This is a genomic window from Hyphomicrobium sp. (assembly GCF_036262015.1).
In the GTDB taxonomy this organism is placed as follows: domain Bacteria; phylum Pseudomonadota; class Alphaproteobacteria; order Rhizobiales; family Hyphomicrobiaceae; genus Hyphomicrobium_C.
Genome location: NZ_DATAJR010000004.1, coordinates 453,955 through 568,919, shown reverse-complemented (window position 1 = coordinate 568,919; position 114,965 = coordinate 453,955). Strand labels below are relative to the sequence as shown.

Annotated in this window: 100 protein-coding genes and 1 tRNA gene (2 of these 101 only partly in view); 48 read left to right on the top strand and 53 right to left on the bottom strand. The window is 62.1% G+C overall.

The genetic code is table 11. The annotated features are described in order from the left end of the window. The 7 genes from VHO05_RS03630 to creD all read right to left on the bottom strand — a co-directional run. Positions 1-230 carry the beginning of a MerR family transcriptional regulator gene (locus VHO05_RS03630; RefSeq protein ID WP_329645250.1) on the bottom strand. 694 nt of this gene lie to the left of the window's left edge, so the window shows 230 of its 924 coding nt (coding positions 1-230); it begins with the start codon at positions 228-230; its stop codon lies off the left edge, out of view. Positions 231-298: 68 nt separating this feature from the next. Further along, positions 299-847 (bottom strand): GNAT family N-acetyltransferase, encoded by a 549-nt coding sequence (locus VHO05_RS03625; RefSeq protein ID WP_329645249.1) that lies wholly within the window; start codon positions 845-847, stop codon positions 299-301. Between the two features lie 41 nt (positions 848-888). Next, on the bottom strand, positions 889-1,188 hold the full coding sequence (locus VHO05_RS03620; RefSeq protein ID WP_329645248.1) for a hypothetical protein: 300 nt from the start codon (positions 1,186-1,188) through the stop codon (positions 889-891). Between the two features lie 272 nt (positions 1,189-1,460). Further along, positions 1,461-3,086: a DEAD/DEAH box helicase gene (locus tag VHO05_RS03615; RefSeq protein WP_329645247.1), complete on the bottom strand. Its 1,626-nt coding sequence runs from the start codon at positions 3,084-3,086 to the stop codon at positions 1,461-1,463. Between the two features lie 472 nt (positions 3,087-3,558). Beyond that, complete coding sequence (locus tag VHO05_RS03610) at positions 3,559-6,714, bottom strand: hypothetical protein (protein WP_329645246.1); 3,156 nt, start codon at positions 6,712-6,714, stop codon at positions 3,559-3,561. Positions 6,715-6,997: 283 nt separating this feature from the next. Then, positions 6,998-7,405, bottom strand: coding sequence for a hypothetical protein (locus VHO05_RS03605; protein ID WP_329645245.1), 408 nt, complete (start codon positions 7,403-7,405; stop codon positions 6,998-7,000). A 372-nt stretch (positions 7,406-7,777) separates the two neighbouring features. Continuing rightward, entirely contained in the window at positions 7,778-9,178 is a 1,401-nt protein-coding gene (gene creD / locus VHO05_RS03600; protein ID WP_329645244.1) for a cell envelope integrity protein CreD, read from the bottom strand. A gap of 237 nt (positions 9,179-9,415) precedes the next feature. Here creD and VHO05_RS03595 point away from each other — a divergent pair, with 237 nt between their 5' ends. The 3 genes from VHO05_RS03595 to VHO05_RS03585 all read left to right on the top strand — a co-directional run bounded on the left by VHO05_RS03595 (position 9,416) and on the right by VHO05_RS03585 (position 11,061). Then, positions 9,416-9,631, top strand: a complete 216-nt coding sequence (locus tag VHO05_RS03595; RefSeq protein ID WP_329645243.1) for a hypothetical protein — start codon at positions 9,416-9,418, stop codon at positions 9,629-9,631. Positions 9,632-9,772: 141 nt separating this feature from the next. Continuing rightward, the gene (locus VHO05_RS03590) at positions 9,773-10,717 is read left to right on the top strand and encodes a J domain-containing protein (protein WP_329645242.1); all 945 of its coding nucleotides are present in this window, start codon (positions 9,773-9,775) and stop codon (positions 10,715-10,717) included. Continuing rightward, positions 10,714-11,061, top strand: a complete 348-nt coding sequence (locus VHO05_RS03585; RefSeq protein WP_329645241.1) for a hypothetical protein — start codon at positions 10,714-10,716, stop codon at positions 11,059-11,061. The genes VHO05_RS03590 and VHO05_RS03585 overlap by 4 nt, the downstream gene beginning before the upstream one ends. A 64-nt stretch (positions 11,062-11,125) precedes the next feature. On the opposite strand, the gene VHO05_RS03580 is transcribed toward VHO05_RS03585, so the two are convergent. Continuing rightward, complete coding sequence (locus VHO05_RS03580; protein ID WP_329645240.1) at positions 11,126-12,229, bottom strand: choloylglycine hydrolase family protein; 1,104 nt, start codon at positions 12,227-12,229, stop codon at positions 11,126-11,128. Between the two features lie 365 nt (positions 12,230-12,594). Here VHO05_RS03580 and VHO05_RS03575 point away from each other — a divergent pair, with 365 nt between their 5' ends. Further along, the gene (locus tag VHO05_RS03575; RefSeq protein WP_329645239.1) at positions 12,595-13,449 is read left to right on the top strand and encodes an alpha/beta hydrolase; all 855 of its coding nucleotides are present in this window, start codon (positions 12,595-12,597) and stop codon (positions 13,447-13,449) included. A 115-nt stretch (positions 13,450-13,564) separates the two neighbouring features. Beyond that, on the top strand, positions 13,565-14,098 hold the full coding sequence (fae, locus tag VHO05_RS03570; protein ID WP_329645238.1) for a formaldehyde-activating enzyme: 534 nt from the start codon (positions 13,565-13,567) through the stop codon (positions 14,096-14,098). A gap of 36 nt (positions 14,099-14,134) precedes the next feature. Here fae and glpK read toward each other — a convergent pair whose 3' ends face one another. Genes glpK through parE form a run of 3 tightly spaced genes read right to left on the bottom strand, consistent with a single transcriptional unit; the run spans position 14,135 to position 18,476 of the window. Further along, complete coding sequence (glpK, locus tag VHO05_RS03565; protein ID WP_329645237.1) at positions 14,135-15,628, bottom strand: glycerol kinase GlpK; 1,494 nt, start codon at positions 15,626-15,628, stop codon at positions 14,135-14,137. Positions 15,629-15,682: 54 nt separating this feature from the next. Beyond that, on the bottom strand, positions 15,683-16,426 hold the full coding sequence (locus VHO05_RS03560) for an energy transducer TonB (RefSeq protein ID WP_329645236.1): 744 nt from the start codon (positions 16,424-16,426) through the stop codon (positions 15,683-15,685). A 37-nt stretch (positions 16,427-16,463) separates the two neighbouring features. Continuing rightward, positions 16,464-18,476, bottom strand: coding sequence for a DNA topoisomerase IV subunit B (gene parE / locus VHO05_RS03555; protein WP_414653673.1), 2,013 nt, complete (start codon positions 18,474-18,476; stop codon positions 16,464-16,466). Between the two features lie 307 nt (positions 18,477-18,783). Here parE and VHO05_RS03550 point away from each other — a divergent pair, with 307 nt between their 5' ends. Continuing rightward, entirely contained in the window at positions 18,784-19,719 is a 936-nt protein-coding gene (locus VHO05_RS03550; RefSeq protein WP_329645235.1) for a DMT family transporter, read from the top strand. Positions 19,720-20,089: 370 nt separating this feature from the next. On the opposite strand, the gene panC is transcribed toward VHO05_RS03550, so the two are convergent. The 3 genes from panC to VHO05_RS03535 form a co-directional block, all read right to left on the bottom strand. Then, positions 20,090-20,908: a pantoate--beta-alanine ligase gene (panC, locus tag VHO05_RS03545; protein ID WP_329645234.1), complete on the bottom strand. Its 819-nt coding sequence runs from the start codon at positions 20,906-20,908 to the stop codon at positions 20,090-20,092. A gap of 131 nt (positions 20,909-21,039) precedes the next feature. Next, a complete protein-coding gene (locus VHO05_RS03540; protein ID WP_329645233.1) occupies positions 21,040-21,534 on the bottom strand; it encodes a polymer-forming cytoskeletal protein in 495 nt (164 codons plus the stop codon). A 303-nt stretch (positions 21,535-21,837) separates the two neighbouring features. Beyond that, positions 21,838-22,347, bottom strand: coding sequence for a peroxiredoxin (locus VHO05_RS03535; protein ID WP_329645232.1), 510 nt, complete (start codon positions 22,345-22,347; stop codon positions 21,838-21,840). Between the two features lie 313 nt (positions 22,348-22,660). Between VHO05_RS03535 and VHO05_RS03530 the strand changes: the two genes are divergently transcribed. Then, positions 22,661-26,374: an AsmA-like C-terminal region-containing protein gene (locus VHO05_RS03530; protein ID WP_329645231.1), complete on the top strand. Its 3,714-nt coding sequence runs from the start codon at positions 22,661-22,663 to the stop codon at positions 26,372-26,374. A gap of 26 nt (positions 26,375-26,400) precedes the next feature. Here VHO05_RS03530 and tyrS read toward each other — a convergent pair whose 3' ends face one another. Next, entirely contained in the window at positions 26,401-27,660 is a 1,260-nt protein-coding gene (tyrS, locus tag VHO05_RS03525) for a tyrosine--tRNA ligase (protein WP_329645230.1), read from the bottom strand. Positions 27,661-27,746: 86 nt separating this feature from the next. On the opposite strand from tyrS, the gene VHO05_RS03520 reads away from it, so the two are divergent. From VHO05_RS03520 to VHO05_RS03510, 3 genes are all read left to right on the top strand, one after another. Continuing rightward, complete coding sequence (locus VHO05_RS03520; protein ID WP_329645229.1) at positions 27,747-28,865, top strand: anhydro-N-acetylmuramic acid kinase; 1,119 nt, start codon at positions 27,747-27,749, stop codon at positions 28,863-28,865. A 351-nt stretch (positions 28,866-29,216) separates the two neighbouring features. Next, positions 29,217-29,894: a hypothetical protein gene (locus VHO05_RS03515; protein ID WP_329645228.1), complete on the top strand. Its 678-nt coding sequence runs from the start codon at positions 29,217-29,219 to the stop codon at positions 29,892-29,894. Positions 29,895-30,250: 356 nt separating this feature from the next. Next, positions 30,251-31,198 carry a DUF808 domain-containing protein gene (locus tag VHO05_RS03510; RefSeq protein WP_329645227.1) on the top strand — a complete coding sequence of 316 codons (948 nt, stop codon included), beginning with the start codon at positions 30,251-30,253 and terminating at the stop codon, positions 31,196-31,198. A gap of 10 nt (positions 31,199-31,208) precedes the next feature. On the opposite strand, the gene VHO05_RS03505 is transcribed toward VHO05_RS03510, so the two are convergent. The 3 genes from VHO05_RS03505 to VHO05_RS03495 form a co-directional block, all read right to left on the bottom strand. Further along, positions 31,209-31,817: a hypothetical protein gene (locus tag VHO05_RS03505; protein ID WP_329645226.1), complete on the bottom strand. Its 609-nt coding sequence runs from the start codon at positions 31,815-31,817 to the stop codon at positions 31,209-31,211. A gap of 126 nt (positions 31,818-31,943) precedes the next feature. Continuing rightward, the gene (locus tag VHO05_RS03500) at positions 31,944-32,711 is read right to left on the bottom strand and encodes a rhomboid family intramembrane serine protease (protein ID WP_329645225.1); all 768 of its coding nucleotides are present in this window, start codon (positions 32,709-32,711) and stop codon (positions 31,944-31,946) included. Positions 32,712-32,824: 113 nt separating this feature from the next. Next, entirely contained in the window at positions 32,825-33,595 is a 771-nt protein-coding gene (locus VHO05_RS03495) for an alpha/beta hydrolase (RefSeq protein WP_329645224.1), read from the bottom strand. A gap of 301 nt (positions 33,596-33,896) precedes the next feature. On the opposite strand from VHO05_RS03495, the gene VHO05_RS03490 reads away from it, so the two are divergent. The 9 genes from VHO05_RS03490 to VHO05_RS03450 all read left to right on the top strand — a co-directional run bounded on the left by VHO05_RS03490 (position 33,897) and on the right by VHO05_RS03450 (position 43,894). Continuing rightward, positions 33,897-34,385 (top strand): Rrf2 family transcriptional regulator, encoded by a 489-nt coding sequence (locus VHO05_RS03490; protein ID WP_329645223.1) that lies wholly within the window; start codon positions 33,897-33,899, stop codon positions 34,383-34,385. Continuing rightward, on the top strand, positions 34,382-35,500 hold the full coding sequence (locus tag VHO05_RS03485) for a cysteine desulfurase family protein (RefSeq protein WP_329645222.1): 1,119 nt from the start codon (positions 34,382-34,384) through the stop codon (positions 35,498-35,500). Before VHO05_RS03490 ends, VHO05_RS03485 begins: the two co-directional genes overlap by 4 nt. 53 nt (positions 35,501-35,553) lie before the next feature. Next, on the top strand, positions 35,554-37,023 hold the full coding sequence (gene sufB / locus VHO05_RS03480) for a Fe-S cluster assembly protein SufB (protein WP_329645221.1): 1,470 nt from the start codon (positions 35,554-35,556) through the stop codon (positions 37,021-37,023). Between the two features lie 73 nt (positions 37,024-37,096). Then, positions 37,097-37,852, top strand: coding sequence for a Fe-S cluster assembly ATPase SufC (gene sufC / locus VHO05_RS03475; protein WP_329645220.1), 756 nt, complete (start codon positions 37,097-37,099; stop codon positions 37,850-37,852). Between the two features lie 2 nt (positions 37,853-37,854). Continuing rightward, on the top strand, positions 37,855-39,243 hold the full coding sequence (gene sufD, locus VHO05_RS03470; RefSeq protein ID WP_329645219.1) for a Fe-S cluster assembly protein SufD: 1,389 nt from the start codon (positions 37,855-37,857) through the stop codon (positions 39,241-39,243). A 26-nt stretch (positions 39,244-39,269) separates the two neighbouring features. After that, on the top strand, positions 39,270-40,541 hold the full coding sequence (locus VHO05_RS03465; protein ID WP_329645218.1) for a cysteine desulfurase: 1,272 nt from the start codon (positions 39,270-39,272) through the stop codon (positions 40,539-40,541). 14 nt (positions 40,542-40,555) lie between these two features. Continuing rightward, positions 40,556-40,966, top strand: a complete 411-nt coding sequence (locus tag VHO05_RS03460; RefSeq protein WP_329645217.1) for an SUF system Fe-S cluster assembly protein — start codon at positions 40,556-40,558, stop codon at positions 40,964-40,966. Between the two features lie 92 nt (positions 40,967-41,058). Further along, positions 41,059-41,466 carry an iron-sulfur cluster assembly accessory protein gene (locus tag VHO05_RS03455; RefSeq protein WP_329645216.1) on the top strand — a complete coding sequence of 136 codons (408 nt, stop codon included), beginning with the start codon at positions 41,059-41,061 and terminating at the stop codon, positions 41,464-41,466. Positions 41,467-41,557: 91 nt separating this feature from the next. Continuing rightward, positions 41,558-43,894, top strand: coding sequence for a bifunctional diguanylate cyclase/phosphodiesterase (locus tag VHO05_RS03450; protein ID WP_329645215.1), 2,337 nt, complete (start codon positions 41,558-41,560; stop codon positions 43,892-43,894). Between the two features lie 9 nt (positions 43,895-43,903). On the opposite strand, the gene VHO05_RS03445 is transcribed toward VHO05_RS03450, so the two are convergent. Beyond that, entirely contained in the window at positions 43,904-45,814 is a 1,911-nt protein-coding gene (locus VHO05_RS03445) for a potassium transporter Kup (protein ID WP_414653683.1), read from the bottom strand. A gap of 263 nt (positions 45,815-46,077) precedes the next feature. Further along, a complete protein-coding gene (locus VHO05_RS03440) occupies positions 46,078-47,949 on the bottom strand; it encodes a M3 family oligoendopeptidase (protein WP_329645213.1) in 1,872 nt (623 codons plus the stop codon). Positions 47,950-48,249: 300 nt separating this feature from the next. Here VHO05_RS03440 and VHO05_RS03435 point away from each other — a divergent pair, with 300 nt between their 5' ends. From VHO05_RS03435 to VHO05_RS03425, 3 genes are all read left to right on the top strand, one after another. Then, positions 48,250-49,758, top strand: a complete 1,509-nt coding sequence (locus VHO05_RS03435) for a sigma-54 dependent transcriptional regulator (RefSeq protein ID WP_329645212.1) — start codon at positions 48,250-48,252, stop codon at positions 49,756-49,758. Positions 49,759-49,966: 208 nt separating this feature from the next. Further along, positions 49,967-51,898 carry a L,D-transpeptidase family protein gene (locus tag VHO05_RS03430; protein ID WP_329645211.1) on the top strand — a complete coding sequence of 644 codons (1,932 nt, stop codon included), beginning with the start codon at positions 49,967-49,969 and terminating at the stop codon, positions 51,896-51,898. A gap of 226 nt (positions 51,899-52,124) precedes the next feature. Then, positions 52,125-53,603: a DUF882 domain-containing protein gene (locus VHO05_RS03425; protein ID WP_329645210.1), complete on the top strand. Its 1,479-nt coding sequence runs from the start codon at positions 52,125-52,127 to the stop codon at positions 53,601-53,603. Here VHO05_RS03425 and VHO05_RS03420 read toward each other — a convergent pair. From VHO05_RS03420 to VHO05_RS03405, 4 genes are all read right to left on the bottom strand, one after another. Next, the gene (locus VHO05_RS03420) at positions 53,584-54,543 is read right to left on the bottom strand and encodes a hydrogen peroxide-inducible genes activator (RefSeq protein WP_329645209.1); all 960 of its coding nucleotides are present in this window, start codon (positions 54,541-54,543) and stop codon (positions 53,584-53,586) included. The genes VHO05_RS03425 and VHO05_RS03420 overlap by 20 nt on opposite strands. A gap of 223 nt (positions 54,544-54,766) precedes the next feature. Beyond that, entirely contained in the window at positions 54,767-55,069 is a 303-nt protein-coding gene (locus tag VHO05_RS03415; RefSeq protein WP_329645208.1) for a DUF2312 domain-containing protein, read from the bottom strand. A 154-nt stretch (positions 55,070-55,223) separates the two neighbouring features. Further along, complete coding sequence (locus VHO05_RS03410) at positions 55,224-55,535, bottom strand: DUF1244 domain-containing protein (protein ID WP_329645207.1); 312 nt, start codon at positions 55,533-55,535, stop codon at positions 55,224-55,226. A gap of 12 nt (positions 55,536-55,547) precedes the next feature. Next, complete coding sequence (locus VHO05_RS03405; protein ID WP_329645206.1) at positions 55,548-56,372, bottom strand: N-formylglutamate amidohydrolase; 825 nt, start codon at positions 56,370-56,372, stop codon at positions 55,548-55,550. A 197-nt stretch (positions 56,373-56,569) separates the two neighbouring features. Between VHO05_RS03405 and VHO05_RS03400 the strand changes: the two genes are divergently transcribed. Next, positions 56,570-57,007, top strand: coding sequence for a DUF1036 domain-containing protein (locus tag VHO05_RS03400; RefSeq protein ID WP_329645205.1), 438 nt, complete (start codon positions 56,570-56,572; stop codon positions 57,005-57,007). Further along, positions 57,004-58,512 (top strand): pyruvate kinase, encoded by a 1,509-nt coding sequence (pyk, locus tag VHO05_RS03395; RefSeq protein WP_329645204.1) that lies wholly within the window; start codon positions 57,004-57,006, stop codon positions 58,510-58,512. Before VHO05_RS03400 ends, pyk begins: the two co-directional genes overlap by 4 nt. A gap of 84 nt (positions 58,513-58,596) precedes the next feature. On the opposite strand, the gene VHO05_RS03390 is transcribed toward pyk, so the two are convergent. The 4 genes from VHO05_RS03390 to cpdR all read right to left on the bottom strand — a co-directional run bounded on the left by VHO05_RS03390 (position 58,597) and on the right by cpdR (position 60,169). Further along, positions 58,597-59,316: a tetratricopeptide repeat protein gene (locus tag VHO05_RS03390; protein ID WP_329645203.1), complete on the bottom strand. Its 720-nt coding sequence runs from the start codon at positions 59,314-59,316 to the stop codon at positions 58,597-58,599. A gap of 136 nt (positions 59,317-59,452) precedes the next feature. Continuing rightward, on the bottom strand, positions 59,453-59,578 hold the full coding sequence (ykgO, locus tag VHO05_RS03385; RefSeq protein WP_009799155.1) for a type B 50S ribosomal protein L36: 126 nt from the start codon (positions 59,576-59,578) through the stop codon (positions 59,453-59,455). A gap of 29 nt (positions 59,579-59,607) precedes the next feature. Next, positions 59,608-59,682: transfer RNA gene (locus VHO05_RS03380), tRNA-Val, on the bottom strand. 127 nt (positions 59,683-59,809) lie between these two features. Beyond that, the gene (cpdR, locus tag VHO05_RS03375; protein WP_329645422.1) at positions 59,810-60,169 is read right to left on the bottom strand and encodes a cell cycle two-component system response regulator CpdR; all 360 of its coding nucleotides are present in this window, start codon (positions 60,167-60,169) and stop codon (positions 59,810-59,812) included. Between the two features lie 384 nt (positions 60,170-60,553). Between cpdR and VHO05_RS03370 the strand changes: the two genes are divergently transcribed. Continuing rightward, on the top strand, positions 60,554-61,453 hold the full coding sequence (locus VHO05_RS03370) for an N-formylglutamate amidohydrolase (RefSeq protein ID WP_329645202.1): 900 nt from the start codon (positions 60,554-60,556) through the stop codon (positions 61,451-61,453). An 852-nt stretch (positions 61,454-62,305) separates the two neighbouring features. Then, positions 62,306-63,112, top strand: coding sequence for a histidinol-phosphatase (hisN, locus tag VHO05_RS03365; protein ID WP_329645201.1), 807 nt, complete (start codon positions 62,306-62,308; stop codon positions 63,110-63,112). Positions 63,113-63,116: 4 nt separating this feature from the next. Here hisN and VHO05_RS03360 read toward each other — a convergent pair whose 3' ends face one another. Both VHO05_RS03360 and VHO05_RS03355 read right to left on the bottom strand, forming a co-directional pair. After that, entirely contained in the window at positions 63,117-64,076 is a 960-nt protein-coding gene (locus VHO05_RS03360; RefSeq protein WP_329645200.1) for an alpha/beta hydrolase, read from the bottom strand. 286 nt (positions 64,077-64,362) lie between these two features. Further along, positions 64,363-64,920 (bottom strand): hypothetical protein, encoded by a 558-nt coding sequence (locus VHO05_RS03355; RefSeq protein ID WP_329645199.1) that lies wholly within the window; start codon positions 64,918-64,920, stop codon positions 64,363-64,365. Between the two features lie 296 nt (positions 64,921-65,216). Here VHO05_RS03355 and VHO05_RS03350 point away from each other — a divergent pair, with 296 nt between their 5' ends. The 4 genes from VHO05_RS03350 to VHO05_RS03335 all read left to right on the top strand — a co-directional run bounded on the left by VHO05_RS03350 (position 65,217) and on the right by VHO05_RS03335 (position 72,825). Continuing rightward, positions 65,217-65,681, top strand: coding sequence for an Hsp20 family protein (locus VHO05_RS03350; protein ID WP_329645198.1), 465 nt, complete (start codon positions 65,217-65,219; stop codon positions 65,679-65,681). A gap of 467 nt (positions 65,682-66,148) precedes the next feature. Beyond that, the gene (gltB, locus tag VHO05_RS03345) at positions 66,149-70,849 is read left to right on the top strand and encodes a glutamate synthase large subunit (RefSeq protein ID WP_329645197.1); all 4,701 of its coding nucleotides are present in this window, start codon (positions 66,149-66,151) and stop codon (positions 70,847-70,849) included. Positions 70,850-70,873: 24 nt separating this feature from the next. Continuing rightward, entirely contained in the window at positions 70,874-72,313 is a 1,440-nt protein-coding gene (locus tag VHO05_RS03340; RefSeq protein ID WP_329645196.1) for a glutamate synthase subunit beta, read from the top strand. Positions 72,314-72,441: 128 nt separating this feature from the next. Further along, a complete protein-coding gene (locus tag VHO05_RS03335; RefSeq protein ID WP_329645195.1) occupies positions 72,442-72,825 on the top strand; it encodes an HPF/RaiA family ribosome-associated protein in 384 nt (127 codons plus the stop codon). 63 nt (positions 72,826-72,888) lie between these two features. On the opposite strand, the gene VHO05_RS03330 is transcribed toward VHO05_RS03335, so the two are convergent. Both VHO05_RS03330 and VHO05_RS03325 read right to left on the bottom strand, forming a co-directional pair. After that, on the bottom strand, positions 72,889-74,376 hold the full coding sequence (locus tag VHO05_RS03330) for a DUF459 domain-containing protein (RefSeq protein ID WP_329645194.1): 1,488 nt from the start codon (positions 74,374-74,376) through the stop codon (positions 72,889-72,891). After that, positions 74,345-75,622: a lytic murein transglycosylase gene (locus tag VHO05_RS03325; protein WP_329645193.1), complete on the bottom strand. Its 1,278-nt coding sequence runs from the start codon at positions 75,620-75,622 to the stop codon at positions 74,345-74,347. The genes VHO05_RS03330 and VHO05_RS03325 overlap by 32 nt, the downstream gene beginning before the upstream one ends. 299 nt (positions 75,623-75,921) lie before the next feature. Here VHO05_RS03325 and VHO05_RS03320 point away from each other — a divergent pair, with 299 nt between their 5' ends. From VHO05_RS03320 to VHO05_RS03310, 3 genes are all read left to right on the top strand, one after another. After that, entirely contained in the window at positions 75,922-76,803 is an 882-nt protein-coding gene (locus tag VHO05_RS03320; RefSeq protein WP_329645192.1) for a UTP--glucose-1-phosphate uridylyltransferase, read from the top strand. A gap of 145 nt (positions 76,804-76,948) precedes the next feature. Then, complete coding sequence (locus VHO05_RS03315; protein ID WP_329645191.1) at positions 76,949-78,007, top strand: flagellar motor protein MotA; 1,059 nt, start codon at positions 76,949-76,951, stop codon at positions 78,005-78,007. A 164-nt stretch (positions 78,008-78,171) separates the two neighbouring features. Further along, the gene (locus tag VHO05_RS03310) at positions 78,172-79,200 is read left to right on the top strand and encodes a peptidoglycan -binding protein (protein WP_329645190.1); all 1,029 of its coding nucleotides are present in this window, start codon (positions 78,172-78,174) and stop codon (positions 79,198-79,200) included. A 302-nt stretch (positions 79,201-79,502) separates the two neighbouring features. Here the strand turns inward: VHO05_RS03310 and VHO05_RS03305 are convergent, their stop codons facing one another. Both VHO05_RS03305 and VHO05_RS03300 read right to left on the bottom strand, forming a co-directional pair. Continuing rightward, the gene (locus tag VHO05_RS03305) at positions 79,503-79,709 is read right to left on the bottom strand and encodes a hypothetical protein (protein WP_329645189.1); all 207 of its coding nucleotides are present in this window, start codon (positions 79,707-79,709) and stop codon (positions 79,503-79,505) included. A gap of 260 nt (positions 79,710-79,969) precedes the next feature. Next, on the bottom strand, positions 79,970-81,052 hold the full coding sequence (locus tag VHO05_RS03300) for a cytochrome-c peroxidase (RefSeq protein WP_329645188.1): 1,083 nt from the start codon (positions 81,050-81,052) through the stop codon (positions 79,970-79,972). A 253-nt stretch (positions 81,053-81,305) separates the two neighbouring features. Between VHO05_RS03300 and VHO05_RS03295 the strand changes: the two genes are divergently transcribed. The 4 genes from VHO05_RS03295 to VHO05_RS03280 all read left to right on the top strand — a co-directional run bounded on the left by VHO05_RS03295 (position 81,306) and on the right by VHO05_RS03280 (position 83,917). Continuing rightward, complete coding sequence (locus tag VHO05_RS03295) at positions 81,306-81,539, top strand: hypothetical protein (protein ID WP_329645187.1); 234 nt, start codon at positions 81,306-81,308, stop codon at positions 81,537-81,539. A 109-nt stretch (positions 81,540-81,648) separates the two neighbouring features. After that, complete coding sequence (locus VHO05_RS03290; protein WP_329645186.1) at positions 81,649-81,990, top strand: hypothetical protein; 342 nt, start codon at positions 81,649-81,651, stop codon at positions 81,988-81,990. Between the two features lie 66 nt (positions 81,991-82,056). Further along, positions 82,057-82,962, top strand: coding sequence for a 30S ribosomal protein S6--L-glutamate ligase (gene rimK / locus VHO05_RS03285; protein ID WP_329645185.1), 906 nt, complete (start codon positions 82,057-82,059; stop codon positions 82,960-82,962). Between the two features lie 202 nt (positions 82,963-83,164). After that, positions 83,165-83,917 (top strand): arginyltransferase, encoded by a 753-nt coding sequence (locus VHO05_RS03280; RefSeq protein ID WP_329645184.1) that lies wholly within the window; start codon positions 83,165-83,167, stop codon positions 83,915-83,917. A gap of 67 nt (positions 83,918-83,984) precedes the next feature. On the opposite strand, the gene VHO05_RS03275 is transcribed toward VHO05_RS03280, so the two are convergent. Both VHO05_RS03275 and parC read right to left on the bottom strand, forming a co-directional pair. Next, on the bottom strand, positions 83,985-84,527 hold the full coding sequence (locus VHO05_RS03275; protein WP_329645183.1) for a hypothetical protein: 543 nt from the start codon (positions 84,525-84,527) through the stop codon (positions 83,985-83,987). A gap of 92 nt (positions 84,528-84,619) precedes the next feature. Beyond that, on the bottom strand, positions 84,620-86,872 hold the full coding sequence (gene parC, locus VHO05_RS03270) for a DNA topoisomerase IV subunit A (protein ID WP_329645182.1): 2,253 nt from the start codon (positions 86,870-86,872) through the stop codon (positions 84,620-84,622). A gap of 197 nt (positions 86,873-87,069) precedes the next feature. Between parC and VHO05_RS03265 the strand changes: the two genes are divergently transcribed. After that, entirely contained in the window at positions 87,070-87,765 is a 696-nt protein-coding gene (locus VHO05_RS03265) for a CAP domain-containing protein (RefSeq protein ID WP_329645181.1), read from the top strand. Here the strand turns inward: VHO05_RS03265 and recO are convergent. Beyond that, positions 87,758-88,501: a DNA repair protein RecO gene (recO, locus tag VHO05_RS03260; RefSeq protein ID WP_329645180.1), complete on the bottom strand. Its 744-nt coding sequence runs from the start codon at positions 88,499-88,501 to the stop codon at positions 87,758-87,760. The two genes, VHO05_RS03265 and recO, sit on opposite strands and share 8 nt — an antisense overlap. Before the next feature lie 231 nt (positions 88,502-88,732). On the opposite strand from recO, the gene VHO05_RS03255 reads away from it, so the two are divergent. Further along, positions 88,733-89,782, top strand: a complete 1,050-nt coding sequence (locus tag VHO05_RS03255) for a hypothetical protein (RefSeq protein WP_329645179.1) — start codon at positions 88,733-88,735, stop codon at positions 89,780-89,782. Positions 89,783-90,544: 762 nt separating this feature from the next. Here VHO05_RS03255 and VHO05_RS03250 read toward each other — a convergent pair. The 7 genes from VHO05_RS03250 to rpoZ all read right to left on the bottom strand — a co-directional run bounded on the left by VHO05_RS03250 (position 90,545) and on the right by rpoZ (position 97,296). After that, positions 90,545-90,904, bottom strand: a complete 360-nt coding sequence (locus tag VHO05_RS03250; RefSeq protein ID WP_329645178.1) for a hypothetical protein — start codon at positions 90,902-90,904, stop codon at positions 90,545-90,547. Further along, the gene (era, locus tag VHO05_RS03245) at positions 90,904-91,848 is read right to left on the bottom strand and encodes a GTPase Era (protein WP_329645177.1); all 945 of its coding nucleotides are present in this window, start codon (positions 91,846-91,848) and stop codon (positions 90,904-90,906) included. The genes VHO05_RS03250 and era overlap by 1 nt, the downstream gene beginning before the upstream one ends. After that, complete coding sequence (gene rnc / locus VHO05_RS03240) at positions 91,841-92,548, bottom strand: ribonuclease III (protein ID WP_329645176.1); 708 nt, start codon at positions 92,546-92,548, stop codon at positions 91,841-91,843. The genes era and rnc overlap by 8 nt, the downstream gene beginning before the upstream one ends. Positions 92,549-92,597: 49 nt before the next feature. Next, positions 92,598-93,377: a signal peptidase I gene (gene lepB / locus VHO05_RS03235; RefSeq protein WP_329645175.1), complete on the bottom strand. Its 780-nt coding sequence runs from the start codon at positions 93,375-93,377 to the stop codon at positions 92,598-92,600. A gap of 286 nt (positions 93,378-93,663) precedes the next feature. Further along, the gene (locus VHO05_RS03230) at positions 93,664-94,443 is read right to left on the bottom strand and encodes a pyridoxine 5'-phosphate synthase (RefSeq protein ID WP_329645174.1); all 780 of its coding nucleotides are present in this window, start codon (positions 94,441-94,443) and stop codon (positions 93,664-93,666) included. A 39-nt stretch (positions 94,444-94,482) separates the two neighbouring features. Next, positions 94,483-96,744 carry a bifunctional (p)ppGpp synthetase/guanosine-3',5'-bis(diphosphate) 3'-pyrophosphohydrolase gene (locus tag VHO05_RS03225; protein WP_329645173.1) on the bottom strand — a complete coding sequence of 754 codons (2,262 nt, stop codon included), beginning with the start codon at positions 96,742-96,744 and terminating at the stop codon, positions 94,483-94,485. Between the two features lie 123 nt (positions 96,745-96,867). After that, on the bottom strand, positions 96,868-97,296 hold the full coding sequence (rpoZ, locus tag VHO05_RS03220) for a DNA-directed RNA polymerase subunit omega (RefSeq protein WP_329645172.1): 429 nt from the start codon (positions 97,294-97,296) through the stop codon (positions 96,868-96,870). A gap of 429 nt (positions 97,297-97,725) precedes the next feature. Here rpoZ and VHO05_RS03215 point away from each other — a divergent pair, with 429 nt between their 5' ends. From VHO05_RS03215 to VHO05_RS03205, 3 genes are all read left to right on the top strand, one after another. Then, positions 97,726-98,355, top strand: coding sequence for an NYN domain-containing protein (locus VHO05_RS03215; RefSeq protein ID WP_329645171.1), 630 nt, complete (start codon positions 97,726-97,728; stop codon positions 98,353-98,355). Between the two features lie 107 nt (positions 98,356-98,462). Further along, positions 98,463-99,149 carry a uracil-DNA glycosylase gene (locus VHO05_RS03210; RefSeq protein WP_329645170.1) on the top strand — a complete coding sequence of 229 codons (687 nt, stop codon included), beginning with the start codon at positions 98,463-98,465 and terminating at the stop codon, positions 99,147-99,149. A 99-nt stretch (positions 99,150-99,248) separates the two neighbouring features. Further along, positions 99,249-99,668: a DUF3775 domain-containing protein gene (locus VHO05_RS03205; RefSeq protein ID WP_329645169.1), complete on the top strand. Its 420-nt coding sequence runs from the start codon at positions 99,249-99,251 to the stop codon at positions 99,666-99,668. A gap of 3 nt (positions 99,669-99,671) precedes the next feature. Here the strand turns inward: VHO05_RS03205 and VHO05_RS03200 are convergent, their stop codons facing one another. Genes VHO05_RS03200 through dapA form a run of 3 tightly spaced genes read right to left on the bottom strand, consistent with a single transcriptional unit; the run spans position 99,672 to position 101,629 of the window. After that, positions 99,672-100,211 (bottom strand): peroxiredoxin, encoded by a 540-nt coding sequence (locus VHO05_RS03200; RefSeq protein WP_329645168.1) that lies wholly within the window; start codon positions 100,209-100,211, stop codon positions 99,672-99,674. Between the two features lie 28 nt (positions 100,212-100,239). Then, positions 100,240-100,719, bottom strand: coding sequence for an SsrA-binding protein SmpB (gene smpB, locus VHO05_RS03195; protein ID WP_329645167.1), 480 nt, complete (start codon positions 100,717-100,719; stop codon positions 100,240-100,242). A gap of 19 nt (positions 100,720-100,738) precedes the next feature. Beyond that, positions 100,739-101,629, bottom strand: coding sequence for a 4-hydroxy-tetrahydrodipicolinate synthase (dapA, locus tag VHO05_RS03190; RefSeq protein WP_329645166.1), 891 nt, complete (start codon positions 101,627-101,629; stop codon positions 100,739-100,741). A 351-nt stretch (positions 101,630-101,980) separates the two neighbouring features. On the opposite strand from dapA, the gene VHO05_RS03185 reads away from it, so the two are divergent. Together VHO05_RS03185 and VHO05_RS03180 are read left to right on the top strand one after the other, a co-directional pair. Further along, a complete protein-coding gene (locus VHO05_RS03185) occupies positions 101,981-104,146 on the top strand; it encodes a lytic transglycosylase domain-containing protein (protein ID WP_329645165.1) in 2,166 nt (721 codons plus the stop codon). Between the two features lie 65 nt (positions 104,147-104,211). Then, positions 104,212-105,132, top strand: coding sequence for an alpha/beta hydrolase (locus VHO05_RS03180; protein ID WP_329645164.1), 921 nt, complete (start codon positions 104,212-104,214; stop codon positions 105,130-105,132). A 13-nt stretch (positions 105,133-105,145) separates the two neighbouring features. Here the strand turns inward: VHO05_RS03180 and VHO05_RS03175 are convergent, their stop codons facing one another. The 5 genes from VHO05_RS03175 to cysQ form a co-directional block, all read right to left on the bottom strand. Further along, positions 105,146-107,059 (bottom strand): sodium:solute symporter family transporter, encoded by a 1,914-nt coding sequence (locus tag VHO05_RS03175; protein WP_329645163.1) that lies wholly within the window; start codon positions 107,057-107,059, stop codon positions 105,146-105,148. Beyond that, a complete protein-coding gene (locus tag VHO05_RS03170) occupies positions 107,052-107,489 on the bottom strand; it encodes a sodium/substrate symporter small subunit (protein WP_329645162.1) in 438 nt (145 codons plus the stop codon). The genes VHO05_RS03175 and VHO05_RS03170 overlap by 8 nt, the downstream gene beginning before the upstream one ends. 250 nt (positions 107,490-107,739) lie before the next feature. Then, on the bottom strand, positions 107,740-109,230 hold the full coding sequence (locus VHO05_RS03165) for a hypothetical protein (protein ID WP_329645161.1): 1,491 nt from the start codon (positions 109,228-109,230) through the stop codon (positions 107,740-107,742). A gap of 162 nt (positions 109,231-109,392) precedes the next feature. Then, entirely contained in the window at positions 109,393-110,511 is a 1,119-nt protein-coding gene (locus tag VHO05_RS03160) for a DUF1134 domain-containing protein (RefSeq protein WP_329645160.1), read from the bottom strand. Positions 110,512-110,768: 257 nt separating this feature from the next. Further along, entirely contained in the window at positions 110,769-111,611 is an 843-nt protein-coding gene (cysQ, locus tag VHO05_RS03155) for a 3'(2'),5'-bisphosphate nucleotidase CysQ (protein WP_329645159.1), read from the bottom strand. Between the two features lie 226 nt (positions 111,612-111,837). Here cysQ and chpT point away from each other — a divergent pair, with 226 nt between their 5' ends. From chpT to VHO05_RS03135, 4 genes are all read left to right on the top strand, one after another. Next, entirely contained in the window at positions 111,838-112,485 is a 648-nt protein-coding gene (gene chpT / locus VHO05_RS03150) for a histidine phosphotransferase ChpT (protein WP_329645158.1), read from the top strand. 141 nt (positions 112,486-112,626) lie between these two features. Continuing rightward, positions 112,627-112,995 carry a response regulator gene (locus VHO05_RS03145; RefSeq protein WP_329645157.1) on the top strand — a complete coding sequence of 123 codons (369 nt, stop codon included), beginning with the start codon at positions 112,627-112,629 and terminating at the stop codon, positions 112,993-112,995. 104 nt (positions 112,996-113,099) lie between these two features. After that, positions 113,100-113,723, top strand: coding sequence for an ABC transporter ATP-binding protein (locus tag VHO05_RS03140; RefSeq protein ID WP_329645156.1), 624 nt, complete (start codon positions 113,100-113,102; stop codon positions 113,721-113,723). After that, positions 113,720-114,517, top strand: a complete 798-nt coding sequence (locus VHO05_RS03135) for an ABC transporter permease (RefSeq protein ID WP_329645155.1) — start codon at positions 113,720-113,722, stop codon at positions 114,515-114,517. Before VHO05_RS03140 ends, VHO05_RS03135 begins: the two co-directional genes overlap by 4 nt. A 69-nt stretch (positions 114,518-114,586) precedes the next feature. On the opposite strand, the gene VHO05_RS03130 is transcribed toward VHO05_RS03135, so the two are convergent. Beyond that, positions 114,587-114,965, bottom strand: partial view of a hypothetical protein gene (locus VHO05_RS03130; protein ID WP_329645154.1) — the 3' end only. 557 nt of this gene lie beyond the right edge of the window; only the last 379 of its 936 coding nucleotides appear in the window; its start codon lies beyond the right edge, outside the window — the gene reads right to left on this strand; it ends in the stop codon at positions 114,587-114,589.

Below are 114,965 nucleotides of genomic sequence, written 5' to 3'. Positions count from 1 at the left end.
GCGAGGCGCCGAGACAGGATCTTGCGAATTTCGCCGAGACTTACGCCAGCGTTACGCAACGCCACGATGAGATCAAGACGAGCGAGATCTGCTTCGGAGTACATCCGATACCCGCTGGCGGCGCGCGCCGTCGGAGGCAGCAAAGCCTTGTCGGAATAGAAACGAAGCCTCCGAACGGAAACACCGCTCATCTTCGAGAGTTCGCCAATCGTGTAGATGCGGTCGGTCATGTGATGCCTTGTGCGGGCTCCACCAAGTGGAGAGTCAACGGGCAAAGTTACCTGCGCGCTGCCCGCCGTCAGAGATCGCGGCCAAGAAACAGAAGCTCGCGACCATCGACCACCGTCACGCCCCGTTCCACGAACTCATTTGAGAGGTAGAAACCGACGTTCCGCATCCCCCGAACCGTAACCACATGGACGCCCGGAGCTCCGGCCCTGCGCGCCAGGTCGGCAAACGCGTTGACGAGGCGTGCGCCCACTCCTTGGCCACGCCATGCCGCATCGAGATTGACGTGAAGTTGCGCGGGATAGCGCTGTGTGAGGGCACTGAAGGTTTGGAGAACGGCGATGTCGGCAAAGAGGGGATCGCGCGCCGGATCGTTCATACTGCCGATGACGTAGCCTACGACGCGACACTGTTCATCCAGCGCCAGCAAGGCGTAATCCGGAAAGTGACGTAAGTAGCGGCCGAGCCAGCGCTCCCGAAACCCGGCACGCTCCTCGGCGCTCGCGAAAGTCTGTTTGGCACTCGACGAAAAAAATACGAGGTCGAGCTCCTTGATCAGGCGTTCGACCTCGGGTTCGGCAGTCAGCTCATTCCAGCGGCAGATTTGGACTTTGGGCATGAGCACGTCGTAGAAAAGCCGCTGCGGCGACTTTCGCCCAGCTATTCTGCAGCCGCGCGCACCGTCTCCGGATTGGCCGTAGAGAGCGCGGCAGCCGCTGCCGACCAATAACGTGCCTCTGCCTCGGCAGCGAGCCTTTCCTTGCGGAACGCTTCGATCCACTCCCAAATGAGCATGGGGTTGGTTTCCGCGAGCGCGGCGAGGTCATCGGGGGTTTTGGAGAGGACCGTGCTGGCCAAGCGCCGGAGCTGGGCCGCTTCGATCAAATCGGGACCGGGCATATGTTCCGTTTCGCGTACCTGGCCGCCCTTCTGAGAGATGGTGAGCCGGTGATGACGCATTGTTATCGCCTCCTGTACAAGGAGACAGTAGCGCCGCGACCGCCTGGAAATTGGGCAGCCAGCGGCGCTATCCACAGCTACATCATGCTGCAACGCCATATTTGCTTGACATTGCGTTGTGCGATGCAATCCGGAGGCAAGCTGCAATTTGCGGGAATGCGCCGCGTAGATTCGCGTTCAACCCTCTCGACGGCCAACAAAAATCACCTTCCGCCCACCGCAGAGAAGCCTGCAAAGCAGCGCAACAGAGAACGGAAGATCAGGCGAGCGGCTTATTCGTTTGCAGCTTTCACGGGACGCGGCGGCTTGCGCAGGAAGGCCGGCACATTCCCCTGAAACGCGCTGAGAGCCGCCTTCGAAGGCTGGTCACCTTCAGCCGGCCGCGGTCTCTGGCGCGGGGCTGGCGCCTTGGGACGCTCGTGCTCGCGGGGTTGCGGTTTTGCCTCTGAACGCGGCGCCTTTGGCTGCTGCTTGCCAGCACGGCCCTCGGGGCGCCGTTGCTCACTCGCTCCATCGCGCGGACTCGCGTTGCGGGCTTCCGCTTCACCGTGCACTGAAGGCTGCTCGCCCATTCCGGGCGCCTGACGACGTTCCCTGCGGTCGGGTCCACCGGAAGCACGGCGGGGCTCCTTATGCCCGTTGTCCCCGCGCCTGCCTTCGCCTCCGCGTGAGCTCTCGCCCCGGCCGCTTTCACGCTGCGCGCCGGGTTTGCCGCGTCCACGGCCCCTGCGGCGCTTGCCGGCATCCGCAAAGTCCTGCTCGCCTGGCGGTTCGCCGATCCAGACGATGGTCTCGCCGATGATCTTCTCGATTTCCTTGAAGGACTTCAGCTCATCCGGCGTGACGATCGACTGCGCGGTGCCTTCGCGACCGGCGCGGCCCGTGCGGCCGATGCGGTGCACGTAGTCGTCGGATTGCCAGGGCAAATCGAAGTTGAAGACGTGCGACACGTCGGGGATGTCGAGACCGCGAGCAGCCACGTCGCTCGCCGCGAGAATGTTGATCTCGCCGTTGCGGAACTTGTCGAGCGTCTCCATGCGGTTCTTCTGATCCATGTCGCCGTGAAGGGCGCCGGCGTTGAAGCCGTGCTTCAGGAGCGACTTGAGAAGGATCGCCACATCGCGTTTGCGGTTGCAGAAAATGATCGCGTTCTTGACGTTTTCGGTGCGGATCATGTCGCGCAGGATCTCGCGCTTGACCCAGTCCTCGCCGTCTGCCGTGAAACGGAAGTGCTGCGTGATCGTCTTCGCGGTCGTGGCCGGACGAGCGACCTCGATGCGCTCTGGGTCGCGCAGGAATTGGTTGACCAGCCGCGTGATCTCGGGGGGCATCGTGGCCGAGAAGAAAAGCGTCTGCCGGCGCGGGGGCAGCAGGTTGCAGATCTTTTCGATGTCGGGGATGAAGCCCATGTCGAGCATCCGATCCGCCTCGTCGATGACGAGGATCTCGACGCCCATCAGCATGAGCCGGCCACGCTGGAAGTGATCGAGCAGGCGGCCGGGGGTGGCTATCAAAACGTCGACACCGCGGTCGAGCTTGCGGACCTGATCGTCCATCGACACGCCGCCGATGAGCAGTGCCACGCTCAGCTTGTGATTGATGCCGTATTTCTCGAAACTCTGCGCAACCTGGGCCGCCAGCTCGCGGGTCGGTGCGAGAATGAGCGAGCGCGGCATGCGAGCCCGCGCGCGGCCCGTCTCCAGACGGGCGATCATCGGCAGCACGAACGATGCCGTCTTGCCGGTGCCGGTCTGAGCGATGCCGAGAACGTCGCGGCCTGTTACCGCAACGGGAATGGCTGCTGCTTGAATGGGTGTCGGCGAGGAATAGCCGGCTGCCTCGATGGCGGCCTGCACTTTCTGGCTGAGCCCAAGCTCAGCGAACGTCTTCGTTTCCAAAAAACCAAATCTCCATCAACGATCTCAAGGCCCCGAGCGCGCACTCCGGAATCCCAAGTGGGTTTCCGGGCGCAGCTTCAAGACGACGAGAGCGCAGGGGAATGGCGAAAGCCGCAAGCGGGCAAATACAGAATTCGGGGCTCGAAAAGGGACAAATGACATCGCATGAGATCGAAGCCCCTGCGCCCGAGCCGATCGGGAAATGGCATACAGGCCCATAAAAATCAAGAAAAAACAGGGACTTTTGCGCGACATAAAAGCCGCATGCCGGGATTTTCGTACGGATATTGAGATGACACCCGGAAATTGCCCGTTATTTCAAGCGGTCGAGCCGCATTGGAATTGTCCAAGCTGTATTTTTCCAGCGTTAGCAACCTCCAGACGCGCGACCGTCCGACCGCCCACGAAAAACGGGCGCACCCATTTCGGAGTGCGCCCGGGCCTGCCTCCGTGGGAGGTCAAGCAAGTACAGTTACCACGTCCACTGGATACCGGCACGACCGCCGATTACGTTGCCGGCGCTGTAGGTCTTATATTCCGCCCAGCCGGCACCGACGGAGCCATCGATCGCGACACGGTCTCCAGATGTGAAGCAGCCGCGGCACAAAACGCCGATCGCGCTCGCGGCGACCGCGTTGCCATCGCCGTTGAAATTGCCCCAGCCAATTCTGAAACCAAACTGCTCGGACGAGGTGAGCGACGGCGCCTCCGCCGCGAGGGCGATCGATACACCGGCTTGGAGTTCGGCAATCGTCTTGAACGTGCTGCCGTTGTCCGAGGCGAGGTTGCCATTGGCATCCGTCGTCACGAGCTCCAACGGTCCGGACTGACGGGCCTGGCTCTGGTTCGATGTGATGCCGCCCATCGTATAGGTGTTGTCCTTGGTGCCGAACGACTGCTGATTTTCGAGTGTCGCAACGGCGTTGTTACCGAACGCGGCAGACCCGTTCGGAGTCGCGCTCGCATTGGGACCGATCGCGGTGGAGTTCAGGCCCGTTGCCGTGCTGCCATTGCCGTAGGCTGCGCCGCCGTTTGCGGCAACCGCGCTGCTACCGGTTGCGACGGAGCCGGCATCGGCCGCCACAGCTCCGGTGCCGATCGCGATCGCGTTCGTGGCTGTGGCATCGGCGTCGCCGATGGCAATCGAGCCTTCGCCCGAGGCGTTGGAACCGGCGCCGTAAGCCGACGCACCATCAGCACCCGCGCTCGAGAACGCGCCGCTCGCCGTGCCGCCGATGGTGCCGGCTGCTACCGTGGCCGCGTAGCCGTTGGCGGTACCGAACGCCGTCCCAGCGACCATCGAGAACGCGCCCGTCGCAGACGACCCGAAGCTAAAGCTGCTGTTGGAGCTGAAGCCGTCCGCGACCGAGAAGGAGCTGAAGTCGGTGTTGGACAGGGCGCCGGTCGCGGTCGAAGCGAACGTGAAGAGGGCCGAAGCGCCTGCGCCGGTCGCCGTCGAGAATGCACCATCAACCGAGGCGTCTTGTCCAAGCGCGGTCGCATTGAAACCGTCCGCCGATGCCCCCTGACCGACAGCTGTGCTGTCGATGCCTGTTGCCACGGCGTTCTGTCCAACTGCCGTCGCACGGAACGCACTTGCCTCGGCGTTTTGACCGACCGCGCTGGAATTGATCGCGCTCGCCTCAGCACCCTGCCCCACAGCGCTGGCGTTCAGGGCGCTGGCTTCTGCATCCTGTCCAACGGCGCTTGAATTGATCCCGTTCGCCGTGGCGTTCTGGCCGATGGCGCTGGCATTGATGGCGCTGGCCTCGGCACTCTGACCCACTGCGGTCGTCCGAGTCGCGGTCGCTTGAGAATTGGCGCCCACTGCGGAGGAGTTGGCTCCACTTGCATTCGAAGACAGGCCGATCGCGACGTTGCCATTGCTTGACGCGGAGGCGCTTGTGCCGATTGCAACCGTGTCGTTGCCCGTCGACGTGGTGCCCTGACCGACTGCAACGTTGCGCGCACCATTCACCGTCGCATTGTCGGCGAGTACATTGTTCTCCGTGCCACCGCCCACGGTGTTGTTGTCGCCAATGACATTGTTGTCGTTGCTTGTGATCGCGGTGTTGTTGTCACCGACAACCAGGTTGTTGCTGGTCGCGCCGATGCTGTTGCCGTTGCCGACGAGGATGTTGCCATCTCCCGTCGTCGAGTTCTGACTGCCGCCGACGAAGTTGTCATCGCTTCCCGGCCCGAGGTTATTCGTGTTGCCGGTTACCTGGTTGCTGTTGCCGGCTACGTTATTGGAGCTACCGACGACAGAGTTGTTGTCACCTTGAATGCCACCGGTTTCGTCGCCGTCAATGGATCCCGCAACTGCACCCAGATTTCCGTTGTTGTTTCCGAGAACCTGGTTGTTGTTGCCGTTGACGTAGTTGTCGTTGCCCGTGATCGCGTTGTCATTGCCAACAGTCTCATTCGGATCGCCGGCCACGAAATTGTTGTCGCCGTCGACCGCATGGCCACTGCCAAGCACGGTATTGTTCTCGCCACCATTCAAAATAGTGATGCCATGGCCGAGCACGCTGTTGTCAGCGCCAGCCGCGCTCAGGTCATTGTCATGGCCGACAGCCGTATTGCCACCTGCCGCGCTGGTCTGGTTTCTGGTGCCGATGACAGTATCGTCATCACCGCGCGCAATGGAGCCTTCGCCCATGGCGACGGAATCGTCGCCGAGAGCATCGGCATTGCCAACTGCCACCGAGCGGTCGCCTTCCGCATTTGCGCCTGCGCCGAGCGCCGTTGCGCCGTTTCCTGTCGCCGACGCGCCGGCGCCGATGGCCGTGGCGTTCGTTCCTCCAGGGCCGCTGCTCGCCACTGCACCCGTGCCGAGCGCCGTGTCTCCGGCATTCGAGGCCTCTGCGCCATTGCCGATCGCGATTGCGTCGCGGTCGCCCGTCTGCGCTTGGGCTCCGCCTGTGCCTGCGCCAGCGAGCGAGCCACCGCCGAGGTTGATACCCTGCTCATAGCTGAGGCCACCGGGGTTGCCGATCGTGATGGCATCCTGGAATGCGGAAATGCCTTGGCCCGCGGCGATATTGGCCCGGGCTGTCACCGTGCCCGTGAACTCGGCATTGCAGTTCGGCAAGCCGTTCTGGACGCCGGTGACCACGAGCGATCCAATGTTAAGACCGACGCCTACAGATTGTATGACGATGCCGGGTATTTCCGCGCCAAATGCCCCGACGATGCCACCAACGGCCTCGACGATCGTGCCAGCAAGATCGGTAGCGGCGGATGCGGAGTCCAGTCCGAGCGCTAGATCGTCGAGTTGCTCCGCGCAGGCCGCGGTCCCGGCACCTGTGGTGGAGACGTTAGCATTAATAAGCGCTTGAATTTGCGTCTGTTTTTCTGATTCAGAGAGAGTGGTATCCCTGACAATGACCTCGATTTGGTCCGCGAGCGCGTCGGTATCTATGCTGGGCGCCCCGCCGAGAGACGTGTCGGTCTCGAGATTGTAGAGAGGTGTGAATGACCCATAGGTCGGGGTGACAGTCTGCGCGAACGCGGTGCCGCCGGACGGAGTTATTGCAATACTCATCGCGAGGGCGCTGATCGAGCTGAGCAAACGGTTTGCAAGTGTCCCCCGGCGCGACGCCGGAACCCGATTTCTCGAACGCATTACTACCCCCAACACACTCCACAACCCCTACTGAACCTGGTATTTTTGGTTCCTTGTGCGCTGAGCTCCCCCCAAGGAAACCGGCGAAGGTTTTCCCTTCGTCCTACGCACGTGAGTCCACAACTTATCCACAGGCTTTCCCCAGATTGCGCATAAGCACGTATGCGCATCAACAGTCCACCGACCGTCCAGGCATTAATCGGCTGTTAACTGTTGCGGGAAGGAAACAGAAAGAATGCGCTCCAGAAATGCGGGGGACTTCTAAAGGCGCCTCTGTTTTCGGCTATTGCCTCATCGGCGCATCGGGTTGTTTCGGCTGCGGCGGTGCGGGGCCTTGCCCGTTGGTTGCGGGAGCCGGCTGCGTTGCAATATTGATCCCATAAAGCTGCCATTCGCCTTTGACGTCCTCGAACAGGAGATCGAAAGCGACGCGTTGAGGCCGCGTATCGAAAAATCCGGTCAGTCCGAGCATGCCGCTGTCCTCGATCGTCGGAGGACGAAGAAGCTTCGGCGTGAAGAACAGAACCGGCGAGAGGTCGAACTTGGCGTTTCGCAAGCTCTCGAAAATTCGCGCCAACCGCTCCGGGGTGTTCCCCTCCCGAAAGCGAGGCGAACCAAGATCGCGGAGCACAGTATAGTTGTTGGTTTTGTTGGCCTGATTGACGGCGATGATCGTCGTCCGGATCAGCATGTTGAGCCTAAACTCGTCCGGAATCGACGGCTTCGCGGCCGGAGGGGGTTCGGCTTTCGGAGCTGCGTCTCGCTTTGCCGGAGGCGCGCCGGCGGGGGCATTGGGCGCCTGCGGGGTTTCTCCTTTTCCTTTCTTCGTGTCTTGCGCTGCACCAAGTGAGCTGCCGACAAAGAGAAATACAAAAATTAACCAACGCAGACCTGAAAACATTCTGGGACCCGTTTGAAGCGACAGCAGAGGCGCATGGCCGCGGACCATCTATTCCGCATTCATATGCTTCTAAAGACACAGAAAAATGCAGCAACTAGAAAACAGAATGGCGATCGCTACACGCCGCAGCGATCGCCAGGGTCGACAACCAGAGCCTACGCCTCAAGGCCCCGCTTGGGCGGGTGCCGGCTCTTCCTCTTCGCGCGCGCCCTCTCCGAGCCCGGACCAGTCGATGTGGAGGGTAGTGAACATCACAGCCGTGAGAGCCGCGAAGCCGAGCAGCGCACCCGCGAGGAGCGCATAGTCCTCGAGGCGCAAGATGAAGTACAGGAAGCCGTACAGCAGCACGAACAAGGCGGCCATGATCAGGCCACTGCGGGAGCTCGCAAGGGCCTTGCCGACATAAAGCGCGAGCATGCCGCCGGTCGCGGCCGAGGCGATGGCGTAGGCCTTGGCAAAGCCGAGATGCTCGGCGAGCGACAAGAGCAGCACGTAGAAGAACACCATGGCGATGCCCACGAACAGGTATTGCACGGGGTGCACGCGCTTGCCGGAGAGCAGCTCGAGCACAAACACACCCATGAAGCCGACCGCCAGGAACAAGACGCCGTACTTCACCGCGCGCATGACGAGATCGTAGAAGTCGACCGGCTGGTAGAACGTCACGCCAAACTGATGCGCCGAGAAGCGCTCCAGGCCGCCATCGGACAGCATCCACGCGTTGGGTACGCTGCGCGCCAGATGCGGCACGCGCCATTTGGCGGAAAAGCCGTCTGGCCGGACCTCGCGGTCGACCGGCAGGAACGCGCCGGTAAAGCTGGGGTGCGGCCAATCCGATGCCATCTCGATCCGGGTCTCCCGGGCTGCGGGTGCGAAGCTCAACGAGGTGGAGCCGGTGAACACCAGGTCTGCGTGGAAGCGGAACGCTTTGGGCGCCGTGTCTCCCTCAATGACCGACGGCGCGCCCGACAGTTTCGTATGCATGCCGTTCGTGTAGCTTCCGGGTACGCCGACACTCGGCGAGAAGGGCAACGTCTCCCGTTCGTTGATCTTGAGCGTTGCTGCCTCCTTGAGGCCGCCAACATCGCTCAAGGCGAGGACGAATATCGCATCGCGCCAACGCACCGAAACCGCATTCGGATCGACCTCAGCGATATCCGGCACAGCGAAGCTGCCGTCGATGGCGAGCGAGGCGGTGTAGACGTTGACGTCGAAAATGGAACGGTGAAGCACATTCGACTTGCCGTTGCCTTTGACAGTCAGCTCTTCGGGAAGAAAGACGGCCCGACGCTCCTGGGTCTGCTGGATGACCTTGTCGCCTTCCTTGCTTTCTATGCGAACCAGGTAGGGAACAACGATGAAGGGCCCCGCGAGGTACTGCGCGCCGCCCCAAGTCCGCGCCACCTCGCCCATCACCTCGCGGGAGCGGCCTTCGCGTTCCGAGACTAGCCCGCCGACGATCAGGAGCGGGATGAGCAGGAGGAGGATGAGAAACGCAATGAGGAAGAATTTGAATGCAGGGCTTCGGGCTACCCGTCCTGCCGATGTCATCACGTCCGACATGTCCGCTCCTCGTTCTGTATGCGCCTTAATTCCCTCGACGTGCGGGGCGGATTTGAGGCGGAACGGCGCTGCGAAGTGGGCACAAGCGCTATCGACGGATAGTTTGCCGAAGTGCCGTTTCCGGAAATTGGATGAAAATTTCGCTCGGCTTCGCCGCGACGCCGCTTTGCGTCCAAATCTGTGGTAGTTTGGTTGGCCGATGGTTGGGATCCTGTTCCGCTGTGAGGAGCACCACACATGACGCGGCGCGCTGTCAGGATCGCTTGGGTCGGCGTCGGCCTTTGCCTGCTCATCGGCGCGATCGCGAGCTTCCTCACGCTGGTGGGGCCGCCGGATCAGCCCTGGAAGAAGAGCCTGCGCGAGCTATCGACGCTGATGGACGTCGCCGCCCTGTTGTTCTGGATCGCGGTGTTCGCCATCTATTGGGCGCGCAAGCAGCGACGCGGAGACTAGAACGATCGCCGCGCTCGAAATCAGCAGTCCGTTTACCTCTTGCAGGTGCTTTGACGTGCGCCCTCGCGCGCGGGCAGAGTAGTATTCTTCGCGTTCGTAGAAGGATTGGGGCGGCGCCCCGACCAAAAACCGGGGCTCTCAATGGCCGACCCGTACAAAACTCTGGGTGTGAGCAAGGATGCGACGCAGGACGAGATCCGGAAGGCATACCGGAAGCTCGCAAAGGATACGCACCCTGACCTCAACCCCGGCGATGCCGAAGCCGAGCGCCGCTTCAAGGAAATCTCAGGCGCCAACGACATTCTCGGGGATCCCGAGAAGCGCAAAAAGTTCGACGCCGGCGAAATCGACGAAACAGGCGCCGAGACTCCTCAGCGGCGGTACTATCGAGAGTACGCGGAAGCCGATCCCAACATGCGCTATGGAAGCCGGACCTATTCCAGCGGCGCGGGCGATACGTTTGACGCCGAGGACTTGTTCGCCGACCTCTTCCGCAATCGTGGCACGGGCCGCGGCGGAGGCGGTGGCACCAGTTTCCGCATGCCCGGCGGAGACGTGCGCTACACGCTTCCGGTCGATTTTCTCGACGCCGTCAATGGCGCACGCAAGACGGTCGCGATGCCGGACGGCAAGACGCTCGACATCGAAATTCCCGCCGGATTTCGCGAGGGACAGGTCCTGCGGCTCAAGGGCCAGGGCTTACCTGGACATGGCGGAGAGCCCGCGGGCGATGCCTATGTTGAGGTTCATATCCTGCCACACGAGAGTTTCAGCCGGAATGACTACGATATTCATTCGAAGCTTCCTATCAGCCTCGGCGAGGCGCTGAACGGCGCCAGCGTGCGGGCGGAGACGGTCGATGGGGCCGTGGACGTCAAAGTCCCGAAAGGCGCTAAGAATGGAACGACGCTGCGCCTTCGCGGCAAGGGTGTGCGGCGTGACAAGGCTGGCGCGCGGGGCGATCACCTGCTGGAGCTCGTCATCGTTCCGCCTGAGAATCCTGACGATGAGCTCGCCGACTTCATGGCCGCCTGGGAGGCGAAGAACCCGCAGCATCCCCGGCAGAAACGCGGAGGCCGAGCATGATCAGCGAACAACAACTCATCGAGCGCATGCACTGCCTGAAGGCCGAGGTTCTTCATCGCTGGATCGAACTCGGGCTTGTTCAACCGCAACAGACCATGAGCGGTCTTCAGTTCGACGACCTCGACGAGGCCCGCGTCGCGCTCGTTTGCGATCTGCACTACCGGATGGGGCTCGACCACGAGAGCTTGCCGATCATTCTGTCTCTTGTTGATCAGTTGCATCACACCCGACATTCCCTGCGCGCGATCACGACGGCCGTATCCGAGCAACCCGACGAGGTTCGAGTCGCCATCACAACGCGCACGCGCATCGTGCTGGGGCGCGATCCGTCAGCAAAGCCCTGAATGGAAACGGCCGCGCTGGCAAAGCCGCGCGGCCGTTCCAATCACTGTCAATTGCCGGTGGGCCTTACGACGGGTTTGCGAACTCGAGAGCGGGCGGCGTCAGATTGGGCTTGAAGGGCGCGACGCGAAGGGTCTTCGCATCGAGATCGAAGCTCATGAGATCGATCGACCGCAGAACCTGATCCTTGTAGCCCTTGATGTAGTACTTCTTGGCGCGCAAGTCCGCGACCGAGCTCCACTGCGTGTACTCCAGCTCGCCACCCTTCGCAGCCGAGTCGATGAAGCCGAGCGGGATGTCGAAGTTGTTGAGGATATGCTCGGCAAGACGCACCGTCTGCGGACCGTCGGGGAGCTGCTTGGCCGACGCGACATAGCCCAATGCGCGGATGAAGCGCGACGGCGGCGTCGGATCGCCCGGGATACCGAGCAGTCCGGATCCCTGACCGAAGGGCGCAAACGTATGGCCGGAGATCTTCAGCGGATCGGCCGCGACCGGCGACATCTTCACGTAGTTACGCACGTTGTTCATGTGCCAATCGAAGCTCGGAGAGTTGGTGAGGACGCCGAGCGGGTTGTCGTAGACCTTGAACTTTCCATCCACGGGCTCGATGACGATCGAAGCACCGCTGGCGTCGTGGATCGGGAAGTGGAACGGCAGCGTGAAATTGACGACGGGGGCCGGCAAATCGATGATCGCTACGTTGTCGAGCCCAGCCTTCACTTCCTCGACGGTTGCGAAGTTCGTCAGCACCCAGGTCAGAAATTCCCACGGCGCAAGCGCAGTGCGTGTGCCGGCTTGGGCCGGCGGCGTGTAGCCAGCGAAGCCAGGAAAGTAGAGCGCGCCACCTGCGAGGCCCTTCTCGTTCACGCCATCGGAGACAAACGGCTGGCCGAGGTTCATGACGCCGACGAGGCCGTAACGCGATGTCCACTTGACGCCCGGAGCATCGGCCGGACGCGTTCCGACGTATTCGTAGTTGCGCGGAACGACGACGACGTCCGGCTGAGTCTCCAGCGCGTACTCCATCGTGCGGCCGTAGATCGGCGTGCCGTCAGCCGCTTTCAGGAGGAAGTTCGTGCAGGCCTGCACCGGCAAGGCACCGGCGGTCAGACCCATCAAAGAAAGCGCAACGATCCTATGGCCGAGACCGCGACGACGCTGGTGCATATCAGGCTTCTCCGTTCTTGATTTGGCATCAGGCCTATCAAGGAGATCTGCACCAAACATGAATGCGGCAGCCCCAATTGCTGCCAACCCGGAGGCGTTCCGGAACCGGTTTATCGGCTCCTAATCCGGATCGTTCAATTTGAAGCAAGCTGTGTGCGAGCACCGACGCTCGTCGTATGCGTCTTCGACCACGCCCCTCCCGCGCCTTGCCTAGCGGCATGGCGTACGCGCGAATTCTTCATGAAAGTCGTCTCGAACGGCAGCACTGAGCTATGCAAATAGGTCATGAACTGCGACGCCTTGCGCATTGATGATGACGCCATAGTGGCCGGTAATGCCGCGATTGACGGAAAAGCTGAGGTGGCATGACACTGGAAGTCCTTCGCGCGCGCGGCAGCGGCACACCCAGGACAACCGACATCCTTCTCGTGCACGGCATCTTCGTCGGCGCGTGGGTGTGGGAGAAGACGTTCATGCCGTATCTGGCGAACGCCGGATACACGGTGCATTCCGTCAGCCTCAGCGGTCACGGAGCAAGCTGCGGACACGAGCGCATCGGCGCGCTCACACTCGCCGACTATTCCGCCGATGTGATCGAAGCCGCGGCGAGTATCGGACGGCCGGTCGTGGCCGTCGGGCATTCGATGGGCGGCGCGGCGGTGCAGGATGCTGTTCGGAGAGGCGCCAGATTTGCGGGTGCGGCCCTGCTCGCCTCCGTTCCGCCCGGCGGGTTGATGGCTGCCAACTTTTCCATGATGTGGTCACGGCCTCGGCTCTGGCGCGAGCTTTCTCTCATGTTCAGCACCGGCCTCGGCGGGATCGACATGGATGTGCTGCGCGATGGGTTGTTTTCGAATCGCATCGACGCCGCGAGCTTTGCGCACTTCGCCGCGCGCGGAGGCCAAGAAAGTTCGCTCGTGGGCTACGAGCTTCAAGGCTTGCGGCCGTTTGCACCGATGCCGTGGCAAGCGCCGCCGATGCTCGTCATGGGCGGCACGGAAGATCGGCTCATTCGCAAAGAAGACCTTTGGGCGACGGCCGCCTGGTACGGCGTGCAGGCGCAGTTCCTGCCGGGGCTTTCCCATTCCCTCATGCTCGACCCCGACTGGCAACTCGCGGCCGACTGCCTTTTGCACTGGCTCGACGCTGTAGCCCCCTTGGAGGACGACGGCCCGCGCATGCCGCCGACCGGCGCAACCTTAGATACATCCGCGCTCTAAAGCGCAATTATTCTCTCCGGCCAAGAAAACGCATCTTGCGCTGAGCCGCGCTGCGCTTCTTAAGTAGCGGCGCCGACATCTTGAACTCAGCATTGAACTGAAAGGATTACACACTATGGACATCTGGTTCCGCGCCGGCGAGGCGACGGTTTTGGCACGCGAAGGTCAGGTCACCGACGCTATGCCGGAAGTCGTCATCGGTTCCGTCAAAGGCCCGGTGGGCACGGCTTTCGCTTCCATGATGGGGCAGACCGTCGGTCACACGCGCTTCTTCGTCATCCGCAACCTCAATCAGATGGTGCGCCCCGCGACGATGATGACGTCCAAGGTCACCATCTCGAGCGCAGCCTACGTCGACCTTTTCGGCGGTGTCGTTCAGGCGGCTATCGGCGACGCCATCGTCGATTGCCTCAAGGACAATGTCATCCCGCACGAGATCGCCAACGAGGTCTGCATGATCATCACGGTGTGGCTCGACCCGCGCTGCCCGGACGATCCGAATCTCGATAAGAAAGATCTCTATCGCACGAACTACGAGGCAACGAAGATCGCCATCGGCCGCGCCATGAAGAACGAGCCGACAGTCGGGGAGTTGATCGCAAACCGCGACAAGATCCGCCACTACGCGCTCGAAGGCGTGCTCGACTAGTTTGAATAGAACGGGCTGATGCGCTTTCTTCGCGGATCAGCCCGTTTTTTTCGTAAGAACGCGGGAAACGGCATCGCGCCATCCCGCCCATTTGCGCGCCCGCGTGGCGTCATCCATCCGCGGCTCGAAACGCCGATCCAGTCTCCAGGTCTCAGCGAAGCCGCGGGGATCGGGACAGACGCCAGCCCGATGTCCGGCGAGGAAGGCTGCGCCCAGCGCCGTCGTTTCCATCACCACCGGACGGTCGACGGGCGCTCCCAGAATGTCGGCGAGGAACTGCATTGTGACCTCGCTCGCTGTCATGCCGCCGTCGACGCGCAGCACGGTCTCGCAGGCGCCGGGCCAATCGGCGTGCATCGCTTCGAGCATATCTCGCGTCTGATAGCCCACCGCCTCGAGCGCCGCCTGTGCAATTTCGGCGGGTCCTGAGTTGCGTGTCAGGCCCAGGAGCGCACCGCGCGCCTCGGCATCCCAGTAGGGCGCGCCGAGACCAACGAATGCCGGCACGAGGTAGACCTGCTCGCTGGCGTCTGCCTTCTGTGCGAGCGCATTCACCTCGGACGCTTTGCTGACGAGATGCAGGCCGTCACGTAGCCATTGGACAGCCGCGCCCGCGATGAAGATCGCGCCTTCGAGCGCATACGTGCGCTGGCCGTCGAGCTGGTAGGCAATGGTGGTGAGAAGCCGATGGCGAGAGCGGATCGGTTCCGGTCCCGTGTTGAGCAGCGCGAAGCAACCAGTTCCGTAGGTGGACTTCATCATGCCGGGCGTGAAGCAGCCCTGCCCGATGGTCGCCGCCTGCTGATCGCCCGCGACACCGAGGATGCGGATCGCGCCGCCGAATAATTCTGGGAGCGTTTCGCCGAAGTCTGCGGCGCAGTCTCGGACCTCTGGCAGCATGGCGGTCGGAACATTCAGGAGCGCTGCCAGCTCGTCGTCCCAATGGCCGCCCCTGATGTTGAACAGCAGCGTGCGCGAGGCATTCGTCGCATCGGTTGCGTGGGTGCGGCCGCCCGTCAGGCGCCAGAGCAAGAATGCATCGACGGTGCCGAAAGCAAGGCGTCCCGCTTTGGCAGCCGCCCGTGCTCCCTCGACGTTGTCGAGCAGCCAGCCGATCTTGGTTCCGGAAAAATAGGGATCGAGAATGAGGCCGGTCTTTTCGGCAACGTTCGCCTCGTGGCCTGCGGCGTGCAAGGTTGCACAGGTGTCGGCCGTGCGGCGGTCCTGCCAGACGATGGCGTTGTGGATCGGCTTTCCGCTCGCGCGATCCCAAACGAGCGTCGTTTCGCGCTGGTTGGTGATGCCGATTCCCGCGACATCCTTCGCCGCGACACCGGCTCTCGCCATCGCCTCGCGCACCGTGGCAATGACTGCGGCCCAGATCTCCTCCGGATCGTGCTCAACCCATCCGGGCGCCGGATAGATCTGCCGCAACTCCTGCTGCGCAACGGCGATCAGATTGAGCGCGGCGTCGAAGACGATCGCGCGTGTGGAGGTTGTGCCCTGATCGATCGCAATGAGGTGGGTCATCGCTCAGGGCCGCTCCCGTTAGATATTGAGATCTTTCTCGAATGCGGTGGTTGCCTAAGGGGCTTGTTTGGGCGCCGTCTCATACCTGAAACCCAAACTGAAAACGTGTGGCCCTTCGCCGATTTCCATTGGAGGAACTGGAAATGGAGCGGCTCGCCTGACGCGCTCCAACGCCATTTCGTCAAGAGCATGATAGCCTGAGCCGCGGTTTAGTTTGCTGCCGAGAAGCTCCCCGCTCTTGTTGACGACAACAGCGATATCGATGTTGGCGGCGATGTCAGGGGCGTCCTTCGGCAGAGGCTCGATTTGAACGGCCGTTATGCGCGCCAAAAGGCTCTTGCGATAAGTCCTGCGAAACTCTGCGCTGCGAGATGAAATCGGCCCCGCGCGAACTTGGCCGAGAGCCCAATCAAATCCACCCTTTGGTACAAACTCCCAGACGATGGTTTTCCAGCTAGCATAGCGATCTTTAGGCAGTTTGAGGGGTGAACAGCGATTTACAGCCCGTTTTGCGGCGTCCACCGCGATTTCGAATGAAGTACTCTTGATCGGAGGCGGATCCATCACATCTATGGAGCCCGACACGCGGCCATCGGACTCCAGGTTCCATTTCAACGTAACCGTAGGAACTTCGTGGTCATCGCTCTGCGGTAGCACCCAGCATTTGTTTAGTTGAGCACTGAGCATCCTCACGAGCTCAGCTTGATCACCGCTGTCGCCTCCCCAAACGCTCGAAGGAAAAAGTGGGGCAATCGCGACAACCAAGGCGCTGCTAAATTTAGTTGTAGCGCTCGGCATCTTAAGCCACCTGCACCTAAGTCTGAGCGACTACGACCTAAATATCCAGATCCTTCGCGAAGGCGGCGCGGTCTTGGATGAAGCGGAAGCGGGCCTCTGGCTTCGAGCCCATCAGCGCATTGACCGCTTCGCCGATTTCGGTCCGGTCGCCCTCACCGATCTCGACCTTGAGCAGGATCCGCTTCCTGGGATCCATGGTCGTTTCCTTGAGCTGCTGAGCATTCATCTCGCCCAGGCCTTTGAAGCGGCTGATCTCGACCTTTGCGTTGGCCGCAAACTCGCTCTTCAGAAGCCGGTCGCGCTGCGCCTCGGTCGTCGCGTAGAACGACTTGGCGCCATGCGTGAGTTTGTAGAGCGGCGGCACGGCCAGGAACAAATGTCCGTTTTCGATCAGCTCCGGCATCTCCTGGTAGAAGAAGGTGATCAGGAGCGAAGCGATGTGCGCGCCGTCCACGTCGGCGTCCGTCATCACGATCACGCGCTCGTAGCGCAGGTCGTCGTCGCGATACTTGGCGCCGGTGCCAACGCCGAGTGCCTGAATGAGATCGGCGAGCAACTGGTTCTGCGAGAGCTTCGCCGACGAGGCATTGGCCACGTTCAGAATCTTGCCGCGCAGGGGCAGGATGGCCTGGGTCTCGCGGTCGCGCGCGCTCTTGGCCGAACCGCCGGCCGAGTCGCCCTCGACGATGAAGATCTCGGTGCCGGCCGCCTGCTGGATCGAGCAGTCGGCGAGCTTACCCGGAAGGCGCAGCTTGCGCGTCGCGGACTGGCGTCCGACTTCCTTTTCGCGCTTCCTCTTGAGGCGCTCCTCGGCCTGGTCGATGGACCATTCGAGGAGGCGTGTGGCCTGCTGCGGGCTATCGGTCAGCCAGTGGTCGAAGGCGTCCTTTACGGCGGACTCGACGATGCGGCTCGCTTCCTGCGTCGCGAGCTTGTCCTTGGTCTGCCCTTGGAACTCAGGCTCGCGGATGAAGACGGAGAGCATGGCGGCGGCCGTGCCCATTACGTCATCGGCCGTGATCTGCGCGGCCTTGCGGTTGCCGACGCGCTCGCCGAACTCGCGCAGGCTCTTGGAGAGCGCCGAGCGGAAGCCGTTCTCGTGCGTGCCGCCCTCGCCGGTCGGGATCGTATTGCAATAGGAGCGGCAGAAGCCGTCCTCGTCGGACACCCACGCGACGGCCCACTCGACGGAGCCGTGCTTGCCTTCGCGCTCGACGTTGCCGGCGAAGAGATCCTTCGTGACCAGGGTCTGGCCCGCAATCTCAGAGGCGAGATAGTCCTTCAAGCCGCCCGGGAAATGGAACACTGCTTCCGGCAGCGTGTCGTCCTTGATCAGCTCGGGCGCGCAGCTCCAGCGGATTTCGACGCCGCCGAAGAGGTAGGCTTTCGAGCGCGCCATCTTGAACAGGCGGGCCGGCTTGAAATGGGCGCCTTTGCCGAAGATCGTCTCGTCGGGATGGAAGCGCACCTTGGTGCCGCGCCGATTCATCACCGGGCCGAGCTTTTCGAGCTTGCCCTGCGGGATGCCGCGCGAGAACGTCATGCGGTAAAGCTGCTGGGCGCGCGCAATCTCGACCTCGCAGGTATCGGACAACGCGTTGACGACGGACACACCCACGCCGTGCAGACCGCCCGAGGTGTTGTAGGCCTTGCCGTCGAACTTGCCGCCCGAGTGGAGCGTGCACATGATGACTTCGAGCGCGCTCTTGTTCTTGAACTTGGGATGCGGATCTACAGGAATGCCGCGACCATTGTCAGTCACCGACAAAAAGCCGTCCGCATCGAGACGCACATCGATCCACGTCGCGTGACCAGCGACGGCCTCGTCCATCGAGTTGTCGATGACTTCCGCGAAGAGGTGGTGCAGCGCCTTTTCGTCCGTGCCACCGATGTACATGCCGGGGCGACGCCGGACAGGCTCGAGGCCTTCCAGAACTTCGATATCCGCGGCGGTGTAGTTTTCGGACGCATCCGCCTTGCGGGCTCGGTTGGTCTTGTCGGTCATGCTACTCGTAAGGCTCGAGAATAGATCACGGATCGATTGGGCCATGCGCCGTCACTCCTTGCCTCTCTCGAAGGCGTGGCCCGGCGGCTGGACGCGGGACGGACACGAGCGCAGAGCCCGAATCTACGATGGTTATCGTTCGTGGCGACACGTGGCACGGAGCGCTGTGGATTGGCAAGGCCAGGGTGCCAACCCGCCACAGTTGAACGCATTTTCCGCAGCTTGTTTGGGTCCAAAGTGCGTTGAAACGCCGCCCAGGGCCACAATATCTGATCCGCGCAACGCCGGCTCTGGTATCAGCCATAGGTCACAAGGTTGGCCCCCTCCAAGGCAAGAAGGGCACTCGAAAAAAATGAATATTCAAGACGGTGCGCCGAAGCCTCGCGCCAAGGGGCTGCTGAGTCTCGCCGATCAGCCGCTGTTCCTGATGCTGGTGCCCGGACTGTTCTGGGCCGGGAATGCCATCCTCGCACGAGGTTTGGCGGGCGAGGTGCCGCCGGTCGGTCTCGCTTTCTGGCGCTGGACGCTGGCTGCAATTCTTATTCTGCCGCTCGCGTGGCGGTACCTGGGGCGCGATCTGGCCGTCATGGCGCGAAGCTGGCCGATCATGCTGGTTCTCTCCGCTCTCGGCATCAGCGTGTACAATACGTTCCTTTATTTCGGCGCGCAGACGACGACGGCCATCAACCTCGTCATGCTGCAGACCTTGATGCCGGTATTGGTGGTCATCGGAACCTTTCTCGTCTTTCGCGAGATGGTGACACCACGACAGGGCGCGGGGATCATCGCGTCGCTGGCGGGTGCGCTGACGCTGATCTCGCACGGCGATCCGGCCGTCCTTGCGCACCTCGATTTCAAAACCGGGGATCTCTGGATGCTGGCGGCCGTCGTCTGCTATGCGGCCTACACTGTGCTCTTGCGGCTTCGTCCTGTCGTGCATGGATTCAGCTTTGCATTTGCCACTTTCGCGTTGGGCGCGACACTTCTGCTGCCGTTCTATCTCGCGGAAACGCATGGGGGATGGCCCATGCCGCTCACACTGCATGCGGCTTTTGCGGTGGGATATGTGTCGGTGCTCGCGTCAATCCTGGCCTATCTCGCCTTCAACCGCGTTGTCGAACTGGTCGGCGCCAACACGGCGGGACTTGCCGTGCATCTCGTCCCGGTGTTCGGGACGATCCTCGCGGTGCTGCTGTTGGGAGAGAGTTTGCATCCGTATCACGGGATGGGTATCGCCCTGATCGCAACGGGAATCTGGCTCGCGACACGCAAACCTGCTGCTAGCTGAAAGGCTTGGCGATGAGTAACTTTGAGACATTGTTTTTGGAGAGGCTTGGCCCTGAGCATCATGCAACAAGCAAGACCAAACATCTCCTCGGGGCTTTGCTGCTACCGCGGGCAACAACGCTGACCATCGCTAAAATATCCGAACGATGAAGGCTCTTTTTCATCTCGACGAAGAGGGGAATGAATTCGCCGATACGTATCATGATAGTACTTTAGCGGCGATGGATCAGGCGACATGGGAATACGGCGTCAAGACAGACGAATGGAAGGCCCAAATTCGTTGAGCTGGTTGGAGCGCAGACAATCAATACTCTCTGGCGCCGTTCAACGTTTGTCTGTTGAGTTTTGAGAACCTCAATTCAGGTTTTCACTCAACCTGTAGCCACGTTGTCGATCAGGCGGGTCTTGCCGAGCCAAACGGCCGCGAGAACGCGGCCCGGGCGGCCGGAGCCTCGGACGAACGGCACCAGCGTTTCCGCATCGCGGACTTCGACGTAGTCAACCTTCGTGAAACCGGCAGCCAGCAGCGCCTCTGACGCTTCCGCCGGATCGCGTCCGCGCGCCACCTCCGAGATCACCTTGTAAAGCATGGGCGCGATGTAGCGTTCGTCGGCGCTGAGATAGGCGTTACGTGACGACAGGGCGAGCCCGTCGTCCTCTCGAACCGTCGCGATACCTCTGATGGTGACGGGAAGCGCGAGATCCCGAACCATCTGCCGGATCACGGCCAGCTGCTGAAAATCCTTTTCGCCAAACAACGCGAGATCCGGCGTGACTGCCGACAGGAGCTTGCAGACGACCGTCGCCACGCCGCCGAAGTGGTGCGGACGGAACGCCCCTTCGAGAGGTAACGCAGCGCCTTCGACAACGATGCGCGTGGCGAACCCCTCAGGGTACATTTCTGAAACGGTCGGCGCCCACACCAGATGGGCACCGGCGCCCGCCAGCTTTGCCACGTCGCCGGCCTCGTCGCGCGGATAGCGCGCCAGATCCTCGTTCGGGGCGAACTGCGTCGGATTGACGAAAATCGAGACGACAGCACGGTCGGCCAGCGCGAGCGCTGCACCGACGAGCGCGATGTGTCCGGCGTGGAGCGCTCCCATTGTCGGAACGAGCGCCACGCTTTGCCCAGCTGCCCGCCAGTCGGCGATCTGCTGGCGCAACTCTGCAATTGTTCGGACCGTCTTCACGCCCTGTTCCTTCCCTTAACCGTCCGCGATCTTACCGACGGCCGCAGGAAGTGACGACTGGAGAAGCCCGGCGTCAAGATATTGCTTGGTGTTGAGACCGGACACCCAAGACGACTGCGCGATGGCCGCGATCACTCCTCCGACGACGCATCCGGAAGCGGCGGAGGAGGAGGTGACATGGCTTCGGGTGTGCGTTCCGAGCGATTGAGACCCGAGAGAGGATCATCGGTCCGCCGGGACTTGCCCTCAAAGAACGCACCCTGCTCAATCGCCATCGTCTGGTGATAGATGTCACCCTCTACGTGGCTCGATCCCTGCAGAAGTACGCGGCGGCCGCGAACCGTGCCGAGCAAATGGCCGCGAATGATGCACTCCTCGGCGATGACGCCGCCCGTAACGCGCGCGCGCTCGCCAATGACCACGTGCGTGCCATAGATGTCGCCCTGCACCTCGCCCTCGATCTGGACTTCGCCCTTCGAGGTGAGATTGCCGTGAATGACCAAATCCGGGCCAATGACGGAGGTGATCGACGAACCGCCGGGCCGGAACTGCGCGATGCCGGGTCTCGGCCCGAGCGTCGAGGTCGGAGCAAGTTGCGGTGGCGAAGCTGGGTTGAGATTTTGCATTTGGGGCTGGGACCTGGTGCTATCGGTTTCCGGCTTCCGGAATTGGGGCAGCATCCGTGTAAAACTCCGCGTTTACGCTCAACGTTGCGCGAAATCTGGTCGCCTTTTAGGCTTTTGTGACGTGAATTCGCTTTTAGCTAGCCCCCGATCGGCGTGCAGTACGGCAGCGTCCGCTCGGCATTCTTCCCCGAGATTTCTGCTAGCACGTTTCCAACCGTGGGTCAGTACTTGTCGCACGGCGGTTGCCATCGCGTCCACTGACTCACGGGTTGATTGTCCCCAGGAATTTTGCCTGGCATTTGCTCATTTTGCTGATTTATTTTCGAGCGCCGCGAGCACCTCGGCCGCATGGCCCTTGGCGGATACTTTGCGCCAAATCCGCGCGATCCTGCCGCTGGGAGAGATCAAGAACGTCGCGCGTTCCACGCCCATGAACGTCCTGCCGTACATCGATTTTTCGACCCACACACCGTAGGCGACGGCGGCGGTTTTCTCCTGATCTGACGCGAGCCGCAGGTCCAATTCGTACTTGCATTTGAAATTGTGATGACGCCTGGGACTGTCGGGCGAAACGCCGACAACGACGGCGCCCGCTCGCTTGAAGTCTCGGTTAAGAGCACTGAACTCCTGGGCCTCGAGCGTGCAGGCCTCCGTATCATCCTTGGGATAGAAGTAGACGACCACGGATTGTCCGCGAAACGCCTTCAGGCTGATGTTTTCGCCGCCATCCGATGGGAGATCGAAATCTGGCGCCATATCGCCTTCGGCAAGCATGGTCCGTGCCTTTCTTTTGTCGCTTTTGGTGAGCCTCATCCCGGGTTCGGGGGCGGTGGGGCCCACGCGTGACAGGTTCAGGATCTCTCGTGCGAAACCGGCGCTTGCCAGGGTTCGCGCTCCTGCCTTGTTCGCATGGTTTTATCGTCCGGGTCCAGGCTCGCGCGTCGTCGGTTGCCGGCGATCAAGAAGCGAGCCGGACCCGTTGCAAACCGCCGCATGTCTTCGCGCTTGATAAGCCGGCAGGGAGACCGCAAAACGTCGAGCGATACACCCTGGCGAAGCCGGTGGCACACGCCTCACCGAGCAACCGGTGTTCTATCCAATCTCATCGGCCGGAGAACGTTTGGGGATGACGACGCAACGCTCCGGCAATCCATGGCCCCGGACAGGCTCTCCTCCCAGGCTTCCTGGCGAGCCGCCCCATACGTCGGGACGCCGTCCGCAGAAGCCTCAAGCAACCTCGCGTCGCCGCATCTACAGAGTGGCGCACCTCGTGACGCTCGTCCTCGCGCCGGTGGTGCTGCTTTCGCTCGCGGCTGCCATCATCATCTATGTGCGGCTGTTGCATGGCCCGGTTTCGCTCAAGTCGTTCGGGAGCAACATCGAGGCCAGCATCAATGCCGATCTCGACGGGTTCACTGCCGATATCGACGACGCCGTCATCACTCTGGCGGACGACTATCGAGTCGAGCTTCGATTGATCAATCTGCGGGTCAGCGATCTTGACGGCGATCTCGTTGCGTCCGCGCCGATGGCGTCTGTCGAACTCGACAAATCAGCCTTATGGCGTCTCTCCGCTGCCCCGGAGCGCGTTTTTCTCATCGAGCCGCGGCTAGCCGTTACCTACACGGAAGCGCAGGGATTTGCGCTCAGCATCTCGGACACAAGTGGTTCCACCGAGGCTTCCCCTAGCGACACTCCAAAAGCGCCTGCTCCCGTTCCGGCCTCGCGCGCACAGCTACCAGCCGCCGGCGCTCCGCTTCCTCCCTCGTTCCACCGCATCGACGTGGCCCGGATCTTCGCTGAGAGCACTGCGCGCGCCCGGCGGGGCGGCACGAGCTCGCGGATCCGCGAATTTGGTGTTCGCAACGCTACGGTTTCGGTCGCCTATGACGGCCAGACGAGCGACATCAGCGTTACGGAGGCATCGGTCGATCTCGAGCATCTCAAGCGGCGCAGCGTCATCTCCGGCTCAGCGACGATCGCGTCGGAGAAAGGGCCGTGGTCGATCTCATTCCGCACCGAAGAGACGGACCGGCGCAATCTGCTCAAGGTTACGACCACAGTGCACGACTTCGTGCCGAGCACACTTGCGAAGATCTCGCCCGCTCTTGGGCTGCTCGGCGTATTCGACACTCCGATGACCGGGGAGCTTGCGCTGGATCTTACGAGCGCGGGCGACCTCAAGACCGCCACCCTGGGTCTGGATCTCGCGCGCGGCTTTGTTCGTCTGCCGTCCGTTTCCGATACTCCCCTCCTGCTCGATGGCGGACGCCTGGCAGCCGTTTACGACGCCGATGCGCAGCATCTTACCATTTCCCCGTCCACGCTCGACTGGGGCGGCAGCCGCATAACCGTAGAGGGCGCCTTGTCGAGCGACCCTGCCGCGGCTGGGGAGCCGCAATGGCACTTTGGCTTGAAATCGATCAATGGCGTCTTGTCGGCGGAAGACTTCGGCATAGCTCCGATACCGATCGAGAGTTTCAAGGCATCCGGACGGATCATCCCCGGCGAGGGACTGGTCCAGCTCGCAGAATTCTTCCTCAAGGCGGGCGGCGGAGAAGTGCGCGTCAACGGCGAGATCATTACGGGCAACGGCGCTCCCAGCACGCGTGTCGATGCTTCGGTTACTCCCATGCCGCTCGCGACCCTGAAGGCCATGTGGCCGCGAGCCGTTGCTCCGGCCGCCCGGACTTGGGTCGGAACTCAGGTCACCAACGCAAGCCTTCAATCTGCTTCGCTGAAGCTGCTGTCCGGACGCTTCCTCGATACTGATCACGCAACAGACGGAACTGCGAGCGCCGAAGGCGGCGAACGTCTGTCGGCCAGCATCGAGATTTCCGATCTCAGGATGCATCCGTTACCGAAGAGCCTGCCCATTCAGGCTCCGCGCGCTACGATCAGGCTCGAGAACAGTACGCTGGAGGTGACTGTTCCCGAGGCCGCGATCATCGCAAGCGAGACGCGGCAGCTCCCATTGAAGGAAGGCCGTCTCACCATCGTGGACGTGCGGCATGACGCACCTATCGCGGAGCTCGCGCTGAAGTCGCAAGCGCCGCTTGCCGCATTGATCGACACGCTCAACCACAGCGAACTGCACCTCACGGGTCAGGGGCCGCTTCCCATCGACGGCGTCGACGGAAAGGTCGACGGCGAGATCAAGATCTCGATGCCCCTCGTCAGCGGCTCGCACGTCGTCAAGGCCGAAGGCAAGGCGCGGATCACGGACCTCAAAGGCAAGAGCAAGGAGCACAAGCTCGACCTGCAGGGCGGCACGATCGACATCAGCGTTTCGGACATCGGCGTCATTGCCAAGGGCGACATGATCGTCAACGGCGTGCTGACCCGCTTTCAGTTGCATCGCATCCTGGATGCGCCGCCCGACATGCAGCCGCCGATCCGAATTTCGGCCACACTCGACAATTCCGACCGCACGCAGCTCGGGCTTGATCTCAACCACATGGTGCAGGGCCCCATGGCGGTGGAAGTCACGTTCGCGCAAAAGGCCGATGCTCCTCCGGCCATCCATCTTCGCGCGGATCTGACAAACGCGGAGTTGCTTTTTCCAGATCTCGCATGGCGGAAAGCGCCCGGTCGTATTGCCTCGCTCGAATTCGACGTCGAGGCTCCGTCTCCCAATCTGATCGACCTGAAAAATTTCCGCCTGGTGGGCGACACGATCGCTATTGACGGCTGGCTCAAGGTCGATGACAGCCGCGAGGTCAGCGAATTCTACTTCCCGAATTTCTCGATCAACGTCGTCTCCCGGCTCGAGGTGAAGGGCAAGATCAACGCCAACAAAGTATGGGCCATCTCGGCCAAGGGGTCGACCTTCGATGCGCGAGACCTGTTCACGTCCCTGCTCTCGCTCAATGGGTCCGATGCCCGGATCAAGCCGCTTCATCCCTCGGCGGGTGTCGATCTCACGGCCGAGATCGATACCGTGATCGGTCACGGCGATGTCTCGCTTCGAAACTACAAGATGAAAACATCGGAGCGCAGCGATCGGCTCGTGGCGCACGACGGGCGCGGCACACTCGACGGCGGGAAGCCGCTTGCTGTTCTGTTGAAGGCGGATGGGCCGCGCAAGCTTTACGCGGAGTCGGCCGACGCTGGACAGGCGTTCAAGCTGTCAGGGTTCTACCCGAACATGCTAGGCGGGCGCGTCAAACTCGAAGTCGATCTCGAAGGGCGGGGCGCCGCCGAGAAGAGCGGAATACTCTGGGTCGAGGACTTCCGCGTCCTCGGCGATCCCATCATCTCGGAAGTGTATTCGAGCGCCGAGACGAGCGGCCCAGGTGACAACTCTCAGCCTAAGCGCAAGAAGCAAGTCGAGCGCGAGGCGTTTGATTTCCAGCGCATGAAAGTGCCGTTCTCGATCGGGCACGGGCAATTCGTCTTGGACGATTCCTACATCCGCGGCCCTCTCCTCGGCGCGTCGATCCGCGGCAAGGTTGACTACAACAACAAGCGTATCAGCCTCGGCGGTACGTATGTTCCGCTGCAGGGTATCAACGCCGCGGTTTGCGACATCCCGCTCGTCGGGCCGCTCGTTGCGGGTTTCGACTGCCAGGGCGTGTTCGGCATCACGTATGCGATTCAAGGGTCGATGGCGCAGCCGCAGGTTCTCGTGAACCCGCTTTCGATGTTCACGCCAGGCATCCTGCGCGGCATCATGGAGATGACAAGCCCTAATCCGCAGGTGCAGCCGCTGCGCGAACAGCAGCGGGCGCCCGCCGACCAGCGCGTACGCGCCTCAAGCTCATCCGCCGCTGACGGCGACGGATCGAGCGCGATCGACGGCTGGTCGTCTGAGACGACGCCGGCCGGGAAGAAGAAATAGGCGATCCGAAGCCGTCGTAACCGCGCTTAAACAGGCTTCAGAAGAACGTGCTTCTTCTTGCCGAGCGAAAGCTTGATCACGCCTTCCGGCGTGAGATCGGCTTCCGACAGCTTCGCCTTCTCGTCAGTCACGACCGTGTCGTTGACTTTGAGACCGCCGCCCTTGATCTGGCGGCGCGCTTCACTCGTCGATGCCACGAGGCCCGCGTCGACGAACTGGCTCAGCAGGCCGAGCGTGTCCTTCAAGCCGGCAGCACTGATCTCGACTGTCGGGAGGCCGGCGGCCGTGGCGCCCTGCTCGAACGTTTCCTTGGCGGTCTGCGCGGCGGCTTCGGCCTTTTCCCGGCCGTGCACGAGCGCGGCCGCCTCGGTGGCGAGCACCTTCTTGGCCTCGTTGATCTCGGCGCCACCCAGCGCGGCGAGCTTTGCAATCTCGTCGAGCGGCAGCGTCGTGAAGAGCTTCAGGAAGCGGCCGACGTCGGCATCCTCGGTGTTGCGCCAGAACTGCCAGTAATCATACGCGGAGAGTTGCGCTTCGTTGAGCCAAACGGCGCCGGCGGCGGTCTTGCCCATCTTGGCGCCGGACGCGGTCGTCAGCAGGTTGCAGGTCAGCCCGTAAAGCTGGTGCGGCACGCCCATGCGCCGGCCAAGGTCGATGCCGGTGACGATGTTGCCCCACTGGTCCGAGCCGCCCATCTGCAGGTTCGTGCCGTAGCGGCGCGCGAGCTCCGCGTAATCGTAGGCCTGTAGCAGCATGTAGTTGAATTCGATGAAGGAGAGCTCCTGCTCGCGGTCGAGGCGCAGCTTGACCGAGTCCATCGATAGCATGCGGTTGACCGACATGTGCCGACCGACATCGCGCAGGAACTCGATGTAATTCAGCTTCGCCAGCCACTCGGCGTTGTCGAGCATCAACGCGTCGGTCTTGCCGTCGCCGAATGCGAGGAACTTCGAGAAGACCGTCTTGATCTGGTTCTTGTTGTCCTCAATCGTTTCGAGGGTCAGGATCTTACGCGTCTCGTCGCGACCGGACGGATCGCCGACACGGGTGGTGCCGCCGCCCATAAGCGCGATCGGCTTGCCGGCGCCGGTCTTCTGCAACCAGTGGAGCATCACGATCGAAAGAAGGTGTCCGACGTGGAGCGACGGCGCCGTGCAATCGTAGCCGATATAGGCCACCAGCTTGCCGTCGCGAGCGAGCGCATCAATGCCTTGCGCGTCCGAGGTCTGGTGGATAAAGCCGCGTTCGGTCAGGATATTGAGAAAATCGGATCGGAAATTCGTCATGATGGGTTGCGAGGACCTTTCTCGCCCTCGGCGCCTTTGGGGCGCGGGGCTTTTGTTTCGGCAGGACCATGCATGAGGAGGGGCGAGTGAGCAAGCGACAGGGCGACACTTGGCGCGCTTTGGGCCTCATGAGCGGGACTTCGCTCGACGGTATCGACGTCGCCGTCATCGAAACCGACGGGGAGCGGGTCCTTCGGCGGGGCTTTGCCGCGACCTATCCCTATTCCGAGGCGTTCCGCGAAAAGTTGCATGCCGGATTGGCCGAGGCGACCACTTTGCGAACCCGCACCGAGCGGCCGGGGCGCCTGATGCTGCTCGAACAATACCTGACAGAACTTCATGCCGAGGCCATCGGCCATTATTGCGCGGATCACGAGATCGAGCCGGACAGCATCGATTTGATCGGGTTTCACGGACAGACGGTTCTGCACCGGCCCGAGGCGAAACTTACGGTCCAGCTCGGAGACGGCCCCCTGCTCTCGCGGCTTTCCGGACGGCCGGTTGTCTATGACCTTCGTGCGGCCGATGTGGCCGCAGGCGGACAGGGCGCTCCCCTCGCTCCGGCCTATCATCGCGCGCTCGCGGCCGAGATCGCCGAACGTCCCCTCGTGGTGCTCAATCTCGGGGGCGTGGCCAACGTGACGTGGATCGGCGCAGACGGCACGCTGCTCGCGTTCGACACGGGCCCGGCCTCGGCCATGATCGACGATTGGGTGAAGAAGACACTTGGAAAGCCCTACGATGCCGACGGCGCGCTCGCAGCATCCGGTACCATTCACGCCGACATCGTCGCCCGATGGTTGAACCATCCCTACTTCAAAACCCCGCCGCCGAAGTCGCTTGACCGGAATGCGTTCGACATGGAGGCGCTCGCGCACCTTTCACCCGAGGATGGCGCGGCCACCCTGACCGCTTTCTCCGCGGCAGCGGCGGGTGCAGCGCTCGAGCACTTTCCCGAAAAGCCGACGCTGTGGGTTGCGTCCGGCGGCGGGCGGCGGAACGCCACGCTGATGACCATGATCGCGAACCGCGTGGGCACGGCCGTTCGCCCGGCGGAAGCGTTCGACATCGATGGCGACGGCGTCGAGGCCGAGGCGTGGGCCTTCCTCGCCGTGCGCTCGCGGCTCGGCCTGCCGATCACGTATCCGGGCACGACGGGTGTGCCGCAACCGCTGACAGGGGGCGTGGTCGCAGAGGCGGGCTAGGGTCGTTCCGGTTTTAGTTGAATCGCGGGCCGACCCTAGTTCTTTGTTTTATCGTGCTTCTTATCGGAAAACCGGTTCCCATCCCGGCCTTCGCCGGGACAGGCTTTTTCCGGAAGCACTCTAGGTCGTGTACGCATAACCCGCGCGGGACGTGACAGGCGGGTTCTGCGGCCGTCGACCGAGGCCAGCTGAGGGCCAGGAGCCGACGTCGACAATTCGCCCGAATCGCTCGCGCCTATGGAATGCGCAATACGTGGCTGCTAGAGGTGACCGCTAGTGCGCCTTTACAAGTTCACTCCCACATTATCCATCGCTGAACAAGTCTCGAGCGGAGTGTACCGGTTCTACGAGTTGATCAAGTACAAAAAATTGGAGGAAGACACCGGGCGCTCTGACAATTCTGAGGGCACTCTCACCTTCGCCGAGAATGAAATTCAACTCTTTCCAGAGAAACTACCAAAAGCGAGTTTTAACGGTGTCGAGTTTCACTGCGCCAGCGTCGCCCCTGATGATCAATACCTTCAACAGTATTTCGTATTCTGCATGTGCGTGCAGAGCGATGCATCGCCAATTGGCGACTGTCGGTACGCTGCTGAACTAGACACTGATATTTTTGAGATGATTGAATTGTTGTTGCCGACTCCTGGTGGCAATCAAAACGCGAGCGATGGCGCTAAATTTTTTAGTCACGGGCGGGTGGAGTACTTCGATATTCATAACCATCCAGCGCCAATCAGAGGCGACCGGTGGAGAGAGGTGTACAAAAAGCACTCGAAGTTTTCCCAACAGAATGAGTATCGGGCCGTTTTGTTTGCTTCGGACCACTTCTTTGAAAGAACCCGCAAGACGCCAATGCTCGCCAAGCGAAATATCTACGACGCCAACAACTGCAAGATGGATTTCGATCTCAAGCTCAGAGTTCGTTCGAGCATAGACAACGCCGGTTGGCGGTACGTTGAGTTTGATATTTCGGAATTCCAGGCCAACCTACTCCGTGAGCCGTGCCCCGTGCTGACGTTAGGCAGTTAGCCAACCTGCAGGTGCCCTCCGCATTGTTCATGGCGTCTATGCGCAATGTCCGCTCTGGGTCAAACGGCGAAATCACCCATCTTCATGGCTATATCCGTTTCGGCTCGGAGACCGGACGCCAGCTAAACCCCACTTCAATGCTCTCCGTCGGAGGCTTCCGTCCGGCATTGGGGCACCTTGCGCGGGCGTTCCAGATCTGATCAATCTCAGATCGTTCAGGACGATGCATTTGCGACCGATGATCCACGTTTCGGACATTTCCTGCTCTGCCGATCCACGCCGCGCCCGATAGGCGGCGCGCAGATTGCAGCGACCAGGGTCCGAAGCGATCATGGTCTGTATAGGGAACGGGGACGATGAGCGGCGGCCTTCTGGCACTTTTGGATGACGTGGTGGCGCTGACAAAGGTCGCGGCCGCGAGCCTCGACGACGCAGCGGCGCAGGCCGTCAAAGTGGGATCGAAAACCGCCGGCGTCGTGATCGACGATGCCGCGGTGACACCCCGCTACGTCACAGGCATTGCCGCGGGACGCGAGTTGCCGATCGTCGGGCGTATCGCCTACGGATCGCTCAAGAACAAGCTTCTGTTCCTGCTGCCAGCCGCCTTGCTGCTGACGATCTTTCTGCCGCAGGCGATCACGCCGCTGCTGATGATCGGCGGCCTCTATCTCGCCTATGAAGGCTTCGAGAAGGTTCTGCATTGGGTCACGCCGGCGCATCCCACCACCCTCGTCGACGCCGCTGGATCAGGCTTGGACGAGAAGGCGCTCGAAGACCAGCGCGTGGCGGGGGCGATCCGAACGGACTTCATCCTCTCGGCGGAAATCATGGCGATCGCGCTCGCGAACATCACCGCGCCCGAGCTCCATACCAAGGCGCTCATCCTAACCGTTGTCGCCTTGCTCGTTACGGGTGGCGTCTATGGCGCGGTGGCGCTGATCGTGAAAGCCGACGACTTCGGTGTGGTGCTCGCGCGACGCAACGGTTTCATTTCCGGCCCCATCGGCCGCGGGCTCGTTTACGGCATGCCGCCGTTCCTGCAGCTGCTCAGCGTAATCGGAACAATCGCCATGCTTTGGGTCGGCGGCGGGATTCTCGTGCATGGGCTTCAGGAATACGGCGTCGGTGCCCCCGAGCACATCATCCACGGGTTCGCCGAAGCGGTTCGCGCGGCTGTTCCGGTTGCGAGCGATGTCTTCGCGTGGGTTGCCAGCGCGTTCGGAGCGGCGATCGTGGGCCTCGTCGCCGGCGCTGTCACTGCTCTCGTCGTCAAGATCGTGACGCTGCCGTTCGCAAAGGCTTAAGGCGCGGAGCTTATCGCTCGCGTTGCAAAGCCGCGGCCGGTCCCTCGACGAAGGCAGACACGACGACAAGCGCGACGAAAAGGACATGGCCTAAGATTTCGAGGTTTTCCTCGAACAAGTCGCGCGAAAGGCTGCCGGTCATGTGGGCGTCCCAGAAGTGCTGGTCGAACGATTTCGAGACGAGATAGGTCCAGATCAGAGACATCAGTAGCGTCACAATCGTCCTGTTCGAGATGAAGGGCTCGAAGCGATCACGCGCGTAGGATGCCCAGCCGATCAGCAGAACAAAGGCGATGTAAAATCCGGTATTGGTACCGCGAAAATGCAGCTCGCGGAGAAGCAGACACACGGCGAACACAGCGAGCCACTTGTAGTAGATCTCCGGCCGCGTGACCGCCAGCCAAGCGGCGATCGCGACGCCCACCGCCAGAACGATTGGCGAAAGGAATTCCGCGCTGTCCTTGGTCAGGTAAGGCGAAGCTCCGGGCATCGTGTTCAGGAAGTAGATGATCACGATGCCGAGCGCCGGCACCAGCAAGACCCAGTACGGCGTTAGGCGCAGGATTATTGCTGCGGTCGTAGTGTGCCATGACAGCGCCGCACTCAGCGCATCCCTCATCGATTGTCCCGTCGCAGTGTCACTAGACGGATGTAATCGATATGCGCGAGGAGGCGTCAAGCGGAGGGCCGGCCGTTTCGCCTTACAAGTTCCTTACAAATAAGGGTTTTGCGCACGGCGGCTGGTTCAGCGCCGCCACCACCAGGATATCCAGCGCATCCAAAGGTTCCACGGCCACATAGCCGAATGCGTGGCGGCTTGGGCGTCTTCGACGGGGTTCGCGACGGGCGCGAGGCGCGGCAGTAACAGCCAGCCCGTGACGAAACCGCCGATATGGGCCCACCACGCGACGCCTCCTCCGCCTGCAGGAACAGCCAGGGAGCCTGCGGCTTGGAAGAACTGGGTTGCGAACCAGAACCCGGCGAACAGCAGTGCCGGCATCATGAAGAACACCGGCAAGAACACGATCGGCTGCAGGATGTTCACCCACGCATAGGGGAACCGCCGCGCGTAGGCCGCGATGACGCCAGCGATGGCACCGGACGCGCCAAGCGCGGGAACGGTCGACGACCAATTGAAAACAATGTGCAGTGCTGTCGCCGCCAAGCCCGAGAGACCATAGATCAGCAGGAAGCGGCCAGGCCCCAGACGATCCTCGAGAGCGGGCCCGAAGACCCACAGCGTCCACATGTTCGCGATGATGTGGAGCCACCCGCCGTGCAGGAACATGCTGGTGATGACGGGCGTCAAGTCGGCGCGACTCAAGCCATTGGCCGCCGCCCAGGCGCCGTCGGTGTAGCGCGCGGGCACGAGCGCGTAGTGCACGATGAACGCCTGCTCCCCGGCCGAGGACAAGCTCAGCTGATAGAGGAAGGCGGCCACGCACAGGCCGATGATCGACCCGGTGGCATAGGGCTTCGCAGTATAGGGAATCGTGTTGTTGGCAGGGATCACGGGCGGCCTCGCACAGCGAACTCCAAACGCTCAGCGCGAATGCTAAGCGAGTGCGATGCCACCCTCAACGGTTTGCGGTGACCCGGTCTGCAAGTGATTGCGTCGCCGCGCGGCTACTCGTCGTCGCCGTCGTCCGCGTCCGGCGCGCCGCTCGCGGCCTCTTCGCGCTCGCGCTCGCGCTCACGCTCACGTGCCGCCTCGCGCTCCTTCTCGCGCTCCTTCTGGCTCTCACGGTCGGCAAGAGCCTTGGCGAGGCGCATATCGAGATAGCCGCCGACGACCTGCTCGAGCTCCGGCGTCTTGTCCTCGAAGAAGTGGTTGGCGCCGGGGATGATCTCGTGATCGATCTTGATGCCGCGCTGCGTCTTGAGCTTTCCGGTCAACTCAGCGACGGAGTTCGACGGGACAACGCGATCCTTATCGCCATTGACCATCAGACCCGACGAGGGGCACGGGGCGAGGAACGAGAAATCGTAAAGGTTCGAAGGCGGGGCGACGCAGATGAAGCCGTCGATTTCCGGACGGCGCATCAGAAGCTGCATTGCGATCCAGGTGCCGAACGAGACGCCCGCGATCCAGCAGTACTTGGCGTCCGGCTTCACCATCTGGAGCCAGTCGAGCGCGGACGCGGCGTCTGCAAGCTCACCCGGTCCGCCGTCCCAGAAGCCCTGGCTGCGGCCGACGCCGCGGAAGTTGAAGCGCAGGACTGAGAAGCCGCGCTGCGCGAAGGTGTAGTAGAGACTGTAAACCACCTGGTTGTTCATCGTCCCGCCGAACTGCGGGTGGGGGTGGAGGATGAGCGCGATCGGACTGTCGCTCGCGGGCTCGTGGTGGTAGCGGGCTTCGATGCGGCCCGCGGGCCCATTGATGATCAGCTCGGGCATGAAATCCTGCTCGCTTAAGTGTCCGGGTCAGATTGGTTTTGCTGGTCTCGAAGCGGGGCGCTCAGGGCGGCAGATGGTCGCTATCTAAAGTTCACGACATCGTGCCCAAGAGAATGCTTGATTTCCCCGCTCGGAATTTTCATATTCCGGTTGTAAGTTTAGAACTCTTCGAAAGAGACCGCACATTTGGCCGCCTTCGCGCGTCGTCCAGCGTGTGAAGCGTCTCCTTAGCACACGAAGGGTGGTCAGTTGCAAGCGCTATGCGCCTCCGCGGGGCGTGCGCAATCAGGATGGTGAGGCCATGGAGCTCAATACACGCGGTCGCTATGCGGTCATGGCGATGGCCGATCTGGCCAAACACGGCGACGGTGGCTCGGTGCCGCTGTCGGCGGTCGCGCAGAGGCAACAAATTTCACTCGATTATCTCGAGCAGCTGTTCCTGAAGCTCCGGCGCGCAGGATTGGTGGAAAGCGTGCGGGGGCGTCACGGCGGCTACAAGCTCGGCCGGCCGGCGAATGAGATTTTCGTCGCCGAGGTCATGTCCGCAGTCGAGGAAGGCACGCGCATGACCCGCTGCTTCGGCGACGGCGCAGCCGGCTGCATGGGGGAAACCCGCTGCCTCACACACGACCTTTGGACGGCGCTCGGCGAACGCATTGAGAGCTTCCTGGCCGGCGTGAGCCTCAGGGACGTCGTCGATGGCATCAAGCGTTCGCCGTCTCAGCCGGGTGTCCGGCCCTCGTCCGTTGCCAGTCACTCCGTATCAACCCTGGAGGGCCCGGCGCAGTGAGCGTTGCGCGCACATATCTCGACTACAACGCTTCGGCGCCGCTTCGTCCTGAAGCGCGCGATGCCGTCGTTGCAGCGCTCGATGTGTTCGGGAACGCCTCCTCCGTGCATACCGAAGGCCGGCGCGCGCGTGCGCTTGTCGATGAGGCACGGGCATCCATCGCGGAACTCGTCAATGCCGATCCGGCTGAGATTGTTTTCACGAGTGGCGCGACGGAGGCCAACACCTGGGCGCTGACAGCGCCGTGGGATCGCATCGCGGTGGCGGGCATCGAACATGACTCCGTTCGCGCACCCGCTGCGCAGACCGCCGCCGAGCGCGGCGTTAAGACGATCGAGTTGCCGGCCACACCGGATGGAACGGTGGATTATAAGACCGTGGGTTTGGGCGCCGGGACGCTGATGGTGCTCCAGCGCGCCAACAACGAGACCGGCGTACTTCAGGATGTGGAAGCCGCCGGACTCTGGGCCACGGAAAACGGCGTTCGCATTCATTGCGATGCGGTGCAGGCACCGGGACGCATTCCGATCAATTTCCGGACGCTCGGCGCGACCACGCTCAGCCTATCGGCGCACAAGATCGGCGGCCCAAAAGGCATCGGAGCGCTCGTCATCAGCGGCAATGCTCCTCTCCCTCCACTCTTCACGGGCGGCGGGCAGGAGGTGCGGCGGCGAGCCGGCACAGAGAACGTTGCGGGAATCGCTGGCTTCGGCGCCGCCGCACGCGCGGCCCTTCGGGATCTTGCCGATACGCCGCGAGTCGCAGCCCTTCGCGACCAGCTCGAAGCGGAGGTCCTGCGTGCGACGCCCGAGGCCGTAGTGCTCGGCGCAAACGCGCCCCGGCTGCCCAATACGTCGTCGATTGCATTACCAGGGCATTCTGCGGAGACGCTGGTGATCAAGTTCGACCTCGCGGGCATCGCGATCAGCGCAGGCGCGGCGTGCTCGTCCGGCAAGGTCGGACAGAGCCACGTGCTTACCGCCATGGGGCTTGCGCCCGAGGTCGCGCGCAGCGCGATCCGCGTCAGCCTCGGGACGCAAACGACGGAGCAGGACATCGCAGCGTTTCTCGCTGCGTGGAAACGGATTTGTGGCAGCGCATCGCTCGCCGCGTAGTTTGACCAATGCAAAGCGCGGCCTCGGCGGGCCGCACGAAAAGGTGGAAGTAGATGGCTGCAGTTCAGGAGACGATCGACCAGGTCAAGAAGATCGACGTCGATCAGTACAAATACGGCTTCGAGACCAACATCGAGTCGATCAAGGCGCCGAAGGGCCTCAGTGAGGACATCGTCCGCTTCATCTCCGAGAAGAAGGGCGAGCCGCAATGGATGCTCGATTGGCGGCTGGAGGCCTATGCGCGCTGGCGCAACATGGTCGAGCCGTCGTGGGCCAAGGTCAGCTATCCGAAGATCGATTTCGAGAACCTCTATTACTACGCCGCTCCGAAAGGCACTGAAGGCCCAAAGAGCCTCGCCGACGTCGATCCGGAGCTGCTCGAGACCTATGCCAAGCTCGGCATTCCGCTCAAGGAGCAGGAAGTGCTGGCGGGCGTGCAGGGTGCGCGCGTCGCGGTCGACGCCGTGTTCGACAGCGTCTCGGTGGTCACGACCTTCAAGGACGAACTCAAGAAGGCCGGAGTCATCTTCTGCTCGATCTCTGAGGCCGTTCGCGAGCATCCCGAGCTCATCAAGAAGTACCTGGGCTCGGTCGTGCCGCAGGGTGACAACTTCTACGCGGCGCTCAACGCGGCGGTGTTCTCCGACGGCTCGTTCGTCTACGTGCCGGAGGGCGTGCGCTGCCCGATGGAGCTTTCGACGTATTTCCGCATCAACGAGAAGAACACCGGTCAGTTCGAGCGCACGCTCATCATCGCCGAGAAGGGCGCGTATGTATCCTATCTCGAAGGCTGCACGGCGCCGATGCGCGACGAGCACCAGCTCCATGCGGCCGTGGTCGAGCTCGTTGCGATGGACGACGCCGAGATCAAGTACTCGACGGTGCAGAACTGGTACCCGGGCGACAAGGACGGCAAGGGCGGCATCTATAACTTCGTGACCAAGCGGGGTGACTGCCGCGGCCATCACTCGAAGATTTCGTGGACGCAGGTGGAAACCGGCTCGGCGATCACGTGGAAGTATCCCTCGTGCATCCTGCGCGGCGACTACAGCCGCGGCGAGTTCTACTCGATCGCCATCTCGAACGGCCGCCAGCAGGTCGACAGCGGAACCAAGATGATCCATCTCGGCAAGAACTCGTCCTCCCGCATCATCTCGAAGGGTATTGCGGCCGGTCACTCCCAGAACACCTATCGCGGGCTCGTCTCGGCGCACCGCAAGGCGACCGGGGCCCGCAACTTCACCAACTGCGACTCGCTGCTCATCGGCGACAAGTGCGGCGCGCATACGGTGCCGTATATCGAAGCCAAGAACTCGAGCGCGCATTTCGAGCACGAGGCGACGACGTCGAAGATCTCGGACGACATGCTGTTCTATTGCCAGCAGCGCGGACTTTCTGCGGAAGAGGCAGTGGCGCTGGTCGTGAACGGCTTCGTGCGCGACGTGCTGCAGCAGCTCCCGATGGAATTCATGGCGGAGACGCAGAAGCTGATCGGCGTGAGCCTGGAAGGAAGCGTGGGCTAAGCACGAAGCTTCACACAAAAACAGATTTGACAGCGGCCGACGGCAGGCCGAACCAGAATTCAGAGGTAAGTAAATGCTCGAGATCAAGAACCTGCATGTGAAGCTCGAAGACGAGGACAAGCAGATCCTCAAGGGGCTCACGCTCACGGTGCCGAAGGGCGAAGTGCACGCCATCATGGGGCCGAACGGCTCCGGTAAATCGACGCTCGCGCACGTGCTCGCGGGCCGTGACGGTTACGTGGTCACCGATGGCGAACTCAACTGGAACGGCGAGAGCCTGATCGACATGGAGCCCGACGAACGCGCCGCGAAAGGCGTGTTCCTGGCGTTCCAGTATCCGATGGAGATCCCGGGCGTGGCCGGCCTCACGTTCCTGCGCACGGCCGCCAACGCAGTGCGCAAGAAGCGGGGTGAAGCGGAACTTTCGACGCCCGAGTTCTTGAAGCTGGTGCGTGAGAAGGCGGGCAAGCTCAACATCGACATGGAGATGCTGAAGCGTCCCGTGAACGTCGGCTTCTCCGGCGGCGAGAAGAAGCGGGCAGAAATCCTGCAGATGGCCGTACTCGAGCCGTCGCTTTGCGTGCTCGACGAGACCGACAGCGGTCTTGATATCGACGCTCTCAAGATCGTGGCCGAGGGCGTGAACGCGCTGCGCGGCCCGGATCGCGCCATGCTCGTCATCACGCACTATCAGCGGCTCCTGAACTATATCGTACCGGATCGCGTACACGTTCTGGCTGACGGCAAGATCCAGGCGTCCGGCGGAAAGGAACTCGCACTCGAACTCGAAAAGTCCGGGTACGCGGGCTACCAGGGCAAGGCAGCGTAACGATGAGCCAGGTGCAAGCAATCAAGCCACAGGCCGCGGGGCGGCCCAGCTCCGTGCAGCCGCTAAAGACCAAGGCGGAAACGGCGCTCGCCGAAGCTTTCACGCAGGTTGAGCGGCAGCTTCCGGGCGGCGACTGGCTGCGCCAGCTTCGCCGCGCCGCCGCCGGCGCCTTCACTGCCGAGGGGCTGCCGCACCGTCGCGTCGAGGAGTGGAAGTTCACCGACCTCCGTGCGTTCCTGCGCGAGGCGTTCCCGATCGCGGGCGACGCCGAGCCGCCGAAGTCCGCCACCATCGAGGCCATGGTCCGCGATGCGCTGCCCGGCGCCAAGCTTTCCAAAGCATTCGCCGCATTCGTCGACGGGCGGGGCGTGGCCGAGGCCGGTCTGGGTTCGATCTCCGAGCTCGACGGCGCCTTCGTTTCGCGCTTTCTCGATCATCCTCCGGCTTGGCTCGAAAACGAGGTGAGCGAGGTCAGCGGTCATGTGGGCGACGGCGTTCTCGCGCTCAACACGGCGCTGTTTTCCGATGGTGCCGTGCTCGATATCGCCAATGGCCGCTCGATCGACACGCCGATCGCTCTAGTCTTCGGCAGCGGCGACGGCGCAGCGCAGACCGTCGTAACGCGCAACGTCGTGCGCGTGGGCAAGAATGCCAAGGTCGTGCTGGTGGAATGCCACCTGGAACCCGCGGCTCCGCGCCAGGTCAACACGCTGACACAGATCGTGCTCGGCGATGGCGCCGAAGTGGTCCACATCAAGCTCGTCGCCAGCCGCGAGGGCTCGATTCATCTGGGCCGCACGGTTGCCAAGCTGGGGGCGAACGCCACCTATCGTCCGTTCCAGATGGTGAGCGGCAACGGGATCGTGCGCAACGATCTCGCGATCACCTTCAAGGGTCAGCACTCGACGTTCGACCTTGGATCTGCGCTGCTGGTCTCGGGTCACGGGCATACCGACACGACGCTCGTCGTCGATCATGCGGTGCCGCACTGCACGAGCCGCGAGCTTGTGAAGTGCGTGCTCGCCGATACATCGCGCGGTGTGTTCCAGGGCAAGGTGATCGTGCGGCCGGACGCTCAAAAGACGGACGGCAAGCAGATGGCGCAGGCGCTCATGCTCTCGCCGGATGCGGAGTTCGACAGCAAGCCGGAGCTCGAGATCTACGCCGACGACGTGGTCTGCGGACACGGCAGCACGTCGGCGGAGATAGATCCGGATCTGGTTTTCTACCTGCAGTCACGCGGCATTCCGCGCGACGAAGCCCACGCCATGCTCGTCGAGAGCTTCATCGGGGAGGCCATCGACAAGGTTGAGCCAGAGGATGTGCAGGAGGCGCTTCGCGGCCTCACACGCCAGTGGCTTCAGCGGGAAACTCCGCGCAAGCAGGCTTAGGGCTCGGCCAGCAAAGGGACGGGAAGATGACAACTGCCACACGCAAACAGACTGAGAAGGTACAAAGCCCTTCGACGCTGCCATTTGATGTCGAGCGCGTGCGTACCGACTTCCCGGCCCTTTATCGCGACATCTACGGGAAGCCGCTCGTCTATCTCGACAACGGCGCCTCGGCGCAGAAGCCGCTGTCGGTGATCGAGGCGATGGATCACGCCTATCGCTTCGAGTACGCGAACGTGCATCGTGGGTTGCACTATCTCTCGAATACCGCCACGCAGCGCTTCGAGGAGGCGCGGGAGACGGTGCGCCGCTTCCTCAACGCGCCCTCCGCCGACGAGATCATCTTCACGCGTAACGCGACGGAGGCGATCAACCTCGTGGCCTCGTCGTTCGGGGCGTTGGAGATCGGCGAAGGCGATGAAATCGTGCTCTCCATCATGGAGCACCACTCGAACATCGTGCCGTGGCATTTCCACCGCGAGCGCAAGGGCGCCGTGCTCAAATGGGCGCCGATCTCGGACACGGGCGAGTTCCTGATCGACGAGTTCGAACGGTTGCTGACGCCGCGCACGAAGATCGTGGCGCTCACGCACATGTCGAACGTGCTCGGCACCATCGTGCCGATCAAGCAGGTGATCGAGATCGCGCACGCGCGCGGCATTCCGGTGCTGGTGGACGGCAGTCAGGCAGCGGTGCACCTGCCCGTCGACGTGCAGGATCTGGATGCGGACTTCTACGTCTTCACCGGACACAAGACGTACGGTCCGTCGGGCATTGGTGTGCTCTACGGCAAGAAGAAGTACCTCGACATCATGCCGCCCTACCAGGGCGGCGGCGAGATGATCGAGGTCGTGCAGGTGGACCGCATCACCTATGGCAAGATCCCGCACCGTTTCGAAGCCGGCACGCCCGCCATCGTGGAAGCGGTCGGATTGGGCGCCGCGCTGTCCTACATGATGCAAATCGGCCGCGACCGTATCGCGCGGCACGAGGCGGAAATCGGCGCCTATGCCGCCGAGCGGCTAGCAGCGATCCCGGGCCTGACGCTGCACGGGACGGCCAAGGGCAAGGGCGCGATCCATTCCTTCTCGATGGACGGTCTTCATCCGCACGACGTGTCGACAATCATCGACCGCTCGGGCATCGCGATCCGCGCCGGCCATCATTGCGCACAACCGCTGATGGAGCGGCTCGGAGTGACGGCGACCTGCCGGGCCTCGTTTGCAATGTACAATACGAAGGCGGAAGTGGACGCCCTGGCGGATGCATTGATCCGCGCCAAGGACCTGTTCGCATAGTGACTGGAAGAGCCATGACGGAGCTTGATCAGAACGAGACGGTGCCCGACGCGGCTCCCAAGCAGGACGTTGCTCCGGATCCGGCGCCGTCCCAGGCTTCAGCGCTGCCGCAGGAAGAGCTTGACCGCTTGACCAGCGACATCGTGGCCGCACTCAAGACCGTCTACGATCCCGAGATCCCGGCCGACATCTACGAGTTGGGGCTGATCTACAAGATCGACATCAACGACGACCGCGAGGTTGCCGTCGAGATGACGCTCACGGCGCCCGGTTGCCCCGTGGCCGGCGAAATGCCGAAGTGGGTGGAGGATGCGGTAAACACTGTGCCGGGCATCAGCGGCACCAAGGTCACCCTCACCTTTGATCCGCCGTGGGACCAGAGCCGTATGTCCGACGAGGCGCGGCTCGCGCTCAATATGTTCTGAACCCTGGGTTGCGCCGCCCTTCTCGCAAACTGATCTATGTCACGCTATATTAAGCGCACGACTTGGCCTTGACCCAAGGACAGCTGCACGCAATGACCGACCAGACCACGACAGCATCCCGCAGACCTCGCCCGAAGGTCATGACACTCACGCCTCGCGCGGCAGAGCGCGTGCGCGCGATCATGACGTCCAAGGGGCCCGAGGTGGCTGGTCTCAAGATCGGCGTAAAGAAAGGCGGCTGCGCGGGCATGGAATACACCATGACCTGGGCGGACAGCGTCGGGAAGTTCGACGAGGTGATCGAACAGGACGGCGCGCGTGTGATCGTCGATCCGCAAGCCGTGTTGTACCTGCTCGGCACAGAGATGGACTTCAAGACCGACAAGCTCTCGTCCACGTTCGTGTTCAACAACCCAAACCAGACGAGCGCCTGCGGCTGCGGCGAGAGCGTGAACCTCGTACCGGCCGGAAAACCCGATCTCGAGGCGCTGAAAGACTAACCAACCGCTAAGAAATCCAGCAGCATACGCCGGAATCTTTTTTCACTTTCGTCGAGTATATAACTGACCCAGGATATTCTGGGTCAGTTGTATGCGTGTACTTTCTTGTATTGTGACCGAGCATAATTTGCTCCTGGTTGCGCTAGCCGCCCTCATTTGCGCCCTCGGTGCCTGGATGACCATCCGGCTTCTGGCGCGCGCACGCACACAGGAGGGAGGCACCTCGGCGGCCTGGATTTTCCTCGGCGGTGTCGCAGCCGGATCGAGCATCTGGTGCACGCATTTCGTGGCCATGCTGGCTTACGAGTCCCCAACGCCCGTGACCTACGAGCCCGAATTGACCGCGTTGTCGCTCGCGATCGTGATAGCGACCAGCATCGCGAGCCTGTGGATCGCATCGCGGCGGGCACCGCTTTGTACCGAGGTGGGAGGCGCCACCTTCGGCGGCGGTGTTACGGCCATGCACTACGTCGGCATGGCGGCCTTCTCGGTCGACGCAGCGATCAGTTGGAACAGCTCCTATCTCGTCGCGTCGATGGTCTGCGCAACGGCTATTTCCGGTGTCGCATTCCGATTTGCCAATTCCGGCCGCCCCGGCTGGAGCACCTACGGCGCCATCGCCATTCTCGTGCTTGCCGTGGTCAGTCTGCATTTCACCGGCATGGCGGCCATGACCATCATGCCGTATGCCCCCTTGGATGACGCAGTTACAGGCACCTTGGCCCGCGAGATGCTGGCTTTTGCTGTCACCGGCGTCGGGCTCCTCGTCGTCGGAATCGTGGGGGTGTGCTACTTCATCGACACGCAAATGCGCGAGCAGTCGACCAACAGGCTCCGGCATCTCGCGGAAAGCTCTGCGGATGGAATGCTCATCGAGCACAACAAAGGAATCATCATCGTCAACGCCGCCTTCGAGACGCTGAGCGGTTTTACACGGGCAGATTTGATCGGCCGTGCCATGGACGCAGCAGGCTTCAGTGTAGATGCCCTCTCCGAGGGCGGGATCGTGCGTGCGACGTTGACGCCGAAGCAAGGGGACAACATTCCGGTCGAGATTGCCGCTCATAGCGAAGATGGCGGGACTGGCGAGGCTGACTTGCGCGTTTACGCCCTGCGCGACATCCGTCCTCGACTGGAGCAGGAACGCAAAATTGCGGATCTTGCCCGGATCGACAGCCTCACCGGCCTCCCGAACCGCATGGCGTTTCTCGAGCACCTGCATCGCGTGATCGATCTTGCGGGAGCCACGAGATGTGTCTCGCTCGTCGCCATCGATCTGAACCGCTTCAAGGAAGTCAACGACCTCTATGGTCACGCGGCGGGCGATACCGTTCTCCAGGTATTGAGCGCGCGCATGCGTGCGGTGCTAAGGGACGGCGAGGTCTTGGCGCGCCTCGGCGGAGACGAATTCGTCGCCGTGCAGACAGCATCCGACCGCGATAAGGCCGCGGATCTCGCGAGCCGGCTCGAAACGATTTTATACTCGCTCGTGTCACTCGAGCTTTCGGACGTCTCCTGCGGAGGCAGCCTCGGCATCGCGATCTATCCCGCGCATGCTTCGAATGCGACCGCGCTGATGAACAACGCCGATCTCGCCATGTATCGCGCGAAAGCATCGCACTCCGACAACATCTGCTTCTACGAAGAGGACATGGACGAGGCGATGCGCGCACGGCGGCGTACGGTGCAGGAGTTACGGGGGGCCATCACCCGTAACGAGTTCGAACTGCGCTTCCAGGTCCAGGTCTCTGCCTCGACGGAGGAGATTAGCGGTTACGAGGTGCTCCTGCGCTGGAAGCATCCGGAGCGCGGCTACGTTTCACCCGTCGAATTCATTCCTATTGCCGAAGAGTCCGGCCTCATCGTGCAGATCGGCGAGTGGGTTCTGCGTGAGGCCTGCCGAGAGGCCGCCAATTGGCCGATACCGCACAAGATCGCCGTGAATCTTTCGGCCGTGCAGCTTGGCCAGCCCAACTTGCCCGACGTAGTGGGCCAGATACTCACCGAAACCGGGCTCCCGCCGTCGCGGCTCGAGTTCGAGGTTACCGAAACGTCGCTGATCCAGGACATGGAGCGCACCGTTCATATCCTGGCCCGTCTCAAGGCTCTCGGCATCACGATCGCGATGGACGACTTCGGCACGGGCTACTCGTCGCTCTCGACGCTGCGCGCGTTCCGGTTCGACAAGATCAAGCTCGACAAATCATTCGTAGACGACATCGAAACCGAGCCTCAAGCGCGCGCGGTCATGCTGGCCGTGATGGCGCTTGCCGCGGGACTTGATATCCCGGTTCTCGCCGAAGGCGTGGAATCCCGCGAGCAGTTCACCTTCGTGCGCGCCAGCGGGTGCAAAGAGGTGCAGGGCTTCCTGTTCGGCCGTCCCACGCCAACGATCGAAACCGAACGCGCTCGGGAAGAGGCGGCCTGACAGGCTTGCCTAGATCGCAACCTGGGTTCCGACTTCGACCACGCGATCGGTCGGAATCTTGAAGTATGTAGTTGCGTCCTCGGCCGTTCGCGCGAGCCAGATGAACAGCTTTTCCTGCCAGCGCGGCATTTCCGAACGCGTGGTGGTTCGTAGCGACCGCCGCGAGAGGAAGAACGATGTCGCCCCGATGTCGATGTTCAGGTCCTTGCGCCGGCAGCTCTCGAGGATCTTCGGAATACTCGGCGTTTCCATGAAGCCATACGACGCGATGACGCGAATGAATGTCTCGTTGGAGCGGTCTATTTCGACGCGCTCGTGACGCGGCACGCGCGGCGTTTCCTCGGTCCGGATCGAAAGCACGAGATTTCGCTCGTGCAAGACACGGTTGTGTTTCAAGTTGTGCATCAGTGCCGTCGGCGCCGCGTTGACGTCCGATGTCAGGAAGATGGCGGTGCCGGGAACACGTGTCGGTGGTTTGGCCTCCAGCTTGCGGACAAGCCAGTCGAGATCGGCCTCGTTGCGGCGGGTGATCTTGGCGAGAATTCCGTACCCCCTCACCCAGGTGAACATGATCAGGCTCAGCACGCCGGCGATAGCCAGCGGCACCCACGCTCCCTCGAAAAGCTTCAGGATGTTGGCCGCAAAGAACGTCTGCTCGATGATAAGCAGCGGAATCATGAGACCGGCGGCCTTCCAGAGCGGCCAGCGCCAGTATTTCCAGACAACGAAGAACGCCATCAGCGTATCGATGACAAGCGCGGCGGTGACGGAAATGCCATATGCGCTTGCGAGGTGGGATGAGCTCTTAAAGCTCACAATGGCGATGACGACGCCGACGAGCAGCAGCCAGTTGACCCGCGGCAGGTAGATCTGGCCAGCCATGCTTTCCGAGGTATGCCGGATTGCAAAGCGCGGCAAGATTCCGAGCTGAATCGCTTGCCGCGCCAGCGAGAACGCTCCGGTGATGACGGCCTGGCTTGCGATCACCGTCGCGCAGGTGGCGAGGATCACCATCGGCACCAGCGCCCACTCGGGATAAAGCAGATAGAACGGGTTCTGCAGCGCCTCGGCGTTCGACAGCACGAGAGCCCCTTGTCCGAGATAGTTCAACATCAGGGCGGGTAGAACAAAGGTGAACCAGGCGGCTTGGATCGGGCGGCGGCCGAAATGGCCGAGGTCAGCATAGAGGGCTTCCGCACCCGTCACGGCCAGAAAGGTAAGCCCCAAGACGGTGAGCCCGAGCATGCCGTGCGTCAGCAAGAAGCGCACGCCGTACCACGGATTGAGCGCGCTGATCACGCTCGGATTGTCGAAAATGTGGAGCAGCCCGCCAACCGCAAGTGCCAGGAACCACAGCATGGTGAGAGGCCCAAAGAACTGGGCAACCCTGGCGGTGCCATGCGACTGAACGGCGAACAACCCCACTATGATAACTAGCGCAATAGGAACGACCCATTGCGTGAAGGCCGGAGAGACAAGCTTCAAACCTTCAACGGCGGACAACACCGAGATCGCCGGCGTGATGACCGCATCGCCATAGAAAAATGAGGCGCCGGCAATACCCAGAGCCAGGATCAGCGGAGAACTTCGCTTGGCGACCGACTGGCCGAGCGCCATGAGGGCGAATGTACCGCCCTCACCCTTATTGTCCGCTCTCAGAAGCACGAGCACGTACTTCAGGGTGACGATGAGGATCAGCGACCAGAAGATGAGGGAGAGGACACCGAAGACCGCTTCGGAGTTGGCAGGACTCCCGTGGCTCGCCGCGTGCACCGCTTCGCGAAAAGCGTATAGGGGGCTCGTACCGATGTCACCGAAGACAACGCCCACAGATCCGACGACGAGCGTCCAAAATTGAGCATCGCGCGACGTTTCGCCGATCTCGCCACCGACATCGGCGGCCTTGGGGCGTGCCACGATTAGGCCTCTTCAACTGCGCTGCTTTGAGCAGCAATTTTCGGCGCTTATACGCCTGTTCCATAACGCCTGTAAGCGGGCAAATTAGAGGGACGTGGCACGGTTTCGTCTTGACTTCGGCTCGGACAGGTCCGCAGCCGGCCCACGCGAAACGTCACGTTGTCACAAATTGGTCGCTGTGGACTCCCCCCCGTTGGTCACGCAAAGGCGGCGCCGCAGGTTTCTGCAACGCCGCCTTGAACGTTTGAACGGGCGGGTGAGTTGCCTCAGGCCACCGACTTTTCCATGGCCTCCAGTTCGTCGATCATGCCCTCGATCACCTTGAGGCCCTTGGACCAGAAGGCAGGGTCCGTTGCGTCGAGGCCGAAGGGCGCCAACAGCTCCGAGTGATGCTTGGAGCCGCCGGCCTTCAGAAGATCGAAGTACTTGGTGACGAAGCCCGGATGCGCCTCCTGGTAGAGCCCATAGAGCGAGTTCACCAGGCAGTCGCCGAATGCATAGGCGTAGACGTAGAACGGCGAATTGATGAAGTGCGGAATGTAGGTCCAGAACACTTCGTAGCCGGGCTTCAGGTCAATTGCCGGACCGAGGCTCTCGCGCTGGACCTCAAGCCAGAAGGTATTGATCTGCTCGCTCGTCAACTCACCCTGGCGGCGTGCCTCGTGCACCTTACGCTCGAAGAGGTAGAACGCGATCTGGCGCACGACCGTGTTCAGCATGTCTTCGACCTTGGCGGCGATCATCGCCTTCTTCTCGCGCGGGCTCTTGGTCTTGGCGAGAAGCGCACGGAACGTCAGCATTTCACCGAACACGGAGGCCGTTTCAGCGAGCGTCAACGGTGTCGGCGCCAGCAGCGGACCCTGGGCGCGCGCCAGCATCTGATGCACACCATGGCCCAGTTCATGTGCGAGCGTCATCACATCGCGCGGCTTGCCCTGGTAGTTCATCAGCACGTACGGATGAACTGACGGCACGGTAGCGGCAGAGAACGCACCCTGCGTCTTCCCCTCGCGCAGAGGCGCATCGATCCAACGCTTGTCGAAGAACTCCTTGGCGAGGTTCGCCATGTCAGGCGCGAATGCGCCATATGCTTCGAGCACGACGCCCTCGGCCTCGGCCCATGTGAAAATCTGCTCCGGCTTGTCCGGCAGCGGCGCGTTGCGGTCCCAGTGGGACAGCCGATCCATGCCGAGCCACTTGGCCTTCATGGCGTAGTAGCGATGCGACAGCTTCGGATAGGCCGCGCGCACACTCTCGACCAGCGCATCGACTACCGGCGCCTCGACGCGGTTCGCGAGATGACGGCTATCGGCGACATCCTTGAAACCGCGCCAGCGGTCGGAGATCTCCTTGTCCTTAGCAAGCGTGTTGGTGATCAGCGTGAAGAGGCGAATGTTGTCTTTGAAGACCTTGGCGAGCGCATCCGCCGCGGCGTGACGGCGCGGCTCGGCCGGATCCGATAGAAGGTTCAGTGTCGCTTCGAGAGCCTGCGGCTGTTCCTCGCCGTCGACGGTGAAGCGCAGGCCCGTCATGGTCTCACTGAAGAGACGATTGAAGGCACCGCGACCCGTCTGTCCCTTTTCGGTAAACAGCTGCTCGAGCTTCTCGTCGAGCTGGTAGGGCTTCTCCTTGCGAAGATCCTCGAGCCAGGGCTTGAAGCGCGCGAGTTTGGCGTTGCCCACCGTGGCCTTCTCGAGCGCTGCTTCATCGATCTGATTGAGCTCCAGCTCCACAAAGATCAGATCGGTCGAAATCTTGGTCAGCTTCTCCGAAAGATCGCCATAGAATTTTGCGCGCGCAGGGTCGGCCTGATTGGCGGCGTAAAGCAAGCCGGCATAGGAGCCGAGCTTGCCCATCAGATCCGACAGCCGCTCGTATGCCGCGATGGCGTCTGCGAGCTTGGCGCCGTCGTTCGTCAAGCTTGCGAGTTTGCCCTGATAGCTTTCCTTGATCCGCTTCGCTTCGGCCGCGGCGCGATCGAGGTCGCGCTGGACGTTAGGGTCGTCCATGCCCTTGTAGAGATCGGACAGATCCCATTCGGGAATGGGGCCGAGATCGCGTGCCTCGGCGCTTGCTCCTCCCTGGGACTTTGCCCAGACAAAGTTCGAAAACGAGGGGGCGCGCGAGATCGGCGTCATCAGTAACTCCAGTGGATATGGGAGAGATCGTTCCTAATTTGCGGGCTCCCGCGCCCAAGTTCAAGCGGCAATGGTTGGGCGGCTTTTAGCGCTCGACACCTGCAAACGCGTCCAAATCGTGAGCGCTGCGGCACATATGACCAAAAAAGGTTCAAGGTGAGCGGCTTGGAAAGAGCTTGTTTACCGTTGTGGGGCAATCTTGGCGCGAGTTGAGTTGCCGGTCGACCTCGCCCATCCGGTTGAGCGTTTCGCGTCGAAGGCCGGCATTTTGTTCCAGTTCGTGTTGTGTACGAGTGCTTCATGGCCAAGCGTATCCTTATCGTCGATGACGATCCTGCCCAGCGCCGCATTCTCGAAGAGACCGTCAAGCGGTTCGGTTTCGAAACCCGGTCGACAAACTCCGGCGAGCAAGCGCTCGAGGTCCTAGAGGGATCCGACCGCAACAGCATCTCTCTCGTTCTTCTCGATCTCGTCATGCCCGGCATCGGCGGCATGGCCGTTCTCGAACGATTGAAGGGCAAAGCCTCTCCGCCTGTCATCGTATTGACCGCCAATGGTTCCGTTGACACGGCTATCAGTGCCATCCGGCTCGGTGCCGTCGACTTCGTGATCAAGCCGGCGTCTCCCGAGCGTCTCGAAGTCTCCATGAAGAGCGCGATGAAGATCGAGGCGCTCTCCGAAGAGATCACACGCATCAAAAAGAAGAGCGAAGGTACGCTGACCTTCAACGATCTCATTATTCGCGGCGATGGCATGCAGCGGGTGATCGGGCTCGGCAAGCGTGCGGCGACCTCGTCCATCCCTGTGTTGATCGAAGGTGAGAGCGGCGTCGGCAAGGAGCTGATCGCTCGCGCCGTCCAGGGTGAGAGCGAGCGGGCCGGACGTCCCTTCGTTACCGTCAACTGTGGCGCCATCCCCGAGAACCTGGTTGAAAGCATCCTGTTCGGACACGAAAAGGGTGCATTCACGGGCGCCGTCGAGCGCCGCGTCGGCAAGTTCCAGGAAGCGGACGGCGGAACGCTCTTCCTCGACGAGATCGGCGAGCTTCCGCTTGACGCTCAGGTCAAGCTTCTGCGTGCGCTGCAGGAAGGCGAGATCGATCCGGTCGGCTCGAAGAAGCCGATCAAGGTCAACTTCCGCCTCGTGTCGGCGACTAACCGCGACATGATCCAGCTCGTCAAAGAGGGCAAGTTCCGCGAGGATCTTTACTACCGCCTCAACGTGTTCCCGATCTGGGTGCCGCCTTTGCGCGAGCGCCGTGAGGACGTTCCGGAGCTGGCCCAGCACTTCCTCGCCCGCTTCAGTGCTGAGGAAGGCAAGCGCATCAGCGGCTTCACCGACGACGCGATGCGGATGCTGACGACCTATGACTGGCCGGGCAACGTGCGCCAGCTCGAGAACGCAATCTTCCGTGCCGTCGTGCTGGCGGACGGGTCCGAACTTTCGGTCGCCGAGTTCCCTCAGATCGCGAGCCAGGTCGAAGGTTACTTCGCCGAGATCCCGCCTGCGCCGGCCAGCCTGCAAAAGCCGCCGGCCTACACGGGCCCCGCTCTCCTAGGTGCTGAGGATACCATTCCCCAGACGGTCGAGGTGCGCCCGGGCAACAGCGGCGCATCGTCCCTCGGCATTCCGGCCGTCACGGAGAGCGGCGAGATCCGCGCGCTCGAAGACATCGAGGCCGACATGATCCGTCTCGCTCTCGGCCGCTACCGCGGTCACATGACGGAAGTGGCCAAGCGTCTCAAGATCGGCCGGTCGACGCTCTACCGGAAGATGCAGGAGTACGGTCTCGAACCGCGTGTGAACTGATCAATCGGGGTTTCCCCTCCCCCGACCCGCGGCGGCGCCTTCGTCCAGACGGATGACGGCGCCGCTGTGTTTTCGGCCGTCAATCACAATTCCACAACAGTCCTCGGCCAAAGTTTCGCGCGACGGAGTGTGACGGCGTTCCCGACTTCTCATCCTGCGACGCCTCAGCTAGCTTCGCGCCGGGGATTGACGCACGGGGGAACAGGTCATGCGTTACGGGTCCAAGATCGCCGGTTCGTTCGGCGCGCTTTGTCTTGCGGCTGTCATGATGTCCGGCGTGGGCCACGCCGATCCCTCCGAACAACCCGCCGCCCAACCGCCGCCTGCTCCCGTCACGGCGACGCCTGCTCCTTCGGCCGACGTACCTGCGGCTGCTCCTGCTCCGCAGACACCACCTGCTGCCGTGGCTCCTGCCGAGACGGCACCGGCGCCTGTCGCCGCTCCGGCCCCTCCCGTTGCCCCCTCATCGCCCGAGATCGCTGCGCCTCAGGCGGCTCAGCCCGCACCTCCGGCGAAGCCCCTGCTCGGTGCCCTCGTCCGCTCGCGCATCGACGCACTTCCTGGCGACCGCTCCGAGATCGAGCGGCAGGAGGCGACGGTCCTCAAAGCCTTCTACGAGGCTCGCGGCGACAAGCCGTTGTGGATCGCGGACAGCGCGCTCAACGATCAGGCCGTTTTGGCCATTGCTGAAATCAAAAAGGCGAACGACTGGGGGCTGGACGCGAAGGTGTTCGCGCTGCCGGATGCGACTAATGTCAAGTCGGAAGAGACAGCGGCCGAAGCAGAGCTCACGCTATCGATCGCGGCTCTCACCTATGCGCGCCATGCGCGAGGCGGGCGCATCGAGGATCCGGCGACGCAGCTGTCGTCGTATCTTGATCGCAAGCCGCAGCTTCTCGATCCCAAGGCCGTGCTCGACAAGCTCGCTCAGTCCACCGCCCCCGATGCGACCCTGCGCAGCTTTCATCCGCAGCATCCGCAGTTCGAAAAGCTGCGCCAGCACTACCTCGCACTCTTGAAGTCGGCCGATGCCGCGGCGGAGATCGTGCGGCTGCCAAAGGGTCCGGCGCTGTCGCCCGGGCAGCGTCACCCGCACGTCGCCCTCCTTCGTCAGCGGCTTAAGGTTGCCGCTCAAGACGCCGCCAGCGAAGACCTCTACGACGAGCCGCTAGCCGTCGCGGTCAAAGCCTTCCAAAGCGAAAAGGGCCTTTCGCCCGATGGCATCGTCGGCGCGGGATCGCGTGCGGCGCTCAACGATATCGACATGCCGAACCCCGAGAAAGTCCGCGCCAACATGGAAATGTGGCGCTGGATTCCGGATGACCTCGGCGCCAATCATGTCTGGGTCAACATTCCCGAGTTCACGTTCCAGTTCGTGCATGATGGCAAGATCGTGCACGAGGAGCGCATCATCTCCGGTCTCGTCGACAAGCAGACGCCGACCTTCACCGCGGACATGGATATGGTGACGTTTCACCCGCGGTGGAACGTGCCGGACTCGATCAAAGTGCGGGAGCTCTATCCGAGCCTCGCACGCGGCGGCACCTACTTCGAAAAGCAAGGACTGCGCATGACGCGCAACGGACGTCCGGTCGATCCGTCCTACGTCGACTGGGGTTCAACGGATATCCGCCAGTACGATGTGCAGCAGCCGCCTGGCCCCACCAATGTGCTCGGCAAGTTCAAGTTCACGTTCCACAACAAGCACATCGTCTACATGCACGATACGACGACGAAGACCCTCTTCGACAAGACGAGCCGGGCGTTCAGCCATGGCTGCGTGCGCGTTCGCAATCCGCAGAGGTTCGCCGAGCTGGTGCTTGCCGCCGACAAGGGCTGGACGCCGGAGCAGGTCGCCGAAATCGCCGGCGGGCCGGCGATCGAGAACCCGATTCCGCTTCAATCCAAGATCCCTGTGCACATCGTGTACTTCACCGAACGCGTGACCGACACCGGCGAGGTGATGCGCTTCAAGGATGTTTACGGGCATGAGGAGCGCGTGGTGCTGGCGCTGCAGGGCCGTTTCGATGCGATTGCACGCGGGGCTGACCATCTGGCCCCCGTCAGCTATCCGAAGCCGCAGTACGCGGCCGGCAACCCGCTCGAAACTTTCATGAATAATCTGTTCGGCGGATTTTAAGATTTAGCCAGTCAAATTAACCCTAGGCCCGGACTTCACGTTCGGGCCAGGGCAATTGCCCTTTTTATGCCGCGGGCAAGCCCTCTTCATCGCGCATTCCAGGGTTACCAACCGTTAATCAACGGGGGCGTAAAGCCTTAACCTTGGCAATCTCGACGGGGGATTTCTATTGGGCGTATGGGCGGGACACACCTGCCGGTTTCTCGGACTCGGCGCGGCGCTCTTCATGACCGCGGCCTCGCAGGTCGCGAGCGCGTGGGCCGGCGATGACCGCACGATCTCCTTCTTCCACATCCATACGAAGGAAACGCTGACCATCCAATACAAAAGGGATGGGCGCTTCCTACCGGAGGCCATGGAGAAGATCAATTGGATCATGCGCGACTGGCGCGAGAACAAGTCCATCGCGATCGACCCCAACACCGTCGACATCATCTGGGAAATGCACCGCGAGCTCGGCTCGCGAGAACCCGTCAGCATCATCTGCGGCTATCGCTCGCAGGGAACGAACGAGATGCTGCGCAAGACGCGCGGCGGACAGGCGAGCCAGAGCCAGCACATCACCGGCAAGGCGATCGACATCGCGTTTCCCGACGTTCCCGTGCGGCGCCTGCGCTACTCGGCGATGATCCGCGAGCGCGGTGGCGTCGGTTACTATCCGACTTCCGGCATTCCGTTTGTCCATGTCGATACAGCACGCGTGCGCCACTGGCCGCGCATGGTGCGTGACGAGCTGGCTTTGTTGTTTCCGTCCGGCCGCTCCAAGCATGAGCCCTCGGACGGGCGCCCCATTTCGCCTGCAGACGTCAAGTCTGCCCGCGAGCGCCGCAAGGATCTCGTGCAGGAAGTCACCGCGTTCTATGCGCTTCGGGATGCGCCGAAGGGCGATATCCAGGTCGCGGAAGCGGTCGCGAAGTTGCCTGCTCCGCCGAAGCCCGCGCTCGCCGTGCGCCCGCCGCCGCCAGCCGCGAGCCAGCGCATGGCCGTTGGCGCACCGCTGCCGCCGGCCGCTGACGTTGCACCGGACGCGATGCCGTCAGTCGTAGCCGTGGCCGAGCCGAAACCCACGCTCGTCTCGGCGCCGAAGCCCGTCGACCGGCCGTCGAAGTTCGTCGCCAGACTTCCGGATTCTGACCGTTCACGGCTCGACATGCTGGTTCAGCTTGCGTCGCTTGAGGCCAAACCCGAACCGGCACCGCCAGCGCAACCGGCCAAGCTGATCACCGGATCGACGACAATGAAGACAGCGTCGATGACGCCGGACTGGCCATTCACGAAGGGCAAAGCGGTCACCGAGGCGCCTACAGCGGCACCTGCCTCCGCTCATCCCTTTGGAGATGGGACAACCGACTGGCGAAGCGGCTGGATGGCGGCGCCGGAATATGACGAAGATCATCCAGACGAGCTGTCGTATCGCCCGTTCGAGCTGGCGCCGTTGCTGACTGAGACGGCGTCGTTCGACGACCCTGCGCTTGCCACCATGGAGGCGCTCGACCCGTCAACGACGCTCGACGTGCTGGACGATGAAGGGACGGCGCTGCCGCTCCGTTTCGGAGCCGAGCACCAGCAAACTGCGATGGCGTGGGCACAGGAGTTCAGCGGCGAAGCCGTTCACCTCGACGCGATGACCGCAGCAGTTGAAGCACCGCTGCCTGCGCCGGATGCCCGCCTCGTCTCGCGCGCGGTCAAGACCCAGGCGCGCTGACCGGCCTGCGCGATCGCGTTCCAGAGCGCGCGACGACGAGCGGCCCTTCCTTCCATGCCTTGGTCACAAGACGCCCGAGTTCCTCGAAGTCCTGCGTTCTTGGCGATGTCGAACGCCAGACCAGGCCGATCGTGCGCGACGGCTCCGGTTCGACGAAGCGAACCAGCGTGATATCGCGTCCGCGTTCCTCGATGCAGATCGACAGTTCCGGAAGCAGGGTGATGCCGTAGCCAGCCGAGACCATCTCGACGATGGTGGCAAGGCTCGAAGCGCCGAATGTGTTGACCGCGTCGACCTGCTGCAGGTTGCAGTACGTCAGCGCCTGGTCGCGCAGACAATGCCCCTCCTCCAGCAACAAAAGCCGCTCGTGCTCGATCAGCTCCTTGGTTGCACGCACGCGCCCGGAAAGTTTCCGCTCCTTGGGAGCGGCGAGGAGGAACTTGTCCTCGAACAAAACCCGATTGGTGAGATCCGGATGCTTGACCGGAAGCGCGAGCAGAAGCACGTCGAGTTTGCCTTCCAGCAACTCGTCGGTCAGCACCTGCGTCTGAGTCTCGCGCACGTGGAGCTCGAGTTCAGGATACGCTTCGCGCAGCAACGGAAGCAGCGGTGGCAGCAGATATGGCGCGACAGAGGGGATGACTCCGAGCCTGAGCGTTCCGGCAAGGATGCTATTGGCGTGCTGGGCATAAGCCACGAGATCGCGGACGTCGCCGAGAATGCGCGAACAGCGCGCGGCGATCTCTTGTCCCTTCCCGGTCAGTTGAACGCCCGAGCGCGTACGCTCGACCAGCGCAAGCCCCAGGTTCTGTTCCATCTCGTGAATCTGCATGGAGAGCGCGGGCTGCGTCACGGCGCAAGCGTCGGCCGCGCGGCCGAAGTGCAGCTCACGCGCGAGCGCATCGAAATAGCGGATCTGTTTGAGTGTGACCTGCGTCATAAGGCGACCTGATCAGGAGAGAAACAAATAACGATTAGCCCTGATCTCTGCCGAGGTCTATGGTCGCAGAGTACAAACGATCGTGAACAGCGCGATTGTTGGAAAACATTCCCGGATACGGCAGGAGAAACTCAGGTTTCACCTCGTCGTTAGCGTCTCGGGCCGTGCGCCGAAGCGGCCCGAGACGTTTTATTTCCCTCAATATTGCGTTCGCGCGCGGGTTTTACTCGGCGGCGATCATGCGATCTGCTGCCGCCTCTGCGTCCGCCGACATGCCGCCCTCCAGCATGCCCAGCGCGTGCAGATAGACTTCGAGCACGCTTTCCTCTTCCTCCCGCTCGGTCTGGCTCTTCTTGCGCAGCCGAACGACCTGTCGAAGAATCTTCACGTCGAAACCGAGGCCTTTGGCTTCGAGATACTTGTCGCGAATGTCGCCCGACAGAGCCTTCTTCTCTTCCTCAAGACGCTCGATGCTCTCGATCATCTGCCGAAGCTGCTTCTGCGCAGAAGCCTGAAGCGTCGTCATGCCTTTACCCCCACTTCATCCTCATCGTGGATCCACCGGTTGCAGATCCCGTATGAAGCGGAGGCTAGGCTCCGGACGGCACAGCGGCAAGGCGAGGGGCGGCTTCATCCAGAGAGATTATTTCCTGTGGATGAGAATGGAGCGCGGGCGCGACTCACTCTTTCGCGTGCGGCGTGTTCTTTGCGAAGGCTGCCGCGGCCTGAGGCGAAGCTTCCGTCTGATATTTTGCCTGCCATTCCTTGTACGGCATACCGTAGACAATCTCGCGGGCATCGTCTTTCGTGAGCGCGATACCGCGTTCGTCCGCTGCTTCCTTGTACCAGTTGGAGAGGCAGTTCCGGCAGAAGCCGGCGAGATTCATCAGATCGATGTTCTGGACGTCCGTGCGCTCCCGCAAATGCGCGACGAGGCGGCGATAGGCGGCGGCTTCCAGCTCGACGGTCGTCTTTGGGTCAATGTCGGCCATCCGCTCTTCCTTTCAATCGGTGTGAGATCCGTAGTGCTGAACCCGCCTTAAATCGGCATTTGTATTGGCCTGTGCAAGGATGTTCCGCAGCGCTTCCGCGAGTCTTTGCGCCCATTCGGCTTGTCCCTCTTCGGAAACGATGAGGTCTTGGCGGATTTCGACGATGGCGTGAGCAAGGCCGCGCGAAGTTCCGTGGCGCCAGAGGCAGTCCCCCTTGAGACGTCCCGAGTAGGGCTCGTTGTCTCCAACGACCGATGTCGGATCCTTTCTCAACTCCTGGAGCAGCGGGACGGCAAGGCGCGGGTCCTTGTCCCAGAGCACCGCCGCATGCCAGGGTCGCGCGACCCCGCGCCAGCCCGGCGTGAAGCTATGAACCGAGAGGAGGATCGGGATCACGCCTTTGTTCAACGTATGATCTATGAGGTTCGCGATTTCGGCGTGATAGGGACGGTAGTAGCGCCCTATGCGTTTTGCGCGCTCCTCGGTGCTCAACACGCGATTGCCGGGGACGATCGCGCCATCCGAAAAGCGCATGATGAGCGTAGGGTCATCCTCGCCACGATTGCAGTCTATCAGGAGGCGGGACAGCCGTGTCATGACGGCGGGTGCCCCCAGCGAAGCCGCCAGCCGTTCGGTCACACCTTTCGCACCGATGTCGTAAGCGATGTGGCGCTGAAGCTCGGATGGGGGCAAACCCAATGCGCCGTATTCTCCCGGCAACGTGTTTTCCGCATGATCGCACAGCAGAACAACTCCCACGTCCAGCCGGCCCGGCAAGCGGTTCAGCCCTTCGGCCAAACGGGGCTGGGCTTCGTCAAACGCCATTTCGGGTCGCATCGACACCTTTCCCTTTCCGTGGCTGCGCCCTCCAACAGGGGTTGCACAAAGTCACGTCCCGGCATTGAATGGCGCGGCCTTCGGGGGGCTCGCCCTCTCCAACCTCAAAGCTGCCGCTTTCATTGCCAACGTTTCGCCTTCCCAGCAAGGCGGTCGCGCCGGGTTCCTATGCGCGTCTCAGCGACACCCGTGAAACCATGATACGCAAAGCCCTCCCCCTGCCGATCGCAGCGGCCATCCTACTGTCCGTCTCGCCCCGGCTTGCCATGGCAGACCTCAAGTTCTGCAATGCCACGCACGGCCGTGTGGGGGTGTCGATCGGCTATCAGGACCCGGACGGTTGGGCGACCGAGGGGTGGTGGAACATCGCGTCGCAGTCCTGCGAAACCCTCTTGAAAGGGGCGGTGCCGAGCCGGTTTATCTACGTGCACGCCGTTGATTACGATCGCGGCGGTGAATGGGCGGGTACCAACTTCATGTGCACCGCCGACAAGTCTTTCTCCATCCGGGGTGTTCAGGATTGCCCGAAACGCGGCTATAAGCGCACGGGCTTTTTTGAAGTCGACACCGGAGAGGCAAAAGAGTGGACGGTCCGCCTCACCGATCCGGATAATAAAGAGGCAAAAGACAAATGAGACGCAAAAGGCGGGTCAAGATCGTCGCGACGCTAGGACCCGCGTCTTCCGCTCCCGAGGTGATCGAACGCCTCTTTCTTGCGGGAGCCGACGTTTTTCGCATCAACATGAGCCACTCGAGCCCGGAAACGGCCCATACGCTGGTCCGTGCGATCCGCGATGTCGCGGCTAAGCACCGCTGCTCGATCGGCGTTCTGTGCGACCTTCAGGGGCCCAAGTTTCGCCTCGGAGAGTTCGTCGACGGACGAGCCCTCGTCCAGGCGGGCGAGCATTTCCGGTTCGACCAGACGGGCGTGCCGGGCACATCCCAGCGCGTGAGCCTGCCCCATCCCGCCATCTTCGACGCGGTCAAACCGGGGCACATGCTCCTGATTGACGACGGCAAGTTGCGTATGCGCGTCGTTGAGGTCGACGGAAAAAGCATCGTTGCCGAGGTCGTGACCGGCGGCATCATGTCGAGCCGCAAGGGCATCAGCATGCCCGACACCGTGCTGCCCATCAGCCCGCTGACCGAGAAAGACCGCAAGGATCTCGATCTGGCGCTGAAGCTCGGCGCGGATTGGATCGCGCTTTCGTTCGTCCAGCGCGCCGAGGACATCATCGAGGCCAAAGCCATTATCGACGGCCGGGCCGCCGTGCTGGCCAAGATCGAGAAGCCCTCTGCGATCGACGAGATCGACGACATCATCGCAGCCGGCGACGCCTTCATGGTGGCTCGTGGCGATCTCGGTGTCGAACTGCCTGTCGAGCGTGTGCCCGGTTTGCAGAAGTACATCACGCGCAAAGCCCGTGCTGCAGGCAAACCGATCGTCGTTGCGACGCAGATGCTCGAAAGCATGACGTCGTCGCCGATGCCGACGCGCGCAGAAGTGTCCGACGTCGCAACGGCCGTGTTCGACGGCGCGGACGCGATCATGCTCTCGGGTGAATCCGCTGTCGGCCAGTATCCGGTCGAAACGATCGAGATGATGAGCCGTATCGCGCACGAGGTCGAACGCGACCCGAGCTACGATGCATTCATTCACGCCATCGAGTTTCCGCCCATGCCGACCGGCGCCGACGCCATCGCGGCGGCTGCGCATGCGATCTCGCAGACAGTCAAAGTCGCCGCGATCCTGTGCTACACGGCCACTGGCTCGACGGCGCTTCGCGTTGCGCGCGAGCGTCCGAACCTGCCGGTTATCGGCCTAACACCGATCGCGCGCACGGCGCAGCGGCTTGCCTTGGTGTGGGGCATCGAGACGGTTCTCACAGGCGATCCGGAAGATCTCGCGGACATGGTGCGCAAAGCGACGCGCATTGCCTACGAAGGGGGCTTCGTGAAGCCGGGCCAGGGTGTGGTCATCACCTGCGGCGTGCCGCTCGGTTCGCCTGGCGCGACCAATATGATCCGCCTTGCCTTCGTCGACGAGCATGGCCTCCCCGACGGCCACAGCCCGGACTATGTGCCGACGGGCGGCAAGGTGCCGGTCGAGCGGCGCACACCGCCGAAGATCGCGCCTTAGCGGATTTGCTTGCGCACCGCTGTCGTGATTATCCCGGAGCGCTTCCTGCGCGTCCGGGATTTTCATTTGTGGCTCTGGACGGCGCTAGATCCCCTGCCCCTCGACCTCGATCTTGAGCTCGTCGCGCGCCTTCTTGGCACCCGGCATGTTCGGATTCACTTTGAGCAGGCTTTCGTAAGCTTCCAGTGCGGCTTTCTTCTCACCGAGATGCTGCAGGATGTTGGCCAGCCCTTCGAGCGCCTTATAGTGGTGCGGCTCAAGCGCCAGGACGCGGCGCAGGTCGCCGAGGGCGCGTTTGTAGTCATTCTGCAGGTAAAAGAGATAAGCGCGCCGGTTCCAAGCCTCAGCGTAATCCGGCTGCAGCTCGACAGCCGCATTCAGGAGCTGCATCGCGAGGTCACGGCGCTGCACTTCGGTGGCTGCGGTCGCGCGCGCAACCAAGAGATCCGCTGTTGCACTTCCCGAATGCTGCCAGAGCTGTTCAACGGCGGCAGCGATTTCAGCTGCGGTCGTCTCGTCGGGCGCGGTCGCCAGGCGCGCGTAAAGCTCATCGAGAAGCTTGGTACGCTGCGCGGGCGTGTCTTCCTGGGCTTCCTTCTGAGGAGCGCCCTTCTGGCCCTGCGGAAGACCGCGAGACTCCGGAGCCGGGCTTGGAGCCGGCGCAGGAACCGGTGCCGGAACGGCACGTGGCTCGTCCGGCAAAGTAAGACCCGTTTGGGCCCATACGTTCGCCGGAGCCGCTGCAGTTACCAGCGCCACGGAGATAAGGCCGCTTACGCGGCGTCGAGTGTTCGAAGATGTCATGCGCCGAAGATAGGGACCTAGGGCTCATGCGTCAAAGGCGCCGAATGCCAAATCGAAATTGGCAAGCAAAACCGCCCGCACACCTCACTCGGTGCCGGGCGGATATTCCATTCGCTAACTTTGGAATCGCGCGTGACTAGCCCTGGCGCGCCTTGAAGCGACGCTGGGTCTTGTTGATCACGTAGATGCGACCCTTGCGGCGCACAAGGCGGTTGTCGCGATGACGCGACCGCAGGGACTTGAGAGAGTTTCTTACTTTCATTGTCGTACACCGTTTGCGGGCCAGGCGGATGGTGGGCACTAGAGGGATCGAACCTCTGACCCCTACCATGTCAAGGTAGTGCTCTACCGCTGAGCTAAGTGCCCATCCGTGCCGGGAAAGTCATTCGGAAGCGCCTCCTATACTGGCATTGCCTCTAGGAGGCAAGGGAGGAAACCAATTATCCGCGAAGGCGTCGCAGCCGGGGGCGGATTCCCCTGAAAAGCCTGGATTTCAGGCGGCTAGCAGCCGCTCGACCTCACGCACAAGGTCCTTGAGGTGGAAGGGTTTCGAGAGCACGCGCGCCTCCTTGGGCGCGGTGGTCTCGTTATTCAGGATCACGGCCGCGAAACCTGTGATGAACATGATCTTGAGCTCGGGATCAATCTCCGCAGCCCTTCTGGCGAGCTCGATGCCATCCATGCGCGGCATGACAATGTCGGTCAGCAGCAGGGTGAACGGCTCCTGCTGGATGCGCTCATAGGCCTCTTCGCCGTTTGCAAACGAGATGACCTCGTAACCGGCCTTGCCCAATGCACGCTCAAGAAAGCCGCGCATGGAGTCATCGTCCTCAGCCAGCAAAATTCTGCACATCGGCACACGAGAGGGCTTGGCGGTCATTGGATTTTATACTCGGAATGTCTACTTATCGATGGAAGCGCCAGAGCGCACATGAATCTGACGCCAGTTTGGTAAACGTAAGGTGAAGCCACAGCTCAACTGTGCGCTACTGCGAAAGTAGAGCAAGAGCTGGGCCAGGAGAGGCTGAAAACCCAGTTTAAAGCACTTTTTCCAGGGACGGGCACGAGAAATGGCGCACGCGCCGTGGACAGCAATGTTCGAGGTTGGCACACTGCTCCATTCCTGCCGCGTCTCTGCGTCGTCGGGCCGCTTCGGCAAATATGGAGAGCGGCGCGTTAGACGTGCCAACATGAGACACGCAGGATGCGATGAGGCCCTTGTCGTAAACAGGATCAGATGACCGCGCCCAACTTCTCCCCTATCAGCGCCGAACTCGAGCCGCCGTTCACTATCCTCGCTCCACAGGCTCAGAGTGCCCCATTCGTGCTGTGCTCTCCTCATTCGGGCCGCATCTATCCGCGCGCATTTCTCGACCAGTCTCGTCTGGATCCGATGACATTGCGGAAATCCGAGGATTGTTTCGTCGACGAACTGTTCCTGGGCGCCGCCGAGTTGGGTGTGCCCCTCATCTCTGCGCGTTTTCCGCGCGCGTATCTCGACGTCAACCGCGAGCCGTACGAGCTCGATCCGGAGCTGTTCGCCGATCCCCTGCCCGACTATGCAAACAGCCAATCCGTGCGCGTCGTCGGCGGTCTCGGCACGATCGCGCGCATCGTCGCTGACGGGGAAGAAATCTATCGCTCGCGGATCGCCGTCAACGAAGCGCTCGAGCGTATCGATCAGTTGTACTTCCCCTTCCACGAAGCGCTACAGGGCTTGATTGCCCAGACCAAGGCGCAATTCGGCTACGCCATTCTTATCGATTGCCACTCGATGCCGTCGGCGCAGATGACCCAGAGCAGCGGTCCGCGTCCCGACTTCGTCTTGGGCGATCGTTTTGGTGCTGCGTGCGATCCGAAGCTGACACGCTATCTGCGAGATACGCTTGTCGCCGAGGGATATGACGTGCAGCTCAACCGTCCCTATGCCGGCGGCTACATCACGGAGCACTACGGGCGACCGTATCGCGGTGTACAGGCGGTGCAAATCGAGATTAACCGCGCACTGTACCTGGACGAGGCTCGACTGACCCCCACGCGCGGCTTCGGTCCTCTCAAACACGACTTGACGCGGATCGCCGGCATGCTGTTCGCGTCGCTTCCCGCGCTCCTCGAACAGCGCGCCGCCGCGGAATAGGTCCGCCGGAAAGCCGCTCTCCGAAGCTCGCAAAAAAAAGGCCGCCCAAATGGACGGCCCAAGTCTAGGGAGGAAACGCCCAAGGAGGGCTCGTGATCCCGGGGACGACCGCTTGGCCATGCCCGATCTCACGATCCAAACTTATGTTGCAATGCCGCAAACTACAAGGTGGTGATTCTATATTATTGCTGCGGCGCGCTAAGTTGTTGAGATACTAGTACCGATCGGTAACACTGAACCGGCCACCGGCAGCCGCGCCAAGGTGCGTCGAAATTTCTCTTTTGTTTCTGTGCGTTGAAGCGTCGCACGTCCCGCCAGGACAAAAAAAGGGCCGTCCAGGTACGGACGGCCCAAGTCTAGGGAGGAAACGCCCAAGGAGGGCTGCGACAGGTCGAGCCCAGCTCGACTGATGTCGCACTGCAAAATATCGGATGTACGTTTCAGAAAGGAAAGTGCAAAAACTGCAGAGCTGCCATTACAAGCGCGAAGATCAGCGCACGGGCACGGCCCCGGCAGCTCGACATATAGGCAGTTTGCTTGAGGTGATGAGGCTTCCTCCAAAAAGAGGCCGTTCGAGCGAGCGAACGGCCCAAGTCTAGGGAGGAAACGCCCGTATTGGGCTGCGGTGGCGAAGAAGTGCTCCTTCGAAACCGCACAATCGGTATGCGCCTGTTCGTCTCTTGCGGCAACTTACGGATGTTCTGCGTCAGTATTTGCAGTGAATATGATGCGGACCCGCAACAGGAAACGTTCAAGCAACACTTCTACTCGGAATAGATGTAATTCTCATTCGGGTTGCTTCCTGCCGTAACTCGGTTACATACGCCTCAACTTAAGCCTTGGATAATAATCGTGACTTTCCCGACCGGTTCGCGGTTTTCACCTCTTCTCGCCCTCGCCCATGATTTGGCCGATAGGTCGGGCGCAGTGATACGGCCGCAATTTCGCAAAACGATCGCAGTCGCCAACAAGGCATCGGCCGATGCGTTCGATCCGGTCACGAAAGCCGATCAGGGCGCTGAGCGGGCCATCTCGCGCTTGATTCGCCAACGCGCTCCGGGGCACGGCATCGTCGGGGAAGAGTTCGGGAGCGAGCGCCCCGACTCGCCTTTGCAATGGATCATTGATCCCATCGACGGAACGCGCTCGTTCATCACGGGCACGCCGATGTGGGGCACGCTGATCGGTCTGCTGCACGAGGGCACGCCTGTGCTCGGCATGATGGACCAGCCGTTCACTCGCGAACGCTACTGGTCGGCAGAGAAGGCTTCCTACCTCCGCGAAGCATCAGGCAAGCCGCGCAAGCTGCGGACGCGAGCCTGTCCGCAACTCTCGGACGCGCTGATGATGACGACGAGCCCGGATCTCTTTGAACGTGGCGCAGAGGAAGACGGCTTCGGGCGCGTCAAGCGGGCTGTCCGCATGACCCGCTATGGCGGGGACTGCTACGCCTATTGCTTGCTCGCAGCGGGTTTCGTCGATCTCGTCGTGGAAGCAGGGTTGAAGAGCTATGACGTGGTCGCGCTGATCCCCATCGTCGAACGCGCCGGCGGCCGCATCACGACGTGGGACGGTCGTCCCGCTACAGCCGGCGGGCGTATCGTTGCGTCGGGCGACCCGGCGCTGCATGCCCGCGCGCTCAAGCTGCTCAATCGCTGAAGCGTTAGGCGACGCGTTCGTCGAGCCCCATGTAGGCGTCGAACGCGGCCCAGAAACGCAGGCGGATCGAATCCGCCTCCTGCAGGATTTCGTGGCGCGCAGACGGAAGCAGCACATGCGTTCCGACCTTGAGGCCGACGGCGAAATCCTCAATGGCGCGCGAGGACACGATCTCGTCCTTTCCGGCAACGAAGATCATCATGGGGACCCGAACGGAGCCCGCATAGTCCGGCGCGGAAACAAGCCCCATGGACCGATAGGCCGCGCGGAGCCAACCAACTGTCGGCGAGCCAAGTCCCAGTGCAGGATTGGTATCGAGCACCGATTTGTTGCGATACCAGCGTTCACGATCGGAGGTCAGCTGATTGCCTTCGAACGGGCCCTGCTCGACCACAACGTCGGATCCCCCTTTGACGTAGCTGCGACCGAACCCCAGCAGACAGCCCGCTTCCGCGTAAGCGCGCGCAATCGACTGCGGATAGCCAACCTTGTTGTCAGCAAAGGCGATCATCGGCGCGGACAGAATCATGCGCTCGAACCACGAACCCGGACGGCCGGCATTGCGCAGGAGAATGTTGGCGCCCATGGAATGCCCCAGCGCCATAAAGGGCGGCGGACAATCCGGCAACACGATCTCCTTCATGAAGAGCGTGAGGTCGCGATCGTATTCGCTGAAGGAGTTGACGTGCCCCTTGCGAGGATCGGCAAGCGGGCGAGAGGAACCGCCCTGTCCGCGCCAGTCCATTGTGGCGACGGCAAAGCCACGCCGGCGCAGATCGGCGACCACTTCGAAATATTTTTCGGCGAACTCGCCGCGCCCGCCGAACAGGCAGACTGTCCCGCGTCGCGGGCCGCGCGTCGCGTCCCAGCGCACGAACCGCAAGCGCGTGCCGTCACTGGCTTTGAGCTCGCCGGGGACGGCACCGCCTGGCACCGGATTCTTGGCCAGCGCTACGAGCTTCATGCTTCAGACCCCGCTTCGCAAATCACTCCCGGAAGATAGCACCGGGAGCGGCACGCGGCATCTGGAGCGTGATTGTTTCTGATTGAATCGAAATCACGCTCCAGGTCATTGATGAGACCGATGATTCACGCTTCGGACTTTTCCTGCGCCGCCAATTCACGCCGCGCCTGATAGGCGGCGCGGCGATCGGGGCGACTAGGGTCCAAAGCGATCATGGTCTTGCATGCAAGAGAAGAGCCGAGAACACGTCGGGGCTCCGGCCCAGTTCTGGTTCTAGGGGTTCAGGCTAGTAGCCGCGGTCCCAGCGCCAGTCGCGATAGGCGAACGTTCTCAAGTACTGAGGTCGCGCGGCAAGGACCGAGCCGGAGCAGCGGTCGACGCGAAGCTGAAATACGCGCCCTGAGTCAAAACGACGCGCTCGAATGCTTACGATTCCGCCTTCCCCGCCCATAGGACGGATGTCGACCCAGCCATCGCGCCGAAGTTGCTGTCTGATCTGCCAGCGATCGAGGCACGCATAACGCTCAGGACGCGCCGGTACATAACGCTCCGGTGCGCGCTCACCGTAGCGCGGCGGAGGGACGGGCACGGGATAGCCGTCCTTGATCGATCCAGGCAGAGACTCGCCCGGTCCGCGCCGATAGGGAGCTTCGCCATAGCGGTCCTGCGGCGGCGGCTCGCGGTCGTCGTAGCCCTCGTCCCCATATTGTCCGCCGTCATCATAGGGGGGCTCCGCATAGCTTTCTCCATAGAGATCGGCAGCAGACGCGACGCGTGCCAGCGGCAGCGCAGAGATCACGACGGCCGCCGTTACGAGGCAAGCCTTCATGGGTGACGCTTTCATGGCTAACTCCGATGTCGATGCGGACTTGAACGTCTGGGAAGGACGCCAAAAGTGCCTCTCAATTTCGGCGCCCGCACATGAACGCCAGATGAAGGCATTTGGTTTTCGCGAACATTTTCGGCGGGGTGGCCAATCGGCCTCGTGCTCTCAAACTTGTCGCTAAGTCCCCCCTTGAAGCCCTCTCGACTGCACCTAAATCCTCTGGTGCGCACGCCCCATGCGGGTGCGCTTCACTGAGAGATCCGGCCCACGACGGGCGGATCCCAACCAGTCGCTTCTTTAGGAGGACTAACGTCATGCGACATTTCGATTTGGCCCCCCTCTATCGCTCCACCGTCGGTTTCGACCGCTTTGCGCAGCTTCTCGACAGCGTCACGGGCGGAGACGTCGATGCGCCCTACCCGCCCTACAACATCGAGCGCCTCGGCGATAACGAGTATCGCATCACCATGGCTGTCGCCGGCTTCGCATCCGACGAAATCAAAGTCGACGTGAAGGAAAGTACGCTTACGGTCCGCGGCGAGAAGAAGCCCGAGCCGGCAGAAGGCAGCGAGCGCCGCTATCTGCATCGCGGGATTGCGAGCCGAAGCTTCGAGCGCCGGTTCCAGCTCGCCGACTATGTGGAGGTGAAGGGCGCTGATCTCAAAGATGGTCTTCTCAATGTTGACCTCGTGCGGAACATCCCGGAGCGCATGCGCCCGCGGACGATCCCCATCGGTTCAAGCGTCACCCCGAAACACCTCGAGGCACAGACTTCCTAAGGCGGATACCAGACACCTCCCAGGATGGTTCCCGTCCCACTGGGCGGCGGCATTTTTGCCGCCGCCTTTTTTTGACGTCTTGCCGTCTTCAATGCCGCTTGTGTTGCAGGGAAAAATCTGCAACATTCCTTTAAAAGGTCAGCATTGCTGTCCTTTGTGCGGATCTTGGCTCCTACGTTAAGTTGGACGTGGGCAGTCTTTTTGCCCTTTCGGCATCGAACGGCGCTTGGCCCATGCGGTTGCCAGCGTTGGCGGAGATTGATTGCGGTGGTCGCGAAACTGTCACGTCTCGTGAGCGGTTGCCCCCCGGATGACCGGGCGGCCTATCCTGTGCAGGATATCGTCTAGCGCCGTCGACTCGGCGCGGGCACACGTACGAAGCATCGCGAGCGCACAGATTTGCGCCGATGCCACAAAGCCGGCGCCAGATGCTGCCGGATTGCCTTGATCACCCGAGGACTACGCCTATGACCAACGTCACGCCCATGAACGGCAGCTTCGAGCGTCCGGAAGCTCAGGGCCTTTTCGACCCTGCCTTCGAACGTGATGCCTGCGGCGTCGGTTTCATTGCCAATCTCAAGGGCGAGAAGTCGCATCGCGTGATTTCCGACGCGATCAAAATGCTGTGCAATCTCGAGCATCGCGGCGCTGTTGGAGCCGACCCGCTGGCAGGTGACGGCGCTGGCATGCTCATTCAGATCCCGCACGCGTTCTTCAGCGAGGAATGCGCGAAGATCGGTTTCAAGCTTCCCGAGCCGCAGCACTACGCGGTCGGTCAGGTCTTCATGCCTCAGGATGAGCGCCTCGACTTGCATTGTCAGGGCGTGTGGACGCGCATCCTGCGCGAAGAAGGCCTCGAACTTCTTGGCTGGCGCGCGGTGCCGGTCGACAACTCCTGCCTCTCTGAACTCGTCCGTGCGACAGAACCTGTTCACCGTCAGATTTTCATCGCTCGCCCCAAGGGCATGAGCGAGACGGAGTTCGAGCGCCGCCTTTATCTCGTGCGCAAGATCGTCTCGAACGCGACCCACAACACCTACAAGGGCCGCGACATCGGCCACTACACGGTGAGCCTGTCGAGCCGTACGGTTGTCTATAAGGGGATGTTCCTCTCCTATCAGGTTGGCTCGTACTACAAGGACCTTGCGGACTCGCGCGTCATCTCCGCGATGGCGCTCGTGCATCAGCGCTTCTCGACGAACACCTTCCCGTCCTGGAGGCTCGCACACCCCTACCGGATGGTTGCGCACAACGGTGAAATCAACACGCTGCGCGGCAACGTCAACTGGATGGCGGCACGCCAGGCGTCCGTGTCTTCGCCGCTGTTCGGCGACGACATCAGCAAGCTGTGGCCCATTTCCTACGAGGGCCAGTCCGACACCGCGTGCTTCGACAACGCACTCGAATTCCTGGTCATGGGCGGCTACAGCCTCGCGCATGCCGCCATGATGCTGATCCCCGAGGCGTGGGCCGGCAACCCGCAAATGGACGCCAAGCGGCGTGCCTTCTATGAATATCATGCGTGCCTCATGGAGCCGTGGGACGGCCCGGCCGCGATGGCGTTTACCGATGGCCGCCAAATCGGCGCCACGCTCGACCGCAACGGACTACGACCGGCGCGCTATGTCGTCACCAAGGACGGCATGGTGGTCATGAGCTCGGAAGCCGGCGTGCTCGTCGTGCCGGAACAGGACATCGTCAAGAAGTGGCGCTTGCAGCCCGGCAAGATGCTGCTGATCGACCTTGAGAAGGGCTGCATCGTCTCGGACGAGGAGCTGAAGGCCGAACTCTCGGCAAAGCACCCCTACGAGAGCTGGGTGAAGCGCACGCAGATCATGGTCTCCGACCTTCCGCTCTCCAACAAGAAGAGCGAGGCCCGGCGCAGCAATATCGCTTTGCTCGATCTGCAGCAGACCTTCGGCTACACGCAGGAAAGCCTCAAGTTTCTCCTGACCCCGATGGGCGCCAAGGGCGAGGAAGCCATCGGCTCCATGGGTAACGACTCGCCGATCTCGGCGCTGTCCAACAAGTCGAAACTGCTTCACACCTATTTCAAGCAGAACTTCGCGCAGGTGACGAACCCGCCGATCGACTCGATCCGCGAGGAGCTCGTCATGAGCCTCGTGTCGTTCATCGGCCCGCGCCCCAACATTCTCAATCTCGAGGGCACCTCGAAGGTGAAGCGCCTCGAGGTGACGCAGCCCATCCTCACCAACGAGGACCTGGAGCGCATCCGCCAGATCGGCGAGGTGAAAGACAATCACTTCGCATCCATCACGATCGACATCACGTATCCGGTCGAGAAGGGCCCGTCGGGAATGGCACCGGCCGTCGACGTCATTTGTGCCGAGGCCGAAGAGGCCGTGCGGTCCGGTGGTTACAACATCATCATTCTCTCGGACCGCGCGACGGGACCGAACCGGATTCCGATCCCGTCATTGCTGGCGACGAGTGCCGTGCATCATCACCTGATCCGTCAGGGCTTGCGTACGTCGGTGGGCCTGGTCGTGGAAACGGGCGAGGCACACGAGGTGCATCAGTTCTGCACGCTCGCCGGCTACGGCGCCGAAGCGATCAACCCGTACCTTGCCTTCGATACGCTCGCCGTCATGGCACCGGAGCTTGGCGCGGATCTCACTCCCGAGGACGTGAAAAAGAAGTACATCAAGGCCATTGGCAAAGCACTGCTGAAGGTCATGGCCAAGATGGGCATCTCGACCTATCAGTCCTACTGCGGCGCACAGATCTTCGACGCCGTGGGTCTCAGGACCCCGTTCGTACGCAAGTACTTCACAGGCACGCATACCCAGATCGAGGGGATCGGCATGCGTGAAATCGCGGGCGAGACATTCGACCGCCATGCGGCGGCGTTCGGCAACGTGCCGGTGCTCGCAAACGCGCTCGATGTGGGTGGCGACTACGCCTACCGCGTGCGCGGCGAAGCCCACGTCTGGCGGCCGAATGTGGTCGCCGATCTGCAGCATGCGGTTCGCTCGACCGATCCGGCCGATGCCAAGGATGGCAAGATTCCGCAGAAATTCCGCGACTTTTCGCGTGCCATCAACGAGCAGTCCGAACAGCTGTTCACGATCCGCGGCATGTTCCGCATTCGCTCGGCCGACAGCATGGGGCGCAAACCCGTTCCGCTGGACGAGGTCGAATCCGCTTCCGAGATCGTGAAGCGGTTCGCAACCGGTGCGATGAGTTTCGGCTCGATCTCGCGCGAAGCGCACACCACGCTCGCGATCGCCATGAACCGCATCGGCGGCAAGTCCAACACGGGCGAAGGCGGAGAAGAGGCGGACCGGTTCAAGCCGCTCCCGAACGGCGACAGCATGCGCTCGGCAATCAAGCAGGTCGCGTCGGGCCGCTTCGGTGTTACCGCCGAGTACCTCGTCAACTCGGACATGATGCAGATCAAGATGGCGCAAGGCGCGAAGCCTGGCGAAGGTGGCCAGCTGCCTGGGCACAAGGTCGATGCGACCATCGCCAAGGTGCGCCACTCGACGCCGGGCGTCGGACTCATCTCGCCGCCTCCGCATCATGACATCTATTCGATCGAAGACCTCGCGCAGCTGATCTTCGATCTCAAGAACACCAATCCCGACGGCCTGGTGTCGGTGAAGCTCGTGTCGGAAGTCGGTGTGGGCACTGTCGCCGCCGGCGTTGCCAAGGCGCGCGCCGATCACGTGACGATCTCCGGCTTCGAAGGCGGCACGGGCGCTTCTCCGCTCACCTCGCTGAAGCACGCCGGTAGCCCATGGGAAATCGGCCTCGCCGAGACACATCAGACGCTGGTCGTGAACCGTCTGCGCGGCCGCATCGCCGTTCAGGTGGACGGCGGTCTGCGCACGGGCCGTGACGTCATCGTCGGCGCGCTGCTCGGTGCCGACGAGTTCGGTTTCTCGACGGCGCCGCTGATCGCCGCCGGCTGCATCATGATGCGCAAGTGCCACCTGAACACGTGCCCGGTCGGTGTCGCGACACAGGACCCGGTTCTTCGCGCCCGCTTTACCGGTCAACCCGAGCACGTCATCAACTACTTCTTCTTCGTCGCCGAAGAGGTACGGGAGATCATGGCGGCGATGGGCTACCGCAAATTCAGCGACATGGTCGGCCAGACCGACTGGCTCAACAAGGATCGCGCCATCGATCATTGGAAGGCGCGCGGCCTCGACTTCTCGAAGGTCTTCCACAAACCGCACCCTGCCAAGGGCGTGGCGATCTATCATTGCGAAGAGCAAAATCACGGCCTCGAAAAGGTGCTCGACAACGAGCTCATCAAGGTCGCGATGCCGGCGCTCGACGCAAAGAAGCCGGTGAAGCAAGAGTTCACGATTAAGAACACCGATCGCACGGCCGGCACCATGCTTTCCGGTCAGATCGCCAAGCGCTTCGGCCATGCTGGCCTGCCTGAGGATACGATCTGGCTGACGTTCAAGGGCACCGCCGGACAGAGCTTCGGCGCTTGGGCCGCGCGCGGCCTCACGCTCGATCTCGTCGGTGAAGGCAACGACTACGTCGGCAAGGGCCTCTCTGGCGGCAAGATCATCGTCCGGCCTAGCGCACTCTCGGGCATCGTTCCTGAGCAGAGCATCATCATCGGCAATACGGTGATGTACGGCGCGATCACCGGCGAGTGCTACTTCCGCGGTGTCGCCGGTGAACGCTTCGCCGTGCGCAACTCTGGCGCCTATGCGGTCGTCGAGGGTACGGGCGATCATGGCTGCGAGTACATGACTGGCGGCGTGGTCGTCGTGCTCGGTCCGACGGGACGCAATTTCGCGGCCGGTATGTCGGGTGGCGTCGCCTACGTCCTGGACGAGGCCGGCGACCTCGATACGCGTCTCAACAAAGAGATGGTCGAGATCGAGTCTCTCGCGATCGACGTGGCGATGATCGAGAAGCTGGCCAAGAGCAACGGTGAAGTGACCCGTCAGCTTGCCGAGGTCATGCTCGACATGCGCGAGCAGGATCTTGAGCGGCTGCACGCGCTCATCGTGCGCCACGCGCACTACACCAACTCGACCAAGGCAAAGACGATCCTTGCCGACTGGGCGAACTACGTGCCGAAGTTCAAGAAGGTCATGCCTTTCGAATACCGGCGTGCGCTCACCGAGCTTGCGAAAGCGCAAGCAGCGGCTACGACTGTACCCGCGCAGGCTTGAAATCAGAAAGAAGAGTCGACGACTATGGGAAAACCGACCGGATTTCTTGAGTTCCAGCGTGCGGATCGTACGTACGAGCCTGTCGAGCAGCGCGTAAAGCACTGGCACGAATTCGTCGTGCCGCTCGCAGACACGAACGTCAAAACGCAAGCGTCGCGGTGCATGGACTGTGGCATCCCTTTTTGCCATAGCGGATGCCCCGTCAATAACCAGATCCCTGACTGGAACGACCTCGTCTATCGTGGCGACTGGAAAGTCGCTGCCGAGAACCTGCACTCGACGAACAACTTTCCCGAGGTGACGGGACGCATCTGTCCGGCGCCGTGCGAAGCGGCCTGCACGCTCAACATCGACGACGTGCCGGTGACCATCAAGTCGATCGAATACTCGATCGCTGATCGTGCATTCGAGAACGGCTGGATCACGCCGCAACCTCCGGAGACGAAAACAGGCAAGAAGGTCGCGATTATCGGATCTGGCCCCGCAGGCCTCGCGGCTGCACAACAGCTCGCTCGCGCAGGCCACGACGTGCACGTCTACGAAAAGAATGCGCGTCCCGGCGGGTTGCTGACCTACGGCATTCCAGACTTCAAAATGGAAAAGCACATCGTCGCGCGCCGTCAGGCGCAGATGGAAGCCGAGGGCGTGGTCTTCCACTGCAACGTCAATGTGGGCAAAGACATCTCCGCGCGAGATCTCGAAGCACAGCACGATGCCGTGCTGCTGGCGATGGGATCGGAAACTCCGTTCGACTTCTTTGCGAAGTCCCCCGGACGCGATCTCGACGGCATTCACTACGCGATGAATTTCCTGACGCAGCAGAACCGCCGCGTCGCCGACGAAGCGCAGCTTCCCGGCACGAAGGAAATCTCGGCGAAGGGCAAGCATGTGGTCGTGATCGGCGGCGGCGATACCGGCTCGGACTGCATCGGCACGTCATTCCGGCAAGGTGCGAAATCGGTCACACAGCTCGAGATCATGCCGAAGCCGCCGGTGAAGGAGAATAAAACGCTCTCCTGGCCGAACTGGCCACTGAAGCTTCGCATCTCGTCGTCGCAGGCCGAGGGCGCTGTCGTCGAGTACTCTGTCTCGACCACGGGCTTCTCGGGCGAAGGCGGCAAGGTGAAGAAGCTGCACTATGTGCAGGTTGACTCAAAGATGCAGCCCATTCCGGGAACGGACGCAACGCTCGAAGCGGAGCTCGTGTTGTTCGCGATGGGCTTCTCGGGTCCGGCCGACGGCGGCGTGCTTTCCGGACTCGCCCTCGAAGAGGTGGCTCGCGGGCGCTTCAAGGGTGTGGATGCGAACGAACGCGACTATCGCCTTCCCGGTAGCGGCAAGCTCTTCGCAGCCGGCGACGTCCGGCGCGGACAATCGCTTGTCGTGTGGGCCATCCGCGAAGGCCGTCAGGCGGCAAGTTCTATCGACAAGTACCTGATGGGTAACACGACGCTGCCGCGCTGAAGCGCTGTAGCTCCTCTTTACCTACGGGCTAAAGTTGCACCCATTCTCTCCTTGATGCGGCCAAGTCGAGGTCTAATATCAAGTGTGTGACGCTTTTGTTTCGTCACCCAACTTGAAGGGATCTTCACATGGACACTCCGCTTGAAATCTCGTTCAAAGGGCTCGACAAGAGTCCCGCAATCGAAACAAAGATCGCGGAGCGAGCGGCCAAGCTCGAGAAACACTTCGACCGCATGACACACTGCCGCGTCGTCGTTGCGGCTCCTCATAAGCACTCCCACAAAGGCAAGACCTACGAGATCAAGATCGACATCGGCATTCCCGGCGCAGCGCCGCTCATCGTCACGCATGAGTCCGCCGTCGGACAGGCGCAAGAGGATCTCAAGATCGCATTGAGAGATGCTTTCGATGCCGCAGACCGCCGTCTGGACGAGTTGGTCGACAAGAAGAACGGTGCTGCACGCGCTGAACGCAGCCGCCGGCGCCCTGCAAAGATTTCCGACGAAGAATGACAAGAGCGCGCCGGGACGGGGAGCCAAGCGGGCTCCCGTCCCGGTCGCGAAAATTGACGCGAGCTATTCGCGCGCTTTGCGGCGCTGTGCTGCGTTCGGTTTGGCCGGCTTCTCGTCCACAGCCGTCGCGCCAGTTTCCACTGGATCTGCCGCGGGGAAGTATGCTGCTTCCGGCGGCGGAGCCGGACGCGGCCAGGATGCGTCGTCTGCGCGTCCCGGCTTCGGCGGCAACCGCTCGCCTTTGAACAGCACACGGAAATACGGCGCCTGAGAGGGCGCGAGCCGACGGCGACCATCGCGGCCCGCTCCCGTGGCCAATGCGACGGTGCTCATGACGGTGAGGCCGCCCGAAATCTGGTCGGTTACGGATTCACCGAGCTGGGACGCGCGATCTGAGCTTTCGCGGCGCGTGACGAGCGCGATGACCGATGCCGGAATTGCCGGACGCACGATATCGAGCGCAACGATTTCCTCGCGTCCCCCTTCGCTCACGATACGCAAATTGATCCGGCCGTTATCGGCCTTCTGATCGCCTGCGCCACTCGCGTCCTGCTTGGCGCCCGCCGCGCCAGCGGGACCTTCTGCTCCCGGGGCGGCCGCAGATGGGCTCGCGCCCGGTGCCGGATTGGCGTTTTTCGCAGCCTCAGGATTGACCTTTTGCTGTTCGGCCTCGTTGCCATCTAGTGGAATCGCGCGATCGGCCTTGGCTTGCGTGATATCGCGGCGCAGCTCGCGGTCGACGAAGTAAGCGAGCTTGCGATTGCCTTCCCAAGTGAAGTAAACGCCGTCACCTGAACGCAGCAGACGGATCTTACCGGTAATGTCGGGGCCGTAGGCGCTGTAGCCGCCGTTCTCGTCGGCGAAACCGGCGTAGCTGTCGATATACTTTGCGCCATTCAGATAGACGCGTTCGCGCAGCAGGCTGTTCATCGTCTGCACGTCTTCGTTCGCGTCATAGCGGCGAACGTTTGGAAGGCCGACCCAGTAGACCGAGATGTTGCGCTTACGAAGCGCCTTCAACAGGCGGTCGCTGCGCGCGGCGTATTCCCGGCGCCAGCCATCTGTGCCGACCATTAAGCGCTTGCCCGTTGCCGGATCGCGCACGGAAACGCGGTCCCAGGCTCCAAGCATCAAAATGGCGATCTGCGGCGCCGCATCTTTCAACTGGCTATCGAGGTCTTGGAGCTTCTGGTCGAAGTCCGGCCGCATCAACCCGTTGATGGAGAGATGCGTGTTGCGGACGATGAGACGCGGATCCTTCTGGAAGACTTCAACGGCGCCAGCGAGAAGGCCCTCCGCCAGATCATCGCCGATCATCACCAGGTTGTAGGTGTCTCCGGGCGGAAACGGCGTAATGAAGCTTGCGCCGGCCGGGTCTTCCTGAGCCGCAGCCGGAATCGCCGCCGCGAGCAGCGCTGCGAGCAGGACCATCAGCGAAAACGTGAAGCGCGCGTGCATGCCTTCCCGGCTATTTTTCAGTCTTCCGGCCCACTGCCGCTCGCCGCGGCCTTCGCACACCTTACCGCGAAGCGGATCTTCGCATGTGATCAAGAACGGTATCAGACGGCCAACAGTCAACCTTCAAGTTGTTGGCGCGTTCGTAGAGACCGATGACCTTGCGGGTGTTCGAGCCAACCTTGCCGTCGATCTTTTCGACATCATAGCCCAAGGCCCTGAGTCGTTCCTGGATTTCCTCGATGTTACGGGTTTTCTGGGGACCCGTTCCGCCCCAAGGCGTTGCGAAGTCCCCACCACCCGCAATGCGATCCGCGAGGTTGCCGACGAACACGGCGTAGAGATCCGACATGTTGTAGCGGCGAATGACCTTGTAATTTTCCAGCACAAGAAAGGATGGGCCGTATCCGCCCGCCGGACTCATCATGTAGGCGCTGAGCGCGAGCTGATCCTGAGTCCAGGGGCGGCCGTTGGCGCGCTTCAAGCCGAGTTTTGCCCATTCGGCGATGGTGCGTTCCTGCGTAGGGCCTTCAAAGGCGCAGTCCGCTTGCGGCGCGAGCTTGACCTCATAGCCCCAGGTCTGCCCCGCGACCCAGCCCTTGCCCTTGAGCTGACTCGCTGCGGACGCCAGCGCATCGGGGACGGAATTCCAAATGTCGGTCTTGCCATCGCCGTCCAGATCGTGCGCATGCTTGAAATATTCGCTCGGCATGAACTGCGTCAGGCCCATGGCGCCGGCCCATGAGGCGCGCATCATCGCGCGCGGCACTCCGGACTCGAGCATCTTGAGCGCCGCGATCAACTCGATGCGGAAGACATCTTTCCGCTTTCCGAGATAGGCGAGCGTCGCCACGACGTTGATGGCGTCGTGGGGAAGCTTGTGGCTGCCGAAGGCCGTCTCCCGGCCCCATATGGCGAGGACCGAGTAGCGATCGACGCCAAGCTCGCGCTCAATCTTTTCCAGTGTGGCCTGATGCTTGACGAGCAGGTCCTTGCCGGTCGTCGCAAGGCGCAAGAGATAGGCGCGGTCGAGATACTCGGAAGGCGCGCGCGTGAACTCCGCCTGCCCAGTGGCATCGTTCGAAGGACGGCCGGGAAGGTCGAGATCCGGAATTTTCAGATTCGGCGTGAAACCTTTGAGCGCCTTATCGAAGGTTGCACGCGAAACGCCGGCCGCCTCGGCCTCGGGCCAAAGCCCCTCGATCCACGCGTCAAGTTTCGCATCGGCCGACGCGGACCTGGAGGCAAAAATGGCCGCCATCACAACCAGCATGCCTGCGAGCGCGATGGTAAAAATCCTCGAACCGATCGATGCGGAACGAGCACGAGGTTGAATGTTCATGCGCAAACTATACTTCCTGCAGGCGCTTTCGTCGCCGGAGCGAACGAGCCCACTCCGTGTCTGCGATTCCGGGCTTTTTTGAGACCCGTTTGAGGGGCTACCGTCCTATCATTTTTCAAAACGGCCTCACTTTTGCGCCAACTGGTGGAACACTTTAACCTCCTTGATATTCCCTCTCGGGACTGCCACCCCCGGGGCTTGCCCGCCACCCCCGCAACATTGGATATAGTCTCAGTTCCCTCCCCTCCAGGGCGGTTCCGTGCCGCTCGCGTTTTCCCAGCAATTTTCTCGGTGACCTGATGTCCAAACCTAAGCGCATTCGCAAAGCCGTATTTCCCGTGGCCGGACTTGGAACGCGTTTCCTGCCCGCCACCAAGGCGGTGCCAAAGGAAATGCTTACGGTCGTCGATCGCCCTGTCATCCAGCACGTCGTCAACGAAGCCCGCGCGGCCGGCATCGAACATTTCGTCTTCGTGACGGGGCGCGGCAAAGCCTGCATCGAGGATCACTTCGATCACCAGTTCGAACTCGAGTCGACTCTCTCAGGGAAGAAGAAGACCCGGGAGCTGGAGGAGCTTCTCGCCGAACTTCCGGACGCAGGCCGCACCAGCTTCACACGCCAACAGGCGCCCCGCGGTCTCGGTCATGCCGTGTGGTGCGCCCGTGACATCGTCGGAGACGAGCCGTTCGCGCTGTTGCTGCCCGACATGCTTCACCATGGTCCGCCGTGCCTTGCGGAGATGATCGACGCCTATGAGCAGACGGGCGGCGGCAACCTCGTGGCCGTATCCCCCGTCCCGGACGACCAGACCCATCAGTACGGCATCGTGGGCGTCGAGGACGCTAAGGCCAAAGTGAGCCGCATCACCACAATGGTCGAGAAGCCGCCCAAGGGAACTGCTCCTTCGAACCTACACATCACCGGCCGCTATGTGCTCGAACCAGAAATCTTCCCAATTCTGGCCCGACAAGAGGCTGGCGCGGGCGGAGAAATTCAGCTTACGGATGCAATGATCGAACTCAGCCGGGACAAGAAGCATCCGTTCCATGCCGTGCGCTTCGACGGCACGATCTATGACTGTGGCTCAAAGATCGGCTTCCTGCTCGCCAATGTCGCTTACGGCCTCGATCGCGAGGATCTCGCTCCTCAGCTCCGGGCTGCACTCCGCGATCTCATCTGAACCCTGATCGTCGGGGGCGGCCGCGCTTTCTGCCTCAAAACGGCCCTAATGACAGGGCCGTGGGCACGATGTTGCCCGTTTCCGGTGGCATGGGGTTCAGCTATTGTCGGACGTTTTTTTTCGAGTGCAGGGGCCGGAGACTGGAATGGCACGCAAACGACCCGAAGTGGCTGCGGCCTCAATGCACAAGAGCTTGACGCCGCCCGGCGTTTTTCTGGTGCGCATGCTCGTGTTTCTGACGCTGGTCGCTTTCCTGGGTGCGATCCTCCATGAGCAACTCATGGTTTCGTTGATGACAAACCCGGGGCTCAATGGGCTCATCATCGGCGTCCTGTTCATCGGTATCATCTACGCCTTCCGGCAAGTCGTCCGGCTCTACCCTGAAATTCGCTTCGTCAACGCGTTCCGGGTTTCCGACCCCGGTCTTGCCAGCTCGCATCAGCCGGTGCTGCTCGCCCCGATGGCAACGATGCTCCGCGACCGCACGGGCTCTCTTTCATTGTCGACCGTCTCGATGCGCACGATCATGGACAGCATCGGCTCGCGGCTCGACGAAGCGCGCGACACCGGACGCTACATGGTGGGCCTGCTCGTTTTTCTCGGCCTTCTGGGTACGTTCTGGGGCCTTCTCGAGACGATCCAGTCGGTGGGAGGCGCGATCAGTGCCCTCGATACGTCGGGCAATGGAACGGTCGCCGTTTTCGACGAGCTCAAGGCGGGTCTCGCTGCTCCGCTCAAGGGCATGGGCACCGCGTTCTCGTCCTCACTGCTCGGCCTTTCGGGATCTCTCATCATCGGCTTCATGGAGCTCCAGGCGAGCCACGCGCAGAACCGCTTCTACAACGAACTCGAAGAATGGCTCTCGGGCATTACCGAGCTGACGCCAGGATCTTCGAGCGCCGCTGAGCTTGCGAGCCGGCAACTCCTCACCGCGGTGTACGAAATGCAGCGAGCCGTGGAAGACCTCACGACGCGGATGGCAGGCGGCGGCGCGCCCTTTCTTCCCTCGTCGCCCCCCGGCAGTGCAGCTCCTGGATCGGAAGAGACCGTGCGGGACCTCGCACGCGGCGTGAACCAGCTCGTGACCCAAATGCGCGCCGAGCAGAAGGTTGTCCGCGAGTGGGTTGACGAGCAGGCGTCACAGCAGTCGGAGGTGACGAACGTGCTGCGCGAGCTCCAGAACGTGCTCAAGAGAGGCGGCTAGTGCGATGATCGAGAAATTCGCCACCGATTGCTGCAAGGTTCAGAGCGAATTTCTCAATCTGAATCACACGAGCAAGTCTACGAGCGTAGTGCTCCTTTTGAGTCCGAAGTTCGCTTCCGAACCTGGACGCGAAGTCGGGCGAACTTCGGAATTGGAGCACTAGCATGGCGCGTGGGCGTTCACGGCGCGGCGGCGAATACGGTGAGTTCTGGCCAGCCTATGTGGACGTGTTGTCCACGCTGCTGCTCGTCGTCACGTTCCTGATGTCGATTTTCATGATCTCGCAGTATTTCGCGACGCAGGAATCGGCCGGGAAAGACACTGCGCTGCAACGCCTGACGCGGCAGATTTCCGAACTCACCAATCTGCTGTCGCTCGAAAAGGGAAAATCCCGTAACGCCGAGGACGAGTTGGCCTCGCTGCAAGCGACGCTCTCAGACCTCAAGCAAGAGAAAGACAAGCTCTCCGGCTTTGCGCTTAGTGGCGACGAGCGTGCCAAGGCCGCGGAGGGGCGCATTCAATCGCTTACCGCTGACCTCGACGCCCAAAAGCAGATCTCCAACGAGGCCCTGGCGAAGGTCGATCTTCTCAACCAACAGATGCTCGCGTTGCGCCGCCAGCTTGCAGCGCTGAACGATGCGCTCGAAGCCTCCGAAAGGAAGGACAAGGACAGCCAGGATCGGATCAAGGATCTGGGTGCACGCCTCAATGCGGCGCTCGCGCGTCAAGTTCAGGAGCTGCAGCGTTACCGGTCAGACTTCTTCGGGCGGTTGCGCGAGCTCTTGAAGGATCGCAAGGACATTCGCGTCGTAGGCGATCGGTTCGTATTCGAATCCGAGGTGCTGTTCCCGTCCGGTCAGGCGACGCTGACGCCGGAGGGGCTCGCCGCCATGGATCAGCTGGCCGTTGCGGTTGCCGACCTTGCAAAGACGATCCCGCCCGAGATTCCGTGGGCACTCCAAGTGGACGGCCATACCGATATCCGGCCGATTGCGAGTGCTACCTTCCCGTCCAACTGGGAGCTTTCGACGGCGCGCGCGGTGTCTGTCGTGAAGTATCTTGCCTCGCGCGGTGTGCCGGCCGAGCATCTGGTCGCCGCGGGGCACGGCGAGTTTCAGCCGCTTGAACAGGGCGTCGACGAAGGGAGCCTGCGCAAGAACCGCCGCATTGAGCTCAAGTTGACGAACCGATAGTCCGTTATGGGATGAAACGGCGCCCGTGATATCAACTGATCGCCGGGTCGGCCGTTTGTGTCAGCAGCCGCCCTTCGAGGTGCACCTCGACGACGGGGCTGCCTTTTCGCCTTTCAAAACTCACAACGCCCATTCTTACGAATTCAGCGCCCTGTATTTATTCAGTCGAGCCGCCGCCCGAATTGAGTTTATTGGTTACGGTCAAGCCGCTTTCTCAGCCAATACTTCTGAGACTATATAACACCGAGAATTCGAAGGACTGGGGAGAAGTCAGTCCGCGTTTCGCAATGTTTCCACACGGCTCAGATCTTTGCGTAACGGCCTGCCGGGCGGCAGCTCCACTTCTTGGCGTACCATTTCGGATTTGCTTCGGCCCACTTAGCGATCTCGGCCGGGCTCTGCATCATGCACTGCATCGGCGTGACGCTTTCAGCCATATAGGTGAGAGAGACGTCCTTGCACCGGGCGTGGTCTTCAAGGAGGCAAACAGAGACGATCAGCTCCAGCATTTTGCAAACCCCAAGCCATAGAGTTACCCGCTTTTGGCGGACCACAACCCTCGGGGCGCGTCGTCCCTTTCTTTTCTTCTTGAAGCCAAGGTTGGCGGCGAATCAGGGCTCGCACAAGAAACAAACCCGGGCAGCAATTGCTAATGTTTTGAGCTGAGACGTTTGAGCATCATTGTGCAAAACCCATCAATTTCCAGCAAACCACTTAGTATCACGCAATTTTTCGGAATAAGGGCCGGACGATAGACGTTTCCGTCAGCTCATTTTTTAGGCATGGGGCGAGTTGTCTCATCGGCACTGTGGCTTTTGGGTTCACTGGACAACGTGTTCAAAAATGCGACCAACGCCGCCTTTTCCTCGTCGGAAAGCTTCAAATCCCGAACAACCGTCGCGGCCACCGATGGGCGATTGATGACGCCTCCAGCATAGTGATCGACCACGTCGCGAAGAGTCGCCAGCGAGCCATCGTGCATGTATGGCGCCGTTCGGCCGACTTCCCTGAGAGACGGCGTCTTGAACTCGGGGAGGCCCGGAGCGCCGCCCCTTATTGCACCCCGACCGGGGTCCGAACCGGGAAGGCCGATGTCGTGGAAGGCATCATCGGTAAAGCGCCATCCGCCGTGGCAGGAGACGCATCCCGCCTTGCCGACGAAGATGTCGAAACCCTGAAATTCTTGTTCACTCAAAGCGGTATCGTCGCCCTCGACCCACTGGTCGAAACGAGATTTTGGCGAAATAAGCGATCGCTCGTATGCCGCGAGGGCTTCCAGGATGGAACTCTCTGTCACCCCCTCGTTCGTGCCGGGGAACGCTGCCGCAAACCGCGCGCTCATTTGCGGATCGTCCGATAAGCGCCGGGAGATCGTCGGGAAATCGCCCGCGAGCTCATTCACGTTCTCAATCGGAAACTTGGCTTGATCGACCAGGCTCGCTGATCGGCCATCCCAGAAGAACGATGTGGCCCAGGCCAAGTTGTAGAGGGCTGGCGCATTGCGGCTCAGAACGTCTCCGCCAGGTCCGATCGCGGTCTTCCGTCCGTCCGTGAATGCGCGCTCGGGATCGTGGCAGCTTGTGCACGACGCTGTTCCGCCTCCCGACAAGCGAACGTCCCGGAAGAGTTCGCTGCCGAGGGCAATCTTCGCCTGCTCTTGGAGATTTGGGGCAGGTATCTCGGGACGTGCAAAAATTGCCCGCCAGACCGCCTCACGCGTGATCTCTTTCGCGATCGCAACCCGGCCCGTCGCCGCTCCGACCAGCGCCAAGCCGGCGCCGAGCGTCGTAAAGGCGAGGGTCGCTACGCCCACACCGAGACGGCGGGTGGCTCGTTTCGTCTGTCGTTTCAATCCTTGTTCTTTCCGGGTGATCCGGGCGCAAACACCCCCGGAATCTGCCCTTTGCGGGAGGAAAGCGTGGCACCGGCAGCACGCAGAGAATACGGAACGCGCGCCGCCTCACGGGCCCCCTTGACCGCAGACCCAACCTCTTTCATCCAAGACGATATAAAACTTTTCGGCGCGCCATGGGAATGCCCTCATGGCCGTGTGTGTATTGCGTTGGGGGCGGCTCGATGTCTTCGACCGCTTTTGGGGGAAATACATGACAATCGGTGTCGAGGATGCATCCACGGTGCAGGGCGCGCCTGTGCAGCAGGTGACCCTTGGGTGGTTTCTCAGGCGCTCTCTCCTCGGCCTCGTCATTCTTGCCGTTGCGATGGGCGGACTGGCCTGGCTGACCTACGCGTCGATTGATCCCGATCTCGACGGCGATCTTTCCACCAAAGCCCGGCATGGCGCCCTGCCGGCTGCGCGTGTGGTGCCCGTCGATCTGTAAGATAATCAGATTGCTGCAACGCATCATCCGGTTGCGTAAGGCACATGGATTGAATTAGCCTGCGACTCGTATCGGCTGAATATCGCCCCCGCCACTTCGGGTTGCACAGATGTCTGCCAACGATCTCATCCTTCTCATTCTGGTCGCTGCCGGCGCATTTTACGCTGGCTATCAGGCTGGGCGCCTCAAGGCCTTGAGCGAACGAGGCCCCCCTCGTGAAACTGGCGATGCGAGCCCATTGCCGGGCCCGCTCGATGGGCCGTCCGCTCCGAGTTCCCCTCCGCCTCGCCGCGGAGCACCGCCGCCCGTTTCGGCAGGCAACGACGAGGGAAGCTCATGGTCTCAGGGCAGCGCCGCGGGGACCGGTCCGGCACGCCGCTCGACCAAGCCGCCGCCGGCCGCTGCCGGCCTGATGAGCACGGGGGACAAGACCGACAAGGGTCAAAAATAACGCGCAATTGCCCGGCCAGCCTCCGGCCGCTTTGCCTGCAACAGCTCATCCCGACAGGCCCATTCCATGCGTCTCGCCATGCTGGCCCGCAACCCGGGACTCTACTCGCACAAACGCCTGGTCGAGGCGGCGCAAGCGCGCGGGCACACCCTGGACGTGATCAACACGCTCCAGGTTCACATGAACATCACCTCGAACCGGCCCGGCTTACGCTACGGCGGCAAGTCGCTGCCCCTTTACGATGCCGTGATCCCGCGTATTGGCGCCTCGATCACCCACTTCGGCCTCGCGGTGCTGAGGCAGTTCGAGATGCAGGGCGTCTTTCCGCTCAATGAGAGCGTCGCGATCGGGCGCTCGCGCGACAAGCTGCGCGCGCTTCAGCTTCTCGCTCGTGCCGGCATCGGATTGCCGGTCACCGCCTTCGCGCATGGTCCCAAAAAGGTCGAGGAGGTCATCAAGGAGGTCGGAGGCGCTCCCGTGGTGATCAAGCTCGTCGAGGGAACGCAAGGGATGGGTGTCGTCCTCGCCGAGACCGAGGCATCGGCAAAGTCGATCGTCGAGGCGTTCAGCGCCGCCAACATCAATATCCTTGTCCAGGAGTACATCGCGGAGGCCGAAGGCAGCGATGTGCGCGCCCTGGTGGTGGGTGGGCGTGTGGTTGCTGCGATGCGGCGCGTCGGCAAGACTGGCGAGTTCCGCTCCAATTTACACCGCGGCGGCGTGGCCGAGGAAACGGCGGTGAGCGAAGAGGAGAACGCGACGGCGGTTCGCGCGGCTGCGGTGCTCGGCCTTAACGTTGCCGGTGTCGACATGCTGCGCTCGAACCGAGGGCCGGTTGTCCTTGAGGTTAATTCCTCGCCCGGACTCAAGGGAATTGAACGCGCGACCAAAGTCGATGTTGCAGGTGAGATTATTGCCTTCATCGAGAGCGCAGCCGTGCACGGGGGCACGGAAACCAAGGGCAAGGGATAATATTTTTTGCAACGGTGCCGGGTTGCACCCGCACTCAGCTGTTGCGCTTGATCGCGAGAGCCCGGCTCGCTTATCCTGGTCACTCGACAGCGACGACTGTCTCGCCGGCTCAAGCGTAAGCGGCCGGGCACCACTGCCGCTCTGCCCCGACTTCTTGAGTTCGTCGGATGTCCGGAGCCAGCGGCGATGATACAGGCCTCGGATGACGGAACAGCAAAAGCACTTTCCGGAATTCTACGTCACCACGCCCCAACCGTGCCCCTACTTGCCGGGCAAGCTTGAGCGCAAGCTCTTCACACATCTCACGCACGACAAACCCCTCGCCCTGATCGACAACCTGCTCAAGGGCGGTTTCCGTCGCAGCCAGAACATCGCCTACATGCCCTACTGCGAGGGCTGCCATGCATGCGTCTCGGTGCGCATTCTGGTCGACGAGTTCGAACCCAAGCGCACGATGCGCCGCACGCTGGAGCGCAATAGAGATATCGTATCGCGACGGGTCTCTGCCATTCCGACGTCCGAGCAGTTCTCGCTCTTCCGTAGCTATATCGATGCGCGACACTCGGATGGCGGCATGGCGGACATGAGCGTGCTCGACTACGCCATGATGGTCGAAGATAGCGTGGTGCGGACTTTTCTCACCGAGTACCGGGCCAAGCCTGAGAATCCGCTCGAAGATCACTTCGATACGTGGCCGCTCGCGGCCGTCGCGCTTTGCGATCGTCTCTCGGACGGAATTTCGATGGTCTACAGTTTCTACGAGCCGCTCGAGGAAGAACGCAGCCTCGGCACCTACATGATCCTGGAGCACGTCGATTATGCCCGCAGGCTCGGCCTGCCCTACCTCTATCTCGGCTATTGGATCGAGGGCTCACGCAAGATGAGCTACAAGACGCGCTATCAGCCTCAGGAGCATCTGGGTCCGAACGGCTGGGTGCGTGTGCCGGCGCGGTAGGATTCTGGGGGGATTTCGGCTGGGTCCCGGATCTGAGCGGCTTTCGCCGCTTGGCCGGGACAAGACGTTACTTCGCGAGCTCGTCGTCGAGCTTCTTGAACATGTAGGTCCACTTCGTGCCCTGGGTGTCGATCAACACCTGCATGAGGCCGCGCAATTCGGCCAACACCGTGCAATTGGGGTCCTTTGCGTTGGCACCTTCCTGGCCCATGGACGAGATGGACGCCAATAGATCGTTCGTCTTGGCGTCGTAAATCGCGATCTGGTCGTCCTTCACGTAGGGCGCCGCTTCCTTCAGGAACTGATCATCGTTCCACGCCCGCTTTTCCTTCAGCTTGCGCAGCTTGGCCTGAAACTCCGGACGATTGCGATTGTTGAGATCGCGCAGAGCCTCCGCAGCATGATCGACGGCGCTCTCGAACTCGGATCTGGCGCAGGTCGCCGGCACAGCGGCCGACGGCGCGGCTTCAGCGTTCGGAGGAGCGGGCGGCGTTTCCTGGGCGGCTACCGGGCCGACCCATCCAGGCGCCAGTGCCTGTGCGGCGACCGCGAGCATCAGCCCCAAGCCCCCTGCCGCCACCACACCCGTTATTCTCATTTTCCGCCCCATGAGACTTGTCCTACCGGGGCTCTTGGCGCGACGCAAGACAAGCACGCGCACAGGCAGCCCAACCTACGGATTTTTCACGGAAAGCGTGTCTTTTAGCGGAACGGCGGACCGAATTTGTTGGAACGTGGGAAGCCCTTAGGGGCGACCCTGCCCGCCTGCGACCGCTGGCCGGCCCATTCCTTGACCTCGGACCATTCGAGCGTGAAGGTCCGGCCCGCAGTATCCAGCCACGTCAGCCCTTCCTTCTTGAAGAACACGCGCGCATCGGCGAGGACGCCGTCCTTGAACCGCTGCAGGATCGTGCCCTTGCCGCGGGTCATCTCGTTCACCTCTGCGAGCGGGAAGACCAGCATTTTGCGGTTTTCGCCAATGGTCGCGACCTGGTCGCCATCGACGGGCACGCAAACGCGCGCCTCTTCGTCGGCGGCGACGTTCAAGATCTGCTTGCCCTTGCGGGTCGACGCGACGACCTCGTCCTCGGGCACCACGAATCCGTAGCCTCCGGTGCTCGCGACGAGCAACTTGCGGCCCGGCTCGTGGACGAAGCATTCGGCGAAGTCCTGGTTCTCTTCGAGATCCACCATCAGACGCACGGGCTCGCCGTGGCCGCGTCCGCCCGGAAGCTGGCTCGCCTCGAGCGTGAAGAACCTTCCGTTGGTGGCGAAGAGAATGAGCTTGTCGGTCGTCTGCGCCTTGATGGCGCGTTTCAGGCTGTCGCCCTGTTTGAAGTCGAGCTTCGACAGGTCGTCCTGATGGCCTTTGAGGGCGCGGATCCACCCCTTGTCGGACAGGATAACCGTAATGGGCTCCTTCTCGACGAGTGCGGCGTCGAGGTCGACGTCGATCTCGGGGGCGTCGGCGAACGTCGTGCGGCGGCGCCCCAGAACGGTCTTCTTGGAATAGCGCTCGCGGGTCTCGCGCACCTCTTCCGAGATGCGCTCCCACTGCAGCTCGTCCGACTTCAGGAGTTGTTTGAGCTCACGGCGCTCCTTCGAGAGCCTGTCGTGCTCGGCCTTGATCTCGACCTCTTCGAGCTTCGACAGGCTCCTCAAGCGCAGGTTCAGGATGGCGTCCGCCTGAACCTCGGAGAGCTTGAAACGCGCGATCAGTTTGGCCTTCGGATCCTCCTCGAAGCGGACGATCCGGATCACCTCGTCGATATTGAGGTAGGCGATCAGATAACCGTCGAGCACTTCCAGACGGTGCTCGATCTTTTTCAAGCGGAACTCGGAGCGGCGCACCAGAACGTCAATGCGGTGTTCCAGCCACTGGCGCAGCACGTCGCGCAGCGAGAGCACGTTCGGGATCTGGCCTGCCGAAAGCACGTTCATGTTGAGGCCGAAACGCACTTCCAGCTCTGTGATCCGGAAGAGGCTCTCCATCAGAATGAGAGGATCGACCGTGCGCGTCTTGGGTTCGAGGATCAGGCGCACTTCTTCGGCCGACTCGTCCCGGATATCGCCCAGAAGCGGGAGCTTCTTCTCGGTCATGAGCTCCGCGATCTTCTCGATGAGCTTGGCCTTCTGGACCTGATACGGGATTTCCGTCACGACGATCTGATAGCCGCCGCGGCCGGTTTCCTCCTTCTCCCACTTGGCGCGCAAGCGGAAGCCGCCGCGGCCCGTCTTATAGGCTTCCAGGATGTTCTCGCGCGGCTCGACCAAGACGCCGCCGGTCGGAAAGTCCGGGCCCGGGACCATCTCGACGATCTTCTCGATGGTCGCATTCGGGTGCTTGATGAGATGCAGCAGCGCCGCGCACAGCTCATCGACGTTGTGCGGGGGAATGTTCGTCGCCATGCCGACTGCGATGCCGGCTGCGCCGTTCGCGAGAAGGTTCGGAAACGCGGCGGGAAGGACGGTTGGCTCCTGCTCGCGCCCGTCGTAGTTCGGGCGGAAGGCGACGGTGTCCTCGTCGATGCCGTCGAGGAGTTCCGCTGCGACGGTGGTCAGGCGGGCTTCCGTGTAGCGATCGGCCGCCGGGTTGTCGCCGTCGATGTTGCCGAAGTTGCCTTGGCCATCGACGAGCGGATAGCGCACGGCGAAATCCTGCGCCAGTCGCGCCAGCGCATCGTAGATCGCCTGGTTGCCGTGCGGGTGATAGTTGCCCATCGTCTCGCCGACGATCTTGGCGCACTTGCGATAGCCCTTGTCGGGATCGAGGCCCAGTTCGCGCATGGCGTAGAGAATACGGCGGTGCACCGGCTTCAGGCCGTCGCGCACGTCGGGCAGCGCGCGGTGCATGATGGTGGAAAGGGCATACGCCAGGTAGCGCTCCTCGAGCGCATCCTTGAGCATGACCGGTTCGATGGGTCCGGGTCCCGGCAGAATCGGTTTTTCTGTCATGGCCGTTGGTTACTTCTCCGGAGGGCGCTGCTCAAGTGCCGCAGCGCCACAGGTTGCAACAACACACAATTGATTGCACAGCGCAATTCGACCGGAATTCCTCAGAAAATTCGCGTTGATCGTCATGGGCGCCGCCTTGCCTTTGCCGCCGTGGAGCCCGATCCTCACCCGCAACGTACCTCAACAGCCCATAGCCCATGCCTGCCGTACTCCCCGACACACCGACCGTTGAAGCCGCCATCATCGAGATGACCAACGCCTACCGGGGCAAGCAAAAACTCGGTGCGTTGACCGCCAATGCGGACCTGACGAAGGCGGCGCGGGCCTATGCGGCCTATCTCGCCAAGAACGGGCAATTCTCTCATACGGCGGACGGGCGCCAAGCGGGCGACCGGATCGCGTCGGCGGGGTACGTCTGGTGCCAGGTCGGCGAGAACCTTGCGCTCCACGTGGACAGCCGGGGCTTCGAATCCCGCGTGCTGGCCCAGAAGTCCGTCGAGGGATGGATCAACTCGCCGCCCCATCGCGCGAACATGGTCGCGCCGTACATGACGGATATCGGCGTGGGCGTCGCGCGGGCAAATAACAAGGACCCGAAGTTCATTTCCGTGCAGTTGTTCGGACGACCTCAGTCGCTGCAGTACGAGTTTCAGGTCTCGAACACGACGAAGCAGAGTGTCAGCTATTCCTTCGCCGGCGAAGAGCACGAGGTGCAGCCGTCCTATGCCGTGACGCATTCCGCCTGCAATCCGAGCGAGATTTCCTTCGACACGTTCGGAAGCAAGCGTCTCTCCATGCGTTACGAGGCGCTGGACGGGCTGGTCTACAAGCTGAAGCCGGATCCGGCGTCCGGCGTACGGGTCGAGATCACGCCTTTGGAGCGCCTCAGATAGCGTGGCCCGCTTCACGAAGGCGGCTCAGCAAGCCGAGCATGCGCGCTCGTGACTCCGGCATTTCCTCGTCGCGGGCCCGGATAACGCGCGTTTCCAGAAAATGGCCGGTGAGGGCAAACCCGCTCTCGATATCGCCGGGTGCGAGCGGCGCTTTGCGACCGGGGAGTAAGAATGGCGGCAACTTGAGGAGCTTGTCCCGATAGGGCTCGCCGGCAGACGCTGAAACGGCGCGTCCGGTTTTCGGCGAGACGTAGATCAAGTCGTCATTGATACCCGTGGCGGCGCATTGGGTCAGATCCAGGCCGAAGCCGAGTTCATCGAGCAGCGCCAGCTCCCAGCGCGCGAGGAGTGCAGGCCAGACGCTCGCGTCATCGAGATAGGCGAGCACGAAGAGGGTGACCTCGTAGAGGTTGGGATGGGGATCGCGCTCGGGCATCAGCCGGGCGAGCGAGCAGAGGGACGTCAGGCCCGCCAGCGCCGCAGCGTCGTCCATAGCGGCGGCCGCATAGCCGCGGATCAGCTCGACGTTCATGTGGCCGAGATGCTCGACGAGGCGTCCTTTCCATGTGACGCCGACGTGATTTCCGATCTGCAGCACGGGGCGCGTCTTGCGCGAGCGTCCGCCATGCACGAGGCCGAGGTGACGACCGTGCGCGCGGGTGAAGATCTCGGCCACCGCCGCCGTCTCGCCGTGCGGACGCACCGAGAGAATCACACCTTCGTCAGACCAGTTCATGGGGGAAGACTAAGCCAATCGGCGTCTCAGGCCGTATCTCAAAATGCGCGAAGGTTCCGGAGCGCCTTTGCCCGAGCTAATTTTTCTACCGTGCTGAATTTGCTCGTTTTCCTATTATCCGCTGGCGCACCATGCGCTAGCGACACTTCAGAGCCTTCATGCCGACCTATCTAATCCAGCCCATTCGCGAGAGCCACCATGCAGAGACGAGGTCATGATAGCGAGCGCCGAGTGCGACCGGTACGCCTGGCGGTGAGATTTTCGCTCCTTGCCTTGTGCCTCGTTTCGCTCCCTATGCCGGCGCGCGCATGCTGGGAGGCGCCGGAGCCGCGCACAATAGAGGAGCTCGCACACGTTGCCGAGAACCAACAGAGACGCGCATCTTCAGCACAGAGTCCCAACTCGGCGCCCCGCCTGCTTGCCCTGTCCGACGGCGATCTCAGGACCGCATACGGCGCAGGTTTGCTCGTCGGATGGAGCGAGACCGGCAAAAGACCGAACTTCACATCCGTAACGGCTGTGGGCCTGAGTGCGCTTGTTGCGCCGTTCGCGTTTCTCGGCACCGAACACGACCGCAAAATTGCAGACATCTATACGTGTGGCGCCAGTAGCGTCGCAGATATGGCGGAAAGGGCGGCCTCCTATATCGACGCGCCAATACTCGAGGCGATCGCGCGCAAACACGAAAGCGGCGGTAGGCTGGTGGTCGCGTTACCCGGCTCTGCCGCGCGTCGGGAGAGCATCTGGGATCTCGGCGCGATCGCCGCGAGCCGGCATCCGCAGGCCAATCGCTATATCCGGAATATTCTTCTCGCGGCGGTCGACCTCACAACGGGTATCGATCCCGCAACGGTGCCGATTGCGGCCGGAACGCTCACTGAGCGAAATCGAACATTCCGAAACGTTGGAGCGGGTGAACGCTTTCTTTTCGTGGGCGGCTCGTCTCCGCCAAATCCAGCATTTTATTTGATCCATAACGGCGTCCTCTTTCCGGATGAAGGGGAGGCCTACACGACTGCCAGAGATGCTGTTTCCTCGTCGCCACCACTCCAGACGACGCGCCCGCTCGTGGTGCCTGCCTACGATTTTTTTCTCGCCGCGCGAGGCACCCGGACGTCGGTGCGCATAGCATCGCCACGACCGAAGCTCCCCTTCCTGCCCGCTTCCGAGTTCGACATTTCTTTCATTCGCGCGCTCTTCAGTGATGCCTATCGCCAAGCCCGCATGGGCCGCGAATGGCGCCGCACGTTTCCGGACCGAACACGCACCTACGGTCCGTGAAACTGCTCGTTAAACGCCAAGGCGCGTCTTGCGTAAGCGTCTGCCATCCGTCTCGCCGTGCGGACGCACCGAGAGACTCACACCTTCATCGGACCAGTTCATGGGGGGAGTTTAAAGGAAGTGGAGCGCGCAGAAAGTGGGCCGGAAAACGAGGGGGCGGTAGTTCAAATTGAGGTCCGGTTAGGAACAACAAGAAGGTCTCAATGCCGAAGTTTGCTCCTTCTTAGGAGCAAGGAAACAGTAGCAATCGTCAATAGAAATGGCCACAATCCATACGCAAAGCCGATAGCAAGCTGGTCGGCATCCCATCCCTCAACTGTATAGTTGTAATCAGGGCCGCAAGCAGAGCCACCAAGAAGAAGTGTCCGTTTCCAGACCTCGACGTTGGAAACAACGACTATGAGTGATGCGGCAGCCAGCATTGCCAGACCCGTTGTCTCGCCAGGGCTCACGGCACTGCGCCACAACAAAACAAGACACACGGATACCATTGCCAATATTGGACCGCTCAGAATTGTGCCGGTCATGAGCGGACCTACGCTACCTTGGGTACATGTTCCCGTGAGCGCCCCAAGTCTTTGGAAAATGAGCACGAGAAGCATCATCAGTACGGACAGGAATAGAATGAGACTTCTCAAAACGCGTGTCTCCTTTGATCTTTCCCATTCATAGTACTGAGAATGGGGAAATCGGAAGGTCCACTAGGATCAAGGGCGTCATCGAAGGCTTATTTTACCGGTCGAGCGGCCGGGCGTGGGTAGCTCAAACACCAAGGCGCTTCTGGCGCAGCTCGCGGCGGGCGGGGGCCTGCTCGATCGTGCAGGGGTTCCCCCGGGCCAGACATTCGAAGCCGCCTTCTTTCCGGGGCAGACAAGTGAACAACTTGTCGGCTGCGAGACGCCAGCTCCCATAGGGCTCGCCGTGCTGCAGGGCTTTGAACTTCCAGCTATCGAGCGCCTTCTTGCGCGCCTCCTGCTCGGTCGAGCCAATAACGGGGCCGCTGGACACTGGGGCCTCGCAGATGCGCACGGCCGCTTTGGCTGGCGCGTAAGCGACGGCAGAAACGAGGACGAGAGCAACGGCGCCCATCGCTTTTCCGATCGTGAGCGCCGTGTCCGACATCAGTCCTCCGTGGGGAATTCCAACCCCATCTCGCGATAGCGCTCGGGATCGCGGTCCCACCCTTCCCGTACTTTCACGAACAAGAACAGATGGACGGGTGCACCGACGATTTCGGTCAGCCCGGTGCGGGACGCCTGCGAGATCTTCTTGATCGTCTGGCCGCCCTTGCCGAGCACGATGCTCTTGTGCCCATCGCGGGTGACGTAGATGACCTGCTCGACCCGAACCGACTTGTCGCGCAGCGTCTTCCAGGATTCCGTTTCGACGGTGATCTGATACGGGAGCTCATCGTGCAGGTAGTTGTAGATCTTCTCGCGCGTCACTTCGGCGGCGAGCTGGCGAATAGGAATGTCAGACAGCTCGTCCTCAGGATAGAGCCATGGACCTTCCGGCACACGGCCGGCGAGGAAGCGCTTCAGATCGGCCACGCCATCGCCGGTCAGCGCAGCAACCATGAACACTTGCTCGAAGGGGAGCCGAGCCGAGAGATCCTGGACGAGCGTAAACAGGTGGCTCTTGTCCTCGACGCGATCAACCTTGTTCAGGACGAGGATCGCCTTTGCCCCTTGCTCCGCGAGGCGCGCAAGCAGACGCTCGACATCCTCGTCGACGCCCTTTGCGGCGTCGATCAGGACCAGCACCTGATCCGCATCGGCCGCGCCCGCCCACGCACTTGCAACCATCGCCTTATCGAGACGGCGCTTCGGGGCGAAAATGCCGGGCGTGTCGATCAGCACAAGCTGGCTCGCACCCTCCATGGCGATGCCGCGGATCTGAATGCGCGTGGTCTGGACCTTGCGAGAGATGATCGTGACCTTTGCGCCGACGAGCGCATTGACCAGGGTCGACTTGCCTGCATTCGGTGCGCCAATAATGGCGATCACGCCGCAACGTTGCGGACCCTGGGATCCGGCAATCGCTTCGTCTGTAGGGGCATTAGCCAACGTGGCGCTTCTCCATCACACCTTCACGTTCGAGCAGCGCGGTGGCCGCGGCCTGCTCGGCAGCCCGTTTTGAGGCCCCCTCGCCGCGTGCCGGCGCCTTGCCCTTGATCCGGACCTCAGCGGTGAAGCGCGGGGCGTGATCGGGGCCCGTGCGCTCGACTTCAACATAATTCGGAAGCGCCAGTCCCTGACCCTGGGCCCACTCCTGGAGAGCAGACTTCGGGTCGGCGGCGGCATTGCCGAACGAAACCTCCTCATTCTCCCAGAGCTTTCGGACGACGTCTCGCGCTTTGTTGAAGCCTGCCTCAAGAAAAATAGCGCCAAGTACAGCTTCGACCGCATCGGCCAGAATGGTCGCCTTGAGGCGGCCGCCGCTCCCGGCTTCGCTTTCGGATAGCATCAGATATTCGCCGAGATCGAGCTCGCGGCCCACCTTGGCGCAGGTTTCGCCGCGCACAAGCCGGTTCAGGTGCCGCGCCAATTCGCCTTCGGTCGCCGTGGGATAGGTTTCGGCCAAGAGTTCGACGATGGCGAGCCCGAGCACGCGGTCGCCCACGAACTCCAGCCGCTCGTTATCCTCGCGTGCCTTCTTGGCGCCACGCAGGCTCGAGTGCGTTAAGGCACGCGTCAGCAGCGCTTCGTTCTTGAAGCGATAGCCTAGCTTCTGCTCGAGCCCCTTATATTTACGAGCCTTAAACATCGGGCCGGTATCGGGCTCAGATTCCCGAGCCGCGCCTCTCAAAAACGACCTAGCGAACAAGCGTAAAGAAACGGCTCCAGCGAATATCGAAGGGCCACGTCCAAGGCGCGAGCCAACGCATGCGGTCCGGCTCGTCCACAGCGGCAGAGAAGAAAATGATCTCAGCCCGGCCGATTAAATTCTCGAACGGCACGAAGCCGACCGAGGCCCGGCTGTCAGACGAATTGTCCCGGTTGTCGCCCATCATGAAATAATGGCCGGCCGGAACCTTGAAGACCTCCGTGTTGTCGAACTCACCTTCGGGTTCGAGGTCGAGGACGTTGTAAGTCACGCCCTCCGGAAGCGTCTCCTGGTACCGCTTGTAAACAACACGGCGGCAATGGCGGAAGTACGGGTCGCATTCAACGTTGGCGAAGTCGTCCTTGTACACCTTCGGGACGCCCTTGCCGTTGATGTAAAGGACGCCGTCCTTCATCTGAATCTCATCGCCCGGAAGACCGACAACGCGCTTGATGTAGTCGAGCGACTGGTCTTGCGGCAGACGGAATACGACGACATCGCCGCGTTTCGGCTCGGCCGCGAAGATGCGGCCCGAGAAGAGGTCAGGGCTGAAGGGGAACGAGAAGCGGCTGTAGCCGTACGCCAGCTTGGAGACAAATAGATAGTCTCCAATCAGCAGCGTCGACTTCATCGAGCCCGAGGGGATGTTGAATGGCTGAAAGAAGAACACACGCACCACCATTGCGATGGCGAGCGCCTGCACGACGATCTTCGCGGTCTCCGACCAGCTCGATCCCGCCTTGGCCTTGGAGTTCGTGTCCAGGCTCATCTCCTGCTCCTTAGCCAACCCGGGGACCGGGGGCTCGTTCCGAAACACTGCCCGCTATAACGATTTAGCGCACCTGGTGCAAACCCGGGTGCGGCCGGGCGTCGCTGTCGTTGCTGCTATATACCGGACCCCAAATTGCCGAAGGAGCCGAGTGAATCCGCCTCCCTCGAAGGGCATGATTTCCCTATTTAAGGTTAGGTTGTTGCTTACGAAATTCCTCGTCAGCCTCGCCCCATTCCCGTCAGAGTCGTTTGTCCCGACGGCGGATTGATGACACCAGCAACAATCAAGCGCTGACGCGGCCAGCCACTTTTAGCCGCGCCTCATCCATCAGGGCCCGCATGCGCCGGACTGCAGCGTGGAGCCCGCCGAAGATGGCCTCGCCGATGAGGAAATGGCCAATGTTCAGCTCAACGACTTCCGGCATTCGGGCGAGCGGCGCGACCGTGTTGAAGGTCAAGCCATGGCCGGCATGGACCTCGAGGCCGGCAGCCGCAGCTTCGGCCGCCGCCTTTGCCAGCCGTGACACCTCGTGGGCTACACCTTTGGCATCGTCGGCAGCCGCATACTCGCAGTAGGCGCCCGTATGCAGTTCGACAATATCGGCGTGGAGTGCGGCGGCGACTTCGATCGCGCGGACGTCCGGTTCAATGAACAGTGAGACACGGATGCCGGCCGACTTGAGGTCGGCAATAATCGGGACCAACGATTGACGCTGTCCGACCACATCCAGTCCGCCTTCGGTCGTGCGTTCTTCACGCCGTTCGGGAACGAGGCAGCACGCATTCGGAACATGGCGAAGTGCAATCGCCAGCATCTCGGGCGTTGCCGCCATTTCGAGATTGAGCGGGCGCGTCAGCTCGGACTTCAAGCGCGCGATGTCGGTATCGGAGATGTGGCGGCGGTCTTCCCGCAGATGCGCGGTGATCCCGTCGGCGCCAGCTTCGACGGCAAGATGGGCCGCGCGCAGGGGGTCAGGATGGCGCCCGCCGCGCGCGTTGCGAATTGTTGCAACGTGGTCGATGTTCACGCCGAGCCGAATGTGGTGTTCGAAGCTGCGAGTCATTTCAGTTTACCCTGACTTTCTGCCGGCTGCCGCTGTGCCTCATTCAAACACACGCTCCACCCTGCTGACCACGGCCTTTGCCCTGAGGCCGTTAATGATCTGGTTCAAGTGCGCCAGATCCCAGACTTCGAGGCCGATGCGTAGCTCGGTAAAGTCCGAGGCTCGGCGGAGCATCTTGAGATTGTCGATATTGCCCCCGGCCTGGCCGATGACATCTGCAATTTCAGCCAATGCGCCCGGCCGGTTTGGCGTCGTCACGCTGATCAGGGCGGGAAACCGCTCCGGGTTCTCCGGATCGACATCCCAGGCCACGTCAATCCAGCGCTCGTGCTCGAACTCCTGAAGGCGGGGCGAATGGATCTGGAACACGCGGATTCCTTCGCCCGGCTGGAGGACGCCCACGATGCGGTCGCCGGGCACTGCGCCGCCTGCTTCGAAGAGCACGGGCATGTCGTTCGACACGCCGCGAATGGGGATGCCGCGAACTCGGGCCGCAGGCGCCGTTCCGACAGCGGTCTCTACCTCTGACGCACTACCGAGGCGGAGTTTGTTGGTGGCCGCGCGCGTCAAACGCATCCAGCCCTTCGCCGGCTTGTTCGTCTCTTCGGGCCGTGGTGCGCGGGCTGCGGCCGCCAACTCCGGCGCCACTGCGCGGAGCACGTCCTCGATCTTGAATTCGTTGCGTGCGACCGCGGCCAGAAGATCATCGAGGCTCTTTTGGGCGAGACGCGGCAGAACCTTCTTGATGCGCTCGTCGGAGTAGCCTTCGCCGATGCGCTCGAAGGCAGAGATCAGCAGGCGGCGGCCAAGCTCCGCATATTGGCGCCGGATCGCGTCGCGCGCCGCGCGACGAATGGCCGAACGCGCGCGCCCAGTGACGACAAGGCTTTCCCAGGCGGCGGGCGGCGTGTGCGTCTTCGAGGTCTTGATCTCGACTTCGTCGCCGTTGCGGAGACGCGTGTCGATCGGCACGTGGCGACCGTTGACGTAGGCGCTGACGGCAGCGTTGCCGACGTCGGTATGCACGGCATAGGCGAAATCCAGCGGCGTCGCCCCGCGCGGCAGCGCGATCAGGCGGCCCTTGGGCGTGAAGCAGAATACCTGATCCTGGAACAGCTCAAGCTTCGTGTGCTCCAGGAACTCTTCAGGATTGCTTCCCTCGAGCAGCGTTTCGACCAGGCGGCGCAGCCACTGATAGGGCCCGCTCTCCTTGTCGGTGAAGACAAGGGTCTTCGACGTGGCGCCATTCGCCCCGCCGTTCCCTTTATGCGTGTCCTTGTAGAGCGCGTGGGCGGCAACGCCGTACTCGGCGACGGAGTGCATGGCACGGGTGCGGATCTGCAGCTCGACGCGTTGATGGCGCGGGCCTACGACGGTGGTGTGGATCGACTGGTAGTTGTTCTGCTTCGGCGTCGAGATGTAGTCCTTGAAGCGGCCAGGCACGGTGCGCCACGTCTGGTGCGCAACGCCGAGCACGCGATAGCAGTCGTCTATGGTGTCGACGACGACGCGAAATGCGTAGATGTCAGATAGCTGCTCCAGGCTGATCTGCTTGTTGGCCATCTTGCTCCAGACGGAGTAGGCTTTCTTCTCGCGCCCGGAGACTTCGGCTTTGATACCGACATCGGCTAGCATCTTGTTGAGATCGCCGGCGATCTCCTCGACGAGACCGACGTTTTTCTCACGAAGCTCACCGAGCTTTTCCGTCACGGTCTTGTAGGCGTCGGGGTTCAACCAGCGGAACGCGTGTTCCTCGAGCTCGTCGCGCAGCGCCTGCATGCCCATGCGGCCGGCTAAGGGAGCGTAGATCTCGAGGGTTTCCTCGGATACGCGCTTGCGGCTCTCGGGCTTCATGTGCTCGAGCGTGCGCATGTTATGGAGGCGATCCGCCAGCTTCACGAGCAGCACGCGGATATCGCTCGAGATGGCGATCAGGAGCTTGCGGAAGTTCTCGGCCTGCTCCGCCTTCTTCGATACGAGATCGAGACGCTTGATCTTGGTGAGGCCATCGACAAGAGCGCCGATCTCGGGGCCGAAGAGTTGATCAATCTCCGCGCGGGTCGAGTCCGTGTCCTCGATGACGTCGTGCAGAAGCGCGGTGACGATGGTCGCGTCATCGAGCTTGAGGTCGGTCAGGATCGCCGCGACCTCAAGGGGGTGCGAGAAATAGGGAGCCCCGGACGCGCGTTTCTGCGAGCCATGCGCGCGCATCGCATAAACGTAGGCGCGATTGAGAAGCGCTTCGTCTGCTGTTGGATCGTATTTCTGTACTCGCTCAACGAGCTCGTACTGCCGCATCATAGGCCGCACACACTCCCGGCGCCGACCACATCCGCGCTCCGCATACGACGCCTCCGGAGCGCCCCTTCAGGGGAAAGGCGCCGTTAGAAGCCGGTGCTCGACGCACCGGCTGGAAACAACGCTTTAACGTCCGCGCTCGCGCGGGCCGCCGCTGCCACCGTTGGAGGACGGCTCGGACGGCGTCATGCTCTCCAGGCCGCGCAAAAGCTGCTCTTCGGTGAGAACGTCGACGTGGGTATCGGACGCTTGATCGTCCCGGCCCAACATCGGGCTGCGCCGCTCCTGAGGCAGCACGGGCGCCGCAGCCGCTTCCGGCTCGTCGACCTCGACGTTCTTCTGGATCGAATGGATCAGGGATTCGCGCATGTCCTCCGGCGGAATCGTGCGCTCGGCGATCTCGCGCAGGGCGATCACCGGGTTCTTGTCGTTGTCGGGGTCGACGGTCATTGCGCTGCCATTGGCAATCGACCGGGCCCGATGTGCCGCCAGGAGCACCAGCTCGAAGCGGTTCGGAACCTTATCGACGCAATCCTCGACTGTGACGCGTGCCATTCGCTAGCACCCCTCTCTCGTCTCGCAGATGATGCGGAATGAAAAACTTGCTGCCGCGGCCGAGTTTGCCCGACACGCCGCACGGTCCGCTTAAGTGGCACGAAACGAGCGCGTGAGCAAGCCGACGGCCACAAAATGGGCCTGCGACCTCCCAGACATGCAAAAAGCGAATTAAAGAATTGCAAAAACCGAAGACGCTATAGTCCGACAGCCCCCCATATAGACCTCAACCCGGCGCCGTGCCAGTGGCCGGCCGCGCCTTATGAGCGGAAGAGGTAATTTTTTTCCCTCTCCGGATCTCATTCGTGCAAAAGTGCGTCCATTCTTGAATCCAGGACGATGTGCTGCCCGAGGAGCCGGCGAGGGCAGCTTTATTCGCCTATGCGCGCCCATTGGCTGCCGCTCGGGCTTCACTCAAGGAAGAAGAAAATGCACTTTTATCAAGGCGAACGCGTCGCACTCTTTATTGACGGCGCTAATCTCTATGCCACGTCGAAGGCCTTGGGATTCGATGTTGATTATAAGCGCCTGCTCGCTCTTTTCCGTCAAAAGGCGCATCTCGTCCGGGCCCTTTACTATACCGCCCTCTCCGAAGATCAGGAATATTCGTCGATCCGCCCCCTCATCGACTGGCTCGATTACAACGGCTTTACCATGGTGACCAAGCCCACCAAGGAGTTCACGGACGCATCGGGCCGGCGAAAGGTTAAGGGCAACATGGACATCGAGCTGGCCGTGGATGCCATGCGGCTTGCCGATACGCTGGATCACATCGTGCTGTTTTCGGGCGATGGTGATTTCCGGGGCCTCGTCGCAGCCCTTCAGCAGAAGGGCAAGCGCGTCAGCGTCGTCTCGACGCTTCAGACCCAGCCGGCCATGGTTGCCGACGAACTTCGGCGTCAGGCCGATCAGTTCATCGATCTGGCCGATCTCGAGCAGCAGATCGGACGCGATGCCTCCTCGCGCTCAAACCGCGACACGCGGTCGGGCCGCGGCTTGGGCCATGGGCACCGTGACCATGCCTACGACGCGGACGACGTCTCGCAGGAAGAGGTCTAGGTACCTCCTTGGGTCAATTTCCGACAAAAAAGAGCGCGAGCCTGAGGCTCGCGCCGTCCGCCTAACGGCCGCTTTTCACTCCTCCTCCGCTCCCGTATTGAGGCTCGATGGGAAACGCGTCTGCCCCGTCCGTTGCCGCCTATCCGCCCGAAGCACCGCGGGATTGTCCGCTGTGCCCGCGGCTGGTTGCGTTCCGGGAAAATTCGGCAAGGGCTCAGCCCTCCTGGTTCAACGGGGCGGTGCCATCCTTTGGCGACGCAAATGCGCGTCTGCTGATCGTAGGTCTCGCACCCGGGCTCCGCGGTGCCAATCGCACCGGGCGCCCCTTTACCGGCGACTATGCCGGCGACCTTCTCTACTCGACCCTACTCGCCTTCGGTTTCGCGACGGGCACCTATAAGGCCGACCCGAAAGATGGGCTCAAGCTCGTCGACTGCATGATCACGAACGCCGTGCGCTGCGTTCCTCCCGAAAACAAACCTTTGCCGCAGGAGATCACGACCTGCCGCGGTTTCTTCTCAGCTCGTCTGAACGCCCTTCCAAATCTCAGGGCGCTTGTCGTTCTCGGCCGCGTCGCGCACGATCAGACCCTCTCGACACTTGCGCTCAAGAAAGCTCAGTTCCCGTTTCGTCACGGTGCCCGTCATCCGGTGGGGCCGGTCACGATGTTCGATAGCCTGCATTGCTCACGCCTCAACACCAATACGGGGCGTCTCTCGACAGAAATGTTCCACTCCGTCTTCCGAGACGTGCGGCAGTTCCTCGATACCTCCTCTCCTTCGAACAGACGATAGCGTTTCCTCTTCAATGGCGACGGCTTGCCGCCTATCATTGGCGGCGCAGGCGAGCCGCCGCCGTTTCTCGCTTGACGACTGTTGCCCGGAGGACCCTCGATGGCCGCCACGCCTGCGCTGGAGATCGCACCCGAGAAGGTCGCTCACGTCATCATCAAGGCGCGCGAGTACGGCGCCAAGGTCGGAGCGTGGAACGCATCGACCGAGGAAGGCGATGCCGATGAAGATCCCAGTGCCATTCTCGAAGATTTCGCCAGCGATCCGACCCTGGGCGAAATTGCAGGTTTCATCGACGCCTTGAACGACGACGAGCAGGCGAATCTGGTTGCACTCGCCTGGATCGGGCGCGGCACCTTCGAGCCGGAGGAGTTCGACGAGGCCGTCGATACGGCGCGTTCGGAGCAGGGCAATTCCACAGCAAGCTATCTGCTCGGGCTTCCCCTGCTCTCGGACTATCTTGAAGAAGGGCTCGAGAAGCTCGGCTTCTCCGCAAACGATGTAGAGAGTGACGTGCTCTAAGCCTTACGCGGTCAGCGCGGCGAGCAGATCGTGCGCGTGAGTGTGCGGAGGATGAACGGGGTAAACCGCGCGCTCGATCGTTCCGTTGCTGAGCACGAGCGTCAGCCGCTTCAGATAGGTCACGCCTCCGGTTTCGAACACCGGGAGATTGAGCGCGGTTTTCAGTGACGCGTCGGCATCCGACAGCAACGGAAATGTCAGACGAACGCGGGCTGCAAACTCCTGCTGATCAGCCGTTGCCTGCCCGCTGATACCCAGGATCTCGCATCCTGCGGCGCGATACGCCTCATGACTGTCGCGAAACCCTTCAGCCTCCGGCGTCGAGCCATGAGCGCCTGCGATATCGTCCCAGTTGGGCGGATTGGAAAGCCCCAGGCGACCGGTCCACGGATAGATGAAAACAATCCATCGCCCGGCGAGGCGCGCAAGGCTCAAAGCGCCACCCGCCGTCGATGGCAACGAGATGTCGGGAAGCGTCAGCCCAGGCGCGAGGTGTTGGGCCGCGCCGTCGTCTTCGGGTGCCGGATAGGGCCAGCCGCTCATCGGGGATTTGCCATGAAGCCGGCGCTCATCAGCCCTTCTCGCGCATGATGCGCGCCTTCTGGCGATTCCAGTCGCGCTTCGCAGCCGTCTCGCGCTTGTCGTGCAGCTTCTTGCCTTCCGCGAGCGCAAGCTTCAGCTTCGCGCGGCCCTTCTCGTTGAAGTAGAGCTCGAGCGGAACGATCGTCATGCCCTTCCGCTCGACGGCCTGAAACAGCTTGGCAAGCTCGCTCTTGTGCAGGAGCAGGCGACGCTTGCGGCGCGGCTCGTGCTGGAAAAAGCGACCCGCGTCCTGGTATTCCGGAATGTACGCGTTGATCAGGCAAAAGCTGCCATCATCCTCGAACGACGCGTAGCTCTCGGCAATGTTGGCCTGACCGGTCCGCAGGCTTTTCACCTCGGTACCCTTGAGCTCGATCCCGGCCTCCCAGGAGTCCGTGATGAAATATTCGTGCCGGGCCTTCCGGTTCTCGGAGATGATCCGCCGGCCGTCGTCCTTCTTGGCGGACATTGGTTCCTATCCCGCTCGCCTATTCGGCAGCCGCCGCTTTCAGCAGGCCCACTTGTGTCAGCACCGGATCCACAGCCTTCTTCGTCTGCTCGCAAACCGGCGTGAGCGGCAGGCGCATTTCGGCTGAGCAAATGCCGAGGCGAGACGCCGCGTACTTGACGGGACCTGGATTGGTCTCGACGAACATCACGTCGTGGAGCGGCATGAGCCGGTCCTGAAGTGCGAGAGCGGCTGCAAAGTCGCCCTTCATGCACGCGGTCTGGAACTCAGAACAGAGACGCGGTGCGACATTCGAGGCCACAGAGATGCAGCCATGCCCGCCGTGCGCCATGAAGCCGAGCGCAGTCGCATCCTCACCCGAAAGCTGGATGAACTCGGGTCCCATGGCGGCGCGCTGCTGCGAGACGCGGGCAATGTTGGCGGTCGCATCCTTCACGCCGACAACGTTCTTCAGCTCGTACACGCGCGCCATGGTCTGCACCGACATGTCGACGTTAGTGCGGCCCGGAATGTTGTAGATCAAGATCGGAATGCCGACCTTGTCGTTGATGGCCTTGAAGTGCTGGTAGAGGCCTTCCTGCGTCGGCTTGTTGTAGTAGGGGTTCACGATCAGGAGGCCGTCGGAACCGACCTTCTCGGCGTAGATCGACAGCTCGATGGCTTCGTCGGTCGAGTTGGAGCCCGTGCCCGCGATCACCGGCACGCGTCCCCGCGCCGCCTCTACGGTGATCTCGATCACACGCTTGTGCTCGTCGAAGTTTAAAGTGGGACTTTCGCCGGTGGTGCCAGTCGGAACCAATCCGTGCGTACCCTCGGTAATCTGCCAGTCAACGAAGCGACGCAACGCCTCCTCGTCTACCAGACCGTTCTTGAACGGCGTAATAAGCGCCGTGATGGAGCCCTTGAACATTCGCTCTCGATGTCCTTCATTTTTCAACGGTGCGTTTGCACGCAACCGTGGCCGTGCCGCACCCGTTCGCCCATAGCGAGCGGGGGTACCTTGAACGCGTACGCTCGAGTTTGTACCCTCTGGCCACGGCCTCAATACGGCTGGGATGCAGGACATTATGCGTTCAGGCGGCAGCCTGCAAGCCGAGGCGATTTCCGGGGTCTATACGGTTACAAAAGTTATAAATTTCGCTAGGGCCGCCCAAACGAATCTGCCTAGCGCCTTCACTCTTGGAACGAACGAGCGCTCCATTCCGCCGCGAGGAACAGTGTGACGGGAAAACCTTCGAATTGGATGGCCGTGAGCGGCTCTATGCGCGCAAGTCGCATCGGTGGCGGAGCCGTTCTGGCTCTTCTGGTCGCATTTGCCGTCCCCCTGACGACAGGCGGTTTCGCGGCCCCGCTGGGGGAGATCCCCAAGCCTGATAAGCCCTCGAAAGCGGAACGGGAGTACACGGCAAAGCTCGATAAGGCGATCGCGCCGCTCAGCTCCTCCAAGCTCAGCTCAGGTGACGCACAGCGGCTGCGCGACGCGTTCAAGGCGCTCGCCTCGGCAAAAAGCGATGTCGCGCAGGCCAACACGCTCAAGGGCGAGATCGAGGATCCGGTCGCGCGTAAACTCGTGGACTGGTATCGGTTGCGTCGAGGTCTGGGCCCGGCTGCGGAGATCCGCGCGTTTCTCGATGCGAACCCCGCTTGGGGCGATCGGACCACACTGATCCAGAAACTCGAGGAGGCTCTCTTTACCGACGGCGGGAGCTCGACCGAGATCAAATCTTACTTCGCAACGCGCGAGCCGGTGAACGGCGTGGGTTTCGCCGCGTTGGCTTCGGCCCATCTCGCCGAGGGCAACAAGGACGAAGCGCGCCGCATGGCGGCAAAGGCTTGGCGCGAAAAAGCGCTTCCGGCAAACCTCGAAGCCGGCTTCCTCGCCCGCTTCAGCTCGTTGCTGACACCGGCCGATCATAAGTGGCGGCTCGACCGGCTCCTCATCGAAGATATCCGCTGGGCCGGCGAGAAGGCCCAAAGGGCGGCCATCGTCCGCCGCGTGATCCCGCTGCTTCCGGCCGCCGAGCAGAAGAAGGCCAACGTCCGCTTGTCGGCGTTCCTCGGCTCCAAGACGGCGCGCAAGGACATCGAGGCTCTCCCTGCCGAGCGCGTGCCGGATTGGGGACTGGTGTTCCATCGTGTGCAGGCGTTGCGCCGCGCGGGCAAGACCGATGAAGCGGCCAAGATATTGCTCGGTGCCCCAACGGAAGAGGCGCTCATCGTCGCGCCGGACGAATGGTGGGTCGAACGGCGCGCGAACGCCTATGAAGCCCTTAAAGACGGCAACCCGAAGCTGGCCTACTCGCTGGTGCGGGATGCTGGCCCCCTCGGCGAAAATCCGCTCAAAGAGCAGGCCTTCATGGCCGGGTGGATCGCTCTTCGCTACCTCAAGGACCCGAAGACCGCGGACAAGCATTTCCAAACAATGCGCAAAGTGGCCGATGGTCCGCTAAGCCGCGCCAAGGCCAGCTACTGGCTCGGCCGCACTGCCGAAGCCCGGAACGACAAAGCTGCGGCGAATGAATTCTACCGGCAGGCGCTCCAGGATCCCGACACCTTCCATGCATTGCTGGCGCGCCAAAAGCTCGAACCGGGCCGCCTTGCGATCACGACTTCCCCACCTGCTGTACCCTCCGCAGAGGAAGTCGAGCGCTTTCTCAATCTCGATGCCGCGAAGGCCGTCGTGATCGCCAAGAACGCCGGACTCGACGTCAGCATCATGCGCTCCTTCTTCGTTCAGCTTCGGCAGAACGTGAAGACCGAGGCCGAGAGCGCAATGGTGGCGCATCTGGCCGAAGCGGTAGGCGATACGCAGTCGGCCGTGCGAACCGCCAAGTATGCCATCGCGCGGGGGCAGAACCTCTATTACTACGCCTATCCGGTGCATCCCTTCCCGGCCTACACACCCTTGCGCAAGCCGCCGGAGACGGCATTGCTGCTCGGACTCGCGCGGCAGGAGACGGAATTCAATACGCTGATCGTGTCGGGCGCAGGCGCAAAGGGTCTCCTCCAGGTGATGACCGTGACGGCCAAGCACGTCTGCCACGACTACAAAATCAAGTGTGATATCGATAGGCTCCTCAAAGACCCGTCGTACAACGCGATGATGGCGTCGGCCTATGTCGGTGACCGTATGGACGATTTCTCCGGCTCGTACGTGCTGACGCTCGCGGGCTACAATGCGGGGCCAGGACGTGCGCGGCAGTGGATCCGCGAATTCGGAGATCCCCGCAATCCCAAGGTGGATCCCATTGACTGGATCGAGCGCATTCCGATCCAGGAGACGCGCGAATACGTGGCGAAGGTGCTGGCCAACACGCAAATCTACCGGGCCCGGCTCGGAGAGGAGCAGGCCGCACTGAGACTGGAAGAAGATCTGAACAGGGCGCGCATGGCAGCGCGCCAACCGGGAGAGAATTCCGACGGCTAATATCGAGTAGCGTTTCCGGATGGTGCTGGGCGGCACTAGGCGGACACAATGAGCGGGGTCGATCTATGACGCGTACGTACCAGACGTATCGAGACATCTATTTCACGTCGCGCGACGGACTGCGGCTGTATGGCCGCCACTATCCCGCGATGTTCCGAGACGGTACCGAGCGCCGGCCGTTGCTGTGCCTCGCAGGCCTCACGCGCAACGGGCGCGATTTCCACGTCCTTGCTGAAGACATTGCGCGGCGTGCCGATGCCCCGCGCGATGTCTACACGTTCGACTATCGCGGGCGGGGTTTCTCGGAGTCCGATCCCGAGTGGCAGAACTATACAGTGCCGCTCGAGATGCTCGATGTGCTCGATTTCATGACCGTCACGGGGCTTTCTCAACCCGCCATCATCGGCACCTCCCGTGGCGGCCTGATCGCGATGGTCATGGCTGCGGCCCAGCCGCGTTCGGTGGGCCCCGTGGTGCTCAACGACATCGGGCCCGTCATCGAACAGAAGGGACTGGGGCGCATTTCGGCTTACGTCGGCCGCATCCCGCTGCCCGGGTCTTGGAAGGAAGCGGGTGCGCTCGTCCATGACATGGGACGGCGCGCGTTCCCCGGCATTTCTGCAGAGGAATGGGTCGAGGTCGCCAAACAGTGGTTCAACGAGCATAAGGGACGGCCCGCTCCGGGCTATGATGCGGCGCTCTCCAATGCGCTGTCCGTGCTCGATGGCCCTATCCCAAAGCTCTGGCCGCAGTTCGAAGCGCTGAAGCGTGTCCCGGTCCTCGTACTGCGCGGCGAGACCTCCGACATTCTCTCCGCTGCGACGGTCGAGGAGATGGGGCGCCGTCATCCGGCATTCTCGTCATTCGTCGTTCGTGGACAGGGGCACGCGCCTCTGCTTCGCGATGCGGAGACGATCGATGTCGTCGCGCGCTTCCTCGTCGCGACCGAAGCCTCCGAACGGCAGCCGCGCCTTGCGTACGGCTAAGGACAGCCGACGGCTATTCGGCGCGCTGCCTTCGCCTCGTCATGAGGCTCACCAGAATGAGGGTCAGAATTCCTACTGGTGCACCAAAGACCGCGCCCGACGCGCTGTCGATGCCGGCCCAGTTGGCTAGGCCATGGCGCGTCGGCGTTCCACGCGCGAGGTCATCAAGTGCAATCAATGCAGTCGCCTTGGCGTCCGCGTCTTCTGCCGAGACCACCGCCTCCTCGCCGGCATTGAATTCCTCGATCGCCATCTCACCTGCGTCCGAGAACCCTTGCCAGGTTTTGTAAAACGCTGCGGGAAAGACTTGGATGCCAATGTCGTAGTAGAGGGTCACGCCCGCTCCCACGACGATCGCCGCAATCGCCCCCGCGGCCGTCGCCCGTTTCCAGGCCAAACCGAGACCGAGTGCGGGAAACAAGCCGGCAGCGGCCAACGAAAGCGCTGAGACACAGATCGTCACCAACTCGCCGGGCCGGAGCGTTGCAAAGCCTGCGGCCAACAGGGCGATCACCAGCGCCAATCCCGCCGACGCCCACTTGGTCTTGGCGGCCGCGTGCTCGCCGGACAACGACATCAGGCTGCGCATGAACGCCGCCGCCATGACGACACCCACGCTAATGACGCCGACGGCCATCGCAAGCGCAAGCCAGCTCGGGGCGCTTGCGAGCTCCGGAAGCGCGAGCAGCAAGCCTGCGGGGTCAAGAACCAATGCAGCTTGCGAAAGGATACCGGCTTCGTTGCCCGCCGCAGAGGCGGCCGCGGGCAACACACTTCCGGTGTAGGCCCGCCAAACTTCATCAGATGTCGCGTTGGCCGATAGTGATTTGGCCGCCTCGATTACGGCCAGCTTCACACTCTCGTCGAGAGTCCGCCAGCTCTGCTCGATCGCCAGCGCATGGATGGCAAGTTGATCGCCGATAGCGGAAGGGTCCGCCGCGCCTCCTCTCACTGCGCTTGCCACCTCCTTCAGCATCGCGATGGACGTGCCGTGGATTTGCGCGAGACCCGCCCCGAGTGGTGCTTCGAGCCAAGACGGCAAAGCCGATAGCGGCGTCCCCTTGGCAATCGCGCCGTAAATCTCGAGCTTGGCGTAAGCGGCCAACGCCGGTGCTGCGATCAGCACAATCATGACGAACAGCGCGGTCCATGCTCCCGCGAGGCGCGTGGCCGCCGGGCGCCGGCCAAATGTGAGCGCACTGACCAGTTGCGGCAGGACCGCCGTGCCGAGCGCCAGTGCAAAGACCAGGGCCGCGACGTCGCGTTGGCTCAGGCGTAAAAACGGAGTGACGTGCACGCTGAAGGTCTCGAAATCCACCAACTGGTTTTCGAGAAGGCGTTCTTCGAGTTCTCCAACAGCCGTGAGAGCCGATCCGTACGCCAATTCTGGCGCGAGCCTTCCGGCCGACTTGGCCGCCATCATGACCAGGAGGAGGACGATGCTCGCCGCAAACGCGAAGTAGACCGCCGCTGCCGCATATCCAAAGGCGCGCTCGCCGAACGCAACGGAGGCTATCGCGGCAACCGTCAGCGCTGCGAGCACTGCGGCCAGATAAGGGCTACCGAACGCGGATTGGGCAACGGTTGCCACGGTGACAAAGTCAGCCGCAAGCAGGGGCAGGACGACGAGTACGACGACGATCCCTGCCAGGATGGCGGCGGCGCGCCCGAACCTCCGGTGCAAGGCCCCGGTTATCGTGGCGACACCCTCCTTTGCGACCCGGGGGGCAATCAGGAGCCCTGCAAGAACAACACCGGCGAGCAGCCCAAGCCCGAACGCAAGATTGTCGAAGCCAGCCAGGACTACGAGCCCGGGCAGCGCGACGAGCAAGGATGCGGGGAGTGCACGGCCCGCCGCCGACAGACCTCCGCCCACTATCGACTGAGTCGGATTGCTCGCCGCCGCGAGCGTCGACGCATCACTCATCGCTCTGTCCCTCGGCATCGATCGCGTTCTGCCGGCCAGCCCATGCGAAGGCCAGAATCACGTGCCAGATCAAAGCTCCCTGCGCCGCGAGATAATACCCGAGAGGAAAGCCATCGATCCGCACGACATTCAGAGGTCCCGCAACGAGCGGAACAGCGAGTGACAGCGCTGCGGCCCCAAGGCAACCCCCGTACGTCAAGCGGGCCGTGCGCAAGTCGTGGCGTGTCTCTCCGGAGTGGCGTGCGATGGCGCGGCGCATGAAGCCCGCTGCAATCAGAAGAAGTCCTACGGCAAGAAGGAGGCAAATACCGCCATAGCCAAGGAGCGGCAGAGGATCGAACCCCGCGGACCCGGGGAGCATCCCACCGACGCCGGCCAACATCGCCAGCACGCCAACGATCACGACGAGCCCGAGTACGATCTCGAACATACAGTTCCCTTCCCCGCCCGTGGGCGCCCATCCACGCAGAGAAAGGTCGAGGCTGTCAACGTGGGATCGGCTGCCCCCTCTGGAGGCACGCCCCTCAAACAGTTCGGGGCGGCGCCTTCCGGCTCCACCCCGAATGTCTTCTCCCTAGACTTGGGCTCTATTCTGTTTTTTTACCGGCGTAAATCGGCCCCTCTTCACCCGGATCGTGCGCACAATGAGAGCCGGTCCCCCGACTGTCAAGAAGTCCAGATCAAGCAACGGGCTTTTCTGCCCGGGTAATTCTCTCGATGAGGCTTGCCCGGCGTTCCGGAGCCTTAGGCGCCGCCTCGCCATTGGCGACAGGGGCTCCTGATGCGGCTCCATTATTTGCCTCGCTCCCGTTGGCGGGATCCTTTGGTGGAGCGGCTGGATCCAAGGCGCGCAAAAAGCCGCTGACGCGGGCTTGATCCCCGGGGTCCCGCCGGGGCGCTGCGGGGGCCGCCTCCTGCCGGAATGGACGGGGTGCATTAATGCGCTCGACCAGGGGCTGCTTCGGCCGTGCCGTCGTCTCGCGGCGGGCGGCGCCCGACGTTTGCAGCGTCCCGGCACCAAGGCGGCGCATTTCGTCCATGAAGTGGGCGGCCTGACGGGCGAGCTTCTCGTTGGCCGATGCGATTTCCGCACGCAGCCGCTGGATGGTGCTGGTGTGCTCGTCGGCCTGCGCCTGAAGCGCGGAAACGCGGGCGCGCAAGGCGACCTTACTCTCCTTTAGAGCGCGGTCGTCGGCATCCTCCGCTTCGTACGTCCCGAGCGCCGCTTTGAGTTTGGCAACCTCAGCAGCCCGATCCTCAACTGCAACCTTGAGGGCGCGGATCTCAGCCTCAAGGGTGGCTTGGCCGGCGTGTCCGGCTTCTGCCATTCCGCGCGCCGAACGGAGCGCGTTTTCCGCCTCCACGAGATCCTTGCGCAGGCGCGCAATTTCGTTCGACAGGTCCACGCTCGGCCCACCTGCCGCGGCAGGTGCCGCCGGTTGATCCCCCGGCGTCTTCGCTGGCGCGGCTGCATTGCCGCTGGACAGTGCGGACTGAAGCCGGCTGATGACGGCGGATTGATCGCGCGCCTTCGAACGCAGGGCTTCGATCTCGGCGCGAAGTGCGACCTCGCCGTCGAAGCGGGGGTCGGCCAGGGTCTCCCGATTGCGCGCCGCGCGCGCTGTAAGCGTCGCGTTCAAGCGGTGAATTTCATCGCGCTGCTGGGCGTTGATTTGGGTCGCTTCCTCCAGCGCTTCCATTTGCTTCTTGGAGGATTGCGTCAGGCCGCCGATCTCGCGATCGCGATTGTGCAGCAGCTTCTTTGCTTCGTTCAGGCGGTATTCGACCTTCGGCATCCGCTCGGCAATGGTTTGCTCAAGCACGCGCCGCGCATTCTCATGTTCCTCAAGCGACCCTCGCAGGCGCTCGATTTCGCCTTCCAGTTCGCTGATACCTGCATCGCGGCGGTTCAGTTCGACGCGCTGGCGTGCTGCCGAATAGTTGGCCTTTTCAACCTTTTGCTCCAGCTTGTGAATCGTGAGCGCATAAGTTGCGCGCAATCGGTCTTTGTCAGCCGCAATTTCTGCCGAACTCAAAGGCATCGTCGCGCGCAGCTTGTCGGTCGCGATGCGCGCTGAGCGGCGGCCATAAAACGGCGCCAGCAGAAAGCCTATCAGGCCTGCCGCGAAAAAACCCAAAGCGACCAGCATGGCCGACTGGATGGTGATCACCGGCGCATCCCCGGACCACTCCTTTTTTCTCCACCTCCGCAGGCCCCCCTCATTGGAGATGAGGTGCGATGGCCGCAGACGCAAGCGTTTGACGCGGGCGACTAAAGCCGCCCCCGATGTCCGGCGCAAGAGTGTTGCTCCGGAACCGAGTGCATCACCTTCTTATAAAGGATTCCATGTCGGCGCGCGGGTATACTTCAAGTATCCGACATTGGCGCCGAGACGGACACCGACACCGGACCGAATCACCGCGAGGGTTACATCATCGTACTTCTGGAATTGCACGCTCAAGCCGCCGATGAGGTAGGCCGAGCCCTGTACGCCGCCAAATCTGTTATAGATTTCCGAGGGATCGCGAAGATTGTACACGAGTACCATCGCTTTCGAGCCTTCGGCGCCGGCGTCATAGCCGAGTGACGGGCCCTGCCAGAACACTTTGTGGTCACCGGCGTCCTTCGTGTAGAGACGTCCTTCGCCGTATCGAAGCCCCACGACAAACGCGCCGCCTGCATCCTCGCCCAAAATGTAGCCGTTCGGACGGCCCTGACTCTTGAAGGCGTACTCTACGGCCTGCGCGAGATTTTGGCTGATGGCGCCAAAGAATCCGTGCCCGGCTGCGATGATCTCGTTTTGCTCGTAGTGACTGGGCCCGCCATTTGGAGGCGGTGCGTCGGCGTAGGGTGGCGCGCCATCGGCTGGCGGCGGCGCGTAGGGCGCGCCATAGCCGCCAGGATCGGTCGGCTGCCCGGGTTCGGTATAGCGATCTCCTCCACCGCTGTGGCGTGTGGGCGAATAGGCGTCGCCGCCCGCACCGTACCCGTTGTTGGCAGAGGGCGAGTATGCGTCTTCATTGCCGTAGCTATTTCGGCTCGGCGCGTAGGCATCGTTGCCGCCGTAATTGTTCCGGTTCGGGGAATGGGCGTCGCCGCTGTTGCTCCCGTAGCTGTTCCGGCTTTGCGTGTAGGCGTCATTGGAGCCGTAGTTGCCGCCGTTCTGCGAATACCCAGCGCTGCCGCCATAGCCGCCGCTGCTTGAGGGATAACCGCCGCCGCCAGAGTTTCCGCTGCTGCCGTTATTTCCGTATGAGTCATTGGGCGCGGGATAAGAGCCGCCTCCGCCCCCGCCGTAACTTCCACCGCTGTTCGAATAGCTGTTGCCGCCGGAGCGGTAGTCCTGGGGGTTCCAAGACGGATTTTCCTGTGCCGCCGCAGGAAGGGCGGCGAGGGACAGAAGCGCCGCGGCCGCAATCATAGAACGGCGCGGGCGAATTATCGTGATCATGGGTTTCTGAAATCCTTGGGTCCTACCGGGCGGGCAAGACGCAAATACGTGCAGAGCCGAAACAAACCCCAGTGTTCTGGCAGTGCCTCTGATCCCCGTCATCCTCGAAGCACACGCGCATTCCCTTGCCTCCGACAACGGAAGCATTCCAAGAGATCCTTCTCTTAAAGTGTTACCAAAGTGTGGCCATTCCGACGCCGGGCTGCAGTGCACCGCATACGAAACGTCGGCAAACCTCCGAGATGACTCGCGAATTTTCAGACACACAAATTGTTGGCTGTCCGTGGCGCGATAGGCTTCCGCCCCCACGCAACAAAGTGCGGATTGAAGTAATCGGCGTCGGCGTTGCCACACGTGAGCGGAACACCCTCCAGCGTCGTCACCGTTCCGCCTGCGGCCTCGAGAATGGCCTGGCCTGCTGCCGTATCCCATTCCTTCGTCGGTCCAAGGCGGACATAGAAATCGGCGTCGCCGCGCGCGATGCGGCAGAACTTGAGTGAAGACCCCGCACGCTTCACCTCGGTGACGGCATATCGCTTGAGAAAGTCCTCAGTTTCCGCCGTTCTATGCGATCGGCTTTCGAGAACCGTGAGGGCCTCGATATCGGGAGAACGTGTGCGAAGCTCTCGAAGCGGCGTCTGCGAGAGTTTCAGGTTCGTGCTCTGCAAAGGGATGTGCGCCTCGACGGCGTACCCTTTTCCCATCGTGACATAGAGCGCCCCGAGCGCCGGGGCATAGATCATTCCGAAGACCGGAGCTGTGCCCACCACCAGACCGATGTTGATCGTGAACTCGCCGTTGCGGGCCAAGAACTCGCGGGTACCATCCAACGGATCGACGAGGAAGAATGTGGAGCCGCGCGGCGGGACCTCTCCCAGCGCCATACTTTCCTCGGCCACCACCGGCACCCCTCGCGCCGTGTGCCATAGTCCGTCAAGGATCAAGGCCTCGGCTTCCCGGTCCGCGGCGGTGACGGGGGACGAATCGGCCTTCTCGGTCACCTTCACGCCGCGGTCGTAGAGGCGCATCTGAGCGACGCCTGCTGCAATCACCGCGGGCAGTAGATTTTCGGCTAATGTCGGAAAATCGATGGTCCGCATCGGACGGCGCCTCGATTCGCTTGTTTTGCGTGCTGACCCTGGGAGAGTCCCCAACCTGCCGTTGCCGTCAAGACTCATTCGCGTCCCAAAATCCAGGCTGGCCCCTCGACCCTGGCACGCAGACTTTGCAGATCCGCGGGGCGCGTGTATCAGAAGCTTAAGCGGCAAGAATACCGTTTTGCGTAAGAACCGGCGTGACAACGCCGTCGTTAGGGGGCCTACTTTCATGACTGAGCTTACGCAGCGCGTCCATCCGACGGACCTTGAGCTTGCCGCGTTGATCTCGAGCAAGATCTGCCATGACGTGATCGGTCCCGTCGGCGCCATCTACAATGGCCTCGAAATCCTCAACGAGGACGACGACGCAGAAGCAAAGTCCTACGCCCTCAGCGTGATCCGGAACGTGACGGAACAAGCGTCAGCCCGCTTGCAGTTTGCGCGTTTCGCCTTCGGTGCGGCGGGATCGGCTGGTTCCCTCATCGATCTCGGAACGGCCGAGCAGATCTCGCGGGGCTTCATTGGCAACAACAAGCACAAGCTGCATTGGCAGGGCTTGGCCGGCCACATGGCCAAGGACAAAGTGAAACTGCTGCTCAATCTGATTGCCGTCTCCGTCACAGCCCTTCCGCGCGGCGGCGATATCGAAGTCATCATGTCGGGCACAACTGAGGTGCCCAACTTCGTGTTGCGTTGCAAAGGCACCGGAGCACGCGCGCCTCAGCATCTCACCGAATTCATCACCGGAGAGGGCATTCCTCCTCTCGATGCCATGACGATCCAGGCCTACTACACGTGGCGCCTTGCCCAGTCGGCCGGGATGCCGCTCTCGATCGTCAAGGATGGAAACGACGTGCTGCTCTCGGCGCTCAGCTAAGGCGTTCCAGGATAGAGCGCCTCAACTAGTCATTAACTCCTTTGACGCACAAATGACTTTCCAGTACGTGCCGCACGTGCGCCTGCTCGAGGCCGTGCTGTGCAATGGTCGCTCTGTGCCGCCTCGGAGAAGTCGACGTTCATGAAACGCTGCCTGGTCGCCGATCCGTCCGAGATCATTCGCAAGATTGCGCGCCACTATCTCGAGAAGCTGGAGATCGAGGTCGTCGAAGCGGATGCTGCCGACAGCGCGCTGGCGCTGTGCCAGGAAATGCCGGTCGACGCGATCATTCTGGACTGGCGCCTCCCCGGCAAAACGACGGTCGAGTTTCTCTCGGCGTTGCGCTTTGCGAGCGGCGCGCAACGCCCGCTCGTGATCTACGCCACGACCGAGAACGATCCCGCTGACATTTCACGGGCTTTCACGGCTGGGGCCGATACGTACATGATGAAGCCCTTCGACGGCGCCTCGTTCCTGGAAACACTCAGCAACGCTGGCCTGGCTCACTGATATCGCCTCGTCGCACCGGTCTCTGACGCCACAGTACTGGCCTCTCCCTTCCGGAGTTGATAAGCGTCCCTATCCTCGTTTCGATCATAGGATAGAGACTTCGCTTGCTGCGCGTTGAACACCTCAGAATCGGCTCGCTTCCCCCGCTGTCCTTCGCCGTCGCCGACGGCGAGTGTCTCGCTATCGAGGGACCTTCGGGCTCGGGCAAGACCCGCATCCTGCGGGCCATCGCGGACCTCGATCCTGCGGAAGGTCAGATCTTTCTCGACGGCACCGAGCGGCAGGAAATGCGGGCTACGCAATGGCGCCAGCAGGCCCGCTATGCGGCGGCCGAACCTGGCTGGTGGACCGATACGCCACGCGGGTGTCTGACGTCGGATCCGGCGATGCAGCCTCGCATCGTCCGTCTTCTTGCGGCACTCAATCTCAACGAGGATATTCTCGATCGGCCGGTGAGCCTGCTTTCGACGGGCGAGCGCCAGCGGATCGCTCTCGTGCGCGCTCTGATCGACGAGCCCAAGGTGTTGCTTCTCGACGAGCCCACGGGTGCCCTCGACGTCGGCTCAACGGCGCTCGTGGAAGAGTTGATCCGTTTCCAGCTTCTCGCGGGGCGCTGCGTTCTGCTGGCAAGTCATGACGGAGCACTGGTGGGGCGTCTCGCCCATGCGCGTCTTCAACTCGCGCCCTCAGTCCGTTCTCCGAATACGTCCAGGATGCCTTCGCCATGACCTATGTCCAACTCAGCTACGGGGACCTTGCTCTCGCCGCCCTCCTGCTGATCGCCAATGGGATCGTCTCGTTCTGGTTTCAGCTCGGGCTCGAGCGCACGATCGCGATCTCGGCTGTGCGCATGGTGGTCCAGCTTTCGGTGGTGGCGCTTGCTCTCAAGTTCATTTTTTCGCTCGATGCGCCGCTTTGGACGGTTCTGTTCGGGCTCTTCATGACTGCAGCCGCCGCCTATGAAGTGGTCTCGCGGCAGGAGCGTCGGATCAAGGGACCCATCGCTCTTGCGCTTGGAACAGGGGCGCCCTTCTTCTCCGGCTTCATCGCGACGATGTTCGCCACCATGGTCGTGATCGGCCCCGACCCTTGGTATGCGCCGCGCTACGTGCTGCCGATCTTTGGCATGATGCTCGGCAATGCTCTTTCGGGAACGAGCCTCGTGCTCGATGGCATGACATCCGCCGCCGTGCGCGACCGGTCAGCAATCGAGGCGCGGCTGGCTCTCGGCGCAGGCCGCTACGAAGCGTTCGATAAGATCCTGCGGCGCGCCCTTACGACAGGACTGATGCCCATTCTTACCGCGATGGCCGCGACGGGCGTCGTCTCGCTTCCCGGCATGATGACCGGCCAGATCCTGGCAGGTATCGATCCCGTTTCGGCAGCGAAGTATCAGGTAATGATCATGTTCCTGATCGCGGGCGCGACGGGCGTGGCCGTGGTTGCGGCCGGTCTCGGCGCGGTGCTCTTGCTGACCGATGAGCGCCATCGGCTTCGGCTCGACAGGCTGAGCAAGGCCTGACACTCGAAACAAGAAAGCCCGGCCACGCATTGCGCGTTGGCCGGGCTTTTTCTTGTCTTGGTCTATGCCTCAGGGCGTCGGCGTGATCGGTGCGACTGGGGTTGAGGCTGCTGACGTATCCGCCGGCGGTGTCGCCGCGGGAGGCGTCGTCGTTGCGGCGGGAGGCTGTGCTGCGGCGGCTGCAGCCTGCTGCGTGAGTGCGGCTGCGGCGCGCTCGGCAGCCTGAGCTGCGCGCTCGGCGGCGGCGGCGGCGCGCTCTGCGGCTGCGGCAGCGGCCTCTGCGGCTGCGGCCGAAGCTCTATGCGCTGCATCAGGTTCGGTGGCAGCAGGTTCAGCCTTCACGGATTCGACGCCCGCTGCCGCGGCCGTCGCTGCTGCGGCGGGGGAAACCGGAATAGTGCCGGTCTCTACTACCGGCGTTGCGTCCGTCGCGGTCGCGGCGGGCTTC

Coding starts and splice junctions, on each gene's coding strand:
- VHO05_RS03625 (WP_329645249.1), bottom strand. CDS start 847: ATGCCCAAAGTCCAAATCTGCCGCTGGAATGAGCTGACTGCCGAACCC.
- VHO05_RS03620 (WP_329645248.1), bottom strand. CDS start 1,188: ATGCGTCATCACCGGCTCACCATCTCTCAGAAGGGCGGCCAGGTACGC.
- VHO05_RS03610 (WP_329645246.1), bottom strand. CDS start 6,714: ATGCGTTCGAGAAATCGGGTTCCGGCGTCGCGCCGGGGGACACTTGCA.
- VHO05_RS03605 (WP_329645245.1), bottom strand. CDS start 7,405: ATGCTGATCCGGACGACGATCATCGCCGTCAATCAGGCCAACAAAACC.
- creD (WP_329645244.1), bottom strand. CDS start 9,178: ATGTCGGACGTGATGACATCGGCAGGACGGGTAGCCCGAAGCCCTGCA.
- VHO05_RS03595 (WP_329645243.1), top strand. CDS start 9,416: ATGACGCGGCGCGCTGTCAGGATCGCTTGGGTCGGCGTCGGCCTTTGC.
- VHO05_RS03590 (WP_329645242.1), top strand. CDS start 9,773: ATGGCCGACCCGTACAAAACTCTGGGTGTGAGCAAGGATGCGACGCAG.
- VHO05_RS03585 (WP_329645241.1), top strand. CDS start 10,714: ATGATCAGCGAACAACAACTCATCGAGCGCATGCACTGCCTGAAGGCC.
- VHO05_RS03580 (WP_329645240.1), bottom strand. CDS start 12,229: ATGCACCAGCGTCGTCGCGGTCTCGGCCATAGGATCGTTGCGCTTTCT.
- VHO05_RS03575 (WP_329645239.1), top strand. CDS start 12,595: ATGACACTGGAAGTCCTTCGCGCGCGCGGCAGCGGCACACCCAGGACA.
- fae (WP_329645238.1), top strand. CDS start 13,565: ATGGACATCTGGTTCCGCGCCGGCGAGGCGACGGTTTTGGCACGCGAA.
- glpK (WP_329645237.1), bottom strand. CDS start 15,628: ATGACCCACCTCATTGCGATCGATCAGGGCACAACCTCCACACGCGCG.
- VHO05_RS03560 (WP_329645236.1), bottom strand. CDS start 16,426: ATGCCGAGCGCTACAACTAAATTTAGCAGCGCCTTGGTTGTCGCGATT.
- parE (WP_414653673.1), bottom strand. CDS start 18,476: ATGGCCCAATCGATCCGTGATCTATTCTCGAGCCTTACGAGTAGCATG.
- VHO05_RS03550 (WP_329645235.1), top strand. CDS start 18,784: ATGAATATTCAAGACGGTGCGCCGAAGCCTCGCGCCAAGGGGCTGCTG.
- VHO05_RS03540 (WP_329645233.1), bottom strand. CDS start 21,534: ATGCAAAATCTCAACCCAGCTTCGCCACCGCAACTTGCTCCGACCTCG.
- VHO05_RS03535 (WP_329645232.1), bottom strand. CDS start 22,347: ATGAGGCTCACCAAAAGCGACAAAAGAAAGGCACGGACCATGCTTGCC.
- VHO05_RS03530 (WP_329645231.1), top strand. CDS start 22,661: ATGACGACGCAACGCTCCGGCAATCCATGGCCCCGGACAGGCTCTCCT.
- tyrS (WP_329645230.1), bottom strand. CDS start 27,660: ATGACGAATTTCCGATCCGATTTTCTCAATATCCTGACCGAACGCGGC.
- VHO05_RS03510 (WP_329645227.1), top strand. CDS start 30,251: ATGAGCGGCGGCCTTCTGGCACTTTTGGATGACGTGGTGGCGCTGACA.
- VHO05_RS03505 (WP_329645226.1), bottom strand. CDS start 31,817: ATGAGGGATGCGCTGAGTGCGGCGCTGTCATGGCACACTACGACCGCA.
- VHO05_RS03495 (WP_329645224.1), bottom strand. CDS start 33,595: ATGCCCGAGCTGATCATCAATGGGCCCGCGGGCCGCATCGAAGCCCGC.
- VHO05_RS03490 (WP_329645223.1), top strand. CDS start 33,897: ATGGAGCTCAATACACGCGGTCGCTATGCGGTCATGGCGATGGCCGAT.
- sufB (WP_329645221.1), top strand. CDS start 35,554: ATGGCTGCAGTTCAGGAGACGATCGACCAGGTCAAGAAGATCGACGTC.
- sufC (WP_329645220.1), top strand. CDS start 37,097: ATGCTCGAGATCAAGAACCTGCATGTGAAGCTCGAAGACGAGGACAAG.
- sufD (WP_329645219.1), top strand. CDS start 37,855: ATGAGCCAGGTGCAAGCAATCAAGCCACAGGCCGCGGGGCGGCCCAGC.
- VHO05_RS03465 (WP_329645218.1), top strand. CDS start 39,270: ATGACAACTGCCACACGCAAACAGACTGAGAAGGTACAAAGCCCTTCG.
- VHO05_RS03460 (WP_329645217.1), top strand. CDS start 40,556: ATGACGGAGCTTGATCAGAACGAGACGGTGCCCGACGCGGCTCCCAAG.
- VHO05_RS03455 (WP_329645216.1), top strand. CDS start 41,059: ATGACCGACCAGACCACGACAGCATCCCGCAGACCTCGCCCGAAGGTC.
- VHO05_RS03450 (WP_329645215.1), top strand. CDS start 41,558: ATGCGTGTACTTTCTTGTATTGTGACCGAGCATAATTTGCTCCTGGTT.
- VHO05_RS03440 (WP_329645213.1), bottom strand. CDS start 47,949: ATGACGCCGATCTCGCGCGCCCCCTCGTTTTCGAACTTTGTCTGGGCA.
- VHO05_RS03435 (WP_329645212.1), top strand. CDS start 48,250: ATGGCCAAGCGTATCCTTATCGTCGATGACGATCCTGCCCAGCGCCGC.
- VHO05_RS03430 (WP_329645211.1), top strand. CDS start 49,967: ATGCGTTACGGGTCCAAGATCGCCGGTTCGTTCGGCGCGCTTTGTCTT.
- VHO05_RS03425 (WP_329645210.1), top strand. CDS start 52,125: ATGACCGCGGCCTCGCAGGTCGCGAGCGCGTGGGCCGGCGATGACCGC.
- VHO05_RS03420 (WP_329645209.1), bottom strand. CDS start 54,543: ATGACGCAGGTCACACTCAAACAGATCCGCTATTTCGATGCGCTCGCG.
- VHO05_RS03415 (WP_329645208.1), bottom strand. CDS start 55,069: ATGACGACGCTTCAGGCTTCTGCGCAGAAGCAGCTTCGGCAGATGATC.
- VHO05_RS03410 (WP_329645207.1), bottom strand. CDS start 55,535: ATGGCCGACATTGACCCAAAGACGACCGTCGAGCTGGAAGCCGCCGCC.
- VHO05_RS03405 (WP_329645206.1), bottom strand. CDS start 56,372: ATGCGACCCGAAATGGCGTTTGACGAAGCCCAGCCCCGTTTGGCCGAA.
- VHO05_RS03400 (WP_329645205.1), top strand. CDS start 56,570: ATGATACGCAAAGCCCTCCCCCTGCCGATCGCAGCGGCCATCCTACTG.
- pyk (WP_329645204.1), top strand. CDS start 57,004: ATGAGACGCAAAAGGCGGGTCAAGATCGTCGCGACGCTAGGACCCGCG.
- VHO05_RS03390 (WP_329645203.1), bottom strand. CDS start 59,316: ATGACATCTTCGAACACTCGACGCCGCGTAAGCGGCCTTATCTCCGTG.
- ykgO (WP_009799155.1), bottom strand. CDS start 59,578: ATGAAAGTAAGAAACTCTCTCAAGTCCCTGCGGTCGCGTCATCGCGAC.
- cpdR (WP_329645422.1), bottom strand. CDS start 60,169: ATGTGCAGAATTTTGCTGGCTGAGGACGATGACTCCATGCGCGGCTTT.
- VHO05_RS03370 (WP_329645202.1), top strand. CDS start 60,554: ATGACCGCGCCCAACTTCTCCCCTATCAGCGCCGAACTCGAGCCGCCG.
- VHO05_RS03360 (WP_329645200.1), bottom strand. CDS start 64,076: ATGAAGCTCGTAGCGCTGGCCAAGAATCCGGTGCCAGGCGGTGCCGTC.
- VHO05_RS03355 (WP_329645199.1), bottom strand. CDS start 64,920: ATGAAAGCGTCACCCATGAAGGCTTGCCTCGTAACGGCGGCCGTCGTG.
- VHO05_RS03350 (WP_329645198.1), top strand. CDS start 65,217: ATGCGACATTTCGATTTGGCCCCCCTCTATCGCTCCACCGTCGGTTTC.
- gltB (WP_329645197.1), top strand. CDS start 66,149: ATGACCAACGTCACGCCCATGAACGGCAGCTTCGAGCGTCCGGAAGCT.
- VHO05_RS03340 (WP_329645196.1), top strand. CDS start 70,874: ATGGGAAAACCGACCGGATTTCTTGAGTTCCAGCGTGCGGATCGTACG.
- VHO05_RS03335 (WP_329645195.1), top strand. CDS start 72,442: ATGGACACTCCGCTTGAAATCTCGTTCAAAGGGCTCGACAAGAGTCCC.
- VHO05_RS03325 (WP_329645193.1), bottom strand. CDS start 75,622: ATGAACATTCAACCTCGTGCTCGTTCCGCATCGATCGGTTCGAGGATT.
- VHO05_RS03320 (WP_329645192.1), top strand. CDS start 75,922: ATGTCCAAACCTAAGCGCATTCGCAAAGCCGTATTTCCCGTGGCCGGA.
- VHO05_RS03315 (WP_329645191.1), top strand. CDS start 76,949: ATGGCACGCAAACGACCCGAAGTGGCTGCGGCCTCAATGCACAAGAGC.
- VHO05_RS03310 (WP_329645190.1), top strand. CDS start 78,172: ATGGCGCGTGGGCGTTCACGGCGCGGCGGCGAATACGGTGAGTTCTGG.
- VHO05_RS03305 (WP_329645189.1), bottom strand. CDS start 79,709: ATGCTGGAGCTGATCGTCTCTGTTTGCCTCCTTGAAGACCACGCCCGG.
- VHO05_RS03295 (WP_329645187.1), top strand. CDS start 81,306: ATGACAATCGGTGTCGAGGATGCATCCACGGTGCAGGGCGCGCCTGTG.
- VHO05_RS03290 (WP_329645186.1), top strand. CDS start 81,649: ATGTCTGCCAACGATCTCATCCTTCTCATTCTGGTCGCTGCCGGCGCA.
- rimK (WP_329645185.1), top strand. CDS start 82,057: ATGCGTCTCGCCATGCTGGCCCGCAACCCGGGACTCTACTCGCACAAA.
- VHO05_RS03280 (WP_329645184.1), top strand. CDS start 83,165: ATGACGGAACAGCAAAAGCACTTTCCGGAATTCTACGTCACCACGCCC.
- VHO05_RS03275 (WP_329645183.1), bottom strand. CDS start 84,527: ATGGGGCGGAAAATGAGAATAACGGGTGTGGTGGCGGCAGGGGGCTTG.
- parC (WP_329645182.1), bottom strand. CDS start 86,872: ATGACAGAAAAACCGATTCTGCCGGGACCCGGACCCATCGAACCGGTC.
- VHO05_RS03265 (WP_329645181.1), top strand. CDS start 87,070: ATGCCTGCCGTACTCCCCGACACACCGACCGTTGAAGCCGCCATCATC.
- recO (WP_329645180.1), bottom strand. CDS start 88,501: ATGAACTGGTCTGACGAAGGTGTGATTCTCTCGGTGCGTCCGCACGGC.
- VHO05_RS03250 (WP_329645178.1), bottom strand. CDS start 90,904: ATGTCGGACACGGCGCTCACGATCGGAAAAGCGATGGGCGCCGTTGCT.
- rnc (WP_329645176.1), bottom strand. CDS start 92,548: ATGTTTAAGGCTCGTAAATATAAGGGGCTCGAGCAGAAGCTAGGCTAT.
- lepB (WP_329645175.1), bottom strand. CDS start 93,377: ATGAGCCTGGACACGAACTCCAAGGCCAAGGCGGGATCGAGCTGGTCG.
- VHO05_RS03230 (WP_329645174.1), bottom strand. CDS start 94,443: ATGACTCGCAGCTTCGAACACCACATTCGGCTCGGCGTGAACATCGAC.
- VHO05_RS03225 (WP_329645173.1), bottom strand. CDS start 96,744: ATGATGCGGCAGTACGAGCTCGTTGAGCGAGTACAGAAATACGATCCA.
- rpoZ (WP_329645172.1), bottom strand. CDS start 97,296: ATGGCACGCGTCACAGTCGAGGATTGCGTCGATAAGGTTCCGAACCGC.
- VHO05_RS03215 (WP_329645171.1), top strand. CDS start 97,726: ATGCACTTTTATCAAGGCGAACGCGTCGCACTCTTTATTGACGGCGCT.
- VHO05_RS03210 (WP_329645170.1), top strand. CDS start 98,463: ATGGGAAACGCGTCTGCCCCGTCCGTTGCCGCCTATCCGCCCGAAGCA.
- VHO05_RS03205 (WP_329645169.1), top strand. CDS start 99,249: ATGGCCGCCACGCCTGCGCTGGAGATCGCACCCGAGAAGGTCGCTCAC.
- VHO05_RS03200 (WP_329645168.1), bottom strand. CDS start 100,211: ATGAGCGGCTGGCCCTATCCGGCACCCGAAGACGACGGCGCGGCCCAA.
- smpB (WP_329645167.1), bottom strand. CDS start 100,719: ATGTCCGCCAAGAAGGACGACGGCCGGCGGATCATCTCCGAGAACCGG.
- dapA (WP_329645166.1), bottom strand. CDS start 101,629: ATGTTCAAGGGCTCCATCACGGCGCTTATTACGCCGTTCAAGAACGGT.
- VHO05_RS03185 (WP_329645165.1), top strand. CDS start 101,981: ATGCGCGCAAGTCGCATCGGTGGCGGAGCCGTTCTGGCTCTTCTGGTC.
- VHO05_RS03180 (WP_329645164.1), top strand. CDS start 104,212: ATGACGCGTACGTACCAGACGTATCGAGACATCTATTTCACGTCGCGC.
- VHO05_RS03175 (WP_329645163.1), bottom strand. CDS start 107,059: ATGAGTGATGCGTCGACGCTCGCGGCGGCGAGCAATCCGACTCAGTCG.
- VHO05_RS03170 (WP_329645162.1), bottom strand. CDS start 107,489: ATGTTCGAGATCGTACTCGGGCTCGTCGTGATCGTTGGCGTGCTGGCG.
- VHO05_RS03160 (WP_329645160.1), bottom strand. CDS start 110,511: ATGATCACGATAATTCGCCCGCGCCGTTCTATGATTGCGGCCGCGGCG.
- cysQ (WP_329645159.1), bottom strand. CDS start 111,611: ATGCGGACCATCGATTTTCCGACATTAGCCGAAAATCTACTGCCCGCG.
- chpT (WP_329645158.1), top strand. CDS start 111,838: ATGACTGAGCTTACGCAGCGCGTCCATCCGACGGACCTTGAGCTTGCC.
- VHO05_RS03145 (WP_329645157.1), top strand. CDS start 112,627: ATGAAACGCTGCCTGGTCGCCGATCCGTCCGAGATCATTCGCAAGATT.
- VHO05_RS03135 (WP_329645155.1), top strand. CDS start 113,720: ATGACCTATGTCCAACTCAGCTACGGGGACCTTGCTCTCGCCGCCCTC.